Below are 115,343 nucleotides of genomic sequence, written 5' to 3' on the forward strand. Positions count from 1 at the left end.
CGGGCGGTGGCAGCTGCAGCGCGGTGGCGATATCGGCCAGCTGCGCCACCACGCGCCCGCCGACATCGCTGTCGCCGGCCCCCATGGCCTTGTTGCGCAGGAAGTCGCGCTTGATCTGTGCCCAGCGCTGCGCCTGCGTGTCATCCAGTACGCCGCGCAGTTCGGCCAGCTTCAACAGGTTCTCTTCGGCACCGGTAGTCAGCAGCTGCGCCTCGCCCAGGTAGTGGTCGGAGATCAACTGCTGCAGTTCGTCCTCGTTCATCACCGGGGAGATCTTCTCGGCCAGCTTGTTCATGTTGCGGTAGCTGCCTTGCAGGCGGAACGGCGGCTCGGTGCGGTAGCGGTCGTCCTGTGCGGCGCTGGCGATGTACTGCTGGTTGACCCGGTAGACCACGTCGCGCACACGCAGCATGCGCTGCAGGGTGGCGGTGATCTCGTTGATCTCCGCGCTGCTGTAGGCGTGGCTGAGGCCGTTGGTCGAGACCTCCTTGCCCATCGCGCGGTCGACCAGTACATACAGGTCGGCCATGTCGCGCGTGGCCAGCGGCGCCAGCACCGGATTGGAGGTCAGGCTGTTCTCGATGTAGCTGAGGGTGAAGGCGGCCTCCATGCCACCGAGCACGTCACCGAGGTTGTAGATGTCGGCACGGTTGGCCAGCATGTCCGGAATCTTGAACACCTCGCCGGACTCGGTGTACGGGTTGCCGGCCATCACCACGCAGAACTTCTTGCCGCGCATGTCGTAGGTGCGGGTGCAACCGCGCCACACGCCCTCGATACGGCGGGTGCCATCGCACAGCGAGATGAACTTCTGCAGGAACTCGGGATGGGTGTGCTGGATGTCGTCCACATACAGCATGGTGTTGTTGCCCATTTCCAGCGCCAGGTTGAGCTTCTCCAGCTCCTGCCGCGAGGTCGCGTCCGGTGCCTGGGCCGGGTCCAGCGAGCGCACCTCGTGGCCCAGCGCCGGGCCGTTGATCTTCATGAAGACCAGGCCCAAGCGGTGCGCCACGTATTCCATCAGCGTGGTCTTGCCATAGCCCGGGGGCGAAATCATCATCAGCAGGCCCATCAGGTCGCTGCGCTTGTTCTCGCCGACCGTGCCCATCTGCTTGGCCAGGTTGTCACCGATCACGCCCAGGTAGACATCGTTGATCAGCTTGTTGCGTACGAACGAGGACAGCGGCCGCGCCTTGAACTCGGAAAGCCGCAGGGTCTCGCGCTCGCGACCGATGATGCCCTGGCGCAGCGCCTGGTAGGCATGGAACGCTGGCACGAAATGACGCAGGTGCTGCTGCAGGCGCGCGAGGAAATCATCCAGCGATACCACCAGCGCGCCATTGCTGATGCGTGCGTGTTCACCCAGCAGGCCATTGACCTCCGCCTGCAGTGCGGCATCGCTGGCACGGGTGCGCAACTGGCGCTGCACCAGCAGCAACGCGACGGCTTCGTCGACATAGCCGGCATGCTGGGCATGCGCCGGCATCCGCGCCACTGCGCGCAGCCACTGCCCAGCCAATGACCAACGCGTAGCCAGTGGATCCTGGCCGCGCTGCAGGGCACGCTCGACCGCCTCACGCTGCCCCGCCTGTTCCAGCTGCTGGGCCAATGCCTCCAGCAGCGCCACCGCGTGGCGGCTGCTGCTGAACACCGGATCGCCCGCCGCCAGTTCTTCGCCCAGATAGGCGGCTGCAGCCTCCGCGGCATCGGCATCGAAGGGCAACGCGTGGGACTGCGCATACCCCAGCAGCGCCTCGGCCATTTCTGTGCGCAACGCCAGACGCCCTTCGTCGGACCCCAGCAGGCGTGCCAGCGCCTCGGCGCCCACCTGCCGCGCCGGCCATTGCGCCACCGCCTCGCGCCGCTGCTCGGCTGCCCAGAACAGCAACGCCAGCGCACGTATCCGTGGTGCATGGCGCAGGCTGCCAGCGGCCTGCTGCAAGGGCAGCAACGCACGCAGGATCAGCGCGGCATCATGGTCATGGATGCCACGCTCATAGCCTTCGCGATAGCGCGGCGCGGCGAACGCACGCACACGCTGATCCAGTGCTTCCGGGTTGGCGACGTCGTGCTGCAGCGCAGCCAGATCGAGGCCATCGCGCCCCTCCTGCGCGGCCAGCAGCAGGCTGCCGGCCAGATACTCGCCGCGATACAGCGTGGGCGATTCCGAGTCGAGGGTGACCGGCCAGAACGGCTTGAGTGCGTCCAGCTCCGGATCGTGCAGGGTCTCCAGGAAGTCGGTGCCGGTCAGATGGATGGCCAACGTATCGCCACGCGGCAACAGGGTCAGGTCCAGTGCCTGCGTATTGACGCTGAAGCGATGACGCGGGCCCAGCCGTACCACGTTGCCGCCGGCTTCGTACAGGTCACTGCGGTCGCGCAGCTGGCGCACCGCCTGGTCACGCACGCCCTTCAGCCGCGCCTCGATGTCGTCGGCCTTGACGTTGTCGTGCAGCGTACGCAGGCGCTCGGCCAGCTCACGCAGCTTGAGGATCAGCGGATCACCGGCAAAGAACGCGTTGAGCTCATCGGCGGTGGCGAAGCGCTCGGTGCGCCTGGCCAGGCCGTCGAGGATCCGATTGGCCGCATCCAGTACCGAACGCGCCTTGCGCTGGCGGTCATCCAGCAACGCCTGCTTGTGCGTTTCGAAGGCCTCGACCAGCTCTTCGCGCTTGCTCAGGATGTCGCCGAGGAACTGCTCGTGTTCGCCGAACTGGCTCTCCAGTTCCTCCAGCTGCACCAGCAGGCGCGACAACTGCTCGTCGGCACGTTCGGGGTCGGTGGCCAGCGCCAGCGCGCTGGTGATCGACTGCGAGAACAGCGCGAACTGGGCGGCGAACTGCGCCACGGCCTCGGCCGAACCGAGTGACCTGCGGCGCTGGTCAGCACGCGCGCGCGCCTGGTTGAGGCGACCGTACAGCACCGAGATCGACTCGACCACGCGGGTGCGGGCAGTGGCATCGTCCACCTTCAGGCCGGCCATCAGCTCGGACAGCATGTCCAGGTCGGACGCCATGCCACGCAGGCCTTCCAACTGCTCGTCCAGCTGGCGCGCCGTCTGTGCCTGCTGCGCGGCATCATCCAGCGCCTGCAGGCGCGTGGCCAGCGGCGCCAGCGCTTCCTCGCCGGCGAGGAAGTCTCCGGTGGCGGCGCCAACACGGTCCTGTGCCTCCACCAGTTCGACGGTCATCGCCTCGATGCGCGCGGTGTCGATGTAGCGCAGCTCGCGGAGGGTCAGCAGCCGCCCGCGCAATGCGGTGATCGCGTTGAGGGCCTCGACGAAGGCCTGCACCTCGCTCCAGTTCTGCGGTTGCAGCCGGCCCAGCAGCGCCTTGTGCGCGGCCTCGGCCTCCCCCATCGCCTGCGCCGATTGCTGACGGATCGACTGCACCTTCTCGTACTCGTCCAGCACTGATTCGCCGGTCGCGCTGATCTGCCGCAGCAGCGCCTCGGCGCCATCGCAGGCCGCGTCACCCAGCCAGTGGTGCGCATCGAACAGGCGCCGCGTATCGGCCACCAGGCGCTGGTAGCGCTGTACCGACACGTCCTGGCCATCGATCTCGCGCGCCAGGTTGAACAGGTTGGAAATGCCGCGCACCAGCTCGGCGTTGCCGATGCGGCCCATGAACGTGTTGCCGGGCGGCCGGTTGGCGGCGAACTCGTCACTGCTGAACGGCGTCTGCCAGACCTGCATCGGATGGATGCGGGTCGGTTCGCTGCCCTCGGCATGGAACAGCACCATGCGACCGTCCTGCATCAAGGCGTAGCCATGGCCGAACACCGGGTTCTGCAGCACGCGCTGGATGGTGTTGTAGACGAACAGCGCCGAGCGCCCGCCTTCGCGCTCGTAGAAGATGTACAGCACGTCCTCGCCGTTTGGCGAACGGATGCTGCGCTTGAACTGCATGCCGGCCATCGATGCATCAAACGCCTTGTGCTCGCCGCCCTGCAGGTAATAGCCACCCGGGAAGATCACGCCATGGTCTTCGGGCAGCTGCACGCAGGCCTGCACGATCGCATCATTGCGCACGATGCTGCCGGTCAGCGTGTTGTAGATCAGGCCGCGCCATTCGGTCTCGCGGTACGGCAGCACCTTCAGCAATACCAGCGAGCCGACCCGGGCGAACTCGAACTGGGCGTCGTCCAGCGACTGCGTGCTGTCCTCCACGGGTTCGCTGTAGATGCCCTGCCCGGTTTCGGTGTTGTTTTCGACCTTGATGGTGAGGTCGCCGCCGGTGGTCTCCACGAACAGGGTGTCGAGGATGTTCAGGTGCGAATGGCGGCCGTTGACCGCCAGGTCGCGGGTCGCCCGGGTCCATTCGAAGTCGAACGGCGGCGGCAGTGCGATATCGCGCTCACCGCGCGCATCCAGGTAGGTCAGCTCGCCGTCGCGCGACAGCGCCCAGCGGAACACGCGCACGTCGCTGCTGCGCTCGCCGATCTGGAACGAGGCCAGCAGCTTGTCGCCGACCACGATCAGCTGCAGCAGGCGCGCGTGCTTGTAGTAGGCATACAGCTCGTTGAAATCGTGCACGAAGCCGGGCTGGTCGAGGAAGCTGCCCTTCAGTTCCAGCGCCGCGACGTCGTAGCCGTCGCTGCCCTGCACCAGCCGGTACAGGCCGAACACATCCTCGATGCGGGTCTGGGTCTTCAACCCGATGAACACGTTGTAGCCGAACAGCAGGCGGTCCGGGCCCACCTGCACGATGTCACGGCCGACGCAGTTGTTGTCGCTGCGGATGCGGAAGCGCCCGACCACCTCCAGGCGGCTGTCGCCGAACTCGGCCAGGCGCTGGCGGTTGAGTGTTTCGGCCAGGCCCTGCAGGCGCTGGCCCTGCTCGGCCAGGCGGCGGCGCAGGACTTCGTAGGCGCCGCCCTGGGCGACAGCCTGGTCGACGGTGCTGCCGCCGGCCTCCGGCGCAGTGGATTCGGCGGACGGATGGGTTTCAGACATCAGCAGGTTTCCGGCTCACGGGCGGAAGGCCGCGGTTGCGGCCGGCGCGGGCGGGCGATGGCGGCGGCCATCGCCCGATGCATCAACGGGCGCTGTCGACCACGGTAGCCGACACGGTCGGTACCGCTTCGGCATCCTCGGCGATCTGGCGCGGCGCCGGTTCGGCCACGGCCACGCCCAGGTAGCGCTGCATCAGCTCCTGCACGATCGGGCTCTTGCCGGCGAAGCCTTCGATCGACTTGCCCAGCGACACCGCCTTGACCAGGTTCTCGAACATGCCGCCGTCGCCACCGACCAGGTCGATATCGGCGTTGCGCAGCGCGCTGGCGATGACATTGGCGTTCTCGCGCGAGACTTCCTTGCCGGCTTCGATCGAGGCCAGCGCCTGCTTCAGGCTGTTGTCCAGCATCATGCGGAACTCTTCATGGCCACGTGCCTGGTCACTCAGCGAGGCGATGGCTTCGAACTTGCGCACCAGGCCCTCGGCCTCGGCCAGCAGCTTCTTCTGCACCACGCCGGCTTCGGCATTGCCCAGCGACTCGGTGGCGGTGGCACGGGCCAGGCCCATCTTTTCCTCACCCTGCGCCTGCGCCTGCAGGGTCTCGGCCAGAACGCGGGCTTCGTTGCTGCCCTGCTTCAGGCTGGCTTCGGCCTTGGCTTCGATCACGCGGGCCTCGGCAATGCCGACCTTCTCGATGGCCAGCGCCGAAGCTTCACGCACCTGCGCTTCGGCCAGGCCCGGCGCTGCCTGTTCGGCACGCAGGGCATCGGCCAACAGGCGCTTGGCTTCGGCCTGCTTGCCGGCCGCTTCATGCTCGGCCTGGGCCAGCGTGGTCAGTTCCACCGCGCGATGCTTTGACGCGGTCTCGCGCGCCTGCGCTTCCTTGACTTCGCGCACCAGCGCTTCCTGCGCCTTGGCCTCGGCTTCCAGGATCAGCACCTGCTTCTGGCGGTCGGCCTCGGAGACTTCGCGCACTTCCTTGATGCGCTCCTCTTCCTGCGCCACGGTCTTGTCGATGGAGATGCGTTCACGGGTGATGTTGGCCACGTCCATCTTGCCCTGCTCGACCACCTTGTCACGCTCCACGCCCTGCAGCTGCACTTCACGATCGGTGGTGACCTGCTCCAGCAGGCGTGCGCGCTCCACGCGCTCGGCCTCGATGGCCACGGCACGCTGGCGGTTCTGCTCGGCTACTTCCACTTCGCGCAGGCGGTTCTGGTCCCGGATCTCGATCAGCTGCTGCGCTTCGATACGGGCGTTCTCGGACAACTGGCGCTGCTCCTCCTGCACCTTGGCGGTCTCGGCCTCCTCGCGTGCGCGGATGGTCTCGATCTCACGCTTCTGACGTGCTTCGGCTTCGGCCTGCTGGCGTTCCAGGGCCAGCAGCGCTTCGCGCGCTTCCACGTTCTTCTTGGTGATGGCGAGCTTCTCGTTCTGCTCCAGCTCGTTGGTCACCACGTTCTGCGCGGCGGTCAATTCGGTGATCTTGCGGATGCCCTGCGCGTCGAGAATGTTGAACTGGTCCAGCAGCGACTTCGGGGTCTGCTCCAGGTAGTCGATCGCCACGTCCTCAAGGACGTAGCCGTTCAGATCATTGCCGATCACCGCGATGATCTCGTCGCGGAACTCCTGGCGCTTCTCGAACAGTTCGGTGAAGTCGAACTTCTTGCCGACCGTCTTCAGCGCTTCGGAGAACTTGGCGTTGAACAGCTCGTCGACCGCATGCTTGTCCGATGCACGGTCGGCACCGATGGCCTTGGCCACGCGCAGCACGTCGGCCTGGGTCTCGTTGACCCGCAGGTAGAACGCCACGGCGATATCGGCACGCATGTTGTCGCGGCAGATCAGGCCTTCCTTGCCGCGGCGGTCGATCTGCAGCGTGATCAGGCTGATCCGCATCAGCTCGGCGCGGTACAGCACCGGGATGATCAGCGCACCGGTGAAGTGCACCTTGGGCGTGGAGCTCATGTCGTTGACGATCAGGGCCACGCCCTGGTCGACCTTGCGGTAGAAGGCCTTGAACAGGCCGGCCAGGCCCAGCAGTGCGACCAGCAGCACGGCTACGCCGATCAGGAAGGGGGCCATGGTTGCCAACGTCATCAGTGATTCTCCTTGTTGCCCGGAAGCAGGTTGTCCTGGAAGTCGAGGGCGACCGCGTCGGCGCGGACCACCCGGTAATGGTGTTGATCAGCCACGTGTTCGACCAGCACGATGCGCTCGCCACGCTGCAGTTCGATCTCGCTGCGCACCTGCAGCACCAGTCCGGCGCCGCCATCGTCGAAGGTGGCGTGACCGCTGCGGGCATCCACCTTCGGCGAGGCAACCACGCCGGTACGCCCCAGCAGCGAGGCCTGCGCCACCGGGCGCAGGCGCAGCAGGAACCTGCGGACGGGGCGCAGCAGCAGCGCGGTGAACGGAACCGCCGGCAACGGCGCCAGAAGGGCCACGACCGCACCGATCGCCCAGCGCAGCAGGTCCGGCAGCGGCAACAGCACGAACAGATGGACGAAATAGGTGACGATCCAGGCGAAGAAACCCAGCAGCGTCACCACAAGCATGAGGGGAACCCCACCCAGGCCCCAGCGCGCCAGCAGCGCGGACAGTCCCTGCAGATCATGTGGGTCGCCATGCAGCGCCCCATCGGCGCCGGCATCGCCAAACCCGTCGTCGACCAGGCCGAAGGCCGCCAGTGCCCAATACAGCACCGCCACCGCCAGCACGATGCTGTACGGCAGGGTCGGGAAACCGAACACGACGGTGAGGAACTCCTGCATCGCTTGCCTTCCTGGGCTGTGGGCGGCGGCCGCCCGTTCGGGGCGCGCCATGCACGTCCCGTCGATCCCCGCGCCGACCCTCATGGCAGGCGCGCTTGGGTCCATCCTATGTGAAGAATGCGTGCAGGCTCAAATCCAAGTCCAAATTACGGCAAATAGTGACGCCAATCACTCAAGAACCGTGCAATCGGCGCGGCGCACTTCCTCGACAAAAGTACGCATCCTGTAGCCGTCCTTGATGCCCGGCTCCAGTTCGATGCCGCTGGAGACATCCACGCCCCACGGCAGGGTGGCCAGCACGGCGTCGTAGACGTTTTCCGGATTCAGGCCACCGGCCAGCAGGAACGGCCGGTGCAGGCCGGTCGGAATGCGGCCCCAGTCGAAGGCCACGCCGGTACCGCCGCCGCCGCCCGGGGCATGGCTGTCGAACAGGAAACCGGCGGCGCTGGGATAGCGCAGCTGCAGGGTGCGGGCGTTGATCTCTTCACGCCCGCCCATCGCGATCGCCTTCAGGTAGGGCATGTTGAAGCTGCGGCAGAAGCCCTCGTCTTCCTCGCCGTGGAACTGCAGCAGGGTCGGCCGTACCGTGCGCAGCACCTCGCGCACCTCTTCCTTGCTGTTGTTGCGGAACAGCGCCACCACGTCGACCATGGGCGCGATCGCCTGGCGCATCGCGCGCGCTTCGGCCGGAGCGACCCGGCGGCTGCTTTCACGGGCAAAGATGAAACCCACCGCGTCCACGCCCAGCTCACCGGCCAGGCGGACGTCGCCGGCCCGGGTCATGCCACAGAACTTGATGCGTGTGCGGTAGTAGGAGCGGCTCATAGCGTGACCTCGGCGGGCAGGTGCCAGTTGTCGGGGTACAGGGGCCCAAGGAACACCAGGCCCTGCGGCGGTGCGGTGGGACCGGCTACGGTGCGATCGCGCCCGGCCAGCAGTTCGGCGATCCATTCCACCGGCTTCTCGCCACTGCCCACCAGGATCAGCGATCCGACGATATTGCGGACCATGTGATGAAGGAATGCATTGCCCTGCACGGCGACCTCGATCACCTCGCCTTGGCGGCTGACCTGCAGTGACTGCAGCTCACGCCGGGCGTGCAGCGCCTGGCACTGCACCGAACGGAACGCGCTGAAATCGTTCTCGCCGAGCAGGGCCTGGCCGGCGGCGTGCATCAGGGTCTCGTCCAGCGCGCGGCGCTCCCAGCTCAAGGTCTGCCGGTCCAGCGCGGGCCGCACTTCGCGGTTGAGCAGGCGGTAGCGGTAGCGGCGTGCGCGCGCGGAGAAACGCGCGTGGAAATCCTCGGCCACCGGCACGCACCAGCGCACTGCGATCGAGCGCGGCAGGCGGGTGGTAGTGCCCAGCATCCACGCGCGCGGATCGCGCGCCACGTCGGTATCGAAATGCACGACCTGGCACTGGCCGTGCACGCCGGCATCGGTGCGGCCGGCACAGACCACCTGCAGCGGCGAATCGGCCACCGACGACAGGGCCTGCTCAAGGCTGGCCTGCACGCTCGGGCCGCCCTCGCCGAGGTTCTGCCAGCCCCTGAAATCGCTGCCGTCGTACTCGACGCCAAGCGCGTAACGCATGTGCTACCTCAGATGTTGCGGGAGGGGCGGCGCTCAGGCCGGATCGCGTTCGGACCACACCGCCAGTTCGTTGCCACCGGGCTCGACGAACTGGAAACGGCTGCCACCGGGGAAGGAAAACACCGGCCGCACGATCTCACCGCCAGCGTCAAGCACCGCCGCTTCGATCGGTGCCAGCTGGTCAGCGTACAACACCAGCAGTGGCGCACCGGCATCGCTGGCACGCAGCGGCTGGCCGCGGAAGAAGCCGCCCTGCAGGCGGCCGTCGTCGAACGCGGTGTAGTCGCTGCCATAGTCTACGAACGACCAGCCGAACGCCTTCTCGAAGAAGGCGCGGCTGGCCGCAGGATCCGTGGAAGCGAATTCAACGTAGTCGATGCGGCGCTCGCGGCTCATGACGGGGTCCTTGTCGGCAGGGTCGATCACGGCAGGCGGGCCAGCAGTTCGCGGGCCTGGGCCTGGCAGTGCAGGTCGCCGCCCTCGGCCACTTCCTGCAGCAACGTACGCGCGGTCTGGGCATCGCCCAGGTCGAGGTAGGCGATGGCCAGCTCAAGGCGTTCCTGCCCGGCGCGCGGCGCCCAGCCGGCATCGCTGGCCGGCGCCGCAGTACCGTCTTCATGCGCCGCCGCGGCCTGCGCGTCATGCGGCGCTGCGCCTGAAGCCTCGCCGTCAGGGTGCTCGGCCGGCAGGTCGAACACGCCGCGGAACTGCGGCTGCTGTTCGGCGTGCAGCGCGTAGTCCGGCACTGCCACCTCGCCAGGGGCCGCCTGCGCGAGCGGCTCATCCTGCGCGGCAGCGGCCGGCGCGGAATCCTCCTGCGTGGCCACCGGCTCGTCCCAGCGCGGCAGGTCGGTCACTGCCTCGGGCAGCTCCTTCACTTCGTCATCGCGCAGCGTCTGCGCCTGCCAGTCAGCCTGGGCGGCGACGTCGGCGACCGGTTCGGCAGCCGCGTCATCCTGCCCCCCGGTTTCGCTCGCCCAAGCCGGCATCGCCGGCTCCTGGCGGCCTGCTTCGGGCACCACCGACGACCACGAGGACTGCTCGGCCAGCGTATCCAGCGCCGCGCCCGCCGGTACCGCAGCGGCCAGGCCGGCGGCATCGTCTTCGTCGCGCAGCGGCGGCAGCGGCGATGGCTTGCGACGACGCAGCAGCCAGGCTGCACCGGCCGCCAGCAGCAGCACCGGCAGCCCCAGCCAGTACCACGGCGTTGCCGCATCGCGGGTATCCGGTACCTGTGCCAGGCGCTGCTGCGCGGCGGCCAGGTCGTTGTCCTTCATCGCGATCAGCGACTGCTGCTGTTCCTTGAGTTTTTCCAGGTCGGCGACGCGCTGCTTCAGCTCTCCAATCTCGGCATCGCGGGTCGCGATGTCCTCGCGTGCCTGGCGCAGTTGTTCGTTGCCCAGCATGTCACCCTCGCTGCCGGCTCCAGTGCCGGTGGTTGTGCCCGCGCGCGCGGCGTCGGAAGCCAGCGCCGGGGCGATTTCAAGTCGTGCCCCATTGGCCGCGGCCGGGGAAGAAGCGTTCGTGGTTGCCGCCGCGGCCACCGGGGCGACGGTACCCGCCGGTTGCGGCACGGTGCGCGCCTGCCGCCACTGCGCTGCATGCTCGCGCACCAGCGCTGCGGCCTCGGCGGCATCGACCGCCGCCAGTGCATCGCTGCCGGGCATGCGCAGTACGGCGCCTTGCTTGAGCAGGTTGACGTTGCCGCGGATGAAGGCCTCCGGGTTGGCCCGCAGCAGGGCGATCATCGCGCGGTCGCGGCTGACCTGGTTGCCGCGGGCCACCGCGCTGGCGATCTGCGACAGGGTCTGCCCACGCTGGACGATGACGCTGCCATCGGCTGCCTGCGCGGCAGCGGGTGCATCCCCTGCACGCGGGCGAGCCGATGCAGGTGCCGGCGCTGCCGCAGTGGACGGCGCAGGTGCGCTTGCGCTCTCCGCAGCGGCCGGTGCCGGTGCAACGTCACGGACGATGGTGTTGGAGAGGGTACCGGCCGGCGCGACGATTTCCGGTTCGGCCACCGCCAGTGCGCTGGAGGGCGCATCGATCAGCGCCGAGTATTCGCGCACCAAGCGGCCCTGGCCCCAGTCGGCCTCGATCAGGAAGCTCAGCGACGGGGTTTCGACCGGTGTCTGCGAGGTCACCCGCACCACCGCCCTGCCCTGCGCATTGCGGGTCAGTTCGAACTGCAGCTCGCTGACAAGCCCGGCCGGCCGCTGCAGGCCAACGCGTTCGAAGGTGACCGCAGAGGCCAGCGCGACGCGCAGGTTCTCCAGTTCGGATGGATCGGCCGAGACTACCGGGATTTCGGCCAGCAGGGGCTGGCCCGGCTTGGACAGGACACGGATGTCACCCAAGCCCAGGGCAAGCGCCGAACTGCTGGCCAGGGCCAGCAGCGCGGTGGAAAGATAGAGGAGCGGGCGCTTTGCGCCCCTGGCCCGTTTATTCATGGCGACACTATAAAGCGTGCGGACCGGGGTCCGCACCCATGTAGAGCCGAGCCCATGCTCGGCTGCATGGCCTGAGCCGAGCGTGGGCTCGGCTCTACAGAAAAGGCCGGGCATTGCCCGGCCTCTCCATCAACGCTGTTCGGCGGCGACCAGCTCGGCCAGCTGCACGGCGTTCAGGGCAGCGCCCTTGCGCACGTTGTCCGACACGATCCACAGGTTCAGGCCACGCGGGTGCGACAGGTCCTCGCGGATACGGCCGACATACACCGCATCGGTCCCCGAAGCATGGGTAACCGGAGTCGGATAGCCACCGGCCTCGTGACGATCCACCACTTCGATGCCCGGCGACTGCTCCAGCAGCGCGCGCGCTTCAGCGACGGTGACCTTGTCGCGGGTCTCGATCGCCACCGACTCGGAGTGGCCGTAGAACACCGGCACGCGCACCGCGGTCGGGTTCACCAGGATGCTGTCGTCACCGAGGATCTTGCGGGTCTCCCAGATCAGCTTCATCTCTTCCTTGGTGAAGCCATTGTCCTGGAAGTCATCGATGTGCGGGATCAGGTTGAAGGCGATCTGCACCGGGAAGCGCTGCGGATCGATCTCCTGGAAGCTGAGCAGCTGGCCGGTCTGCTTGCCCAGTTCTTCCATCGCCGAGCGGCCACCGCCGGACACCGACTGGTAGGTGGACACATTGATGCGCTCGATACCGTACTTGCGGTGCAGCGGCGCCAGCGCCACCAGCATCTGCATGGTCGAGCAGTTCGGGTTGGCGATGATGCCGCGCGGACGGTTGGCGACCTGTTCCGGGTTGACCTCGGACACCACCAGCGGCACGTCATCGTCGTAACGGAAGGCCGAGGAGTTGTCGATCACCACCGCACCGGCGGCGGCGAACTTCGGTGCGTATTCCTTGGACACGCTGCCGCCAGCCGAGAACAGCGCGATCTCGACACCGGTCGGATCGAAGGTGGCCAGGTCCTGGACCTTGACCTTCTGGCCGTTGAATTCGATCTCGCCACCGGCCGAACGCTCGGAGGCGAGGACGCTCAGGGTGCCGACCGGGAAATCACGCTCGGCCAGGATCGACAACATGGTCTCGCCAACGGCGCCGGTGGCACCGACGACGGCGACGTGGAAACTGCGCTGTGCATTGCTCATGGGGAACTCTCACGAAAACGGGAATGGGGGAAAACACGCACGACAGCTGGGTTCGGGGAACCTCCTCAAGCGGGGCGCACGGAGGTTCCCTATCGTTTCCCGGTTTTTTTGCCCAGCATCACGCGCGCGGCCATCGCCGCGTCAGCGTTGATCGCGCTCGGCATGCGCGACGGGCCACCATCCAGGCCGAGCCCGGCAGCCAGATTATCCACGGCCAGCTGTACCATCGCCGTGCGCGTGCCCAGCGAGGCGCTGCCGATATGCGGCGTGAGCACCACGTTGCGCAGCGCCAGCAGCTCCGGGCGCACCTTCGGCTCGCCCTCGTACACATCCAGGCCGGCGGCCGCCAGGTGGCCGTTGGCCAGTGCGTCGGCCAGCGCCAGTTCGTCGACGATGCCGCCGCGGGCGATGTTCACCAGGGTTGCCGTCGGCTTCATCTTCGCCAGGGCAACCGCATCGATGATGTGATGCGAGGCCGGCGTGTAGGGCAGCACCGTTACCAGATGGTCGGACTGTGCCAGCAGTGTATCCAGGTCCACGTAGGTCGCGCGGAGCGACGCCTCGGTGTCGGCCGGCAACCGTGAACGGTTGTGGTACAGCACCTTCATGCCGAAACCGTGCGCGCCGCGGCGGGCGATGCCCTGGCCGATGCGGCCCATGCCAAGGATGCCCAGTGTGCTGCCATGGACATCCGCGCCCAGCATGGTCTGGAACGACCACTGCTGCCACTGCCCGTCACGCAGCCAGCGCTCGGACTCAGTGATCCGGCGCGCGGTTGCCATCAGCAGCGCGAAACCGAGATCGGCGGTGGTTTCGGTCAACACGTCCGGCGTGTTGCTGGCCAGGATGCCGGCGGCGCTGAGCGCGTCGACATCCAGGTTGTTGTAGCCGACGCCGACATTGGCGATCACCTGCAACTGCGTGGCATTGGCCACCTGGGCCGCACCGATGCGCTCGTTGAGGGTGATGATCGCGCCGTCGGCGCTGGCCAGCTGTGCAGCGATCTGGTCCGGCGACCAGGCGGTGACGGTGTCGGTGCTGCGCAGCTGCACGCGATCGCGCAGCGGCGCGATGGCCGCCTCGATCAGCGGCTGGCTCACCCACACGGTCGGCCGCGTGTCAGCCATCGATCTGCCCGGGAATGCGCGGGGTGATCGTGCCGACATCGCCGCACTGCGCGCGATGACGCAGCGCCTGATCCATCAGCACCAGCGCTACCATCGCTTCGGCGATGGGCGTGGCGCGGATGCCGACGCAGGGATCGTGGCGGCCGGTGGTGACCACCTCGACCACGTTGCCGTCCGTATCCAGCGACGGGCCCGGCAGGCGCAGGCTGGACGTCGGCTTCAGGGCGATCGACGCAACGACCGGCTGACCGGTGGAGATGCCACCGAGGATGCCGCCGGCATGGTTGCTGGCGAAGCCCTGCGGCGTCAGCAGGTCACGGTGTTCAGTGCCCTTCTGCGCGGCGCTGGCGAATCCGTCGCCGATCTCCACGCCCTTCACCGCATTGATGCTCATCAGCGCGGCGGCCAGTTCGCCATCAAGCTTGCCGTAGATCGGCTCGCCCCAGCCCGGCGGCACGTTGTCGGCGACCACGTCCACGCGCGCACCGACCGAGTCGCCAGACTTGCGCAGCGCATCCATGTACGCCTCCAGCTCGGGCACCTGTGCGGCGTGCGGCCAGAAGAACGGATTGTCTTCCACCGCCGACCAGTCGAAACCGGCCGGGGTGATGTCGCCCAGCTGCGACAGGTAGCCACGCACGGTCACGCCGAAACGCTCGGCCAGCCACTTCTTGGCGACCACGCCAGCGGCCACGCGCATGGTGGTCTCGCGTGCCGAGGAACGGCCACCGCCACGCGGATCGCGGATGCCGTACTTGTGCCAGTAACTGTAGTCGGCATGGCCCGGGCGGAACTGCTGGCCGATATTGGCGTAATCCTTGCTGCGCTGGTCGGTGTTACGGATCAGCAGCGCGATCGGGGTGCCGGTGGTCAGGCCCTCGTATACGCCGGACAGGATCTCGACCTCGTCGGCCTCGCGCCGCGCGGAAGTGTGCCGGCTCTTGCCGGTCGCACGGCGCTGCAGGTCGTGGGCGAATTCGGCCGCGTCCAGCGCCAGCCCCGGAGGGCAGCCATCGATCACGCAGCCGATGGCCGGCCCGTGCGACTCGCCGAACGTGGTGACGGTGAACAGCTTGCCGAACGAATTGGAGCTCACGGGCGCTGCGCCGCCAGTTCGGTGATGCGTGCGCTGTGGGCGATCAGCTCGCGGCATTCGACCGCAAAGATGCCCATCTGGCCAACCTTGAACTCGATCCAGGAAAAATCGACTTCCGGCAGCAGCTTGACCAGATGCTGTTCGGACTCACCCACTTCACAGATCAGCAGACCGTCTTCGCTCAGGTGCAGCGGGGCGTCGCGCAGGATCTTCAGCACCAGGTCCAGGCCATCGTCACCGGCACGCAGGCCCATTTCCGGCTCGTAGGAATATTCCTGCGGCAGGGCATCAGTCTCGTCGTTGGTGACGTACGGCGGGTTGGTGACGATCAGGTCGTAGTGGCGGCCGGTCAGACCATTGAACAGGTCCGACTTGATCAGGGTGACGTTGTGCGCCTGCAGGCGCTCCTTGTTCTCCTCGGCCAGCGACAGTGCGTCGTCACTCAGGTCGACGCCGTCCACTTCCCAGTTCGGGTAGTAGTGGCCCATGGCGATGGCGATGCAGCCCGAACCGGTGCAAAGATCCAGTGCACGGCTGACATCGCGGCCGGCCAGCCACGGTTCGAAACCACATTCGATCAGTTCGGCGATCGGCGAGCGCGGCACCAGCGCGCGCGCGTCACTCTTGAAGCTCAGGCCGGCGAACCAGGCCTCGCCGGTCAGGTAGGCAGCGGGGACGCGTTCGTCGATGCGGCGCTGGAACAGCTCCAGCACGCGCAGCTTTTCGGCCTGCAGCAGGCGTGCCTGGCCGTAGGCCGGGCCGAGGTCGTGCGGCAGGTGCAGGCTGTGCAGCACCAGTTGGGTGGCCTCGTCCAGCGCATTGTCGTAGCTGTGCCCGAAGGTCAGCCCGGCTTCGTTGAAACGGCTGGTGCCGTAGCGGATCAGATCGATGATCGTGTGGAGTTCGGCGGCCGTTTCAGCGGTCATGGCGGTACTGCGGGCAAATTGGCCCCCGATTATAGGGGCTGGCGCCCGCGGCAGCATCCGTTGCGACGGAAACGATCGGGCCGCAGCCGGTATGATGGAGCCCATTTCGCGCGGGAGCCCCCATGTTCAATCGCAATGCCGGCATCATCCTGCTGATCGCCCTGGCCGCGGGGCTCGGCCTGCTGGCCGCCCAGCAGGTGTTCGCGCCGAAGCCGCCTGCCAACGCCCCGGCCACCGAAGCGATCACCCTGTACCCGCAGCCGCGTGAACTGCCCGACTTCAACCTGGCCCAGTCCGACGGCACCCGCCTGATCCCGGGCGAACTGAAGGGCCACTGGACCCTGGTGTTCCTGGGCTTCACCTTCTGCCCGGACGTCTGCCCGACCACCCTGGCCGAGCTGGCCGGCGCGCAGAACCAGTGGGAGGCCCTGCCCGATGGCCTGCGCCCGCGCGTGCTGTTCATCTCGGTCGACCCGGACCGCGACAGCGCCACCCGCCTGGGCGAGTACGTGCACGGCTTCCACAAGGACACCCTGGCCGCCACCGCCGATATCCCCTCGCTGGAGCGCTTCGCCACCTCGCTGGGCTTCGTGTTCCAGAAAGTGCCGGGCAAGCATTTCGACGAGAACGCCGAGGATTACACCGTCGAGCATTCGGCCAGCCTGGCCGTGCTCGACCCGCAAGGCCGCCTTGCCGGCCTGGTGCGCCCCCCGTTCAATGCGCCGGCGATCGCCCGCGACCTGCACAAGCTGACCGAGAAAACCGCCCCATGAGCCTCACCACCGCCCTGACGTACGCCCTGCCCCATCGCCTGCTGTCCTCGATGGCACGCTCGCTGGCGTACTCGGACGATCCGCGCGTGTCGCGCTGGCTGATCGACACCGTCACCCGCAAGTTCAACGTCAACCTGGACGAAGCGGCCAACCCGGACCCGCGCAGCTATGCGACCTTCAACCAGTTCTTCACCCGCGCGCTGAAGCCGGGCGCGCGCGTGGCCGATGCCGATCCGCGCAGCCTGGTGATGCCGGCCGACGGCCGCATCAGCCAGCTGGGGAAGATCGAGGCCGGCCGCATCTTCCAGGCCAAGGGCCAGTCGTTCACCGCCGCCGAGCTGCTGGGCAGCGACGAGGACGCCAAGCCGTACAACGACGGTCTGTACGCCACCGTGTACCTGTCGCCGCGCGACTACCACCGCGTGCACATGCCGTGGACCGGCACCCTGCGTGAAACCGTGCACGTGCCGGGCCGCCTGTTCAGTGTCGGTCCTGCGGCCGTCAACGGCGTACCGCGCCTGTTCGCACGCAACGAGCGCCTGGTCTGCCACTTCGACACCAGCTTCGGCCCGATGGTCAGCGTGATGGTCGGCGCGCTGCTGGTGTCCGGCGTGGAAACCGTGTGGAGCGGCGAGGAGATCCCGGCCTACGGCGATCGCATCACCCGCAAGGACTACCGCGGCAAGGGCATCAAGCTGGAGCGTTTCGCCGAGATGGCACGCTTCAATTACGGCTCGACCGTGGTAGTGCTGCTGCCGCCGGGCGTGGCCGAATTCGCCCCGCAGCTGGGCGCCGAAAGCCCGGTGCAGCTGGGCCAGGCCCTGGCAAAGCTGCGCTGACCGTAGATCCACGCGACGCATGGATGGATTCAACGGGATGCCGGCCAGCGGCCGGCACTACCGGGTCTGTAGAGCCGAGCCCATGCTCGGCTGCCGGCATGAACAGCCGAGCATGGGCTCGGCTCTACAGTCAGAAGCGTATTACTGCAGGACCGGGGCCGGGCCGACGTCCATGCCGTCGTAGTCTTCCACGCCGTGCTCCGCCGCCAGCGCCGCGAATTCCTGGTTGCGGCGGTCCAGCGAGGCTTCGTCGTGGATTTCCACGCGCTCCACGTGCAGCACGTGGAACGGCGCGTCGCCCTCTTCCGGTTCCTGCTCGAAGAGTTCCACGAAGGTGTAGCCCTGTGCCTGCAGGTGCTGGGCCAGCGCCTGCAGCGGCTCGGCACTGGCGTGGACGAAGAAATACCCCCACAGCAACGGGCCGTTGATGTCCCAGTCGGTGTTCTCGCGGAGGTTGGCGAACAAGTTGCGGGTGGCTTCGAGGTCCATACAAATTCCAGTGGTCTTGGGAATTACTTGTCGCAGCCCTGCAGCTTCAGCGTCTGGCCCTGGCGCAGGCTGTAGGCCGGAGCCTTCAGGCCGTTGGCGCGGGCCAGGGTCGGCAGGTCGCACTGGAACTTGGCGGCGATGGCGCCCAGGGTCTCCCCCCGGCCCACCTTGTGGCTGCGCGCCGGCTTCGGCCGGGCGGCCGGCGCCGGGCGCGGTGCCGCCACTGCAGCCACCGGTGCGGTCGGCACGCTGGTGGATGCAGCCGCGTCGGCCACCGGCACCACGCCGCCCACCGCCACGCTAGCGGTATAGCTCGACGCGGCCGGGCGCTTGATCGCCGCGTTGAGATCAGCGGTGATCAGCGTGCGGGCGAGGTCGGCACGCGGACCACTGACACAATTTCGCTGATACAGGCCGGCGATGCGGGTGGTGGCGTTGATCAGCGTACCGGCCGGAATCCAGCCATCGGCCTCATAGCGCGGGTTGAGGTTGCGCAACGCACGCATGTAGCCATCGCGGGTACCGTGGCTGCCCAGGCAGATGGTCAATTCATAGATGGTGGTGGACTTGGCCAGCCGCAGCGTGGCCGGCTGCGCGCTGATCTTCGGGAACTCCACGCCGTACTGCTGCGGGTGCAGGAAGATCCAGGCCGCGGCGATCACCATCGGCACGTAGTCCTTGGTCTCGCCCGGGAACTGGTTGTAGACGCTGTCGGTCCAGAAGCTCTGCCCACCGCTCTGCTTGAACACGCGCGCAGCACGGCCTTCGCCACCGTTATAGGCGGCCACCGACATTTCCACGTTGTTGTTCAGTTCGCGCAGGCGCTCGTTGAGGTAGCTGGCGCTGGCCTCGGCGGCGCTGCGCGCGTCGAAGCGGGTATCGAAGCCGGTGCCGTCCGGGCCCAGGCCGAAACGGCGGCCAGTGGCTGGCATGAACTGCATCAGGCCGGCGGCGCCGGCGCGCGAGGAAGCATGCACACGGCCATTGGATTCCTTGGCCATGATCCCGAACAGCAGCGCCTCGGGCAGGCCGCGCTTTTCCCACTCCGGCCACATCACCGCGCGCAGGTTCTGGTAATTCTCGTAGCTGGTCAGCAGCGCCGGGCGCATGTCGGTCAGCCAGCGGCGGATGCCGGCCTGCACCGCCGGGTTGTACTCGACCATCGTGTCGAAGGCGTGCCGCTTGTCGTTCAGCAGCGCGGCAGCGCGCGCGGCCTCGGGCACGTCGGCGGTGAGCGGCCCGATGTGGTCCGGGTCGGCTTCCAGGCGGTCACCGCCCTCGTCGGCCACGTCATCGCTGGCGGCGGCATCGGCGTCGTGCTTGAGCAGCCGCTTGTAGCTGGCCAGCAGGGTCCCCATCTGGCAGCCCTTCTGCTTCACGCAGTCGTTGAGGACATCTTCCATGTCCTCCAGCGCGGCATCAGCCTCGTTGCTGCCCTTGGGATCGGCGTTGGCGACCAGCAGCAGGGCATCGCCGTAGCGCTTTTCGGCGGCGGTCATGCGCTGCTGCAGCGCATCCACCTTCACCTTGTCCCGGGCCGAAACCCGCTGTGCGTGGGCGTCGGGCGCCAGGGAAACCAGGCCGGCCAGGGCCAGCAGCGGCCAACCGCGGGAAATCAGGACAGGAACGGGCATTGATGGCACTGTGTGCAAAACAGGCAGGCAGAGTAGCGGCGCCGCCAAGGTCCGGGCAAGCCGACCTTCGGACCGTCACTGCCGGCGGTTAACATTGGGCTATTCATCACAAGGGCTGGACAATGGATCCGATTCTGCTCGGCAAAGGCATTACCGACGATATTGCCGTCACCCTGCTGCCGAAACTCGGCAACCGCCACGGTCTGGTGGCCGGCGCCACCGGTACCGGCAAGACCGTGACCCTGATGACCCTGGCCGAGGGCTTCTCGCGGCTGGGCGTGCCGGTGTTCCTGGCTGACGTGAAGGGCGATGTGTCCGGCCTGGCCGTGCCCGGCACCGGTGCCGAGAACCTGCTCAAGCGCGCGGCCGAGATCGGCGTGGCCGACCATGCGCCGGCCGCCAGCCCGACCATCTTCTGGGACCTGTACGGCAAGCTCGGCCACCCGGTACGCACCACCGTCAGTGAGATGGGCCCGACCCTGCTGTCGCGCATCCTCGAATTGAACGACACCCAGGCCGGGGTACTCGACATCGTATTCAAGCTGGCCGACGACCGCGGCCTGCTGCTGCTGGACATGGACGACCTGCGCGCCCTGCTCGGCCTGGTCGCCGAGGAGCGCAAGGACATCTCCACCGAGTATGGCCTGGTCAGCGCGCAGTCGATCGCCGCGATCCAGCGTTCGGTGCTGCGCCTGGCGCAGGACGGTGGCGAGAACTTCTTCGGCGAACCGGCGCTTGAACTGGCGGACATCATGCGGGTCAACCACGACGGCCGCGGCATGATCGGCATCCTCGCCGCCGACCAGCTGGTGCTCAAGCCCAAGCTCTATTCCACCTTCCTGCTGTGGCTGCTTTCGGAACTGTTCGAGCAGCTGCCGGAAGTGGGCGACCTGGACAAGCCGAAGCTGGTCTTCATCTTCGACGAGGCCCACCTGCTGTTCGATGATGCACCGCCGTCGCTGGTGCAGCGCATCGAGCAGGTGGTGCGCCTGATCCGTTCCAAGGGCGTGGGCGTTTACTTCTGCTCGCAGTTCCCCGACGACGTGCCGGGCAACATTCTCGGCCAGCTGGGCAATCGCGTTCAGCACGCGCTGCGCGCGTTCACCCCGCGCGACCAGAAGGCGGTGAAGACCGCCGCCGAGACGTTCGTGCCGAACCCCAAGCTGGACGTGGCCAAGGTATTGAGCCAGCTCGGCACCGGTGAGGCCCTGGTCTCCACGCTGCAGGACAAGGGCGTACCGATGCCGGTGCAGCAGACGATGATCGCGCCGCCGCGCTGCCGGATGGGACCGATCACCGAGGCCGAGCGCGCCCAGGTGCGTGCCGGCAGCCCGGTCGGCACCCGCTACGACACCGCGATCAACCGCGAATCGGCCGCCGAACTGCTGGCCCAGCGCGCGCAGAAGACGGTCGAGCAGGCGCAGGCTCCCGCCGCCCGCAGCCGCGAGCAGGACGAAGCGCAGGAAGGCGGTTTCGGCCAGGCGATCAAGGATGCGATCTTCGGCACCAAGCGCCGCCAGGGCATGATCGAGACCATGGCCAAGCAGACCACGCGTACCGTCGGCACCAAGCTGGGCAACCAGATCGTGCGCGGCATCCTCGGTGGCATCTTCGGCGGCAAGCGCTGACCTGCCACTACTGGGATCGGAGCCCTTTCCGCTGGAAAGGGCTCCGATCCCACTTCCCCATCGCTTCCCCTCGAAAAGAAGTCGTATTGCATGTCGCGTTGGCGTCCCCCCGCAGAAAAAAGCACGGCCCTGATCACCGCTTCCGGGCATGCGCGACTGAAGGCCGAACTGGATGAGCTATGGCGCGTGCGCCGTCCGGAGGTGGTGAAAGCACTCGCCGCCGCTGCCGCAGAAGGCGACCGTTCCGAGAACGCCGAGTACACCTACCGCAAGAAGCAACTGGGCGAGATCGACCGCCGCGTGCGCTACCTGACCAAGCGGCTGGAATCGCTGCGCGTGGTCGACACCACGCCGACCGACCCGTTGGCGGTGTTCTTCGGCGCATGGGTGGAACTGGAGAACGTGGACAGCGGCGACACCAGCCGCTACCGCATTGTCGGGCCGGATGAGACCGATGCGGGCCTGGGCTGGATCAGCATCGATTCCCCCCTGGCGCGTGCGCTGCTGAAAAAGCGGCTGGATGATGAGTTCTCGGTGGAGCTGCCTGGTGGGCAGTTCACCTTTGCGGTGATCGGGGTGGAGTACGAGCCTGTGTAGCGTCGAGCCATGCTCGACCTCGCCGCCGTTGTAGAGCCGAGCCCATGCTCGGCTGATGGGCAACGCAGCCGAGCATGGGCTCGGCTCTACAACGGTGGCGGGTACGTACGCCCTGCACGCAGCGGGCGGAAATAGTCGGCATTGCGATAGAAGGCGGAATCCTGGACGTCGTGCCAGCCTGGGATTCCAGCCAACGGCAGCGGACGCAGCTGCAGCGGATCGGTCACCGCCCTGCCCTCGGCAATGGCAGCGCTCACCACGTCGACACAGGCAGCATCGGCATCGCCCTGCACCACCACGCACTTGCCGACCAGCAATCGCCCCGGCAGCAGTGCCTGTTCCATCAGCGCATGCCCGAATACCACAGTGATGGCGATGTCACCGCTCTGCCAGTTCACCGGGTCAAACAACGCGGGCCAGTCGTGTGCATCCCAGGCAGCCAGCAGTGAGTCATCGCGCACACGCACGATCACGCCGGTTTCGTCGAACTGGGTCAAGGCGGCCTGCGCGCGGTTGCGCTGGCCGGGTGGCATCGCCTCGATATGCAGGCACTGCCGCACGTTGAGCGCTCGCTTCAGCTGCGGCTGTGAGGCCCACACCAGCGCATTGAACAGGTCGTGCCAGTTGCCGGCACGGGTGGCGATGCGTCCCTGCGCGATACGCTCCTCGTAATGCAAGCCATCGGCCAGCAGCGCGGCGTCCTGTTCAACCAGGCGCTTGCCAGGCACGGCCAGGCGTGCATCGAGCGCCGCGATGGACGGCCATGCGGTGCCGTCCAGCAGGTCACGGAAGTCCTGAAGCCCGGCAAACAGCGGGTGCTCGAACCGCCGTGCAGCTACCGCCGCACGTGGCGGCGGTACGAAGCGCCGTGAACCGCCGCCGTTGCCGGTGGCGGCCGTCGCTGCGATCACAGCACCTTGAGGTCGAACGCCGGACGGGGGGCGGCCGCCAGCGCGTCACCGTACAGGTCATGCTCGTCGCTCTCGGTGATCTCCACGTCGACGAATTCGCCCACGCGCAGCGGCACCTGGTCGGCATTCTGGATGTGCACCAGGCCGTCGATCTCCGGGGCATCGGCCTTGGAGCGGGCCACGGCGATGTCGCCTTCGATGGCGTCGACCAGGCACTGCTGCACGGTGCCGATCTTGGCTTCCAGGCGCGCGGCGGAAATCTGCGCCTGCTTCTCCATGAAACGGGCCAGGCGTTCCTGCTTCACCTCTTCCGGCACGGCGTCAGGCAGGTCGTTGGCGGTGGCACCCTCGACCGGCGAGTAAGCGAACGCACCGACGCGATCCAGCTGCGCTTCGTCAAGGAACGACAGCAGTTCCTCGAACTCGGCTTCGGTTTCGCCCGGGAAGCCGACGATGAAGGTCGAACGCACAGTGATGTCCGGCGCGATACGGCGCCAGTTCTGCACGCGCTCCAGGGTCTTCTCCACCGCGCCGGGGCGCTTCATCAGGCGCAGGATGCGCGGGCTGGCGTGCTGGAACGGGATATCCAGGTACGGCAGGATGCGGTTCTCGGCCATCAGCGGCACCACTTCGTCCACGTGCGGATACGGGTAGACGTAGTGCATGCGCACCCACGCATCCAGCTCCGACAGGCCTTCGCACAGCGCCTTCAAACGGGTCTGGTAGGCCTTGTCGCGCCACATCTTTTCTGCGTACTTCACGTCCACGCCGTAGGCCGAGGTGTCCTGCGAAACCACCAGCAGCTCGCGCACGCCGCCACGCACCAGGCGCTCGGCTTCACGCAGCACCTCGTCGACCGGGCGCGAAACCAGCTTGCCGCGCATCGACGGAATGATGCAGAAGCTGCATTTGTGGTTGCAGCCCTCGGAAATCTTCAGGTACGCGTAGTGCCGCGGGGTCAGCTTGATACCGTAGTCGGGCACCAGGTCCACGAACGGATCGTGCTTGGGCGGCAGTGCTTCATGCACCGCTTCCATCACGCTCTGGTAATCCTGCGGGCCGGACACCGCCAGCACGTTGGGGTACGCCTCGCGGATCTGCTCCGGGCGCTTGCCCAGGCAACCGGTGACGATCACCTTGCCGTTCTGGTTCATCGCCTCGCCGATCGCGTCCAGCGACTCGGTCACCGCAGAATCGATGAAGCCACAGGTGTTGACCACCACCACGTCGGCCGAATCGTAGGACGGGACGATGTCGTAGCCTTCCGAGCGGAGCTGGGTGAGGATGCGCTCGGAATCGACGAGGGCCTTCGGGCAGCCAAGGCTGACGAAGCCGACTTTGGGGTTCAGCTGGGACATGGAAATCGCGGGACTCTGGGGGCCTGGGCCCCTGCCGCCATGGCAGGGGTTCCTGGGGGCCGGGGCCTGAAAGGGCGCCAGTATACCGGGGTTGGCGGCCGCGCTCTGAATGCCCAGCCGACCGATCCGGCACAGCCACTGACGCCGCGCTAACCGGCGCAGCACCGACAATGCAGTTCTGTTTCCAGCAACGAGGAAGATGACGATGGCCGAGTGGATCACCCTGGATACGCATCACGGCCCGGTACGGGCCTGGCAGGCCCTGCCGGAAGGCACCGCGCGTGGCGGCCTGGTGGTGGTGCAGGAAATCTTCGGCGCCAATCCGCATATCCGCAGCGTGGCCGAGCGCTTCGCGGCGGAAGGCTATGCGGTGCTGGCGCCCTCGTTCTTCGACCTGCTCGATGGCCCCGACGCCGATCCGGACGCGCTGCCCTACGACGCCGACGGCGTGAAACAGGGCCTGGAACGGGTGGCAGCGCTGGGCATGGAGAAGGCACTGGAAGTGGTACGTGCGGCGGCCACCCGGCTGGCCCCTCACGGCAAGGTGGGCACCGTCGGCTACTGCTGGGGTGGCACGGTGGCGATGCTGTCCGCAGTGCGCCTGGGGCTGCCGTCGGTCAGCTACTACGGCGCCCGCAACGTCCAGTTCCTCGATGAGACACCCAAGGCACCGGTGATCTTCCACTTCGGCGCCCAGGACCGCAGCATCCCACCGGAAGCCGTGCAGGCCCACCGCGAGAAGCTGCCGCAGATGACCACCTACGTCTATCCGGCCGATCATGCCTTCAACCGGGAGGTCGGACATGCGTATGATCCAGACAGCGCCGCCTTGGCGCTGCAACGCACCCTGGACTTCTTCTCGGAGCATCTTGGATGAGCGAATTCGAACTCGATTCACGCCTGGCCGCCGATAGCGTGCTGGTGGCGGAAGGACCGTTGTCGCAAGTGCGGCTGATGAACGACGAACGATTCCCCTGGCTGGTGCTGGTACCGCGCCTGGCCGGGGTCACCGAGTGGATCGAGCTGGACGGCGAGCAGCAGGACAAGCTCCGCACCGAGCTCAACCGCGCCTGCAAGGCCCTGAAGGGCTCCGACGGGGTGGAAAAGATCAACATCGGGGCGCTGGGCAATATCGTGCGCCAGCTGCATTTCCATGTGATCGGCCGCCATGACGGTGATCCGGCCTGGCCGGGCCCGGTCTGGGGCAGCGGCCCGGCGCACCGCTACGAGCCGGCGGCGCTGGACCAGCATGTCGCCTACTGGAAGGAACGGCTAGGATATCCGGCCCTGTCCTGAGCCTTCGCCGACCCGATGCGATTCAACCTCGTTGCCGCCGTCCTGCTGATCCTGATCGGCCTGTTCATGCTCGCCAGCAATCTCGGCTGGACGCACCTGAACCTGTCCAAGCTGCTGCTGACCTGGTGGCCGGTGGCCCTGGTGGGTGTCGGCATCGCGATGCTGTTCGGTCGCGGCAAATAAGGAAGGCGGCGCATTGCGCCGCCTTCCTTCATGTGGAGCCGGGCCATGCTCGGCTGCCCTGCATTGAAGCCGAGCATGGCTCGGCTCTACAAATCGCCTGCAATCTTCAGGTCCGCGGCAGGGTCACGCCGGTCTGGCCCTGGTACTTGCCGCCACGGTCGCGGTACGACGTCTCGCAGATGTCGTCGGCGGCCGCCTGGAAGAACAGCATCTGCGCCACGCCTTCGTTGGCGTAGATGCGCGCCGGCAGCGGTGTGGTGTTGCTGAATTCCAGGGTGACGTGGCCTTCCCATTCCGGCTCCAGCGGCGTCACATTGACGATGATGCCGCAGCGCGCGTAGGTGCTCTTGCCCAGGCACACCACCAGGGTATCGCGCGGGATGCGGAAGTACTCCACGGTACGCGCCAGCGCGAAGCTGTTCGGCGGGATGATGCACTCATCGCCGACGATATCCACGAAGCTGCCCGGATCGAAATGCTTGGGATCGACGATCGTCGAGTTGATGTTGGTGAACACCTTGAATTCGCGCGAGCAGCGCACGTCATAGCCATAGCTGGACGTGCCGTAGCTGACGATGCGCTGGCCGTTGGCCTGCTTGACCTGCCCGGCCTCGAACGGCTCGATCATGCCGTGCTGCTCGGACATGCGGCGGATCCAACGGTCACTCTTGATGCTCATGCTTTGTCCTGGGGGTACGAGGGGGCGCGAGGATTCTAGCAGGGGGCCGGCCTGCGCCGGCGGCCCCTGCCCCGGCACTTACAGCAGCGAGGACAGGATCGGGATCGAGGCCCGCGGGCGCTTGCCGACTTCCTCGATCAGGCGCTGCGCGGCATGGCGATAGGCCTGGGCCGGTGCCGAATCCGGCTGGGCCACGGTGATCGGCGTGCCTGCATCGCCCTGCTCGCGGATGCCGATCTGCAGCGGCAGCGACCCCAGCAGCGGCACGCCGTACTGCGTGGCCATGCGCTCGCCGCCACCCTCGCCGAACAGGTGCTCGATGTGCCCGCAGCTGCTGCACGTGTGCACCGCCATGTTCTCGACGATGCCCAGCACCGGCACCTCGACCTTCTCGAACATCTTCAGCGCCTTCTTCGCATCCAGCGTGGCGATGTCCTGCGGCGTGGTGACGATCACCGCACCGGCCAGCGGAATCTTCTGGGTCAGGGTCAGCTGGATGTCACCCGTGCCCGGCGGCAGGTCGATCAGCAGGAAATCCAGGTCGTCCCACAGGGTATCGTTGAACAGCTGGGTCATCGCCGAGGTGGCCATCGGGCCGCGCCAGATCATCGGGGTGTCTTCTTCGATCAGGTAGCCGATCGACATGGTGTCCACGCCGAACGCACGCAGAGGCTCGATGCTCTTGTTGTCCGGGCTTTCCGGGCGGCCGGACAGCCCCAGCATGGCCGGCACGCTGGGGCCGTAGATGTCGGCGTCGAGCACGCCCACCCGCGCACCGAGCTGCTGCAGCGCCACGGCCAGGTTCACCGAGGTGGTGGACTTGCCGACGCCGCCCTTGCCCGAACCGACCGCGATGACATTGCGGATGCGGGCATGCGGCGTAAGTCCCTTCTGGACCTGGCTGGCATGGGGACGGCGGGGAGAACTGTTCACAACGAGCACCGGCGGAGTCAGGGGGATAACCCAGCATCATACAAGCTGGACGTAACCTGACTGAAATTCAGGATTGCGACGGATTCGTGCACAGATTGTTAAGTTCATGTTACGTTCGATCAGCACTGTTTTGAGCTGCGGAGCCCGCTGTTGCGGCCCGCGCGATGGCGCATGCGCAGTGCCGTTTTTGTTTTTTGCTCTCCATTGGAACTACATGAAACACGTCAGCAATACCGCACGTCGCAACACGCTCGCCGTCGCCCTGCTTTCCGCTCTGATGGCCGCCTCCCCGGCAATGGCCCAGGACAAGGCGACCAACCTGGACAAGATCACCGTCACCGGTTCGCTGATCCCGCAGACCCAGGTCGAAACCCAGACCCCGGTGATGTCCATCACCGCCGAAGACATCCAGACCCGCGGCTTCAGCAGTGTTGCTGAAGTGCTGCAGCAGTCATCGCTGACGACCGGCGGCCTGCAGGGCGGCCAGACCTCGGGTGCGTTCACCCAGGGCGCCGAAGCCGCCGGCATGTTCGGCCTGAATCCGGGCTACACCAAGTACCTGATCAACGGCCGCCCGATGCTCTCGTATCCGGCGCTGTACAACGGCAGCGAGTCGTTCAACAACATCAGCGGCATCCCGATCGACATCGTCGAGCGCATCGAAGTCCTGCCGGGCGGCCAGTCGTCGCTGTACGGCTCGGACGCGATCGCCGGCGTGGTCAACATCATCCTGAAGGAACGCATGGACGGCGGCACGATGTCGATCCGTGGCGGTACCTACACCGAAGGTGGTGGCGGCAACATCCGCTTCAGCGCCGCCAAGGGCTTCAACGCGTTCGACGACCGCTTCCACGCGCTGGTCAACGTGCAGATCGAGAACGGCAGCCCGATCTGGGGCTACCAGCGTGACATCACCAAGCAGAACAACCCGGTCGGTTACACCGCGCAGCTGCCGTCGAACGACTTTGCCGTCATCGGCAACGCCGACAACAAGCTGTACATGATGGACCCGACCCGCTGCGCCAACGTGGCAGGCCTGTACGACGGCACCACCACCGTCGGCAAGCGTGCATCGGGCGAATCGTGCGGCTCGGTGTACAGCGCCGGCTACAAGACCCTGAAGAACGGCAAGAACAGCGGCCAGTTCTACTCGTCGATGACCTTCGACGTGAACGACAACTTCCAGCTGTTCGCCGACGTGCTGTACAGCAAGGAAAAGACCGAGTTCACCTCCGGCTCCAGCGCCCTGTGGTGGGGCACCAAGTCGGTGATGGGCGGCTTCTACGACCAGGGCCTGGGCAAGGTCGTGAACCTGCAGCGCGCCTTCGCGCCGGAAGAAATCGGCCCGGGCCACTACAACAACATCCTGAACTCCGATGAGAGCCGTTCCTACCAGGTCACCCTGGGCGGCAAGGGCATGGTCGGCGACTGGGACTACAGCGCCAGCTTCACCCGCGGCGAATACCGTCTGGACCAGAACCGCTTCGCGCGCTGGAAGGACAAGATCGAAGGCTTCTTCGGCGACACCGTGCTGGGCCCGCGCCTGGGCACCACTGCTGATGGCTTCGGCATCTACAACCCGAACTACACCGCCTTCTACTCGCCGATCACCCCGGACCAGTTCGCCAGCTTCACCGGCTATGGCACCCACCGCAGCAAGACCTGGCAGAACCTGGGTCGCGTGCAGGTGACCAACGGTTCGCTGTTCTCCCTGCCGGGTGGCGACGCCGGCCTGGCCGTCGTGCTGGAAGGCGGCAGCGAGGGTTGGGATTACTCGCCCGACCAGGCCTTCGTCGATGGCAACGCGTGGGGCGCCAGCGCCGTGGCCGGTGCCGGCCACCGCAGCAACTACGCGGTGACCAGCGAACTGCGCATGCCGGTATTCGAGTCGCTGACCATCAGCGCCTCGGGCCGCTATGACGCCTTCAAGATCGCCGACAAGACCGTCGACAAGGCCACCTACAGCATCGGCCTGGAATACCGTCCGGTGGAAAGCCTGCTGCTGCGCGGCAAGTACGGCACCGCGTTCCGCGCGCCGACCCTGTCCGATGCCTTCCAGGGCATGAGCGGCTCGTTCGCCTCCGGCCAGAACGACTACTATCGCTGCAGCCAGATGGGTTACGCGCTGCGTGACGAAGCCTGCTCGTTCTACAAGACCACCTCGGTGTACAGCGAAAAGTCCGGCAACCCGGACCTGAAGCCGATCACCGCCGACGTGTGGAGCGCAGGCGTGGTGTGGGCCCCGGTGAGCAACTTCTCGCTGTCGGTCGACTACTACAACTGGAAGATCAAGAACGAGGTCAAGACCCTGAGCACCGACCAGCTGCTGCTGGCCGAGTACCAGTGCCGCAACGGCCTGCCGAACAACACCTCGGCCAGCTGCCAGAACGTGACCGACTGGGTGACCCGCGACGCCGGTGGCAACCTGACCCGCGTGTACACCCCGAAGCTCAACGTGGCCAGCCAGAACCTGGAAGCGGTGACCGTCGGTGCCAAGTACCAGCAGGACCTGGGCCGCTTCGGTTCGCTGATGTTCTCCGGCAACTACACCAACATGCTCAAGCGTGAAGTGGTGGCCCTGCCGGGTGCGCAGAAGCTGGACCTGCTGAGCGATCCGTACAACATGTGGTACTACGACAACTTCGCCAAGGTACGCGGCGACGTGTCGGTGGGCTGGGCCATCTCCAAGTTCACCACCACCGTGTACGCCAACTACGTCGGCAGCACCCCGAACTACCTGGCCTACACCGGCCGCAGCTACGACTACGTCCACTCCTCCGGCGCCAAGGCCGGCAAGTGGGGCTCGTACACCACGTACAACATGAGCCTGAACTACCAGGCACAGGACGATCTGACCCTGTCGCTGATGGTCAACAACGTGTTCAACAAGCTGCCGGAAGGCCAGCGCTACAACTACCCGGGCAACGAATCGACCCCGTTCAACGACGGCTTCTACAGCGTCTACGGCCGTCAGATCTCGGCCCAGGTCAAGTACGACTTCTGATCCCGTCGTATTCCGGACCGCGTGTCTGGACCAGGCCCCGCTTCGGCGGGGCCTTTTTTTTGCACCACTGCGCCCCGCCCCCTGTCCGGCCTGTAGCAGAAAGTGTGATCCACAACGCACAAACATCCGGGTTCCCGGCAGCGCTGATCCAAGGCAACGCATTGATCTACAAGGCATATCCGCCATGCCGACATACTCCCTTGCACGCCGCAAACTTTTGAAACATGCCAAAACAAGTCGCCTTATCCATTGATTCTGAAGCGTTTTTTCATCTCCCAACGGCACCTTGATGTGACAGCCCTGTGTTGGCAGCGTTAACGACGTGTTACGGTCGACCTGAATGGAGTCACACTGAACGAATTGTTAATGCGCAGGGAATGCGCCGCCAAGACATTGCTCACTACGGGGATCCACCATGTCTCGCCAACGTTCCACGCTCTCGCGCCACCCTCTGACCCTCGCCCTGCTCGGCACCCTCCTGGCCTCCGGCACCGCCCTGGCCCAGGACGGCAATGCGCCGACCCAGCTTGATCGTGTGACCGTCACCGGGTCGCTGATTCCGCAGACCGAGATCGAGAACCACACGCCCGTCCTGACCGTCACCGCCGAGGATATCCAGACCCGCGGTTTCACCAGCGTCGCCGATGTCCTGCAGCAGTCCTCGCTGTCCACGGGCGGCCTGCAGGGTGGCCAGACCTCCGCATCCTTCACCCAGGGCGCCGAAGCGGCGGGCATGTTCGGCCTCAGCCCGGGCTATACCAAGTACCTGATCAACGGCCGCCCGATGCTCTCGTATCCGGCGCTGTACAACGGCGGCGATACCTTCAACAACATCAGCGGCATCCCGATCGACATCGTCGAGCGCATCGAGATCCTGCCGGGTGGCCAGTCGTCGCTGTACGGCTCGGACGCGATCGCCGGCGTGGTCAACATCATCCTCAAGGAGCGCATGGATGGCGGCGTGCTCAATGTGCGCGGCGGTGCCTACAGCGAAGGAGGCGGCAACAGCTTCCGCTTCAGCGGCGCACGCGGTTTCAACTCCAAGGATGACCGCTTCCATGCACTGGTCAACGTGCAGTATGAGAAGACCAGCCCGATCTGGGGTTACCAGCGCGACCTGACCAAGGTCAACAACCCCGACGGTTACAGCCCGCAGTACGTCTCCAACGATTTCCTGGTGCTGCTGCCGGCCGCCAACAACCGCTACGCGATGATGGACCCGAACCGGTGCGCCAACGTGGCGGGCCAGTTCGACGGCACCACCGTGCTCGGTACCCGTCCGACCGGCCAGGCCTGCGGCTCTGTCTACGGCACCGGGTACAAGACCATCAAGAACGGCAAGGAAAGCGGGCAGATCTACAGCTCGGCCACCTTCGACGTGAATGACAATTTCCAGCTGTTCGGCGACGCGCTGTACAGCCTGGAGGAGGTCAAGTACGCCACCGGTTCCGGCTACACCTGGTGGGGCACCTCCTCGGGCTGGGGCCGCTTCTACGACCAGGCCAGCGGCCAGTACATGAACCTGCAGCGCGTGTTCGCGCCGGAGGACATCGGCGGCGGCGGTTACCGCGACATCATGAACACCGACCGCAACAAGGCCTACCAGGTCACCCTCGGCGGCCGCGGCACCGCAGGCAACTGGGACTACAGCCTCAGCTTCACCCGTGGCGAGTACAAGCTGACCGAGCGCAATTTCGTGCGCTGGAACGACCCGATCAACGACTACTTCGAGCAGCGTGTGCTGGGCCCGGTGCTGGGTACCACCAGCACCGGCTACAACATCTACAGCCCGAACTGGGAAGCGTTCTACGCACCGCTGCCCGCTGGTGACTTCCAGAGCTTCACCGGCTACAGCTACAGCGAAAGCCGCACCTGGCAGAACCTGGCCCGCGCCCAGGTCACCAATGGCTCGCTGTTCAAGCTGCCGGGTGGCGATGCTGGCTTCGCCGTGGTTCTGGAAGGCGGCAGTGAAGGCTGGGATTACACGCCCGACCCGGGCCTGATGGATGGCAGCGTGTGGGGGACCACCGCCGTATCCGGTGCCGGCCATCGCAGCAACTATGCGGTGACCACCGAACTGCGCATGCCGCTGCTGGAAACGCTGACCGTCACCGGCTCCGGCCGCTATGACGCCTTCAAGATCGGCAGCAACACCGTGGACAAGGCCACCTACAGCGTCGGCATCGAGTTCCGCCCGATCGAAAGCCTGTTGTTCCGCGGCAAGTACGGTACGGCGTTCCGCGCACCGACCCTGTCCGATGCCTTCCAGGGTCGCAGCGGTTACTACGCCAACGGTTCCACCGACTACTACCGCTGCGGCCAGCTGGGCTACGACCCGGCCAACACCACCGGCTGCCCGTACGACAGCGTCTCGGTGTTCGGCACCCGCTCGGGCAACCCCGACCTGGAGCCGATCACCGCTGACGTCTGGAATGCAGGCGTCGTGTGGGCACCGATCAACAACCTGTCGCTGTCGGTCGACTACTACAACTGGAAGATCAAGAACGAGGTCGATACGCTCAGCTCCGACCAGCTGCTGCTGGCCGAGTACTACTGCCGCAACGGCCAGTCCAACAACACCTCGGCCAGCTGCCAGAACGTCAATGACTGGATCACCCGTGATGCATCGGGCGTGCTCGACGAGATCTACACGCCGAAGATGAACGTCGCCCGCCAGAACCTGGAAGCACTGACCGCCAGCTTCAAGTACGTGCAGGACATCGGTCGCTTCGGTTCGCTGCAGTTCTCGGCCAACTACACCGACATGCTCAAGCGCAAGCTGCAGCCGCAGCCGGGTGACGAGTTCCTGGACCTGCTGCACGACCCGTATGCGATGTGGGTGTATGACTCGTACGCCAAGGTACGCGCGGACGGCTCGATCGGCTGGGCCAAGGACAACTGGACCACCACCCTGTATGCCAACTACATCGGCAAGACGCCGAACTACATGGCTTACGTGGGCAACGGCTATGACTACGTCCACAGCTCCGGCTACAAGGCAGGCAAGTGGGGTTCCTACACCACCTACAACCTGAGCGTGAACTACCGCGCGATGGAAAACCTGACCCTGTCGCTGATGGTCAACAACGTGTTCAACAAGATGCCGGACAATCAGCGCTACAGCTTCGCCGGCACCAGCGGCCAGCCGTACAACAACTACCTGTACAACGCCTACGGGCGCGCGATCTACGTGCAGGCCAAGTACGCGTTCGGCGTGAAGTAATCCCGCAACCGCAGTAACGGAAAAGCCCCGCCATGGCGGGGCTTTTTCGTGTCCGGCCTGAGCGGATGGAAGAACAGGCCCTGGTGGAACAGGGCCTGCCCATTCCCGGCCCCAGCGGAGCTGGCACTTGGGCTCATCGAACGCATCCACGCCCTCCACGAACGGCACAAGCACGTTTGCCGCCTGATCACAATTCTTCGGCATGTAGCCGTAGAAACCGAGTGCAACTTGGCCGAATCGGCCCATACCCCGGTTGTAGAAACCTATCGATCTCGGCCGACTGCTACAACTGCAAGATCGAGAACGGAGTTGATGCAGCCAGCATAGACCCGCTGCTGCTGGCCGAGTACTACTGCCGCAACGACTTGCCGAAGAGCTCCTCGGCCACCCATCAGGACGTGGCCGACTGGGTCGTACGCGATTCGGCCAGCAACCTGAGCTCGCTGTGCCCCCCCGAAGATGAGCCTGCCAGAACCTGCAGGCCCTTGCCGTCGGCTTCACGTACTTGCAAGACATCGGCCGCTTCGGTTCGCTGCAGTTCTCGGACAACTACACCAACATGCTGAAGCATGAAGTGCAGGTGCAGCCGGGCGAGGACTTCCAGGACCTGCTGGGCAACCCGACGTCGATTTGGAATTACGAAAGCTACGCAAAGGCACGTTCCGACACATCGACGACCTGGTCGCCAAGCGGGGGGATCGCCACGCTGCAGGCCAACTACGGCAGCTTCCTCCGCCCCTCTGATGAACACCGCTCCTGGACGGATGATGAAACGCCTATTTGCGCAAAGTGGCCCATCCCACCACGTTCAGCTTCGCGTCATCAAGTTGTGGCCGGCAGATCACAATTGATATTAAACGATTGTATTTGTTGCACTTTCAGCCAACTTCGAAGTGCACCCAGTACCATTTTGTGACATTTGTATGCATTTCTCGTTAAGGCCGTGTTAGGTTCCATGAACGACGCCCGTTATATGAACTTAGGTGTAACGAACGGACGGAACAGCACGCTTCAATTCATTAGGGGACCCATAACGATGACGTACAACCGCCCACCTGGCCGTCACCCGCTCAGCAGCGCCCTGCTCGTCGGTCTGCTCGCCGTGGCCGCAGCACCTGCCTTCGCGCAGGAAGCCTCCTCCAATCCGATCGACCTCGATCGCGTCAGTGTGACCGGCTCGCGCATTGCGCGTACGGGCTTTGTGACCCCCTCGCCGGTCACGGCCATCACCGCCGAGGAGATTCGTGCCACCGGTGCGAACAACATCGGCGATCTGATGACGCGCCTGCCAGCGCTGACACCGACCTACACGCTGGGCAACTCGACCCGCTTCATCGGCACCGCCGGCGTGGGTCTGATGGACCTGCGTGGCATGGGCACCTCGCGCACTCTGGTGCTGGTCAATGGCCGCCGCCACGTCGGCGCGACCTCGGGCTCCTCGGCCGTGGACGTCAACACCATCCCGGTGGAATGGATCGAGCGCGTGGAAGTGATCACCGGTGGTGCCTCGGCCGTGTACGGCGCCGACGCCGTGGCTGGCGTGGTCAACTTCATCATGAAGAAATCCTTCGACGGCGCCGAAGTGCGCGGTCAGACCGGCATGGCCAGCGAAGGCGGCTTCAACCGCTCCTTCATCAGCGCCTCGGCCGGCACCGACTTCGCTGGTGGCCGCGGCAACGCCGCCGTCGCCCTTGAGTACAGCAAGCAGGACCGCTTCGTCCGCACCGACCGCGCCATCGGCAACGAGTTCCTGGTGTCGGTGCGCAACCCGAACTACGACAGCAGCAAGCCGTCCAGCGAAAGCAACCCGGAAACCGTGCTGGCAGGCCCGGGCGGCAATCACTCGATCTCCTTCGGCGGTACCTTCAACATCGGCACCTTCAACCCGAACAATCCGGCTACCTGGGGCAACCGCTACCAGTTCAACCCGGATGGCACCTTCCGCAAGCAGCGCTACGACGGCACCGTGGTCAGCGCAACCAGTTGCGTGAACTGTGATTTCGCCGACCTGAACTCGGTTGCCGACCTGCAGCCGAAGTTCGACCGCAAGAGTATCAACACGGTCGTCAACTTCGACCTGACCGACAACCATCGCCTGTACTTCGAAGGCAAGTACACCGAAACCGAGTCGGACTTCCTGGCACAGCCGTCGTTCGACCAGACCTTGCGCATCCAGCGTGATAACGCTTACGTGTCGCCGCAATTGCGTGCACTGATGACCAGCGCCGGCCTGAGCCAGCTAACCCTGAGCCGCTTCAACGTCGACGCCGGCCAGCGTGGTGAGCACGTGGAGCGCAACACCCAGCGCTTTGTGCTGGGCATGGAAGGCAACCTGACCGAGAACTGGACCTACGACGTTTACGGCAACTGGGGCCAGAGCGAAGTCAAGCGCTGGAACCTCAACAACCGTATCAACGAGCGTTGGCAGGCTGGCCTGGATACCGTGGTCAACCCGGCCACTGGCCAGATCGTCTGCCGCACCACGCTGAACCCGAACGCGACCAACCCCAACAACGGCAACCGCGTGTACTCGCAGTTCGCCCGCGAAGGCTGCGTGCCGTTCTCGGTATTCGGCAACGGCGCGGTGACCCAAGCCGCACGTGACTGGATGAACGTCAATTCGTTCAACTACTCGCGCCTGCAGCAGTCGGTGTTCAGCGCGTCGCTGGCCAACGGCTCGCTCTTCAGCCTGCCGGCCGGTGATGTCGGCGTGGCCGGTGGTGTGGAATACCGCCGCGAAAAGAGCCGCGAGATCACCGATCCGCTGGCCGCGCAGGGCCTCACCTTCCTCAACGCCATTCCCAACCGCATGGGCAAGTACGACGTGCGCGAGGCCTTCGTTGAAACCACAGTGCCGCTACTGGCTGACATCCCGGGCATCTACAACCTGACCCTGGACGCCGCAGGCCGCTGGTCGGACTACAGCAGCATCGGCAAGACCACCACCTGGAAGGTGGGCCTGGACTGGACCATCATCCCGTCGCTGCGTGCCCGCGGCACCCTGTCGCAAGCGGTGCGCGCACCGAGCATCGGTGAGCTGTACAACCCGCAGAGCGAAAACTTCGCCACGGTCAACGACCCCTGCAACTACCTGGCCACCAACCCGAACCGCCCGAACACCGCGGCGGACCCGGCACTGCGCCAGGCCAACTGCTCGGCGCTGGGCGTGCCGGTCGGCTGGGTCGACACCTACACTGCCACCCGCCCGGGCGTCAGCGGCGGCAATCCGGACCTGAAGCCGGAACGCGCACGCAGCTTCACCTATGGCCTGGTCTGGCAGCCTGATTTCCTGCAGGGCTTCGGCATGTCCGTCGACTACTGGTGGATCAGTCTGAAGGACGCCATTGGTGCGGTGACCGCGCAGACCAATGCAACCCGTTGCGTGGATTCGCCGGGGGGGATCAACAACAGCTTCTGCGGCTTCATCGAACGCGCACCGGTGGGCGGCAAGACCGATGCTGGCGGCCGCACCTTCCCGGAATACTCGATCAGCCGCTGGGTTGCGCTGAACGAAAACCTCGCCCGCTCGCGTCGCGTCGGCGTCGATCTGGAAATGGACTACCGCTTCAAGCTGGCCGAGGGTGACACCGTCATCCGCCTGGTGGGCACCCGTCTGCTGCAGTCGCGCGAGTGGGCCTTCCAGGCCTTCCCGAACGAGTACGACGAGAACGTCACCTGGGTGACCGATCCGCGCTGGCGTGGCCAGTTGCAGACCAAGTACTCGCTGGGCCAGTGGCGCGCGTCGTGGGACATGACCTACGTCGGCCCGAACCTGCGTGTGCAGCCGAAGAGCTACCAGGCCAACCCGGGACAGACCAGCCCGATCCGCAACGGCTCGTACACGTACCACAACTTCCAGTTCGGCTACCGCTTCCCGGGTGACAAGATCGACGTCTACATGGGCATCGACAATGCCTTCGACAAGGATCCGCCGGTGAACTACTTCGGCTCTGACGTCGGTTCGGCGATGTACGACAACATCGGCCGTTACATGTACATGGGCGCCACCTACAAGTTCTGATCCATCCAGAACCGCAACACCCGACAGACCCGGCTTTTGCCGGGTCTGCCTTTTCCGGGCCCGGCAAAAGCCCTTGCGCCCGACCATGACCTTCGACACCCTTGCAGGTCTGGCCGGCGGCGTATCGTTCGGCCCACGGTCGCACCTGCGGCCACTCCCTGACTCACTCGGCCCGGAGGCCATTCAAGTGACCCGTACTCCCAAGATCGTGCTGCTGACCCTGGCCGTTTCGGCCGCGCTGGTCGGCTGCGGCAAGACTGAAACCCCGGCCAAGGACGCCGCCGCCTCCGCCCCGGCCACCGCCGAAGCCACCACCTATAAGCTGGACGAGAGCAAGCTGCCGGCCTACAACGCCTTCCAGCCGAGCGACCTGGACACCACCAAGGACGCCTGCACCGCCTTTGGCGACTACGTCAACAGCAAGTGGCTGGCCGCCAATGAAATCCCGGGCGACCGCACCAGCTGGGGCGCGTTCACCATCCTCGACGAGCGCTCGGTGGCCGTGCAGCACCAGCTGGCCGAACAGGTCGCGCAGGTCAAGAACCCGAACCACATCGAGAAGATCGTCGGCGACCTGTGGGCGACCGGCATGGACGAAGCGAAGATCAACGCGCAGGGCATCGAGCCGCTGAAGGCCGACCTGGCGGCGATCGACGGCCTGCAGGACAAGGCAGCGATCGCCAACTACCTGCGCACCAGCGCCGCCAAGGGTGACAACGTCCTGTTCGGCTTCGGTGCCGAAGCCGACTTCAAGAACTCGGCCATGAACATGGCCTACGCCAGCCAGGGCGGCCTGGGCCTGCCGGATACCACCTATTACACCGATGCCAAGAACGCCGACAAGCTGAAGGCCTACCAGGCGCACGTCGCCAAGGTGCTGGAGCTGTCCGGCGTCGCCGCGGCCGACGCGGCCAAGCAGGCCGAGGACGTGATCAAGTTCGAAACCCGCCTGGCCAAGGCTTCCAAGTCGCGCGTCGAGCTGTCGCGCAACGTCGAGCTGTACTACAACCCGGTCACCCTGGCCGACGCCGACAAGCTGACCCCGAACTTCAGCTGGACCGAGTTCTTCAAGTCGCAGGGCGTGGCCGCACCGGAGAAGTTCTCGCTGGCCATGCCGGCTTTCCATGAGGAAGTGAGCAAGGCGCTGGGCGATACCGACCCGTCGGTGTGGCGCGCCTACCTGCGCTTCCACACCGTGGACAGCGCCTCGCCGTACCTGGCTGACGCCTTCGTGCAGGAGAACTACGAGTTCTACGGCAAGACCCTCAACGGCCAGAAGGAACAGAAGCCGCGCTGGAAGCGCGTGCTGGGCACCATCGAGAATGATGCAGGTGAAGCCTTCGGCCAGCTGTACGTGAAGGTCGCCTTCTCGCCGGAAGCCAAGGCGAAGATGGAAGAACTGGTGAAGAACCTGGCCGCCGCGCTGAAGGACCGCATCCAGGGCCTGAGCTGGATGAGCGAGGAAACCAAGGCCAAGGCCATCGCCAAGTGGGAGACCTTCACCCCGAAGATCGGTTACCCGGACAAGTGGCGCGACTGGTCGGGCCTGCAGACCCAGCGCGACAGCTTCCTCGGCAACGTGCGCGCGGCCAACGAGTTCAACTACAAGTTCAACCTGTCCAAGATCGGCAAGCCGGTGGACAAGACCGAGTGGGGCATGACCCCGCAGACCGTCAACGCCTACTACAACCCGCTGCAGAACGAGATCGTGTTCCCGGCCGCCATCCTGCAGCCGCCGTTCTTCGATCCGAAGGCCGACGACGCGCTGAACTACGGCGGCATCGGTGCGGTGATCGGCCATGAAATGACCCACGGTTACGACGACCAGGGTGCACGCTTCGGGCCGACCGGCAACATGGAAGACTGGTGGACCCCGGCCGACAAGAAGAACTTCGAAGGCCTCACCGGCAAGCTGGTCAAGCAGTTCGACCAGTACAAGGTCGACGGCCAGGCGGTGAACGGCCACCTGACCCTGGGCGAGAACATCGCCGACCTGGGTGGCCTGGCCACCGCCTACGACGCGCTGCAGAAGGCCTCCGCCGGCAAGGAAGATGCGAAGGTCGATGGCTTCACCCGCGACCAGCGCTTCTTCTTCAACTGGGCCACCGTGTGGCGCACCAAGTACACCCCGGAAAACGCCAAGGTCCGCCTGGCCACCGATCCGCACGCCCCGGCGCAGTTCCGCGCCATGGGTGCGCCGTCGAACCTGCCGACCTTCGCCGCCGCGTTCCAGTGCAAGGCCGGTTCGCCGATGGCCCGCACCGGCGAGCAGCAGGTGGTGATCTGGTAAGCAACGGCTGACGTTGCGGCATACCTGCAAGGGCCCGGGAATTCCCGGGCCCTTGTTTTTCACAGCGCCCGTCATCCGCGCATGGCCCACGCCGTTGGTAGATGCCGACCTTGGTCGGCGCACGGCTCGGCGGAGCCACCGTGATGCGTGCATGCCGCGCCCATGCCCGGCTTGCTATAGTGCGCGCGCCCTCAATCCATCACGGATTCGTTCCACATGCCCAACTTCCGTCCGCTTGCCATCGCCCTGGGCATCAGCCTGGCGACTCTGCTCCCGACCCACGATGCGTTTGCCGCCGCCAAGAAGAAGGCCTCACGCGCCCCGGCCGTCAGCGCCCAGTGCAGCGACTTCTACGATGCCACCAATGCAGGCTGGCTGAAGGCCAACCCGGTGCCGCAGACCGGCGCCACGACCGCACTGGGCCAGCTGGTCGACCGCAGCCGCCAGCAGCAGCGCGACCTGCTCGACGCCGCGATGAAGTCGCCGCAGGGCAACGTGCAGAAGCTGCTGGGTGACTTCTGGGCCAGCGGCTTTGACGAAGCCGCCGTGGAAGCGGACGGTTCCAATCCAATCGCCCCGCTGCTGACCCGCATCAACGCCATCAAGAAGGCCAAGGATGTGCCGGCCTCGATCGCCGCGCTGCACCAGGTGGGCATCCCGGTCGCCTTCAACTTCGGCCCTGACGTCGACCTGAAGGCACTGGACCGCCACATCGGTTACTTCATGCAGGGCGGCATGGGCCTGCCGGATCCCGCGTTCTATACCCGCACCGACGCCGATACCGTGGCGCTGATGGGTCGCTACCGCAACTACGTCAAGCAGATCCTGGCGCTGACCGGCACCCCGGCGGCCAAGCTGGATGCCGAATCGCAGGCGGTGATCGCGCTGGAGACCGAGCTAGCGCGCAACGCGCAGTCGCTGGCCGGCATCAACAACCCGTTCAACAACTACGCGCCGATCTCCACCAAGGAGCTCAACAGCCGCTACCGCAACCTGCAGCTGGACGCGTTCCTGAAGGCACAGGGCGTGGATGACGATCTGGTCTCGCTGGCCGATCCGGGCCTGTTCAAGCAGCTCGACGGCATGGTCACCAAGCTCAAGCCGGACCAGTGGAAAGCCTACCTGCGCTGGCGCGTGGGCGATTCGATGGCGCCGTACCTGTCCAAGGCCTACCGCGACGCCGAGTTCGAATTCCGTGGCCGCGTGCTGCGCGGCGAAACCCTGCCACCGCAGCGCTGGGAAAGCGTGCTCGATGCGATCAACGTAGCCGCCGGCCCGATGGTGGGCCGCGAATATGCCGCGCGCTACCTGTCCGCCGAAGATCGTCGCCAGGCGGCGTGGATCGTCGACAAGCTGCGCGAAGTACAGATCGAAGCGGTCAAGAACAACAGCTGGATGAGCGCCGAAGCCAAGGCTGAAGCGCAAGCCAAGCTGGCTGCGCTGAAGATCGAGATCGGCACCCCGCTGCGCGACCTGGACTACAGCGTGCAGCCGATGGGGCGCGGCTCGTTTGGTGGCAACATGCTGATTGCTTCGACCTGGCGCCACCGCGAGGAAATGAAGCGCATCGGCAAGGGCAATGCCGACCGTCGCTGGGACGTGCTGCCGCAGCAGCCGTCGCTGGCCTACGACCTGGCGCAGAACCGCCTGATCGTCACCGCCGCGATCCTGCAGGGCCCGGTGTTCAACGCCAAGGCCGACACCGCCGACAAGTTCGGCAGCTTCGGGGGCCTGGTCGGCCATGAGCTGACCCGTGCGATCGATGCCAAGGGCGCGCTGGTCGATGCCAAGGGTGAGTTGCGCAGCTGGTGGACCCCGGCCGACAAGACCGCCTGGACCCTGCTCGGCAATCGCGTGGCCGCGCAGTACAGCGCCTACGACTTCCCGGGCGTGAAGGGTGCCAAGGTCAACGGCACGCTGACCCAGGAAGAGAACCTGGCCGACATCGCCGGCCTGGAACTGGCGTGGGCGGCGTATGCCGCGCAGGAGCCCAAGGCCAAGCAGGCACAGCAGCAGGGCTTCTTCCGCGCCTGGTCGTCGCTGTGGGCACAGCAGCTGTCGCCGAACGAGGCCGCGCGCCGCCTGACCGCCGACATCCGCGCACCGGGCCTGTGGCGCAGCAACGGCACGCTGGCGAACCTGCCGGCGTTCGGTGCCACCTTCAGCTGCAAGGCCGGGCAGCCGATGCAGCGCAGCGAAGCCGACCAGATCAAGGTATGGCGCTGAGCCGGCTGCCGCACCGGGAGTACAAAGGGCGCCTTCGGGCGCTCTTTTTTTGCGGGTGCAGCACGATCCCGGATTAACACCGGGCGTGCTATCGCTGCGCCTTCGTCCATCGTGGAGCCGGACATGGCACACAAGAACACGATCTGTATCTGGTACGACAACGGCGCGCTCGAGGCCGCCACCTTCTATGCCAACACCTTTCCCGACAGCGCGGTGAGCGCTGTCCACCACGCCCCGGGCGACTACCCGGACGGCAAGGAAGGCAACGTACTGACGGTCGAATTCACGGTCTGCGGCATCCCCTGCGTCGGCCTCAACGGCGGCACCGCGTTCAAGCACAGCGAAGCCTTCTCCTTCCAGATCCAGACCGAGGACCAGGCCGAGACTGACCGCTTGTGGGACGCCATCGTCAGCAACGGCGGACAGGAGAGCCAGTGCGGTTGGTGCAAGGACCGATGGGGCGTTTCCTGGCAGATCAGCCCACGCATGCTGATCGAAGCGGTGACCAGCCAGGACAAGGCACTGGCCAAGCGCGCCTTCAACGCGATGATGCCGATGAAGAAGATCGACATCGCCACCATCGAAGCGGCAATCAAAAAAGGGGACGGAGGGGATTAAGTCGTTATTCCCCATTGCCTGTGACCCCATGCGGATTGCGACTTAATCCCCTCCGTCCCCTTTTTCCGAGGTGCTGATGTCCTGGGATGCGATCATCATCGGTGGCGGCCACAACGGCCTGGTCTGCGCGGCCTATCTCGCACGTGCTGGCAAGAAGGTGCTGGTGCTGGAACGTCGTGGCGTTCTCGGCGGCGCGGCGGTCACCGAGGAATTCCACCCCGGGTTCCGCAACTCGGTGGCGTCCTACACGGTGTCGCTGCTGCAACCAAAGGTAATCGACGATCTGCAGCTGCATGCGCATGGGCTGCGCATCATCAATCGCCCGGCCAACAACTTCCTGCCATTGCCGGACGGCCGCTACCTGCTGTCCGCACCGGACCGCACCCAGGCCGAGGTCGCGAAGTTTTCCGAGCGGGATGCACAGCGGCTACCCGAATACGAAGCGCGCCTGGAGATCTTCGCCGACGTGCTGCGCGCCTGGGCCCTACGCGCGCCGCCGGACCTGGGTGCAGCAGGCGGTTGGCGTGCGCTGCCCGCCCTGTGGCAGATGGGCCGTCTCGGTCGTGAACTGGCCACGCTGGATGCCTCGCTGCGGCAGGAGCTGCTGGACCTTTTCACGCTGTCGGCGGCCGAGTACCTGGACCGCTGGTTCGAAAGCGAGCCGATCAAGGCGCTGTTCGGCTTCGATGGCATCGTCGGCAACTACGCAAGCCCCTATACACCGGGCAGTGCCTACGTACTGCTGCACCACGTGTTCGGCCAGTGCAATGGCATGAAAGGTGCGTGGGGCCATGCGATCGGTGGCATGGGCGCGATCAGCCAGGCCATCGCCACTGCCGCGCGGGAGGCCGGGGCTGAGCTGCGCGTGGATGCCGGTGTGCAACGCCTGCTGATCGAGCAGGGTCGTGTCGTGGGCGTGGCGCTGGCCAACGGCGAAATCCTGCGCGCACGCGCGATGATCGCCAACGTCAATCCAAAGCTGCTGTACGAGCAGATGCTGGCACCGGAGCAAGTACCGGACGCGACGCGCGAACGCATGGTGAACTGGCGCTGCGGTTCCGGCACGTTCCGGATGAATGTCGCGCTGTCGCAGCTGCCGGACTTCCGCGCTCTGCCCGGTCCCGGCGATCACCTCAGCGCCGGCATCATCATGGCCCCAAGCCTGGATTACATGGACCGTGCCTGGCTGGATGCGCGTCGCAATGGCTGGTCACGCGAACCAATCGTGGAAATGCTCATTCCCAGCACGCTGGACGATTCGCTGGCGCCGCCGGGGAAGCACGTCGCCAGCCTGTTCTGCCAGCACGTGGCGCCCGTGCTGCCCGGTGGGCGTCACTGGGATGATCATCGTGAAACGGTGGCCGATCTGATGATCGCCACCGTTGAACGGTATGCGCCGGGTTTCGCTGGCAGCGTACTGGGCCGCCAGGTGCTGTCACCGCTGGATCTGGAGCGCACCTTCGGCCTGATCGGCGGCGACATCTTCCACGGAGCGCTCAGTGCCAACCAGTTGTTCTCGGCACGGCCGATGGTTGGCCAGGCTGGCTATCGTGGTGCCCTGCCCGGCCTGTATCTGTGCGGGTCGGGAACACATCCCGGGGGCGGCGTGACCGGCGCGCCAGGTCACAATGCGGCGCAGGTGGTGTTGCAGGATCTGTGAGGGCGTGCCAACCAAGGTTGGCACCTGCAGCGTCAAATGATCCTTCGGATTATTTGACGCTGCGCAGATGGTTCGGGCGATTCGGCGGGCCGGGTGGGCGGCGCTTGTTGAACGGCGGCTGCCCGCGCCAGTAGCGGATCAGCAACCAGCCGAACAGCATGCCGCCGAGGTGCGCGAAGTGGGCCACGCCTGGCTGCAAGCCGGTCATGCCCAGCACCAGTTCGCCCACGCCAAACAGGATCACGAAGGTCCGCGCCTTCATCGGGATCGGCGGGAACAGCAGCATCACCCGCTGGTTCGGGAACAGCATGCCGTAAGCCAGCAGCAGGCCGAACACGCCGCCAGAGGCCCCCAGCACCGTGGCCGGGTTCTCCAGCAGCGTACCCACCAGCAGCTGGCAGACACCAGCACCGGCCACGCAGACCAGGTAATACAGCAGGAAGCGCTTTTCGCCCCAGGTCTGCTCCAGCGGCGCGCCGAACATGAAGACCGCCAGCATGTTGAAGAACAGATGCATGAAGCTGCCATGCAGGAAACCGTAAGTCAGCAGCTGCCAAGGCTGGAAGTTGCCACCCGGCGAGAATGCGTCGAAGCCCTGCTGCAGCGGTTGCAGCATGAACGGCTCGAAGGTCTGCATGCCGAGCAGGAACGGCTGCTGCAGCAGGAACAGGATCGCGTTGGCGATCAGCAGGGCCTTGGTGACGGTTGGCAGACGCGGGAACATGGGAGCACCGGCATGGAACGGCCTCCATCATAGCCGCAGCATCGTGTCTTGTTGGCGACCCGCGGGTCCGGCCTGTTCAGTCGCCAGCGATGCTCAGCGCGGACCCCAAACGGCAGCATCCAGCACAACCGCCGGATCGGTCGTGGGCATCCGCACCCGGCCGTTCTCAACCACCACGCCCTCGGCACGCAGCCGCTGCGACTGCTCGCGCCAGCCCGCCGACCCTTCTTCCATGGCGATGCGCCCATCCGAGCGCAGCACGCGGTGCCAGGGCAGGTCCGGGTCGTCGTTCTGGCCCAGGATGCGCGCGGTCAGGCGTGCACGCCCGGGCAGGCCCGCGCGCATCGCCACCTGGCCGTAGCCCATCACCTGCCCCGCCGGGATCGCGCGGATCACCGCCAGGATGCGCGCACGCGCCTGCTCCGGCGTCAGCGCCGCAGGCGGGTCACCAGCAGAACGCCGATCAGCACCAGCACGGTGCCGGCGATCTGCGCCGGCCCCATCGGTTCGTCGAGCAGCCATAGGCTCATCACGATGGTGGAAACAGGGCCCAGCATACCGACCTGTGCGGCCAGCGACGAACCCACGCGCTGCACCGCCAGCATGATCGCCAGCACCGGCAGCACCGTGCACACGGTGGCATTGACCATCGACAGCCACTGCACCGGCGCCGGTGCCTGCCACAACAACGGCAGCGGATGGGTCACCGCGAAATGCAGCAGCACCAGCACGCTGGCCACGCAGCTGGCGTAAGCGGTCAGCCGCACCGCGCCGATGCGCGCGACCACCTGCCCGCTGCCGAACAGGTACAGCGCATAGCTGAGCGCACTGCCCAGCACCAGCAGGCTGCCGACAATGATCTGCCCGCCCTCGCGCTGCAGGTCATGGCCGAACGCCAGCAGCACGCCCAGATAACTCAGCACCAGCGCGCCGATCTGCCACCGACCCGGCCGCTGGCGCGCCAGCAGCACGTTGATCAGCAGCACCAGGGTCGGGTTCAAGTACAGGATCAGCCGTTCCAGCGTCACGCTGATGTACTGCAGGCCCTGGAAGTCGAGCAGGCTGGACAGGTAATAGCCGGTGAAGCCCAGCCACAGCACGCGGGCACGGTCGGCCCAGGACAGCGGCGTGGCCCGGCGCGCGGCCCACAAGGCCATCAACGCGAACAAGGGCAGCGCCATCAGCATGCGCAGGGCGAGCAGCGTGGTGGCATCGACGCCGTGGCGCAGGCCGAGCTTGACGATGATGGCCTTGCCGGAAGCAGCAATGGCGCCGATCGCAGCCAAGCCGATACCCCCCAGCGCGATGCGGGGGGAAGCCGTAGCGATGCGGGAAGCGGGCGTGGACATCAGGACGACGGCGGGCCGCGCAGAGCGGCCCGGTAAGGCGTGGGGGCGCCCATTGTCGCACGGGCGCCCCCGGTGCCCTGTAGAGCCGAGCCTGCGCTCGGCTTCGCCAAGCCTGGGCGAAAAGCAGCCGAGCGTGGGCTCGGCTCTACAACTGCGGGCTCAGCGCATCAGCACCACTTCCTCGGCCGAGGTCGGGTGGATCGCCACGGTGTCGTCGAACTGGGCCTTGGTCGCGCCCATCTTCACCGCCACCGCGAAGCCCTGCAGGATCTCGTCGGCCGCTTCGCCCAGCAGGTGGATACCCACCACGCGCTCCTCCGGGCCCGCGCAGACCATCTTGAACAGGCTGCGCTGGGTGCCGTTGGCCAGCGCCTGCAGCATCGGGCGGAAACGGCTGTGGTAAACGCTCACCTGGTCAAAACGCGCGCGCGCTTCCTCTTCGCTCATGCCCACTGCACCCAGCGGCGGATGCGAGAACACCACGCTGGCCACGTTCTCGTAATCCATCTTCGATTGCGGACGTCCACCGAACAGCCGGTCCATCAGCCGCCGCGAAGCCGCCACCGCTACCGGGGTCAGGCCGACCTTGCCGGCGATGTCACCGACCGCGTGCACGCTCGGCACAGAGGTAGTCTGCCATTCGTCCACCTGCACCTGCTCGTGCTCGCCGATGCCGATGCCGAGCGCTTCCAGACCCAGATCACGGCTGTTGCCGCGGCGGCCGGTGGCAAAGAACACCGCATCGAACACGCTGTCGATCGGGCCGTCATGGCCGAACGCACGCACGCGCTCGCCATCGCGCTGCAGTTCGCGCAGGCGATAGTCGAAGTGGATCCGCACGCCCTGCTGCTTCAGGTTCTCGGCCAGCTGGTCGGTCAGCTCGTAGTCGAAGCGCTCCAGCAACCGCTTGCCCCGCACCAGCAGGCTCACCTTGCTGCCCAGTGCCTGCAGCAACCCGGCCAGTTCCACCGCGATGTAGCCGCCACCAATGATCGCCACCTCGGCCGGTGCCGCGCGCAGATCGAAGAAGTCATCGGAAACCAGGCCCAGTTCCGCGCCGGGAATATCCGGACGCAGCGGATGCGCGCCGGTGGCGATCAGGATGTGCTCGGCGCTGTAATGCACGCCGTCACTGCAGGCCACGGTATGCGCATCGAGCAGACGGCCGCGCGCAGGGATGCGCACCACGCCGGTTTCATCCAGGCGCTTGTGGTAGCTGGTGTGGATGTTGGTGATGTAGGCCTGGCGATGGATCACCAGCTCCTTCCACGACAGCGCCGGGCGTGCCTCGACATCGAAGCCCATCGCATTGGCCAGGCCGATGCGCTCGTGCAGATCGGCCGCCAGCCACATCGCCTTCTTCGGCACGCAGCCAACATTGACACAGGTACCGCCCAGTTCGCCCGGTTCCAGCATCGCCACGCGCTTGCCATGCTGCGCTGCACGGATGGCACCGGCCAGGCCGGCGGAACCGCCGCCAAGGACGATCAGGTCGTAATCATAAGGTGCAGTGCTCATCGGAATCGCTCGGGTCGGTAAGGGGCAGGATCGATCGCTGGCGTGCGGCCGCAGACGAGATCGGCGATCAGCTGGCCGGTGCCGGCGCTCATGCTGATGCCGAGCATGCCATGCCCCGCTGCAAGCCAGACGTGAGGATGCGCGGGCGCGCGGCCGATCAGCACAGCGCGCGCCCATCGCTCACCCCTGCTCCGTCCTGCGCCGCATCGGTGGCCACTGCCGATAGGTCATCGCACGCCATATCCACTCGATCGGGCCGAAGCGGAAATGGCGCAGCCACAGGTGCGAGAAGACCACCTGCGCGGCAAACAGCAGCAGCGCGAACAACAGCTGCACGCTGCGCGGCATCATCTCGAACCTGCCCAGGCCATAGTGGTAGAAGGTCCAGGTACACAGCAGCGACTGGCCAAGATAGTGGGTCAGCGCCATGCGTCCGACCGGTGCCAGCCAGGCCAACCGCGCACGCCAATGCACGATCCACGCGAGGTAACCCAGGCACATCGGCAGGCCACCGATCGTCACCAGCGCCATCGCCGCCGTCACCGGCAGGCCGTAGGCACCCGGCGCCAGGTAGGGCTTCCAGGCAACACCCAGCAGCGTGACCACAAGGCCCAGCGGCAGTGCCCCCCAACGCAGCACCGCGTACAGCCGCGGAAAGCGCTCCGGCGTCGCCAACGCGCCGCTGCCGGCGAACCAGCTGCCGATCAGGAACATGCCCAGCACTTCCGGGCCGGTGATCAGCAGCGCGCCCATCGAGGTGCCGAACTCGCTCAGGCGCTGCACAGTGGCCTGCGCCCAGCTGCCCTGCCCGTACACCTGCCGCTGCAGGTCGATGCTCTGCTGCGCCTCGGCAAGCATGCCCCGCACCTCTTCGACCGAAGCCATCGACACCATCGCGCCCACCAGCAGCATCAGCGCAACGCCGCCCAGATAGACGATCACGCCCATCCACGGCAGCCAGCTGCGCGGCGCCTCGCGGCAGGCCAGCAACGGCAACGAGACCAACGCGTACATCACCAGGATGTCGCCGGACCAGACCAGCAGCGCGTGGCACAGGCCGATCAGCAGCAAGCCAGCGCTGCGGCGCAGGTAGAACGGGGTGAAGTCGCGCCCGGCGGCCTCAGCGCGCTGCGCCATCACCGCGAAGCCGGCGCCGAACAGCAGCGAGAACAGGGTGAAGAACTTGCCCTGCACGAACACGTACACAAAGGCATCGGCCCAGTAGTCGATGCCCCGCCAATGCACGTCGATGCCGGTGAAGGCCAGGTCCAGCGGTCCGCTGAAGGCCTCGATGTTCATCAGCAGGATGCCCAGCAGCGCGGCACCGCGCAGCACGTCCAGCACGGCGATGCGTTCGCCGGAAGCGACAGGCTGCAGGGAAGGAGAAGCGGCGTTCACGGGACGTCCGTCAGGCAGGTCCGCCATTATGCCGCCGGCCCGTACGCCATGGATGGCCGCGCCGTGTTCCAGAAACGCAACGGCCCGCCGAAGCGGGCCGCTGCATCCATCACGATCGCGCTGCGATCAGTGCTGGTGACCGCCGTCGCCATGGACGTGGCCGTGGTCGATCTCTTCCTTGCCGGCTTCGCGCACGTCGACGATCTCGACGTCGAAGTGCAGGTCCTTGCCGGCCATCGGGTGGTTCAGGTCGACGTCGACGACGCTCATGCCGACCTTCTGCACGGTCACCGCACGCGGGCCGAAGTTGGTCTGCAGCACCACCTGCTGGCCCGGGGCCAGCTTGGCGTTGCCGAAGTGCTTCTTCGGCACGCGCTGGGACAGGCCTTCACGACGCTCGCCGTAGGCATCGGCCGCCTTGACGTCGACGTTGAAGGTCGCGCCGGCTTCCTTGTCCATCATGGCGTTTTCCAGGCCCGGGATGATGTTGCCGTGGCCGATCAGGATCGCCAGCGGCTCGCCGCGGTCCTTGGACGACTCGATCGGCTCCTGGCCGACTTCGGAAACGGTGTAGTGGAAGCGGACAACGCGGTCTTTTTCGATCTTCATGCGCAACTCTGTCTGGATCTGCCGGAGGCAGGCGGGTTGGGGCGGGTTGTCGCCCGGCGGGGACGCCGCCATCATGACGGCCAATCCAAGGTGGCGCATTATCCGGAGATCATGCACATCACGCCAGTTTCGTCCGGCCCGCGCCGGTTTCTCGCCCCGGCCCTGCTGCTGGCCCTGCCTGTGTTGATGACCGCCTGTGGCGGCGGCAAGGCCACCCGCCCGGCGCCGCCCCCGCCGACGGCGAACTGGCCGAAGACCGTTCCGGACAACCCCGAGGCCGCCAACTCGGTGCTGATGCGGGCCATCAGCCTGGTCGGCACGCCCTACCGCTATGGCGGCAACACCCCGGATTCGGGCTTCGACTGCAGCGGCCTGGTCGCCTATGTCTATCGCGAAATGCTGGACCTGCGGCTGCCGCGCACCTCGCGCGACCTGGCCGCGGTACAGGGCCCGAAGATCGATCCGCAGCGCCTGGCCACCGGCGATCTGGTGTTCTTTGGCAGCCGAGGCAGCGTCACCCATGTCGGCATCTATGTAGGTGAGGGGCGTTTCGTGCACGCGCCAAGTACCGGCGGGACGGTACGCCTCGACTCGCTCAGCGGCCCCTACTGGAAAGACCACTACACAGGGGCGAAACGCGTCCTTCGCTAAAATGAACAGGCGATATGTTCAAAACTGTGACGAAAATCACAGCTGCAATAACGTTTTACTAACGGAATTTTTAACTTATCGGCGCTTTTACAGGGCATGATGCCCCATCGTTTTTTTCCTGTGACCGACGCGTGACGACTGACGACCTGAAAAGCGAAGGCCAGACTTCCGTATCTTCACGCAGTGCCCGCCCGTTGTTGCTTGGCCTGGCACTGTGCCTGACCAGCCTTCCGGCCTGGTCGCAGACTGCTCCGAACCGTTCCGATGTGCCCCCGGCCCCGGTGGCCGAAAGCGTCGCCCGACCGGCCGCCAAGGCCGAGGCTGCCGCTCCGCAGCGCAGCCGCGTCGATGCCGCCGCCAGCGCCACGCTGGCCGCCCTGCTGCCGCACCTGGCCGCCAACGACACCATTCCGCTGATGGACCGCTCGGCCGTGGTGGCCGGCGACCTCAGCCGCCTGCTCGCAAACTACGACACCAGCAGCGCCGCCAATGGCAGCGTTGTCGGTACCGCCGCCGACAACGGCAAGGTGCAGTCGCTGCTGCGCCGCGCGATGACCCTGCTGGGCACCCCGTACCGTTGGGGTGGCAGCAACCCGGACAGCGGTTTCGACTGCAGCGGCCTGGTCGGTTATGTGTTCCGTTCGGCCCTGGGCATCGAGCTGCCGCGCGTCTCGCGCGAGATGGCCCACGATGACAACGCCGAACTGATCAACGACCGCACCGCGCTGGCTGCCGGTGACCTGGTGTTCTTCGGCCGCAAGGGCCGCGTCGACCACGTCGGCATCTACGTGGGCGACGGCCGCTTCCTGCACGCACCGAGTTCGGGCAAGGACGTGCGCGTGGACACCCTGCTCAGTGGCTACTGGGGCAACAAGTTCATGCAGGCCCGCCGGGTCGACCTCTGATCCGCTGGCGCTACGGCGCCGCCTGAAAGACAAAAAGCCGCTGCCCCGCAGCGGCTTTTTTGTTTGCGCCCCCGGTAGGTGCCGACCTTGGTCGGCATCGCGCCGCCTGCCCTGGTGGGTGCCGACCGTTGGTCGGCACTGCCTCCATCCACGCATGGCGTGGATCTACCAGGACCCGCCTTGGCCGCCACCGCGCCAACCAGCTCCCAAACAAAAGGCCCGCCGGGTCAGGGCGGGCCTTTTACATCTCCACGCAACCTCAGCCGCGTGGCGGAGTCGGGTCTGGATCGTCCACGCCCACATTGCTGGACGGATTGTCATACACCGCCTGGTCGAGCAGCCCGGTTTCCTTGGCCACGAGCACCGGCACCAACATCTGGCCGGTCACATTTGTCATCGTGCGCATCATGTCCAGGATGCGGTCGATGGCATACAGGTAACCGATGGTCTCCAGCGGCAGGTTCGCCGCGCTCAGCACCACCGTGGCCATGATCACCGCAGTACCCGGCACGCCGGCGGTGCCGAAGCTGCCCAGCACCGAGGCGATCAGCACCACCACGTACTGCTCCGGGGTCAGCGGCACGCCGCTGTACTGCGAAATGAACACCGCGCACAGCGCCGGATAGATCGCGCCGCAGCCGTCCATCTTGATGCTGGCGCCCAGCGGCACCGCGAACGAACCGTAGTCCTTGTTCACGCCCAGGTTGTGGGTGATCGAACGCAGCGCCACCGGCATCGCAGCGAAGCTGGACGAGCTGACGAACGCAACCTGCATGCCCGGTGCGGCGCCACGGAAGAACTTCAGCGGGTTCAGGCCGTGCGCCAGCAGCAGCGCGCTGTAGACCACCACGATGTGCAGCGCACAGGCCACGTACAACGCCAGCACGAAATGGCCCAGCGGCAGCAGCTTCTCGAACCCATAGCTGCCGACCAGGCCTGCGATCAGGCCGAAGGTGCCGATCGGGGTGACTTCCAGCACGAAGCGGGTCACCTGGATCATGATGTCGCTCATCTGGCCGACCAGCTTGCGCGCCTCGGTCACCTTCTCGCCCAGCTTGACGATGGCAAAGCCCACCAGGCCGGCGAAGAAGATCACCGGCAGGATCGAGCCGCGACCCGCGGCCAGCACGGTCTCACCGGCCGCGTTGACCTTGGTGCCGATGCCGGACAGCGCATAGAAGACGTTGGCAGGCACCACGTCCAGCAGCACCTGCACCACGCTGGGCACTTCGCGCGGCACGTAGTTGCTGGCCATGGACAACTGCAGGCCACCCGCGCCGGGCTGCAGCACCGTACCCACGGCCAGGCCGACACACACTGCCAGCGCGGCGGTGATCACGAACCACAGGAAGGTGCGCCCACTGAGCGCGGCCACGGACTTCTGCCCGTGCAGCGACGAGATCGCGTTGATGACCGCGAAGAACACCAGCGGCACGGCGATCATCTTGATCAGGGTGACGTACAGCTCACCGAGCGGGCCGAACCACGTTTCCGCGGCCGGGCCGAGCGCCCAGCCGGCCAGCGCGCCGAGCACGAAGCCACCGACCACGCGCTGCCAGAACGGAATCCGCAGCCAGGCAGAGACCAGCTTCATAGGCAATCCAGAGGGGAAGGAAGGGATGCTGGCACGATAGCCCAAGGCAGCCCGCAGAACGACCGCCCGGCCGGCAAATCAGTGTGTCATCGGCGTGCCTTGCTGGGGCGGGCATAATGAATGTCCCGTTACAGTTTGTGAGATCCCAGCGTCCATGCGTCGTTCCGTCTCCCTGTTGGCCGCCTGCGCCACCACCCTTCTGCTGGGCGCCTGCGCCAGCACTGCCCCCGCGTCCGCCCCGGCCGGCCTGAAGGTCGCCGTCGATCCCGTCGCCCATCCGACCGGCGAGACCCCGCAGTGGTGGTACCGCAGCGGTGCCGCCCAGGCTGCGGCCAATGGTGCGATGTCCGGCAAGGCGAAGAACGTCATCCTGTTCCTCGGTGACGGCATGAGCCTGACCACCGTGGCCGCCTCGCGCATCTACGAGGGCCAGCGCAAGGGCGGCTCCGGCGAGGAGAACCTGCTGTCCTGGGAACGCTTCCCGGCCACGGCGTTCAGCAAGACCTACAACACCGATTCGCAGACGCCTGATTCGGCCGGCACCATGACCGCCATCACCACCGGCGTGAAGACCCACATGGGCGCGATCGGCGTCAGTGCCGGAAGCCGCACCGACTGTGCCGACAGCCTGTCCAAGGGCCTGCTGACCTGGCTGCAGCTGGCCGACAGCGCCGGCCTCGCCACCGGCGTGGTCTCCACCGCTCGCCTGACCCATGCCACCCCCGCTGCCACCTACGCGCACTCGCCCGAGCGCAACTGGGAAAACGACACCGACCTGACTGAAGCAGCCAAGGCGGCCGGCTGCAAGGACATCGCCCAGCAGCTGCTGTCGACCTCGCGCTATGGGCGCGGCCCGCTTGTCGCCCTTGGTGGCGGCCGTGGTGAGTTCACCACCGTGGAAGAGCGCGACCCGGAATACGACGACAAGGTCGGCCAGCGCCTGGACGGCCGCAGCCTGGTCCAGGAATGGCAGCAGGCGCATCCGCAGGGTGCCTATGTCTGGAACAGCAAGCAGCTGGCCGCGGCCGCAAATGCGCCGGCCATCCTTGGCCTGTTCGAGCCGGACCACATGCGCTACGAGTACGAGCGCCCGCAGGATCCGGGCGGTGAGCCGAGCCTGGCCGAACTGACCGCAGCGGCGATCAAGAACCTTTCAAGGCACCCGGAAGGCTACGTACTGATGATCGAAGGCGCGCGCATCGACCACGCCAACCACAGCGGCAATGCCTACCGTGCACTGACCGAGACCGTGGCACTGTCCGATGCGGTGCGCGTGGCCAACGAGCTGACCTCGGCCGACGACACCCTGATCATCGTCACCGCCGACCACTCGCACACGCTGAACTTCGTCGGCTACCCGGCACGCGGCAACCCGATCCTGGGCAAGGTGAAGGACAAGGGCGGCGAAGACGGCGCCGGCAAGCTGGACTACGCCCTGGACGGCACCGGCCAGCCGTACACCACGCTGAGCTACGCCAACGGCCCAGGCCACACCGGCAGCAGCAACCAGCAGCCGGCCGGGCCGAAGCGTTACCCGCACAACCCGAGCAGCTTCGAACCGGCCAACGGTCGCCCGAACCTGCGCGAGATCGACACCGAGCATCCGGACTACATGCAGGAAGCGCTGGTGCCGATGAAGTCCGAATCGCATGGTGGTGAGGACGTCGGCATCTGGGCACGTGGCCCGGGCAGCAAGGCGATCCGCGGCACGCTGGAACAGAACGCGATCTACCACATGATCGTGCAGGCCACCCCGGCCCTGCGCGAGCGCCTGTGCCAGGCCGGCACCTGCGATGACAAGGGCGTGCCGGTGCAGTTGCCGGCACCGACGGCCTTCGAACGCAAGGCCGAGGCCAAGTGATCGCGCGGCGGGCCCGCCCTGCCCCTGCCAGCGGCCGCTTTGCGCGGTCGCTGGCAATGCTTGGCGTGCTGGTCAGTGCCAATGCACAGGCACAGGCACCGGCATGCAAGCTGCTGACCGACGAACACGGGTTGTGGCCGCTCCCCAACTGCGAGGTGGTCGATCACCGGCTGAAGATCAGCGCCGATACGCTGAAGGACCTGAACTACGACGACCACGGCCTGGCCGTGGTGTATGCCGACCAGGGCTTCCACTACGTCGACCGCGCGGGCCGCAGCCTGCCGGTGCTGACCTGGGACAACGGCCCGGAAACGCCGCAGGAAGGCCTGCTGCGCGGCCGCGTCGGCAGCCGCGTCGGCTACTTCGACCTGAAGTTCCGCCAGGTGGTGCCCGGCACCTTCGATTTCGCCTGGCCATTCCAGGATGGCGTGGCCGAGGTCTGCAACGGCTGCCGCCGCGGCACGCCGGATGCCGATGGCCACACGCCGATGGAAGGCGGAGAGCGGTTCCGCATCCACCGCTCGGGCCGCCGGGTGAAGTAGGTTTTTCTGCAGGGCTGCGCCCTGCACCTGCAGATGCAACGGCAACGGCCGGAGCAACAGCAACAGCGTGCATTCCGTGGGATGGCGGGGCACCGTGGGTGTGCGGGGACGGCGCAAGTACGTCCATGTAGCCTTGGTCGCCGCATCCATGCGGCTCACACCCCGCAAACCCACAGTGCCCCGCCTTCGACAGTTTTCCGGTGGCCAGTAGATCCACGCCACGCGTGGATGAAATCTGTCAGATATCGAAATAAATAGGGGTCAGATCCGTTTTCCGCAGGAAAACGGATCTGACCCCAAGAGCAATTCCGACAGTTCGCAGGAATCTGTCGAAGGCGGGGTGGGTCCGGTTGCGGGGGCGTGAGCCGCATGGATGCGGCGACCGAGCTTACATGGGTGAGGGCGCTTTGCTTGCGAAGCATTGCTTCGCAAGCGCCCGAACGCACAGCCGCCAGCGGCTGGGCCGGGCCCCGGAGGGGGACTTGCAGCGCCCCCCGCAACCGGGCCCACCCCGCCAATCCTCAGGAAACCAGCTTCGGCTGTTGCTTCGGCTCTTGCAGCGGCCGTGGCCTCTGCAGGTGCAGGGCGCAGCCCTGCCAAGTAAACCCCACCCTATACTTGCCGGCGTGACTGCCTTCCCTGCCCTCGTTCCGCTCGATGCGCCGCTGCTGGTGGGCTACAGCGGTGGTGTCGACTCGACCGTGCTGCTGCACTGGCTGTGGCGCTGCGCACAGGCCTCCGGCACGGCGCTGCGTGCGGTGCACGTGCACCATGGCCTACAGGCCGATGCGGACGGCTGGGTGCTGCATTGCCAGCAGCACTGCGCGGCACTGGGCATTGAACTGGCCGTGCATCGCGTGCAGATCGACAATCGCGCGGGCCTCGGCCTTGAAGGCGCGGCGCGGCAGGCGCGACGCGCCGCCTTCGCGGCCGAACTGCGCGACGGCGAAACGCTGGCACTGGCGCAGCACCAGGACGATCAGGCCGAGACCTTCCTGCTGCGTGCCCTGCGCGGTTCCGGTATTGACGGCCTGGCGGCGATGTCCGCACACAGCCGCATTGGCGGGCATCCGTTATGGCGCCCCCTGCTGCCGGCAACGCGCAACGCGCTGCTCGACTACGCGCGCCAGCACGCGCTGCGCTGGATCGAAGACCCCAGCAATGGCCACGACCACGCCGATCGCAACTTCCTGCGCCTGCAGGTGCTGCCGTTGCTGCGCCAGCGCTGGCCGCATGCGGCTGCGGCATTGGCGGGCAGCGCAATGCACTGCGGGCAGACCCGTGCTCTGCTGGACGAGGAAGACGCCGAGCTGATCGCCCACCTGGAAGTGGCACCACGCGTGCTTTCGCTGCAACTGCTGCGCCAGGTGTCACCGGGGCGTGCCGCGCGCGTGCTGCGCGCCTGGGTGATCGGCCACGGTGCCGCCCCACTGCCGGCCACGGTACTGCAGCAGGGTCTGCACGAACTGCTGCCGGCCGGCAACGATCGCCAGGCGCGGGTGCGCTGGCACGAGCATGCCATCCAGCAATGGCGCGATCACGCCTATCTGCTACCCGCGCAGCTGCCATCGCTGCCCTACGGATGGCAGGCCGAATGGGATGGGCGTGCCCCCCTGCCGCTGCCCGATGGTGGCCAACTGCGCCTGCAGGGCGCCGTGGCCTTCGAACGCCCGCTTCAGGTCCGTGCGCGCGTGGGCGGCGAGCGCATCGTGCTGCCCGGTCGCCCGCATTCGCATGCACTGAAGGACTGCCTGCAACGCGAGCACCTGGCCCCCTGGCGGCGCGCCCAGCTGCCGCTGATCTTCGATGGGCCACAGTTGCTCGCTGCCGGCGACGTGGTCATTGCGGCCCCTCTGCAAGCCTGGTTGCAGGCCCAGAATGCTCAGCTGCAGTGGCGTCCCGGCGGCTGGTGAATTGACCCCCGCGCGCAGCCCGTCCACACTTGCCGCATGGCCAAGAAGTCCCCCGAAAACGCCTCCCCGGTCGCCCAGTTCGAGCAGTCGCTCGAATCGCTGGAACAGCTGGTGGAGCAGATGGAAACCGGCGAGCTGAGCCTGGAAGCCTCGCTCAGTGCTTACGAACGCGGCGTCGGTCTGTACCGCCAGTGCCAACAGGCGCTGGAACAGGCCGAACTGCGCGTGCGCCTGCTCAGCGATCCGGCGCAGCCGGAAGCATCCGAGCCTTTCGATCCGCCCAGCCATGACGGCTGAGGTTCTGTTCGCGCGCTGGCGCGATCGTATCGAAAGCCAGCTCGACGCCGCCCTGCCCTCGCCCGCCGAAGCACCGCAGCGCCTGCACCAGGCCATGCGCTATTCGGTGCTGGGCGGTGGCAAACGCATGCGACCGCTGCTTGTGTACGCCAGTGGCCATCTGTTTGGCGCGCAGCCTGAACACCTTGACGCAGCGGCGATGGCCGTCGAGCTCATCCACGCCTATTCGCTGGTGCACGACGACCTGCCGGCGATGGACGATGACGCGCTGCGACGCGGCAAGCCGACCACCCACATCGCCTTCGACGAAGCCACCGCGATCCTGGCCGGTGACGCCCTGCAGACCCGCGCCTTCGGTCTGCTGGCCGATGCGCCGCTGCCGGCCACGCTGCGCGTGGCCTGCCTGCAGACCCTGGCCCACGCCTCCGGTGCCTCCGGCATGTGCGGCGGCCAGGCGCTGGACATCGATGCCACCGGCCAGCAGCAGACGCTGGCGGCGCTGACCCGCATGCATGCGCTGAAAACCGGCGCGCTGATCCGCGCAGCGGTGCGCATGGGGGCGCTGTGCGGCCAGGCCCACGAACCACAGCTGGCCCAGCTGGACGGCTTCGCCGACGCGCTCGGCCTGGCCTTCCAGGTCCGCGATGACATCCTCGATGTCGAAGCCAGTTCCGAACAGCTGGGCAAGACCGCCGGCAAGGACCAGGCGCAGGACAAGAGCACCTTCCCCGCGCTGCTCGGCATGGACGGTGCGAAGGCGCAGCTGCGCGAACTGGCCGCACGCATGCAGGCCACGCTGGCCGACTATGGCGAAGAAGCCGATGCGCTGCGCGCGCTGGCAACGCTGGCGGTGGAACGCGATCACTGATCGCTGGCGTGACGTTGGCGCCAAACAGGAACGCCCGGCAATGCCGGGCGTTCCTGTTTGCGCATGCAGACGGTATTACTTGACCAGGCGCAGCGCGAACGGGTAGCGGTAGGCTTCGCCGTTGTTGGCCTTCACAGCGGCGATGATGCAGAACACCAGGTTCAGGATGCCGACGATCGGCGCCAGGATGCCGCCGATGATCACGATGGTCAGCACGATGCAGATCAGCATCGCAATGGTGATGGTGATCTGGAAGTTCAGCGCTTCCTTGGCCTGGTCTGTCACGAAGGACTTGCTGGCGTCATCCTTGTTGATCAGCCAGATGATCAGCGGGCCGATGAACCAGGTGAAGATGCCCAGCAGGTGCGCGGCCAGCGCCATCGTGCGCTGGTCGGCCGGGGCATTGGTGGTTGCCGGCGGCGGCGGGACGTTATCGAATTCACTCACGACAAAACTCCTTTTCATTGGGTGGTCTTGACCCACCAGCACCAAGCTGGATGCGTCAGGCGGGCATAGCTTACGCCATCGATGCCATCAATCATTACCGGCAATGGTCATCCGCCCCAGCAGGATCGAGCCGGTCCGGATGTGCGAGCGCGGGTCGACGTCGCTGCCGACCGCCTCGATGCTGCTGAACATCTCGCGCAGGTTGCCGGCGATGGTGACGCCGTCCACCGGGTACTGGATCTCGCCATTCTCGACACGGAAGCCGCCGGCGCCGCGCGAATAGTCGCCGGTCACCCCGTTCACCCCCTGCCCCATCAGCTCGGTCACCAGCAGGCCGTCACCCATCTGCCGGGCGATCTCTTCGAGCGAGCCGGCATTGGCCGCCAGCTGCAGGTTGTGCACGCCGCCAGCATTGGCGGTGGTCTGCAGGCCCAGCTTGCGCGCCGAATAGCTGCCCAGCACATAGCGCTGCAGCACGCCGTCACGGACCAGCGCCGAAGCACGGGTGGCCACGCCGTCGCCGTCGAAGGCGGCCGAGCGCAGGCCGCGGCGCAGGTGCGGCAGTTCGTCGATCTGCATCCACTCCGGGAACAGGCGCTGGCCGACGCTGTCCAGCAGGAAACTGGCCTGGCGGTACAGCGCGCCGCCGGACACTGCCGACAGCAGGTGGCCGACCAGGCTGCGCGCCACTTCCGGGGCGAACAGCACCGGCATGCTGCCAGTGGCCAACGAACGCGGCTGCAGGCGGGCGACGGTGCGCTCGGCGGCGCGACGGCCGACCAGGCCCACGTCTTCCAGGTCCCCCTGCGCCAGCGCGCTGGTGTACCAGCCATCGCGCTGCATGCCGTCGCCCTGCCCGGCGATCAGCGCGCAACCGATCGAATGGTGGGTGCCGCGCTCACGGCCGAAGAAGCCGTGCGAATTGGCGTACACCGACAGGCTCTGCATGCTCGACACGGAAGCGCCATCGGAATTGCGGATCTGCGCATCGGCCTCGCGGCCAGCCGCCTCGCAGGCCAGGGCCAGGTCCACCGCCTCATCGGCCTGCAGCGCCCACGGGTGCCAGCCATCCAGGTCCGGGAAGTCGGTGGCCATCAGTGCGGCCTCGGCCAGGCCGGCGGCCGGGTCATCCTCGGTATGCCGTGCGATCGCGCAGGCCTGCTCGACCGTAGCGGCCAGGCTGGCCTCGTTCAGGTCGCCAGTGCTGGCACTGCCCTTGCGCTGCCCGAAATAGACGGTCACGGCGATGCCACGGTCACGGGTGGACTGCACGGTCTCGACCTCGCCGAGGCGGACATTGACCTCCAGGCCGCGGTCCTCGCTGCAGCTGACCTCGGCCTGGCTGGCGCCCAGCGCGCGGGCGCGGTCGAGCAGCTGCTGGGAGAGGTCGGCCAGCCGTTCCAGCCGGGCCAGGCTGTCGTCGCCGACGGCCACTTCAGGGGCGATCACGTTCAATGCTTTATCCTGTACGGGTTGGGCCCGGCATCACGCCGGGCGACTTTTTTTGAAATCAGGTAGGGACGATGCGCGGACGCGACGAAGAAACCGGTGAATTCCACGACAAGAGCCGCAGCCAGAACCGGCGCGATGCACTCGACGTGCTGGCCCTGGGTGAGAAGCTGGTGTCGCTGACCCCGGCCCAGCTGGCGCGCCTGCCGATTCCGGAAGACCTGCTGCCGCACATCGCCGAGTGCAAGCGCATCACCGCCCACATCGCCCACAAGCGCCAACTGGCGTTCCTGGCCAAGCACATGCGCCGCGAAGAAGAGGCCACGCTGGATGCGATCCGCGATGCGCTCGACGCCAACAGCGAAACCGGCCGCCGCGAAGTGGCGATGATGCACCGCGTGGAAGACTGGCGCGACCGCCTGCTGGCCGAGGGTGACAAGGCGCTGGCCGCTCTGCTCGATGACTATCCGCAGGCCGACCGCCAGCAGCTGCGCACGCTGGTACGCAACGCGCAGGCCGAGAAGGCCAGGAACAAGCCGCCGCGCGCTTACCGCGAGATCTTCCAGGTGCTGCGCGGCCTGATGCTGCCAGCCGCGCTGGGCCTGAAGGCCGGCGCCGAAGACGCCGACCACATCGGGACCGGCGAGGCTGACGAGGACTGAGTCCCCGTCGGCCCGGGCGGTTGCTGTGGCCATCGCCACGCTCAGGCCTGGGTACCGCCGACGGTAATGCCCTCGATCAACAGCGAGGGCTGGCCGACACCCACGGGCACACTCTGCCCGTCCTTGCCGCAGATGCCCACGCCCTCGTCCAGGGCCAGGTCATTGCCGACCATGCGCACCTTCTGCATGGTTTCCGGGCCGTTGCCGATCAGGGTCGCGCCCTTCACCGGCGTGGTGATGCGGCCGTCCTCGATCAGGTAGGCCTCGGTGGCCGAGAACACGTACTTGCCACTGGTGATGTCGACCTGGCCACCGCCGAAGTTGACCGCGTACAGGCCCTTCTTCACCGAACGGATCATCTCCTGCGGGTCGTGCTCGCCGGCGCGCATGTAGGTGTTGGTCATGCGCGGCATGGTCAGGTGCGCGAACGATTCACGGCGCCCGTTGCCGGTCGGCGCCATGCCCATCAGCCGCGCATTGAGACTGTCCTGCATGTAGCCGACCAGGATGCCGTCCTCGATCAGCGTGGTGCACTGGCTGGGGTGGCCTTCGTCGTCGATGTTCAACGAACCGCGGCGGCCGTCGAGGGTGCCGTCGTCGACGATGGTCACCCCCGGTGCCGCCACACGCTCGCCGATGCGGCCGGCGTAGACGCTGGTGCCCTTGCGGTTGAAGTCGCCTTCCAGGCCGTGGCCGACCGCTTCGTGCAGCAGCACGCCCGGCCAACCCGGGCCGAGCACCACCGGCATCATGCCGGCCGGCGCCGGCACCGCTTCCAGGTTCACCAGCGCCTGGCGCAGCGCTTCCTGGGCAAGGGCTTCGGGGCGGCCGCTGGCAAACAGGTCTTCGTAGCCATAACGGCCACCGCCACCGGCATAACCAGACTCGCGGCGGCCGTTGTGCTCGACGATCACCTGTACATTCAGGCGTACCAGCGGACGCACATCGGCCGCCAGCACACCGTCGCTGCGGGCGATCAGCACCGTATCGACGCCGCCGGACAGGCTCACCATCACCTGCTTCACGCGCGGGTCGGCGGCACGCAGGTAACCATCCAGGCGCTTGAGCACCTCGACCTTGGCTTCGTTGCCGATACCATCGATCGGGTCCAGCGCCGGGTACAGTGCGCGCGCATTGCCGCGCAGCAGCGATCGCCCGGACTGCGCACCGCCCTCACGCGAGATCGCGCGCGCCGACTGCGCCGCCGCCAGCAGCGCGTCGGCGTGGATGTCATCGGAGTACGCAAATCCGGTCTTCTCGCCGGAAATCGCACGTACACCCACGCCCTGCTCGATGGAATGGGCACCGTCCTTGACGATGCCGTCTTCCACGCTCCAGCTCTCGCGGCGGGCGTGCTGGAAATAAAGGTCGCCGAAGTCGACACCGGGGCCGAGCAACTGGCCGAAGGTGCGCTCCAGGCCAGCGGTATCCAGGCCGCCGGGGCGCAGCAGGCGGTCTTGGGCAAGCGTCAGGGCGATATCAGTCATGGTCTCGATCTGGGGGTGCGGGGGCGCTCAGGCAAGCCCCGTGAACAGGGAACCGCGCTCAGCGCGAGCGCGGCAGGTCGGTGACGGTCGGCGGAATGGCCGGTGCAGACGCCGGCACGGGCGGTGATGGGGTCTTGTCGCGGCTGCGCTCGATCACTTCCACCTTCGGTTCCTTCCATGGACCGGTCACCTTGTAGGTTCGGGCGCCAATCTCGCCCAGCGGCTTGGACAATACCGCATTGGTGGCCGCGCCCAGCGCGGCACCCACCGGGCCGCCGGCCACCGCACCGACCACGGTCAGCAGGTTGCCCGCGCGCGGGTTGACGTCGATGGTCTGGTCGAACCGCTGGTTGCGCAGGTCGGCCTGGCCACGGATGGTGATGTTGGCCGCCGGGCCTTCGATCAGCACCTTGTCGGTGCGCGCCATGCCCTGGCCGAACTGCATGCTGCCGTCGATCTGGTTGAACGCGAAGCCCTTGGAGAAGAAGTCGCGGAAGTCGAACATCAGGCGCCGCGGCAGCTGCGCGACGCTGAGCAGGCCCAGCACGCGGCCGGCGCCTGGCTCCAGCTCCAGCAGCTGGCCATTGCGCGCGTGCAGGTCGAGGCTGCCCTGCAGATTGCCCAGCTGGAAGTCCGACGGGCCTCCGCTCCACGAGGCCTGCAACTGCGCCTGGCCGGAACCGCCGCGCAACTGGCCGCCGTAGTCAAGATTCTGCATCAACCCACCCAGATCCTCACTGCGCACCTGTGCGGTCAACTCGGTTCGGGCACCGCCGGTCCGGCCCAGCCAGCGACCGCTGATGTCGATCTCCTGGTCCGGCGCACGGAAACGCAGCTCATCCACGTTCAGGCCGTTGGCCAGCGGCCGCGTGCGCAGCACCGCCTGGCCCAGCACCACCTTGCCGAACTTCAGGTCGGCAATGTCCAGCGCGAACGGCGGCAGCTTGGCCGGGTCCATGTCGTTGGCACCGGCCTGTACCCGCGCCGGTGCAACCGGCGCACCCGGTGCCGCCGGCAGTGACTGCCAGTGCACGCGGTCAAGCTGGCCACTGATCGTGCCGCCGTCCGCATTGGGGACGGTCAGGCGCCCGGCCAGCGACGGGCCGTCCAACCGCACATCCAGTGCCTGTGGACCCGGGTGCAGCTGCAGCCGGGTCTGCTCGAACACACCGCCGATCAGCTTCAACTGGCCGACCTGGACGTCCACCGCTCGCAGCGGCATCGCATCGTCGTCACCGCCGCCCCGCGCCAGGCCGATCCACTCCAGCGCATCCAGCGTCGCGCTGCGGCCATTGACCGTCAGCCCGCTCGGCGGCGGCTCACGATCAACATGATCACTGCCCAGCGTGACCTGCACGCCGGTCTGGTTGTTGTGGCTGCGTGCGGCCAGGGCCAGGCGCTGGCCGAAGGCCACATCGATGCGGCCGGCACCCATCGGCAACTGCGCGGCCACCGTGGTCGCCAGCGCTTCGGCGGCCGGCTTGTCCAGTGGTGCCGGCAGGTCCAGCCGCGTGCCGACCAGGTCCGAACTCAACCGCAGTTCACTCGGCGGCGCGGGCGCCCCCGGAGCCACCTTGGGCAGGTTGACCGCGATGGTCCACGCTGAAGTGCCGGTGATGTAGGGCTTGAGCCAGGTCATTTCCGGTGCGCGGTCAATCAGTACGCCCGCATCAAGATGCGCCGTCAGCTTCGATTCGAAGGCCCGCGTGCTGTCGTGCACGTAGCCACCGGCGCGCAGGCTCAGGCGGCCATCCTGGCCGAGGTGGCGCACCGCCAGTTCCTCGGCGCCGAAGCCGCCATTGCTGTAGCGCGCCTGCCCTCGCATGTTGTCGAAGGCCAGCTGGAAGCGCTTGTCGACCAGCTTCACGCCGGTCAGGTCGACCGTCCCCTGCAGATGACCACCGCCTTCATCGTGGTGCAGCGGCTGCAGCAGATCGAAAGTCACATGCGCCGGACCACTGGCGACCAGGTTGTCCAGGGTATCGCCATAGTCCTTGTGCAACGGGCTCTGGCGCAGCATCGCCAGCAGCTTGCCGGCCTCGCTCGGCGCGTCGGCGCGCACGTACAGCGGCTGATGGCCGAAGTCCGGAATGCCGGCTTCGAACTTCTGCACCGCCACGCCCGCCAGGTCGCCACGTCCACGCATCTCGAAGCCGGGGCCGATGAAGGCGATATCGGCATCGACCTGGCGCATCAGCGGCCAATCGTGCTGGAAGCGGATGTCGCCATTGCTGATGTGGCCGGTGGCCTCGAAGCGGCCATCGTTGTTGTCGAACGGCCAGTCGTCCAGGTCACCGGTGACCAGGCCGACACCGCCACGCACCTGGCCGCCGGCCAGCGCCATGTCCAGCCAGTCGGTGGCGCCCTTGCTCATCTTGGAATGGATCCAGAAGCGCTTGGCCGCCGTCATCGGCACGTCGTCCAGCTTGGCGGCCAGCTGCAGCCACGGCCGCGTGCCGTCGCCCTGGAACCAGACGCCGCCGCGCACGTCGGCCGCGTAGTCGGTGCCCTCCACGCGCATCGCCGGCGTTCCGATCCGCCAACCGCCGCCCTCGTCGCGCCACCCCACGATCTGTCCGGCCAGATGCAGGTCATGCCGCACGCCAAAGCCGGTCGGCCAATCGAACTGCAGCTGCCGTTGCGGCTGCAGCTGCAGGCTGAAGCCATCAGCATCGCCTTCGAAACGCCCCCCGAGGCCGCGCAGGCCCGGAGAATTGCCGACGCTGGCAAAGCCCAGCGACTGCAGTTCGCCCTGTGCCCGCAACGGGCCATCACGCTCGCCGGCCAACTGCAATCGGCGCACCTCCAGCTGCGGCCGGGACAGGAACAGCCAGCGCCGCAGTCCCGGTTCGAGGAGATTGCTCAGGGCCAGCCCTCGCAGCGCGGTGCCGGCCTGCACCGCACCGGCGTTCACCCGCAGCTGCTTGCCGATCTGCAGCTGCAGGCCATCGAGCTGCTGTTCGCCATCTTCGGTCTTCAGGCGCAGGCGCGGCACCTGCAACGCCCAGCCATCGGCCTGGCGCTGCCAGCGCAGGCGGGCCTGCAGCCGCTGCAGCTGCAGCTGTGGCGCTGCCACGCCGGGCATCGGTGCACCGTCGACGCGCACGTCCCGCAGGTCCGAATCGGTGGTCAGCGCGACCGGCGCGAAATCACGCAGGGTCAGCCACAGGTTCAGCTCGCCCTTGCCCTCGCGGAGGCGCACGCCGCCGGCCGCCAGCAAGGGCGACCAGGCATGGAAATCGACCGGGTCGGCGCCGAGCCAGGCCTGGCCGTTGCCGTGCGCACGGTCCACGTCCAGTACCGCGGTCAGCGGCAGCGCCTGCGCATCGGCCCAGGCGCGTACACCCACGCGCAGGCGATCACCATTGACCCGCATGCGCAGGTCGATGCGCGGAAGCGTGGTGTCGATGCCGATCCCCGGCGCGTGCACGCCCAGGCGGCCGCCGATCACCTGCAGCTCGCCGAGCCGGCGCAACGCATCCAGCGGATCCCCCCCGTTGTCGGATTGCGGCAACCCGCGCACCGACCAGCGTCCGTCTTCGCCCTGCTGCAGGTCCAGGGCCAGGCCACGCAGGCGCAATTCGGTCAGCGAGCGCCCGGGCAGCAGCCCGCTGTACATCGATACCAGCACCTCGGCCTCGCCGATCGCCAGGCCCTGCCCGGCACCGATGCGCAGGCCCTTCAGCTGCAGCAGCGGGCCACGACGGGTCCAGGTCGTCTGCAGTTGGTCAAAACGCACCGGCTGGCCAGCCCGCTCGCTCAGCCAGGCGGCGATCCTGTCGGGATGACGCTCGGCCAGCGGCAGCAGTTGGCTGAAGGTGCCCACCAGCAGTGCAAGCCCGACCAGGCCCACCGCACAGGCGGCAATGAAATGACGGCGGATCCTTCGCAGTCGCAGGCGCGGCGGCGCGCTCATCGGCCACCGCCGGCCTGCAGCCGGCGAGGATCAGAGCAGAACAACATCGAATTGCTCCTGCAGGTACTGCTCGTCCGCCTGGAAGCGGATGCTCTTGCCGAGAAATTCCTCCAGCTCAGCCACCGCCGAGGACTCCTCATCGGTGATGCGCGCGACCACCTTGGTCGACGCGATGACCAGCAGCCGCGCGGCATCGAACTGGCGCACGGCGCGGGTGATCTCGCGGAAGATCTCGTAGGTCACCGTCTCGGTGGTCTTGATGCTGCCGCGGCCACTGCACTGCGGGCAGGTTTCCGACAGCTGGCGCTCCAGGCTTTCGACCGTGCGCTTGCGGGTCATTTCCACCAGGCCCAGCGGCGAGAAGTCGTACACCGTGGTCTTGGCATGGTCGCGGGCCAGCGCCTTTTCCAGCGTGCGCAGCACCTGGCGGCGATGCTCTGCATCATCCATATCGATGAAGTCGATGATGATGATGCCGCCCAGGTTGCGCAGCCGCAGCTGACGCGCCACTGCCTGCGCCGCTTCCAGGTTGGTGCGGAACACCGTCTCTTCCAGGTTGCGCTGGCCGAGGAACGAACCGGTATTGACGTCAATGGTGGTCATCGCCTCGGTCTGGTCGATCACCAGGTAGCCACCGGATTTCAACGGCACCTGCTTGTCCAGTGCGCGGCCGATCTCGTCTTCCACGCCGAACATGTCGAAGATCGGGCGATCGCCGGAATACAGCTCCAGCTTTTCGGCCAGCACCGGCATGTACTTGGCGACGAAGGCCTGCAACTGGCCGAACGTCTCCTTCGAGTCCACCTTCACCTTGTCCACGTCCTTGCGGATCAGGTCGCGCACGGACCGCAGCGGCAGGCTCAGGTCTTCATAGATGATGCTGCACGACGGCGCCTCGCGGCCGCGGCGCTCGACCACGTTCCACACGCGCGACAGGTAGGCGATATCCTCGGCGATGGCCTCGGCCGGCTGCCCTTCGGCGTTGGTCCGCACGATGTAGCCGTAGCCACCGTGCTGCGCCGACAGTTCGGTCACCAGCGCCTTCAGGCGGGCGCGCTCGGTTTCGTCTTCGATGCGCGCCGACACGCCCACCACCTTGGACTGCGGCAGCAGCACCATGTAGCGCGAGGGAATGCTGATCTGCGTGGTCAGGCGCGCGCCCTTGGTGCCGATCGGGTCCTTCACCACCTGCACCACGATGTCCTGGCCGTCACGCAGCAGCTCGACGATCGGCAAGCTGGCCGGCGGTGGCAGGGTGGTGTTCTCGGTGTCGGCGCTGGCCACCGGCGCCGGCCGCACCACGTCATTGGCGTGCAGGAACGCCGCGCGCTCCAGGCCGACTTCGACGAAGGCGGCCTGCATGCCGGGCATGACCCGCTGCACCTTGCCCTTGTAGATGTTGCCGACCACGCCACGGCGCCAACCGCGCTCGATGTGAAGTTCCTGCAGCATGCCGTTTTCGATCACCGCGACACGGGTCTCGCGCGGGGTCACATTGACCAGGATTTCCTCAGACATCGGCAGCCTCCCTGGCGGCATCGGCAGTGGGGACCGGCACGCCACAGCGCGCCAGCAGACGATCGGTATGCAGCAGCGGCAGCCCCATCACGCCGGAGTAGCTGCCGGAAAGGTGTTCGATCCAGCGTTCGGCCCCACCCTGGATGGCGTAGGCGCCGGCCTTGTCCAGCGGCTCGCCGGTGGCGACATAGGCGGCGATGTCGGCGGCATCGATCGGGGCGAAGGTCACTTCGGAAATGACCAGCTCGCTGTCCAGGCCGCCCGCGCCGACCACCACCACGGCGGTCATCACCTGGTGGGTGCGCCCGGCCAGCCGCGCCAGCATCGCCCGCGCGTCAGCGGCATCGACCGGCTTGCCGAAGACCTCGCCGTCCAGGACCACCTCGGTATCCGAACCAAGCACCCGCGCCTGCGGGTCGTCGGCCAGCACCCGGGCCAGCCCGGCGCGCGCCTTGTCGGCGGCGACCCGGCATACATACTGTTCGGCGCTTTCAGTGGCCGCGCGCTGCTCGACGACCTCCAGGTCAAGGGCCTGGAAGGGGCGTCCGAGTCGGGCCAGCAACTGGTTGCGTCGGGGGGAGCGGGAAGCAAGATAGAGCATCGGCACAGCATAACCTGAGGCCGCCACCTGAATCGTCGGCAACCCGTTACGGAACGCGTACAACCCCGAACAGGCTCACAGCGCGTTCATCGCTACGACACCACCCTCACCGGCACAACAAGGAGATCCCATGCGCCTGACCGCCACCCCGCTGCTGCTTGCCCTGTCCCTCGCCCTTGGAACCTCGATGACTGCTCATGCCGCTCCGTCGTCGCCGTCGATCGCCGCCGCGGCCGAAGGCACCCTGCTGAACATCTCGGCCAACGCCGAGGCCACCCGCGTGCCGGACGTCGCCACCCTGTCGGCAGGTGTGGTCACCCAGGCTGCCGACGGCAACAGCGCGATGCGCCAGAACGCCCAGCAGATGGACAAGGTGCTGGCCGCGATCAAGGCCGCCGGCATCGCCGAGCGCGACGTGCAGACCAGCGGCGTCAGCCTCAACCCGCAGTACCGCTATGCCGACAATGAGGCACCGAAGATCACCGGCTACCAGGCCAGCAACACGGTCAGCCTGAAGGTCCGCGACATCGCCAAGCTCGGCAAGGTGCTCGACGCGCTGGCCGCGCAGGGGGCCAACCAGATCAACGGTCCGCAGTTTGAGATCGACCAGCCCGAACCGGTCTATGACGAAGCCCGCCTGGCCGCCCTGAAGAAGGCCCAGGCCCGCGCCCAGACCTATGCCAGATCGCTGGGCCTGCAGGTGCGCCGCATCGTCAGCATCTCTGAAAACAGCAACGGCGGTTTCCGCCCGATGCCGATGATGCGCACCATGGCCGCCGGTGCGGCGATGGACAAGGCTACCCCGGTCGCACCGGGTGAATCGACCGTCTCGGTCAACCTGGACGTGGTGTTCGAACTGGGCCGCTGATCGCGCCCGGCACGGCCGACACAGGCGGGTCCCGCAGGGGCCCGCCTTTTTCGTGTATTCCAGCGGCGTTGGCTGAAGGCCAGCCCAACGCGCATGCCCCTGCCTCTAGGCAGTGGCCGCCATGCCGCGCTACTGATGGACTGCCAGCCGCGTGCGGCAACCCCGCCACGGACCCTGGTGCGTTGAGGACTTCGTCACTGGCATGGAGGTGGATCATGGTTCGTACCTATCCCGTTGCATCCCCGCACTTCGACCCCGCCCGCGTAGCCGCCTGGAGTGCAGCGATCGCCCTGCACCTGCTGGCCTTCCTGTTGCTGCTCATCCCTGCGACCTACCAGGCCGTGCAGGCCCCGCGTGAAAAGAGTCCGGTCCGGCTGATCGAGAAGATTCCGCCACCGCCGGCGCCGCCGGTTCCGGTCCCGCCAAAAGAGATCGTCCAGGTGGTACCGAAGCCGCGGACGCAGCCGGTGGTACCGCCACTGCCCGCACCCACCGCGACCGTGGAAGAGACCCAGGGCATCGCATTGCCGGCCGCCGAACCGGCTCCGCCGCAATTGGCGCCCAGCATCGACACCTCCACCCCGCTGGCCGGCGCCCAGCTGCAGTACCGCAGCGCTCCGCCGCCGGCCTATCCGATCCAGTCCCTGCGCAACCACGAACAGGGCACGGTGCTGTTGCGGGTGGAAGTGGACACCCGTGGCCAGCCGGTCGCGGTCAGCGTCGACCGCAGCAGCGGTTCGCGCAACCTGGACCAGGCCGCCCGCCAGCAGGTGCTCAAGCACTGGCGCTTCGAGCCTGCCCAGCGTGACGGCGTGGCGGTCCCGGCCATCGGCATGGTGCCGGTGCAGTTCTCGCTGCCGGACTGAGCGTCCCACCGGCCCGGCCCCGCGCCGGGCCGGCCCCTGCCACTGCCCGGCAAATGCGGACATGCCCGAGCCAAGCGTTACTGATTAAGCAAAAATTCACGTCTTCGTCACCTGCTGGAAACCTAGATTGGCGCGTCCCGGTATCGATCCGGCGACAGCCCTCAACGCTACGGTTTTCCAGTTAGGAGAGAAGCTGTGAAACACCCGATCCAACGGCCCGCCAGCCGCCGCCGCACCACCCTGGCATCGTCCATCACCCATATCCTTGCTGGCAGCACCCTGCTGCTGGTCGGCGCCGTGGCTTCTTCCTCAGCCTTTGCACAGGAGCAGGCCACCAACCTCGACCGCATCACGGTCACCGGCTCCAACATCCCGCGCACCAACACCGAGACACCGTCGCCGGTGCAGGTGGTGACCCGCCAGGAAATCGACCGCACCGGCAAGACCACGGTCGCCGAGTACCTGCAGACCCTGACCGCCGACGGCGCAGGCTCCATTCCCAAGACCTTCGGCAACGGCTTCGCCGGTGGCGGCGCCGGCATCTCGCTGCGTGGCCTGGGCGCCGGCTCGACGCTGGTGCTGTTGAACGGCCGCCGCATGGCCACCTACGGCCTGGCCGATGACGGCCAGAAGGTCTTCACCGACCTCAGCACCATCCCGCTCGATGCCGTCGAGCGCGTGGAAGTGCTCAAGGACGGCGCCTCGGCGATCTATGGCTCCGACGCCATCGCCGGCGTCGTCAACATCATCCTGCGCAGCGACTTCCAAGGCGCCATCCTGCGCGGTTCCTACGGCATTTCCGGTGACGGCGATGGCGATGCGAAGAAGGCGACCCTTACTGCCGGCACCGGCGACCTGTCCAGCGATGGCTGGAATGCGTTCTTCAGCCTGGACGTCGGCAAGACCGACGCGATCAAGATCAGCGACCGCAAGAACCGCAAGTGGATCGGCACCGGCGATATCCGGCGCTGGGGTTACGACGCTGCAGACGCGCAGTTCCTGGGCGGTGCCTACCTGTCGGGCGGTACCGCCGGCGGCGTGGGTCCCAATGGCTCGGTGTTCGATGCCACCGGCCATCTGGTTGCCCTGCCGGGCTGCGCCGGGCTGACCACGATTCCCGGGCAGAGTGACGCGACCGCGCAGGCCCAGGGTTGCCTGTGGGATCCGGCGCAGCAGTACCGCGACCTGAGCCCGGAAGAGAAGTACGTGAACGTGTTCGGCCGCGCCAGCTTCGCGTTTGGTGAAGGCGGCGAGGTCTATACCGAGATCGGTTACTCGAAGAAGGAAACGATCTTCAGCAATACGCCATCCGGCGTATCCGGCGGCTGGGGCTACCCTGGCGGCCCGGTCAACGCCAACAGCGGTGCCGGTGCGACCCAGCTGTATGCAGGTCATCCGGACAACCCGCTGCCCACCGCGGCCCGCCTGCGTTACAGCGCGTGGGACGTGGGCCCGCGCGTGACCGACAATACCAATGAGTTCAACCGCTTCCTGGTGGGTGTCAAGGGCAACTGGGGCGACTGGAGCTACGACACCGCCTACCTGCATTCCGGCACCGACCTGGTCAACAAGCGCACGGGTTTCCTGCGTTATGACGCAGTACGCTGCGTGCTGGGCAATCCGGCCTGCCCCTATGGCACCTGGCGCATCGGCGACAATGCCTCGCAGACGCCGCAGTCGGTCTACGATGCCATCAGCCCGACCATCAGCGCGCGTGCCAAGTCGAGCCTGGACATGTTCGACTTCACCATCTCGCGCAGCCTGATGGATCTCAAGGGCGGTCCGCTGGGCCTGGCCTTCGGTACGGAGTGGCGCAAGACGAGCAACAGCCTGACGCCGCAGACCTTCACCGATATCGGCCAGATCATCGGCCTGGGCTACTCGGCCTACGACGGCACGCAGAATGTGTATGCCGGCTACGCCGAACTGTCCGCACCGGTGCTGGAGCAGTTGGAACTGAGCGCTGCGGTCCGCTACGACAAGTACGAAAGCGGCGAAGGCAAGGCCACGCCGAAGCTGGGCGTGAAGTGGACCCCGGCCGACTGGATCGCCCTGCGCGCCAGCTACGCCGAAGGTTTCCGTGCGCCGAACCCGGCCGAGAACGGTGACGGTGGCCTGGCCGCCTTCTCCAACGCCCGCGATCCGGTGCGTTGCGCCATCGACCCGGCCAACGAATGCACCGCGCGCTCGGTGGCGATCATCACGCGGCCGAACAAGGACCTGAAGCCGGAAGAGTCCAAGAGCTACTCGGTGGGCATCGTTCTGCAGCCAACCTCGACCACCTCGCTGACTGTCGATGCGTGGGAAATCAAGCGCACCAACGAAATCGCGCAGGGCAGCACAGCCGACGCCATCGCCGCGGGCAACGTTCTCCGCGATGCCAACAACATTGGCGGAGTCGCCAACAGCGGCACCATCCTGGCCGTCAATACCGCCTACGTGAATGCCAACTCCTCGCGCGTCCGCGGTATCGACACCGACATCCGCCAGACCTTCGACATCGGCCCGGGCCAGCTGGAAATGGACCTGCAGTGGAGCCACGTGCTCAAGTTCGAGCGCACCGAGGGTGATACCACCGTCGACTATGTGGGTACCCACGGCAACTGCGACGTGACCAACTGCATCGGCACGCCGAAGGACCGCATCAACTTCGGCACCACCTGGAAGCAGGGCCCGTGGAGCATCAGCGGCGTGGCCAACTACATCAGCAAGCTGGAGAACAAGGACCGCCGCGGCGGTGACTACCTGGCCTTCTATGAAGACGGCGAGCCGGTAGAGAAGATCTCCTCGTTCACCACCTTCGATCTGTCCGGCCGCTGGAACATCACCGAAGCCTTCGAGCTGAACGCTTCGGTGCAGAACGTGTTCGACCGCATCGCGCCGCTCGACCCGAGCACTTACGGTGCAGTCAATTACAACCCGCTGCACTTCAGTGGTGCGATTGGCCGCTACTTCACTGTCGGCGCCAAGTACACGTTCAAATAATCCCGCTGCTGTGTTTGCTTCGAAGGCCCGGGCTGTTGCCCGGGCCTTCGTCGTTTCCTGGCTGTTCGTTGTCCATGCCGGCTCCCGCACACCCGGCCTTGCAGCCATGTTCACGAGTACATGGCTAGGGTGTGCTCGCGGCATCCGGGCCGCAGGGGATCTCAATGGCCACGACATCGCAACGCCTCGGCCTGCCGGCGTTGACTGCACTGGTAGTCGGCTCGATGGTCGGCGCCGGTATCTTTTCGCTGCCGCAGAACGTCGCGCGCAGTGCCGGTCCGGCCGCCGCGATGATCGGCTGGGCCGTCAGTGGCGCCGGCATGCTGATGCTGGCCTTCGTGTTCCAGGCCCTGGCCAACCGCCGTCCGGACCTGGACACCGGCATCTACGCATATGCACGCGAAGGCTTCGGCAACTACATCGGCTTCTCCGCGGCGTGGGGCTACTGGGTCGCTTCGGTACTGGGCAATGCCAGCTTCTTCGTGCTGATCTTCAGCGGCCTGGGCCATTTCATGCCGGTGTTCGGCGAAGGCAACACGCCAGCCGCCGTGGCCGCTTCGTCCGTACTGTTGTGGACCGTCCACCTGCTGGTGCTGCGCGGCCTGCGCACCGCCGCCATCGTCAACGGTCTGGTGACGGTGGCCAAGCTGCTGCCCATCGCACTGTTCCTGGTGCTGGCCGCCGGCGCGTTCCGCATGGAGGTGTTCCGCGCCGACTTCTTCGGCACACCTGCGCTTGGCGACCTCGGCCAGCAACTGCGCGGCATGATGCTGGTCACCGTGTGGGTGTTCATCGGCATCGAAGGCGCCAGCATCTATTCGCGGCGTGCCGCGCGCCGTGCTGACGTCGGCCGTGCCACGGTGATCGGTTTCCTGGGGGTCTGGCTGCTGCTGGTCCTGGTCAGCCTGCTGTCGATGGGCGTGCTGTCGCAGGCCGAACTGGCCGGGCTGCCCAACCCGTCGATGGCCTATGTGCTGCGCGCCATCGTCGGCGAATGGGGCGCGACGGTGATCATCGCCGGTTCGATCATTTCGGTGCTGGGCGCGTTGCTGGCCTGGGTGCTGCTGTGTGCCGAAGTGCTGTATGCCGCCGCTGGCGACGGCACAATGCCCGCCTTCCTGGGACGCGAGAATGCGCGTGGCGTGCCGGCCAATGCATTGTGGTTGAGCAACGGGCTGATCCAGCTGTTCCTGCTGCTGGTGCTGTTCAATGCGGGCAGCTACACCGGCCTGGTGCTGCTGGCCGCATCAATGAGCCTGGTGCCCTACTTCCTGTCCACCGCGTTCGGCGTGCAACTGGCCTGGCGCGGGCAGTCCTACGCGGGTGAGCCACGCGTGCGCTGGCGCGATTTCGTGGTTGCGCTGCTGGCCAGCGCCTACGCGCTGTGGCTGGTGTATGCCGGTGGCCTGAACAACCTGCTGCTGTCGGTGCTGCTGTACGTGCCCGGCGTTGTACTGTTTGCGCAGACCCGGCGCCAGCGCGGCGAGCCGGTTTTCACGCGCTGGGAGTGGACGCTGTTCGGCGCGATCCTGGCAGTAGCGATCGCCACGCTGGTAGCGTTCTGGAAGGGCCGGATCACGCTGTAGCGCCGAGCGCGTGCCCGGCTTGGAGGATGCAGCCGAGCAATGGGCTCGCCGCCACAACACGGCAAAAAAAAACCTGCATCTCGCGATGCAGGTTTTGCAAGGTGGCGCCCGAAGTTGGACTCGAACCAACGACCCCCTGATTAACAGTCAAGTGCTCTAACCGTCTGAGCTATTCGGGCAGACGACTAGTATAACCACTCTTCACGCGCGATGGTAGGGGTGATTGGCAATCATTGCGGCAGCCCGATACAGCTGCTCGGCCACCACCAGACGCACCAGCATGTGCGGCAACGTCAGCGGTCCGATCGACCACTTTTCGTCGGCCAGCGCGGAGACCTCTGGCGAATGCCCTTCCGGGCCACCGATCAGGAAGGCGAGGTCCCGGCCCTGCCCGCGCCAATGCTCCAGGCGCTGCGCCAGCTGCTCGGAACTCAACTGCCGCCCCGGCACGTCCAGTGCCACCACGTAAGCGTTCTTCGGCAGCGCGGCGATGACCCGCTTGCCTTCATCCTCGGCGGCACGGCGCGGATCGCGCCCCTTGCCGCGCAGGCCGGGTTCGATTTCCACCAGCTCGAACGGCAGCCAATGCGACAGCCGCTTCTGGTATTCGGCGAACCCCTGCGCGACCCAGCTGGGCGCGCGTTCACCGGTGGCGATCAGGCGGGCTTTCATCAACGGTCCTCCAAAACGTCGACGGCGCCATCGGCGCCGTCGAAGGGATGCGTCAACGTGCGGCTCAGGCCACTTCGTCGTCGCTGGACGGCGGCTGGTCGCCGACGGTCCACAGGCGCTCGAGCGCGTAGAACTCACGCACGCGCGGCAGCATCACGTGGACGATCACGTCGCCCAGATCGACCAGCACCCACTCCGCTTCGCGCTCGCCTTCAACACCCAGCGGCATCACGTCGATGTTCTTGGCGAAGCGCACGACTTCATCGGCAATCGACTTGACGTGGCGGGTCGAAGTGCCCGAAACGACGATCATGTAGTCGGCAACGCTGGACCGGCCGCGCACGTCGATCTCGACCAGGTCCTTGGCCTTCAGGTCTTCGGTGGCTTGGCGGACGCTGGCCAGCAGTTCCGGCACGGACGGCGGCGGGCTGGGCAGATCGACCTTGATGGTCTGGGGCTGGGTCTGGTTGCTCAAAATGGATCGACTCGATAAACGTGGGGCGATTATACGGGGATGGCGCGGCCGCGCCATTCACGCCGTGCCCGGGCGGTACAGCCCGTGTGCAGAGACATAGTCGGCTACGGCCGGTGGCAGCAGTGCGCGCCAGGGACCGCCAGCGGCAATCTGCGAGCGCACGGCGCTGGCCGATTCCTCGCGCAGTGGGTGGTGCAGGCGCAGGATGCGCCCGGCCGGGCTGGCGAACAGGGCCTGCTCATTGTCGGCCCAGCGCCCTTGCAGGGCGCGCCCCAGCTCGCCATCGATCGACGCCTGCAACGGACTGCCCGGTCGTTCGGCCACCACGAAGTGGGCCAGATCGAACAGGGCCTCCCATTCGTGCCAGCCGGACAGCCCCAGCAGGCTGTCGGCGCCCACCAGCCAAGCCAGCGGCCGGCTCGGGCCCAGCTCGCCACGCAGCTCGCGCAGGGTGTCGACGGTGTACGACGGGCGACCGGGGCAGCGGGTGGCACGATCCAGTTCGCGACGGTCCAGCAGCAGCCCCGGCTCGTCGCCGATGGCCAGCGACAACATCGTGCAGCGCTGCTCAGCGGTGGCACCGGGCACCGCGCGGTGCGGCGGATCGGCGGCCGGCAGCATGCGCACGGCGACCTGCAGTTCATCACGGGCCGCACGCGCGATCGCCAGGTGCCCGAGGTGCACTGGATCGAAGGTGCCCCCGTAGTAGATCCGCAGGCTCATCACTCAGGCCCGCGCCAGCAGGCGCACGGCACGCGGTTCGGCCACGGCCACCAGCAGGCGTTCCAGCGCCAGCCAGGCGTCGCCGTCAGCGCGCCCCTTGGCAATCCGGTCGACCAGCCCCGCCTCGGCCACGAAGCGCTCCCAGCGCTTGCCTTCCGGGTGCCGCTGCAGCGCGCGCTTGTAAGGCGCCTGCCGCGATTCCCAGATGCCACGCGATTTCATTTCAGCGGCCAGGTTGCCACCACGCGCCTGCACGCGGGCCAGGCCTGCGCCCGCCAGCAGTTCGCGGATCACGATCGGCATCAATGCGGCCACCGCCTCCCCTTCACCGCGCAGGCCGGCCAGCATGCGCAGCACCGCCGGCGGCTGGCCGGAGAACGTCGCCTCCACCAAGCGGAACACGTCGTAGCGGGCAGCGTCAGCCACCAGCGACTCCATCCGTTCCACATCCAACGGCTGGCCGTCGGCCAACAGCGCCAGCTTGTCGATTTCCTGGGCGGCGGCCAGCAGGTTGCCCTCCACCCGCTCGGCCAGGCGCTGCACGGCGGCCGGGTCGGCACGCAGGCCCTTGCCGCGCAGGCGGCGCTCGATCCAGTCCGGCAGTTCGTGCGGCTTGATCGCCCAGGCCACCGACAGCACGCCGATGCGGCTGACCGCCTCGGCCCACTTGCCCTGGTGGGCCTTGCTCCATTCATTGGCGGTGATCATCAACACCACGTCCGGCGCCGGGTTGGCGCAGAACTGGCTGATCACCTCGGCGCCCTCCTTGCCCGGCTTGCCGCTGGGCAGGCGCACCTCGACCAGGCGGCGGGCGCTGAACAGGCTGGGCGCATTGAAACTGGCGTCAAGCTGGTTCCAGTCGAAATCACGCCCGTCGGCGTCGAACACTTCGCGTTCGCCGATGCCCGAGGCGCGCGCACGCGCGCGGATGGCATCTGCGGCCTCCAGCACGCGCAGTGTTTCCGGGCCTGCGATCAGGTATACCGGCGCCAACGCGGTGTCAGCGCCCTGGCTGGCCAGCTGCTCCGGACGCAGTTCCATCGTCGCTGCCGCTCAGTGCTTGACGGCGGCGGCCGGCTCTGCCGGCACCGCGCCCTCGATCGGCTTGGCCTTCGGCGCGGACAGGCTGCCCCCCTTCTCGATCTCGGCGCGGACCACGCTGTCGATACGGCGGATGATCGAGGCAGACATTTCCCGGCGCAGCTCCGTGGCCAGGATTTCGCGTTCGGTGGTGGTGCCGGTGGCGTCGGTCGGCGGCGACACGTAGTCGCGCGACAGCTCGATCACCTGCTGCGGCACCAGTTCGCTGCCATCCTCGCGGCGGAAGATGAAGATCACCGCATAGCGCAGGCTGTACTCCTGCGCACGACCCTGCGAGTCGATGGCGATCGGGAGGTCACCCCAGCGCTCGGACAACACCTGCAGCTGGGTACTGGGTTCCTTGCTGTCCTCATCGGCCAGCCTGGCACCGGAGGCCAGCAGGCTGCGATTGAGCAGCTTGACCAGTTCACTGTACGGGGCGGTGGAGACCACCTTCACCGGGGCGGTGTCGGTCGGCAGCATCAGCTTGTTGCGCAGATGGAAGCCGCAGCCGGCGAGGCCGAGGACAAGAACGAGGGCAAGCAGGATTCGGGTCATGGAGACAGTCTGGCGGAGCCGGGCGATCACGGCAACACACAGCGTGCCCGAAGCCGCGTGAATGCAGGGCCATCAAGCACCCGGCCCTGCTTCTGGAAAGGCACCGGCCACCGCGCGGGTGGCCGGTGCGAGGTACATCAGGCGGCGACGATGTTCACGATCTTGCCCGGGACGATGATGATCTTGCGCACCGTCAGGCCTTCCATGAACCTGGCCGCGTTGGGCTCGGCCAGCGCCAGCGCCTCGACCTGCTCGCGCGCGGCATCGGCCGCCACCTCGATGGTGCCACGCAGCTTGCCGTTGACCTGCACCGCCAGGGTCAGCGCATCGCGTACCAGCGCACTGCTGTCGGCCTGCGGGAACGGCTGGTCTTCCAGCAGCGTCTCGCCATGGCCCAGCACCTGCCAGAGGGCGTGGCTGGCATGCGGCGTGATCGGGTTCAGCAGCAGCACGACGGCCTGCAGCGCTTCCTGGCGCACCGCGCGGCCCTGCTCGCTGTCGTCCTCGAACCTGGCCAGCGCGTTCATCAGCTCCATCACCGCTGCGATGGCGGTATTGAAGCTGTGGCGGCGGCCGTAGTCGTCACCGACCTTGCCGATGGTTTCATGGGTCTTGCGGCGCAGCGCCTTCTGGTTGGCATCCAGTGCTGCAACGTCCAGCGCCGGGGCGGCACCGTCGGCAGCATGCTTCTGCACCTGGGCCCACAGGCGGCGCAGGAAGCGCGCCATGCCGTCCACGCCGGCCTCGTTCCACTCCAGCGACTGCTCCGGCGGCGCGGCGAACATCGAGAACAGGCGCACGGTGTCGGCGCCGTACTTGCCGACCATCGCCTGCGGGTCCACGCCGTTGTTCTTCGACTTGGACATCTTCTCGGTGCCACCGACCACCACCGGCTGGCCGTCGGCGATCAGGGTGGCGCCGGTGATGCGGCCGCGCTCGTCACGCTGCACTTCCACATCGGCCGGGTTGATCCAGTCCTTCGAACCGTCCGGATTCGGGCGGTAGTAGGTCTCGGCGATCACCATGCCCTGGCACAGCAGGTTGCGCGCCGGTTCGTTGCTGTCCACCATCCGCGCGTCGCGCAGCAGCTTGTGGTAGAAGCGGAAATACATCAGGTGCAGGATCGCGTGCTCGATGCCACCGATGTACTGATCGACCGGCAGCCAGTAGTTGCCGCGCTTGTCGACGGCGTCACGGGCACCCGGCGAGGTGTAGCGGGCGTAGTACCAGCTCGACTCCATGAAGGTGTCGAAGGTGTCGGTCTCGCGCTCGGCGGCGCCACCGCATTCCGGGCAGGTGGTCTTGCGCCATTCCGGGTCGGTCTTGATCGGCGAACCGGTCCCGGAGAACGCCACGTCCTCCGGCAGTACCACCGGCAGCTGCTCCTCCGGCACCGGCACCGCACCGCACTTGGCGCAGTAGATCACCGGAATCGGGCAGCCCCAGTAGCGCTGGCGGCTCACGCCCCAGTCGCGCAGGCGGTAGTTGACGCGGCGCTGGCCCTGGGCCTTGCGCTCGAAACGTTCGGCCAGCGCTTCGAACGCGCCCTGGAAGTCCAAGCCGTCGAATTCGGCCGAGTTGACCAGTTCGAAGGCACGGCTCTTGTCGCTGTACCAGTCCTGCCAGCGGCTGCCGTCCCAGGTGCGCTCTTCCTCAGTGCGCGGATCCTTCAGCGCGATGACCTGCTTGATCGGCAGCCCGTACTTGTTGGCCACTTCATTGTCGCGCTGGTCATGGCCCGGCACCGCCATCACCGCGCCGGTGCCGTAGCCCATCAGCACGAAGTTGGCGACCCACACCGGCACCGGCTCGCCGGTGACAGGATGCAGCGCGCGCAGGCCGGTATCCATGCCGCGCTTTTCCTGGGTTTCCAGTTCAGCCTCGGATACTCCGCCCTGCTTCAGGTCGGCCAGCATCGCGGCCAGTTCCGGGTTGTTCTTTGCTGCGTGCAGCGCCAGCGGGTGTTCGGCGGCGATCGACACGAAGGTCACGCCCATCACCGTGTCCGGGCGGGTGGTGAACACGCGCAGCGGATCCAGCACGCCACCATCGACGTCGCGCACGTCGAACTGGATTTCCAGGCCCTCCGAGCGGCCGATCCAGTTGCGTTGCATGGTCTTGACTGATTCCGGCCAGCCGTCCAGCTCGTCCAGGCCATCCAGCAGTTCCTGGGCGTAGTCGGTGATGCGCAGGAACCACTGCGGGATCTCACGCTTCTCCACCAGGGCCCCCGAGCGCCAGCCGCGGCCGTCGATGACCTGCTCGTTGGCCAGCACGGTCTGGTCGACCGGGTCCCAGTTCACCACCGCGTTGCGGCGATAGGCCAGGCCCTTGCGCATCAGGCGGGTGAACATGCGCTGCTCGTGGACGTAATAGTCCGGACGGCAGGTGGCGAACTCGCGCGACCAGTCGATGGCATAGCCCAGCGATTTCAGCTGGCTGCGCATGTGGTCAATGTTCTTGTAGGTCCACGCCGCCGGCGCGGTCTTGTTCTTGATCGCGGCGTTTTCCGCCGGCAGGCCGAACGCGTCCCAGCCCATCGGCTGCAGCACGTTGTGGCCAGTCATGCGCTTGTAGCGGCTGATCACGTCGCCAATCGTGTAATTGCGCACGTGGCCCATGTGCAGCGCACCGGACGGGTACGGAAGCATCGACAGGCAGTAGTACTTCGGCTTGTCCGAGGTCTCGTCGACCTCGAAGGCACGGGTGGCGTCCCAGTACTGCTGGGCGGCGGATTCAACCTGCTGCGGGTCGTAGGCGTTGGTTTCAGCGCTGGTCATGGAACACGCGGATGCGGCGGCAAAGCGGTACAGCGTACCGCAGTGCGGCAAACGTCTCCAATCCTGCCTGCTGGGGGTGGGCGCCGCGATGCCCCGGGAGCCGTCTCAGCGTTGGCGCGACAGCGGCAGTGCGGTGGCCAGCCAGGCCACCCAGCAGGCAAACGCCAGCCGTTGTGCCAGCGGCGCCGGCAGGACGCCCTGCAGGGCAAACGCGGCCACCGCAGCCAGCACGCCGCAGCCCAGGGCCAAGGTGCCCAGGGGGCGGCCATGCGCCTGACGCAGCTGTGTCGTGCCCAGCAACAGGGTCCCGGCGACGAAGCCCAGCACCCAGATCATCCAGGCACTGGCATGCAGCTGGCTGGCCGGCCCATGCAGATCGTCCACGTCCAGCGGCAGCAAGCCCATCGCGGCAAAGCCCAGGCCAGCCAGCAGCAGCATCTGGCTGCCGACCCTCGGTGCCCAGCCGGCAGTGGCGGGCAGGCTGCGGCGCAGGCGCTCAGCCACCACCGCGGCGAGCACGCCGGGCAGCACGAAGCCAAGCAGATTGAAGGCCAGCGCATGCGGTACACCCCGCGCACCCAGCAGCGCCACCGGGTGGCGGGCCTGTGCATAACCCTCCAGGCCGGCACCGAAGCCAGACACAGCCAGGACGAACACGACTGCAGCAAGCAGTCCCAACCAACGATCAAGCCGGACCATGGACATTGCGCGCAGTCACCCGGAAAAGAATGGATCAGCCCATTGTCGCGGCAGCGACGCGAGGCGCCAAGCACGGCACATTTCAGATCAATTCGATATCCGCGTGTTTCTCCCACAGCGATGCTCGCGGCGTGGCAGTTCCGCCATGCAGGGAGTTCCCCATGATCCAACGCATCCTCGCCGCCGCACTCAGCCTGGGCCTGGCCACCGCCGCCCAGGCTGCCGAGTTCAGCTGCTACGCCAAGATCGGCCCGCCCAGTGCCGCCCAGAACAGCGGCACCCTGATGGGCGGTGTCAGCGCTGCCAGCCTGCAGGCAGCCGAGGCCGAGTACTACCGGCGCACCTCGACCACCAAGCCGGTCAGCGCTGGCAGGTGGGTGATCCACGAGCTGTACTGCGTACCGCGCGCATAAGTCGGGCATGGCGGGCCTGCGGGCCCGCCAACAGCAACTCGAGGGCGTACTCCGTGATGGCAGGGTTGAGACGGACATCGATCGTCACCATAGAATCGGTCTCCAGATGCCAAGCGATGCTTTCCCCATGACCGAGACGACCTACGTATTCGACGCCACCACTGCGACCTTCGAGGCCGAAGTCCTGCAGAAGTCGCTGCAGACGCCGGTGCTGGTCGACTTCTGGGCCACCTGGTGCGGGCCGTGCAAGACCCTCGGCCCGATGCTGGAAAAGCTGGCTGCCGAGTACAACGGTGCGTTCGAGCTGGCCAAGGTCGATGTCGACAAGGAACAGCAGATCGCTGCGGCCTTCCAGATCCGCTCGGTGCCCACCGTGTTCCTGGTCAAGGGCGGCCAGCTGGTGGACGGCTTCCCGGGCGCCATTCCGGAAGGCCAGCTGCGTGAGTTCCTGGCCCAGCACGGCATCGTACCGGTCGATGTGGGCGATGCTGTCCCCGAAGATGACGCCCCGCTGGATCCGCAGGCGCAGGTCGATGTGCTGCGTGCGCAGATCGCCGCCGAGCCGGACAAGGATGAACTGAAGCTCGACCTGGCCCTGGCCCTGCTGCAGATCGGTGGCGTGGACGAGGCAGGCACCCTGATCGACGGCTTGCCCGCCAATCTGGCCACCGACGACCGCGCCGTGCGTGCCCGCGCCCGCCTGGCCTTCGCCGCCGCGCTGAAGGATGCCCCGGCCGCCGAGGCGCTGGAGGCGCGCATCGCCGCTGACGGCAAGGACCTCAAGGCCCGCCACCTGCGCGGCGTGCAACTGCTGCTCGGCGGTCATGACGAGGCCGCGCTGGCCCAGTTCCTGGAAATGCTGCGGATCGACCGCGGATTCGAGGAAGGCCTGCCGCGCAAGGCGCTGATCGACGCCTTCAATGTGATCTCCGACGAGGACCTGGTCGGCCAGTACCGCCGCAGGATGGCGTCGCTGCTGTTCTGAACGGGAACCCGCTCCGTTCAGAATCCCTGCACTGAACGCGGGCAATAATGCCCGCGCTGGTGGCCACGCGGTCGCCACGATCCGTTCGGGGGGATGAGGTCGGGGCCATGGGGTCTTGCAGCTGCACCCCCGCATTGCCGGGATTGCAAACTGTGACCGTCGTCCGCTCTCTGTCGTTCGCCATGCATTTAACGGGCGCTCTGCTCTGCGCCCTCTTCCTGATGCCCGCCATTGCCGGCGCCCAGGACTGGAACTACCGGGTCCGGCCCGGCGATACCCTGTGGGACCTGGGCGGGCTCTACCTGAAGCCCACGGTACGCTGGCAGCAGCTGCAGCAGCACAACCGCATCGACAACCCCTACCAGTTGCCGCCGGGCCAGCTGCTGCGCTTCCCGATCAGCTGGCTGCGCACCGAACCGGCGCCGGCCCGGGTGCTGTCCGTGCGTGGCAAGGTCGCGCTGGCAGGCGCCGATGGCACGGCGACCCGCGCGCTCCAGGCCGGCGAACAGCTGCATATCGGTGACACCGTGGAGACCGAAGGCGATTCCAGCATCACCCTGGAATTCGCCGATGCCTCGCGCCTGCAGCTGCGCGAGTACTCGCGCCTGCGCCTGGACCAGCTGAGCCGTTACGGCCACACCGGCATGGTCGACACCCGACTGCGCCTGCAGCAGGGGCGAGCCAGCAACCGGGTGACGCCGGCGCGCGGTCCCGCCTCGCGTTACATCATCGATGCGCCCACCGCGACCAGCAGCGTGCGCGGCACGGTGTTCCGGGTCAGCGCCGGGGATAACGGGCACGTCGGTGCCACCGAGGTCCTGCAGGGCAAGGTGCAGGTCGGCAACTCCCATGGCCAGCGCCTGGTCCGGCCGGGCCAGGCGACCCGCAGCAGCAGTGCCGATGCGGCGCCCGCTGCGGTCTCCGCACTGCTGCCGGCGCCGGCGCTGCGCAATGACGCGCTGCGCCTGGCGCCGCTGCCGACCGTGCTTGCCTGGGAACCGGTCAATGGCGCCGATCATTACCGGGTGGAAGTGGTGCAGGCGGCAACGCCGGAGATCCTGCTGTTCGCCGCCACCACCGCCGACACCCGGCTGGCGATCGGCGATCTGCCGCCTGGCCAACTGCGCATCCTGTTGCGCGCGGTCGACGCCCAGGGGGTCGAAGGCCTGGATGCCAGCGCCGATTTCGAACTCGGTGACCAGCCACCGCCGCCGCTGACCGTATCGCCGCTGCATGGGCAGACGATCAACAGCGACCGCCCGCGTTTCCGCTGGAGCCAGGCCCCCGGTGCGCGCAGCAGCGTCCTGCAGATCGCCACCGAACCCAGCTTCCTGCAGCCCCTGCAGGAGCAGGCCACCCATGCGACCGACCTGCGCCTGGCGCAACCGCTGCCGCCCGGCCAGTACTACTGGCGCGTGGCCTCGCGCGATGGCGAAGGCCGACAGGGCCGCTATGGCCAGGCGTTGCCGCTGCAGCTGAGCAATGAACCGGTGGACCCGGCCCTGCATCCACCCGAGGCCGCACACGGCGAGCTGACGCTGCGCTGGCAGGCCGGCAGCGAGGGCCAGCGCTACCGGGTGCAGGTGGATCGCCACGGCGACTTCAAGGCACCGCTGGTCGACGAAACCGTGGACCAGCCGCAGGTGAGCTTCAAGCGCCCGTGGAGCGGCACCCTGCATGTACGCGTGCAGTACATCGACGATGACGGCCACGCCAGCGCGTTCTCGCCTGCCCAGCAGGTCCCGCTGCCGTGCCGCCTGTGCTACGGCGCGGGTGGCGGTGCCCTGCTGCTCTGGTTGTTGTTGTGAGGCGCTCGCCGCTGCCATGGTCGAAGCGGATCCTGCTGGCCCTGCTGGCCGGCGTGCTGACCATCGTGGCCAGCCAGGGACAGTGGCTGTGGCGGCAGGACGAGGCGGCCTATGACGCGTTGGTCGGCAACTGGGATTACCGCCCCGATCCCAGCGTGCTGATCGTCGCCATCGACGAAGGCAGCCTGCAGCGCATCGGCCAGTGGCCCTGGCCCCGCTCGGTGCATGCACGCCTGCTTGACCGCCTGACCGATGCCGGCGCCGAACGCGTCGCGCTGGACCTGATGCTGTCCGAACCGGATCGCCGTGACAGCCGACAGGATGATCAACTGGCGGCCGCCATCCGACGCAACGGCCGGGTGGTGCTGCCGGTGCTGGCCGCACCGGCGGCCGGCGACCGCATGGCCGAGGAAATGCTGCCGATCCCACAGATCGCTGCCAGTGCCGCCGCCATCGGCCACACCGATGTTGAAGTGGATGGCGACGGCGTCGCCCGTGGCGTCTATCTGCACGCAGGTATCGGCCAGCCGCACTGGCCGGCACTGGGCCTGGCACTGGCCGACCTGCCTGCCGGTGCCGTACGCGGCCTGCCCGATCCCGACCCGGAACTGGGCTCGCCCTATCAATGGCGTCGCGACGATTACGTTCGCGTGCGCTACGCCGGCCCCCCCGAGCGGCTGCCGCAGGTGTCCTATGCGGACGTTCTCGATGGCCACGTGGACATGGCGATGCTGCATGGCCGCCGCATCGTAGTTGGCATGACGGCCAGCGGCATCGCGCCCCGCCTGCTGACCCCGACCACCCGCGAGTTCTGGATGAGCGGCAGCGAGTACCAGGCCAACATCACCTCGATGCTGCTGCAGCACAGGCAGATCGATGTTCTACCGCATGCCTGGCAGCACGCCATCAGCGGTGTGCTGGTGGCGCTGTGCGTGATCCTGCTCGGCCTGCGCCTGCCCTGGCTGGTCGCGCTGTGTTCGTTGCCGATGCCTGCCCTGCTGAGCTGGCTGCTGCTGCGCACGAGTGACCTGTGGTGGGCGCCGGCCAGCGCGATGCTGGGCGTGACGCTGGCACTGCTGGTCTGGGCGGTGTGGCGGATCTCGGCCTGGCACCGCCAGGCCAACCGCGACGCCCTTACCGGCCTGGGCAACCGCCTCCGCTTCGAGCAGTCGCTGCAGCAGGAATGCGATGCAGCGCGGCGCAGCGGCAAGCCATTGAGCCTGGCGTTGATCGACGTCGACCACTTCAAGCGCCATAACGATCGCCACGGGCACCAGGTCGGCGACCGCGTGCTGCGTGATGTCGCCCGCCTGATCGGCGCCCATGCGCGCCGCCCGCGCGACATGGCGGCACGCTACGGTGGCGACGAATTCGCGCTGGTGCTGCCGGATACACCGGCCGAGGGCGCACGCCAGGTGATTGAGGACCTGATTGCCTGCGTGCGCGCATTGCCGGCGCCGGGCGATGGCAGCGACGATACCGTCACGCTCACCATCGGCGTATTCACCCGCGTGCCCGACGGCGAACTGCAGCCCCACCATTTCGTGGAAGGCGCCGACACCGCCCTTTATCAGGCCAAGGCCAACGGCCGCGACGGGTACATGATCGACGGCCCATGAGGCAGGACATGCACGCCGCCGTGGAACACACGCCCGGGGTGCAACATACGCATGCGAATGGTTAGACTGGGCGCCTCGCCTCGCGCCCCCGGACCCGCATGAACGCCCGCCTGTTCCGCTTCGGCATCAACCTGTGGCCGCCGTTCCTGTTCACCGGCATCCATGTCACCCGCATCACGCCCGATTACCGGCAGATCGACGTCGAGCTGCGGCTGCGGCCGTGGAACCGCAACTACGTCGGCACGCATTTCGGCGGCAGCCTGTTCGCGATGACCGACCCGTTCTGGATGCTGGGCCTGCTGCACATCCTCGGCCGTGACTACTACGTGTGGGACCGGGCCGGTGCGATCGATTTCCTCAAGCCTGGCCGGGGCACGGTGGGCACCTCGTTCCGCATCGACGATGCGCTGCTGGCCGAACTGCGTGCCGAAGCAGCGGGCGGCGAGAAGGTGCTGCGCTGGTTCAGCAACGACGTCGTCGACGAAAGCGGCGAGGTGGTCGCCCAGGTGCGCAAGCAGGTCTATCTGCGGTTGAAGCCACACGCGCGCTGATCCGGCGCGGGCGCTGTCCTCTGCTGCCCTGCCAGGGAGGCTCCGATGCGCCCGTATGCGCGTGTGCACCTGCGGTGCGACGCGGAGCGAAGGCGGCCGCGAGGATGACGAGGACAGCGCGCACTGGCCGCCGCTGCTCAGTCGCGCGCGGCGGCGGCCGGGGCGTCCCCCGCCACCATCGGTACCGACAACCATGGGCTCTCGTCGGTGCTGCGCGGCGCTGAGCGCCGCGCTACCTGCAGGCGGCGGCCATCGGCCGACAACTGCGTTGCCCGCACCTGCGAGCGGAACTGGGCAGGCAAGCGCTTCAGCGCATCCACAGGGTCCTCGGCCTGCTGTCGCAGCCAGCGTTGCGCACCGATCAGCCGCACCATCGCGGCAGCATCCTGGGGCCGTGACGAATAGGCCGGATAGGCCGGGCCCGCGATATCGGCCAGCACGCACCCCATGACGTTCGACAGGCAGCCGAAGTCATGCTGCGGCGGTGCCGGCACCGGCAGCGGGCGATCCGCCTCCAGCGCGGTCATCGCCGCCGCGCCACAGGCCCAGCCCAGGTTGCCCGCCACACGCGCCAGGGTGCTGCGGCGATCGAGGACCAGCACACCACCGAACTCCTGCGCCGAGGTTTCGATCGCAGCCCTGCTCATCGCATACTCGCCCTGCATCGCACGGCACAGGCTCTGTTCGGCGGCCCGCATCGGCTTCATCGCCTGCTCGCATTCCGCTGGCAGCGGCTGGTCGGCCGGCAGTTCGACCAGCATGTCGGCCAGCAGCTGGGCATTGGCCTGCACCAGGCTGGCACCGATGATGCTCTCCACCAGATAGCTGCCGCCCGTCACCAGCCGGCGGCCCAGCTGAAGCCCGCGGCAACTGCCACGCAGCGCACCGTCGATATCACCCTGCACATAGGCCAGCGCGCGTGCGCTGGTGGCATCGATCACCAAACCATAGGTCGGCATCGGCACCAGGATGCCTTCCCCTTTGGGCCGGAACGGCGACACGAAGTGATCCGCATCGGCCAGCTGGTCCAGGCGCGCATGCAGCTGCTGGTGGCCAGCGTGGGCATCGACGAAGCGCTGCGGGTCCGCGCGCACCTGGGCGAGGCAGTCACTGGCGGTCGGTCCGCAGCTGGCCGAAGGCCGTGATTGCAGCTCGACGTGGTCCTCTGCCAGCTGCGGACGGGCGCCGCCCTTGCCGCGCGGATCCGCCTCCCAGCGCTGTACGTCCCGGGCCAGCGCCTGATCGCGCTGGCCCGGGTCGAGATCGTCGAACGCGAGTGTCCACAGCAGCGCAAAGCCGTTGCGGCCATCAGCGGGCAGGCGGGCCTGCAACCGCTGCTGGGCCTGCAGCCGTGATTCCGGCACCGGCCACATGCGCGAGGCACACCACACCACGATGGCCAGCACCAGCAGTCCTGCCAGGGCCCAGCCCAGTCCGCGCAGAATCTTCAACACAGCTTCCCTTCCATGCATCGCTGCCGCAGTCGATCCCCCAGCGTAATCGACCGGCTGTGGCCGCTACAATGCGCGGATGTCGCTCGAAGCCCCCGCCCTGGTCCCCCGCCCCTCCCTGCAGCGCCTGTTCCTGACCGGCCTGCTGACCCTGCTGCCGATCTGGCTGACCTGGGTCGTGGTCAAGTTCGTGTTCGTGCTGCTGTCGGGCATTTCCAGCCCATTGGTGGTGCCGCTTTCCGAGCAGATCGCGACAAGCTTCCCGCATTACCTCGGCTGGGTCCGTGCCGAGTGGATCCAGAACACCATCGCCCTGATGGCCACCCTGCTGGTGATCCTGGCGGTGGGCGTGGCCAGCCGCCGCGTGCTCGGCCAGCGCCTGCTGCGCTGGGTCGGCGCGGTGATCAAGCGCATTCCGCTGGCCAGCATCATCTACGACAGCGCCAAGAAGCTGCTGGACATGCTGCAGACCGAGCCGGGCAGCACCCAGCGCGTGGTGCTGATCGATTTCCCGCACCGCGACATGAAGTCGGTCGGGCTGGTCACCCGCGTGATCAAGGAACACGGCACCGACCGTGAACTGGCCGCGGTGTACGTGCCAACCACGCCGAACCCGACCTCGGGTTACCTGGAGATCGTGCCGGTGGAGCTGCTGACCCCGACCGACTGGACCGTCGACCAGGCCATGAGCTTCATCATTTCCGGCGGTGCCGTCGCACCGTCCAGCGTTCCGTTCACGCGCGCAGGCGAACGCAGCGAATGACCACCGTGGCGCCGATCGAGCGCCCTCTGCAGGACCGCGCGGTCCTGCTGTTCATCGTGCTGGCCGCGTTCTTCTGCGGCAACGCCGTGCTGGCCGAACTGATCGGGGTGAAGATCTTCGCGCTGGAAGACACCCTCGGCATCGATCCGCTGAACTGGAACCTGTTTGGCCAGACCGGTTCGCTCAGCTTCACCGCCGGTACCCTGCTGTGGCCGGTGGTGTTCATCATGACCGACACGATCAACGAGTTTTTCGGCAAGCGCGGCGTGCGCTTCATCTCGTGGTTGGCCGTGGTGCTGATCGCCTATGGCTTCCTGTTCGCCTTCGCAGCGATCTCGCTGGCGCCGGCCAGCTGGTGGGTCACCTCGATGGACGGCCACGGCGTGCCGGACTACCAGGCGGCATTCGCAGCGGTGTTCGGCCAGGGCATGTGGACCATCGCCGGTTCGCTGGTGGCCTTCCTGCTCGGCCAGCTGATCGACGTGGCCGTGTTCCACCGCATCCGCCAGGCCACCGGCGAGCGCCACGTGTGGCTGCGTGCGACCGGATCCACCGCGATCTCCCAGGTGGTGGACAGCTTCGTAGTGATCTGGATCGCCTTCGTGCTCGGCCCGCAGCACTGGCCGACCTCACTGTTCCTGGCCGTCAGCAGCGTCAACTACATCTACAAGATGGGCTTTGCGGTTGCCTTGATTCCACTGCTGTACCTGATGCGGCGTGCGATCACCCGCTACCTGGGCGCAGACAGGGCCGCCGCGCTGCGCGCCGCGGCCGCGGCTGACTGAAGCCCCAGCGACGGCAAGCTGACTGCCGCCTTCACGCTGGCCGTACGCGGCCGGATCGTGCAAGCTCCACGGTCTGTGTTCCACGGAAGCTCCTGATGCCGCATCGCACCCGCGCCCTGGCCGCCGCCATTGCCGCGTTGTTCCTGTTCAGTGCCGTACCGTCGGCCGAAGCAGCGAAGAAAAAGGCCAGCCGCCCTGCCGCCGCGCAGACCCGCCAGGCTGCCAAGCCCAAGGCCAGGCCCGCCCGCGCCACCGCGCCGGCGCGTGGCAGCTCGGCGCGCCGCGCCGCGCCGCGCCCGGTCGCCCCGGCCCGGGCCGTACCCAAGCAGGTGCAGCTGGAGCGCCTGTACGACGAGTACTGGGATGCCTCGATGCGGTTGAACCCGCTGCAGGCCACCTTCCAGGGCGAGGCCCGCTACAACGACCAGCTGCCCAACATCCTGTCCGCCGCCTGGCGCCAGCAGTCGCACGACTTCACCACGCAATGGCTGGGCAAGGTCGAGAAGCTCGGCAGTGACGGCCTGCAGGGCCAGGACCTGCTCAGCTACGAGATCTTCGTGCGCGACGCGCGCGCATCACTGGCCGCCGAGCGCTACCCGAGCTGGATGATGCCGATCAGCCAGTACTACAACATCGGCAGCATCATGGCGATCCTCGGTTCCGGTGCGGGCGCGCAGCCATTCAACACCGTGCAGGACTACGACACCTGGTCGCGCCGTTCGCTGGGCATTCCCGAGCTGTTCGACCAGGCCATCGACAACATGCGCCAGGGCATGAAGGCCGGCGTGGTGCAACCACGCGACCTGATGGAAAAAGTGCTGCCGCAGCTGGATGCGGTGATCAAGCCGACCGCCGAGGAGAGCATTTTCTGGTCGCCGATCCGCACCATGCCGAACACCATCCCGGCTGAAGACAAGGCGCGCATCAGCGCCGAATACAAGCGCATGATCGAGCTGCGCATCATGCCGGCCTACCGCGCCCTGCGCGGCTTCATCGCCACCGAATACCTGCCGGCCACACGCACCAGCAGCGGCCTGGGCGCATTGCCCGATGGCCAGGCCTGGTACGCCAACCTGATCGTGCAGACCACCGCCAGCGACCAGACCGCCGCACAACTGCATGCGCTGGGCGAACAGCGCGTGCAGGAACTGCAGGCGCAGATCGCCACGGTGATGAAGGATGCCAAGCTGCGCGGCTCTCCCACCAAGCTGCTGCGCAGCATGCGCAACGACCGCCAGTTCCAGTACGGCGACGCCAACGCGCTGATCAACCGCTACCGCCAGGTGCAGCAGCAGGTCAGCGCACGCCTGCCGCAGGTGCTGGATACCTTGCCGCAGGCACCGCTGGAAGTCCGTGCGGTGGAACCGGAACGTGCACTGACCGCCGCCGCTGCCGCCTATCAGCCGTCGGCGGCCGGTCAACCGGGCGTGCTGTACATCAACACCCGCGACCTGCCCAGCCGCAAGCGCTGGAACGTGCCGGTGCAGTACCTGCATGAAGCGATCCCGGGCCACCACGTGCAGCTGGGCCTGCAGCAGGAGCTGGCCAAGCTGCCGCGCTTCCGCCGCCTCGGTGGCGATCTCGCCTTTGTCGAAGGCTGGGGCCTGTACGCCGAAACGCTGGGCGAGGACCTGGGCATCTACACCGATCCCTACGACCGCATCGGCTACCTGTACTCGCGCCTGCTGCGCGCCGCCCGCGTGGTGGCCGACACCGGCGTCAATGCACAGGGCTGGAGCAAGCAGCAGGCTGTCACCTACCTGCAGAAGACCGTGGACATGAGCAGCGACGACGCCAGTGCCGAAGTCGAGCGGATCATGGCCCAGCCCGGCCAGGCGCTGTCGAACGTCGCCGGCCTGACCACCATCGTTGCCCTGCGCGACAAGGCCAAGGCACGCCAGGGCGCCGCCTTCGACCTGCGCCGCTTCCACGCCGAACTGCTGAAGGACGGCTCGATGCCGCTGGACGTGCTTGACCGCAAGATGGAACGCTGGATGGTTCAGCCGGCCAACACTACGCCCACGCCTTCACCTTGACCCCTCCGGAGCCACCATGCGCCCTGCCGTCGCCCTGTTCGCCGTCGTGCTGGGCCTGCTGCCCTCAACGGGTATCGCCGCACCGGTGCTGACGCCACCGGATGCGGGCATCGACGGGCTGATGCAGGCCTACGACGGCCAGGCACCCGGTGCTGCAGTCCTGGTGCTGCACGACGGGCACGCGGTGTTCCGCCGCGGCTACGGCCTGGCGGTGGTGGAGGACGGCACCGCGGTCACCCCGGCCAGCAACTTCCGGCTGGCCTCGGTCAGCAAGCAGTTCACCGCTGCGGCGGTGCTGCTGCTGGTGGAGGATGGCCGGCTTGGGCTGGATCAACCCGCCCGGCAGTGGCTGCCCGAACTGCCACCAGCTGCCGCGGCCATCACGATCCGCCAGCTGCTCTCGCACACCGGCGGCCTGCTCGACTACGAAGACCTGATGGATCCGGCTGATACTCGGCAGGTGCATGACGCCGACGTGCTGGCCCTGTTGTCGCACGAGGACCGCCTGAATTTCGCACCCGGCACGCAGTACCGCTACAGCAACAGCGGCTATGCACTGCTGGCACTGATCGTCGGCCGCGCATCCGGCCAGGATTTCGCAGCCTTCCTGCAGCAGCGCCTCTTCCGTCCACTGGGCATGGTCCACACCGTGGCCCATCAGGACGGCATCGATACCATCGCCGCACGCGCCTATGGCTACAGCTGGATCGATGGCCGCTGGCAGCGCACCGACCAGAGCGCCACCAGTGCCGTGCTCGGCGATGGCGGGATCTACTCTTCGCTGGACGATCTCGCCCGCTGGGATGCGGCGATGTACGACGACCGCCTGCTGTCGAAGGCCTCGCGCCGCGCGATGTTCAGCCCGGCCACATCGACATCCGAACCGGATGTGCCGCACTACGGCTTCGGCTGGCGCCTGAACGGCCGGGTGCAATGGCACAGTGGCGAAAGCATCGGCTTCCGCAATGTGATCGTGCGACACCCGGAAAAGCACCTGACCGTGATCGTGCTGACCAACCGCAACGCCCCCGAACCCTATCCGCTGGCACTGAAGATCGCCCAGCGCTGGCTGGACACCCTGCAATGAACACTGGTTCCGACGCCCTGCTGGGCATCCACCACGCGGCACTGATCTGCAGCGATTATGCGTGTTCAAAAGACTTCTACGTCCGCATCCTCGGCCTGCGCGTGCTGGCCGAGAACCACCGCGCTGCGCGCGATTCCTGGAAACTGGACCTGGCCCTGCCCGACGGCGGACAGCTGGAACTGTTCTCGTTCCCCTCGCCACCGCCCCGCCCCAGCCGCCCGGAGGCCCAGGGCCTGCGCCACCTCGCGTTCCGGGTGGCCACGCTGGAGCCGTTCATCGAACGCCTGGCCAGCCACGGCGTGGACTGCGAACCGATCCGCGTGGACGAATATACCGGCCGCCGCTTCACCTTCTTCGCTGACCCTGACGGCCTGCCGCTGGAGCTGTACGAAGTCGGTTGAGGCCCATTGCCGCCACCGGACGCCTCATCCACGCATGGCGTGGATCTACCGTGTCGACCAAGGTCGACACCTACCAACAGCACACGGAACCTGTCGAAGGCGGGGCGGGTCCGTTTGCGGGGGCGTGAGCCGCATGGGCCCGAGGCATGCCTCGGGCGGGTTGGGCAGGACGCCCAACCCCGATCTTGCCGCGTGCGCAGGATTGCGCACACGAGCAAGCGGCGACCGAGCTTACATGGGTGAGGGCGCTTTGCTTGCGAAGCACTGCTTCGCAAGCGCCCGAACGCACAGCCGCCAGCGGCTGGGCCGGGCCCCGGAGGGGGACTTGCAGCGCCCCCCGCAAACGGACCCGCCCCGCCATCCCACGGAATCCCGCCGTTGCTGTTGCCGTTGCCTCTGCGGGTGCAGGGCGCAACCCTGCAACGCCCCCCTTCCCCATACTCCGCCGAATGGGTATACAGTCGACCCATGCCGGCACCGTGCCGGAATGAACCCTGGGAGGGGACCATGCGCAAGACCTTCAAGACCCTGCTGCTGGCATTGCCGCTGTGCTTGGCCGCACTTTCGGCGCAGGCCGCCGACGGCGCCGCCGGCCGCTGGAAGACCATCGACGACAAGACCGGGAAGGTGAAGTCGATCGTCGAGATCACCCAGGCCCCCAACGGCACGCTGACCGGCAAGGTGGTCGACATCCTGCACTCGGACAAGGGCCCGAACCCGGTCTGTGACGGCTGTGAAGGCGCCAACAGGAACAAGCCGGTGAAGGGCATGACCATCCTCTGGAACCTGAAGGCCGACGGCGCCAACAAGTGGTCCGGCGGCACCATCCTCGACCCGGCCAACGGCAAGACCTACAAGTCGAAGATGGAACTGCAGCCCGGCGGCACCCGGCTGGACGTGTCCGGCTGCATCGCCTTCATCTGCCGTGCGCAGACCTGGCAGCGCGAATAAGCGCTCCGCACCTGATTCAACCCCGTGACCCGGCCCCGGCCGGGTCACGTCGTTGCGGGCATGCGATACTCTGCGGTTCCCCTCGGCTTCACCCCGCGACCATGACCCGTACCGCGCTCGTCACCACCGCCCTGCCCTACGCCAACGGCCCGCTGCACCTGGGCCATCTGGTCGGCTACATCCAGGCTGACATCTGGGTACGTGCGCGGCGAATGAGCGGCGGCAGGACCTGGTTCGTCTGCGCCGATGACACCCACGGCACGCCGATCATGCTGGCCGCGGAAAAGGCCGGGGTCACCCCGGAAACCTTCATCGCCAACATCCAGGCCAGCCACGAACGTGACTTCGCCGCCTTCGGCGTGGCCTTCGACCACTACGACTCGACCAATTCGGCGGCCAACAAGGCGTTGACCGAGCAGTTCTACCTGAAGCTGGAAGCGGCCGGCCACATCAGCCGCCGTTCGGTCGCGCAGTTCTACGACCCGGCCAAGGGCATGTTCCTGCCCGACCGCTACGTCAAGGGCATCTGCCCGAACTGTGGCAGTGCCGACCAGTACGGCGACAACTGCGAAGTCTGCGGCGCGACCTATGCACCGACCGACCTGAAGGAGCCGCGTTCGGTCATCTCCGGCGCCACGCCGGAAATGCGCGATTCGGAGCACTTCTTCTTCGAGGTGGGCCACTTCGATGCGTTCCTGCGCGAGTGGCTGGCCGGCGATGTCGCCCTGCCGGGCGTGAAGGCCAAGCTGGGCGAGTGGCTCAATGCCGAAGGCGGCCTGCGCGCGTGGGACATCTCGCGCGATGCGCCGTACTTCGGTTTCCAGATTCCCGGCCAGCCGGGCAAGTACTTCTATGTCTGGCTGGACGCGCCGATCGGCTACCTGTCCAGCTTCCAGACCCTGTGCGGCAGGAACGGTGAGGACTTCGAAGCGCACCTGCGTGCCGGCACCGCCACCGAACTGCACCACTTCATCGGCAAGGACATCGTCAACTTCCACGGGCTGTTCTGGCCGGCGGTGCTGCACGGAACCGGCCACCGCGCGCCGACCCGCCTGCACGTCAACGGCTACCTGACCGTGGACGGCGCCAAGATGAGCAAGTCTCGCGGCACTTTCGTGATGGCCCGTACCTTCCTCGATGCCGGCCTGGAGCCGGAAGCGCTGCGCTACTACTACGCCGCCAAGTCCGGCGGTGGCGTCGACGATCTCGACCTGAACCTGGGTGACTTCATCGCCCGCGTCAACGCCGACCTGGTCGGCAAGTTCGTCAACCTGGCCAGCCGCTGCGCCGGCTTCATCAGCAAGCGCTTCAACGGCCAGCTGGCCGCGCAGCTCCCCGATGCGGCGCAGTACCAGCGCTTCGTCGATGGCCTGGCGCCGATCCGTGAAGCCTACGAGCGCAACGACCCGGCCGCGGCGATCCGCCTGACCATGACCCTGGCCGACGAAGCCAACCGCTACATCGACGACGTCAAGCCGTGGGTCATCGCCAAGCAGGAAGGCGCCGATGCGCAGCTGCAGGCCGTGTGCAGCCAGGGCCTGAACCTGTTCCGCGTGCTGGTCACCGCCCTGAAGCCGGTGCTGCCGGCCACCGCCGCGCAGGCCGAGGCCTTCCTCGCCGCGCCGGTGAATGACTGGACCGAGCTGGCGCAACCGCTGCTGGGACACCGCATCACCGAGTACACCCCGCTGTTCACCCGTATTGACCCGAAGAAGATTGACGCCATGATCGACGCCTCCAAGGACACCCTGCAGCCGGCGGCTGCCGCTGCCCCCGCCGCCAAGCCGGCCGCCCCGGCTCCGGCCCCGGCCAAGGATGAAGCAAAGAGCGCCGACGCCCCGGCCTACATCGGCATCGACGATTTCGCCAAGCTCGACCTGCGCATCGGCAAGGTGCTGGTCTGCGAGTTCGTGGAAGGTTCGGACAAGCTGCTGCGCTTCGAACTGGACGCCGGCGAGCTGGGCAAGCGCCAGATCTTCTCCGGCATCCGTGGCAGCTACGGCGAACCGGAGAAGCTGGTCGGCCGCAGCGTGGTGTTCATCGCCAACCTGGCCCCGCGCAAGATGCGCTTCGGCCTGAGCGAAGGCATGATCCTGTCGGCCGGCTTCGACGGTGGCGCACTGGCGCTGCTGGACGCCGACAGCGGCGCGCAGCCGGGCATGCCGGTCCGCTGATGCCAGCGGGCGTGGTTACGGCCACGCCCGCCGGCAGCTCCGGCCCCGGGAGGCAACGCGATGGGAAGCAACGCAATGGAACTGGCGCTGTTCGACTTCGACCACACCGTGACCACCTGCGATACCTATAGCCGCTTCCTGCGCCGCGTGGCCACCGCCGAACAGCTGGCACAGGCATGGTGGAAAGTCGGGCCGTGGCTGGCCGCGTACAGGCTGAAGCTGATCTCGGCCGAACGCATCCGTGCACGCGTCACCCGCCTGACCTTCAGTGACCGCCACAGCGATGACATCGCCACGCTGGCCGCAGGCTTCTCGCGCGAGTTCCTGCCCGACGTAGTGCGCCCGGAAATGCTGGAGCAGATTCGCTGGCACAAGGAACAGCGGCACACCGTCGTGATCGTGTCCGGCTCGCTGGACCTGTACCTGCGGCCGTGGTGCGATCAGCTGGGCCTGCAGCTGATCTGCAACCGGCTGGAAAGCCAGGACGGCCGCCTGACCGGCCGTTACGCCGGTGGCGACTGCGGTCCGCGCAAGGCCGAGCACATCCGCCGCCAGTTCGATCTGTCGCGCTACGTGCGCATCCATGCCTACGGTGACAGTTCCGAAGACAAGCCGATGCTGGCGCTGGCCCACGAGCGCTGGTTCCGCGGCAAGCCCCTGAAATAACCCAACGCGCAGCCTTCGCCACGCATGAGCCTGATCCCGCCCCTGACCGAACGCCTCGACCGCCTGCTGCCGCAGACCCAATGCGGGCAATGCGGCTATGACGGCTGCCGCCCGTACGCGCAGGCAATGGCACGTGGCGAGGCGGGTGTGGACCGCTGCCCGCCGGGTGGCGACGCCGGTGCACGGGCGTTGGCGCAGGTGCTGGGTGTACCGGCGATTCCGTTCGATCGTTCGCGCGGCGAGCACAAGGCGGCCCAGGTCGCGTTGATCGTCGAAGCCGACTGCATCGGCTGCACCAAGTGCATCCAGGCCTGCCCGGTGGACGCCATCGTCGGCGGCGCCAAGTACATGCACACGGTCATTGCCGACCTGTGCACCGGCTGCGAGCTGTGCATCCCGCCGTGCCCGGTGGACTGCATCGAGCTGCTGCCGCTGTAACAGGGGTCAGATGCCTTTCCGCAGGAAAGGGACCTGACCCCATCCCGCAGTTACGGCACCGCTGCCGTCACCACGATCTCGACCTTCCACTCGGCGTGGGCGAGCTTGGCTTCGAAGGTTGCGCGGGCCGGGGTCGCGCCCTCGACCACCCACTCGTCCCACGCCTTGTTCATGCCGTCGAAGTCGGCGATGTCGGCCAGGAACACTTCCGCACGCAGCACGTGCTGGCGATCGCTGGCGACCAGCGCCAGCAGCTTGTCGATCTCCGCCAGCACCTGCCGGGTCTGGCCGGTGATGTCCTGGCTGGTGTCTTCCGGAATCTGGCCGGAGAGGTAGGCGACCTTGTTGTACACGGTCATTTCGGACATGCGCGGTCCGACGTCGTAACGCTCCATCATGGGCGTGGCTCCTGCGGGTGATCAGGCCCGCATTGTCCTCCAATCCGGTCAACGGTGGGTGCACGGGTCCCCGCGCGACACGTCACTACCGGGCTCCGACACATCCGCTGGTCAAATGGCGGCGACAGGCGCACGATGCGCCACGCCCCGCGTTGACACCGCACTCGCCCCTCCTGACGCACCCTTGCGCCGATGACCGCAGCCACCAACCCCGCCGCCGCTTCCTCCACCCCGGCATGGAAGCGGGTCCTCACCATTGTCGTTCCCCTGCTGATCCTGTCGCTGGCCCTGCATGGCCTGGCCAATGAATTCGATGAGCACGGCTACCGCGCCATCCGCCAGGCATTCCGCCAGCTCAGTGGCCTGCAGATCACGCTCACCGTGATGCTCGGCCTGGCCAGCTACGCCTGCCTGATCGGCTTCGATGCCATCGGCCTGCGCCGCAGCGGCATCCGCGTGCATCCGGCACGCATCGGCATCACCGCCTTCCTTGCGCATACGCTGGGCCAGACGGTGGGCTTTGCCGCGCTGACCGGCGGCGCAGTGCGCCTGCGCGGCTACCGCAGCGCCGGCCTGGACCTGGCGCAGATCGGCCAGGTGGTGCTGATGAGCACGCTCGGTTTCGTGTTCGGTGCGTGGCTGTTGATCAGCGTGGCACTCTGCATGGAACCGGCGGCAGCGGCGTTGGCATTGCCACTGAATCCCGATGCCGTGCGCATCGTCGGCATCGTCGCCCTGCTCGCCTATCTGGGTACCGTGCTGCTGGTCGGTCGCGATGGACGGCAGTTCAGCGTGTTCGGCCATGCGTTGTGGCTACCCGACCGCCGCACCATGCTCGGCGTCACCGTGCTCAGCGTGATCGAGCTGGTGCTGGCCAGCGCCGCGTTCTATGTGCTGCTGCCGGACTCGACGCCCACCGGCCTGCCCGGCTTCGTCGGCCTGTACCTCGTCGCGGTACTGGCCGGCCTGGTCTCGACCGTGCCGGCCGGCCTGGGCGTGTTCGAATGGAGCCTGTTGAAGCTGTTGCCCCAGGTGGCACCGGCGGCGGTGCTGGCGGCCGCGTTGATCTACCGCGTGACCTATTACGTACTACCGCTGGTGCTGGCCACGTTGCTCGCCCTTGCGCCCGCGCTGCGCCAGCCGCTGCAGGCCAGTGCCGGGGCAACCCGCGCCGGCTGGAACGCACTGCGCCCATGGTTGCCGCAGATCATCGCGCTGGCGGTGTTCAGCATCGGCGCCGCGCTGGTCATCGATGGCACCCTGCCCACGCCACGCCGGCACCTGGTGAATGCCTCGCTGCCGATCCTGGAAACCTCGCACCTGATCGGCAGCCTCAGCGGTGTTGCGCTGCTGCTGATCGGGCAGGGCCTGGCCCGGCGCAGCCACGCGGCGTGGATGCTGGCGATGGCGGTGTGCGTGGTCACCCCGCTGCCGCTGTGGCTGCGCGGTGGCCAACCGTTGATCGCCGTCTCGGCGGTGCTGGTGGCGATGGCGCTGTGGGCCGCGCGCCGCGAGTTCTACCGCCAGGGTGCGCTGCTGGATGAAGCCTGGTCCTGGCCGTGGCTGCGCAACCTGGGCCTGGTGCTGGTGGCAGTGACCTGGCTGCTGTTCTTCACCTACAGCCATGTCGAATACCAGAACGAGCTGTGGTGGCAGTTCGCGGTCTCCGGCAACGCACCGCGCGCGTTGCGTGCGTTGCTGGTGGTGGCCATCGCGCTGGTGATGTTTGGCCTGGCGCGGCTGCTGCACAGCACACGCAGCCCGCTGCCCGCCGCCGATGAAGCGACGCTGCAATCGCTGGCGCCGGTCCTGGCCGGTGCCACCGACACCCAGGCCTGCCTGGTGCTGACTGCTGACAAGGCAGTGCTGCGCGATGAAGCGAAACTGGGCTTCGTGATGATGCAGCGCTATGGGGGTTCGCTGATCGCGATGGGCGACCCGGTCGGCCCGCCGGACGTCGCCCGCGCATTGATCTGGCGCTTCCGCGAGGAAGCCGACCGCCTTGGCCTGCGCCCTGTCTTCTACCAGGTCGGCGAGTCCTACTGGCAGACCTATCTTGACCTCGGCCTGGGGCTGGTCAAGCTGGGCGAAGAAGCGATGGTGCCGCTGCATGATTTCGGCCTGGAAGGGCGCGAGCGCGCCGACCTGCGCCAGGCCTGGAACCGGGGCAAGCGGGGTGGCCTGTCCTTCCGCGTGGCGCCCGTGGAGGAAATTCCCAGCCTGCTGCCGCGCCTGCACGCGATCTCCAACGCATGGCTGGAAGACAAGGCCGGCGACGAAAAGGGCTTCTCGCTCGGCAGCTACGACCCGGATTACCTGGTGCGCTTCCCGGTGGCGCTGGTCGAGGCCGAAGGCCAGATCGTGGCCTTCGCCAACCTGTGGCAGGCACCGGCCGGCGCCGAGCTGTCGGTGGACCTGATGCGCCACGTCAGCGAAGCACCGAAGGGCACGATGGACTTCCTCTTCATCGAGCTGTTCCTGTGGGGCCGCGCACAGGGCTATGCACGTTTCTCGCTGGGCATGGCGCCGCTTTCCGGGCTGGCACAGCATCGTCTGGCTGGTCGCTGGAACCGCCTGGCCGGCCTGCTGGCGCGGCATGGCGAACGTTTCTACGGGTTCAGTGGCCTACGCCGCTTCAAGTCGAAGTTCGATCCGCAGTGGCGGCCGCGCTATCTCGCCGCGCCTGGCGGCATGCACCTGCCGGCGGCGCTGCTGGACGCCACGCGCCTGATCTCTCTGGACCCGCGGCGCAACTGACGACCCGCACCACCCGGCAGGTGTCGACCTTGGTCGACACGCCAGCGCCAACACGCTGACGGGCGTGGCCCGGCGTTACCGCGGCTCGTTCTGGTGGGTGCGAACCGTTGGTTCGCACGCTCTCCGCTTCACGCCCCGCCCTTGAGGATCACTTCGGCCAAGCGATCGTAGTCCCCCCCGAAATGGTGATCGCCCGGCAGCTTCACCTTCCTCACGCCGTCATTGTCCGGCAGGTCCGGGCACAGTGCGTCCTCGTCCTTGTCGCCGTACACGCACAACGTTTTTTCCGCCGGCAGCCTGGCCACTTCCGGCGCGATCGGCAGGCCGTCGCCGCCACCGCCCAGCCAGTTGCTGACATGGAATTCGAAGTCGGCCTTCCTGCCCACCGACAGCAGCACGATGCGCTCCAGCGCCTCGCGGGTACCGGCGTCGAGCTGGTTGATCGTGGCCGGCAGCACGTCGGCGCCCTGCGAGAAGCCGATCAGCATTACCTTGTCGCGGTGCCACTGCTGACGGTAGTGGTCGATGATCTTCTGCAGGTCAGCGGCGAAGCCCTTCGGCGTGCGCTCACTCCAGAAGTAGCGCAGCGAGTCGATGCCGACCACGGCCACGCCGTGCTCGTTGAGCGACGATGCCACGTCCTTGTCCAGGCCGGCCCAGCCACCATCGCCGGAAACGAATACCGCCAGCGTATCGCCGCTACCGGTCGCCGGTACTTCCACCACCGGCAGGCCTTTCAGCGCGGCCGGCGGCGGTGCCAGACTGACCCCGGCCTGCGCGCCGATCACCCGCGCCGCGGCGACCAGGCCCGGCGACGCATCACCGCGCGCGGTGCGCTTGAATTCGCGCGCCATCGCCACCTGCTGCACGAACTGGCTGGCCTCGCCCACCTTGCAGCCGTGATCGCCAGCAGCACTCAACCACGGGAAATTCAGTTCGGCGGGCTGCAGTTTGTTGTGCTTCACACCATCGCCGCAGACCATGCGCTGGTGGTTGTGGTCCGGGCAGAAGCCGGTGGTGAGCAGGCCGGCAAACACCTGGGTGTCAGCCTGCGCCGCAAGCGAATAGGCCATCTCGGCACCCTCGCCGTCACCGCCGACCAGCGGCAGGTGGTAGCCGGGCAGATGCAGGGACGCCTGCAGCCAGCGCGAGAAGTTCTCAACGTCACCGGCGCCGAACGAACAGGTCGGATCACCCTCGCGCTTGAGCACGCCGCGCAGGTGCGCGATGTCCACAGCGGCAACCATGGCGCCGTCGGCACGCAGGGCTTCGATCGGCAGGCGGCTGGTGTCACCACCCGGGGTGGGCTCGTGGAACCAGATCACCACCCGCTGCGGCGTGCCGGCCGGCATGTGCACCGGAATCTGCTCGAACCGCCCATGGCTGAACTGCTGCGGGGTCCCCGCCGCCGTCGCCGGCAGCGCGGCCAGCGCCAGTACCACACCCATTGCCCTGCCCAGCCCTGCACGCTTCATATCGCATCCCCGATGGAATGCGCACACGATACGCCGCCACCGCGTGCACGGCACGTACCGGTGCAGGCCGTTGGCGATTCAGTCGGCCGTGGTACGCCGACTGCGCCGGTACAGTGCCAACGCCAGGTACAGCAGCCAGCCTACGATCACCACGATCAGGACCTTCTGGCCCAGCCCGCGCGGCGGACCGGCGCGCCACAACACATGCAGCCACAACAGTACGAACGCCAGCCAGGCCCAGCCCCAGAGCAGGCCCGCGGCGGACTGCCAACCCGGTTCGCGGCGCAGGTACCAGGCCTGCAGCAGCATGCCGACGCTGGCACACAGGAACGCGGTGTTGGCCGCCAGCCCATGGATGAACGGTGCCAGCAGCGGCGTCGCTTCCGGCAGCCAGCTGTCACCGATGGCGACCGTGGCCAGGCCCAGTGCCGAGACAGTGAACAGCAGCGGCGCCGCCGCGCTGCGCCGCGGGCCGATGCTGCCCCGGTAGAGGCTGATGCCGAGCAGGGCGATCGCCAATGCCAGCAGGCAGTAGGCCGCGCGCAATGCCAGCCCCCACGGCCCGTGCAGATAGAGGCTGAGCGTGGCCCGCACCCAGTCCAGATCGGTGCGTGCGAACTGGGTCCACAGCGCGGTGGCCACGAACAGCAGCAGCGCCGCCAACGCCAGCAGTGCCGCTGGGCGCGCGCGGCTCATGCGGACGCCTCCGGGTGCCGCGCCAGCCATTCGGCCAACGCCTTGCGATAGCGCTGCAGCTCGTCGGCATACAGGTCCAGCACGCACAGCGGGCAACCGCTGCCGCAGCATTCGTTCGGACCGGGCTCTTCCGGCGGCAACGGGCGGGGATCGGGATCAGGGACAGACACGGTTGGAAGCGGCAATCGGTGGAAACAGGCCCCAGTGTACCGGGCTGGTTCAGTGGCCCAGCTGCCGGCGCAGGTTGTCGCGCGCGGCCGCATCGAGTCGCTGGTGGAAGAATTCGCTGAGGAAGATGCGCGGTGCACGCAGCAGGCCCTGCAGGAAACGGCGGCGGCCGGCGCGATACAGGAAGCCCGGCACCACGCCCTTGTACTCTTCGGCCACGCCGCGGTCATAGGCGCTGAACACCGGTTCCGGCGCGGCCAGGATCGCCATGTCGCAGTCCAGGAACAACGCGGCCTCGGCATCGACATCGTCCGGGCCGAGCTCGCCATGGCGGGCAGTCAGCAGGATCAGCTGCTCTACCCGGGCCGCGTCGACCGTGGCAAGTTCCGGCGCCTGCGCGATCACTTGCAGGGCCAGCTGCGCCGAACGCGCCTCGTTGTCCTTTCGCCCCGCCACATAGATCGCATCGTGATAGAGCGCGGCCAGGTAGACCTCGGCCGGCTGCTGCCAGCCTGGACCGTCGGCAACCTCCTGGCAGTGCTGCAGCACCGCACGCACGTGGCCGAAGTGATGGTAGGCACGTGGTGGCGTCGCATAGCTGTCCTGCAGCGCCTGCCACTGCGCCGGAGCGAGCGTCAGCGGGGAGAAGTCCATGACCGGATCATCCCGCCTGCGCCGGCAGCGGGCAAGCTGGCCATTTTTTCACCACACCCTCACAACGCCCTTCGCACGGGGCCCCAACGCGGTTGTCCACAGCTTTGTCGAGCGCTGGTCCACACCGGCTGTGGATGAACGCGCGGACCGACCAGCGGTCACTGCAGGGGGGCGCGCACAGGTCTACACTCGCCTCAGGCGGGAGCGCCCGCCGCTGCCGGGAGCCGTCATGTACTGTCCTGCCGCCCGATCCGTTCTGCTCGCACTGGCCGCATTGGCGGCACCCTCCGCGATCGCCCTGAACCCTGGCGCGAACGAAGTCCCTGCGCTCACTGCCAGCACCGCCGCGCCGACGATTCCGACGCCGCAGCAGGTGTTCGCGATTCCACCGGCCATGCTCGATATGCTGCACACCCAGGTGACCCGTCGCAGCTATTCGCGCGAGCAGCGCCTGCAGGCGCTGGTGGAGATGATCTTCGACCGCCATGGCATGGACCTGCAGTACGACGCCGACGCGACCCTTACCGTCAGCGAGATCTGGCAGCAGCGACGCGCCAACTGCCTGGCCTTTACCCTGATGTTCGTCGCGCTGGCACGCGAAGCCGGCATCCAGGCGCGCGTGCAGGAGGTCGGCCAGGTGGTGTCGTGGTACCAGGACCAGGCCCAGGGCCTGGTCTACAGCGTAGGCCACGTCAATGCCGGGGTCGCCTTCTCCGGCCGCTTCGCCACCGTCGATCTGGATCGCAATGTGCTGTACGACCGCCGCGGGCCGCTGCCGATCAGCCAGGCGCGGGCGTTGGCGCACTTCTACAACAATCGCGGTGCCGAACGCATGGCCAGCGGCGACCTGGCGGGCGCACGTACCTTCTTCGATACCGCGCTGGCGCAGGACGGCAGCTTCGCTGCCACCTGGAACAACCTGGGTGTGCTGGAAAACCGCACGGGCGATACCGCCGCCGCGCGGCGGGCACTGGAAAGGGCGCTGCGACTGGACGGCCGCCAGGATGCTGCACTGACCAACGCCAGCGCCCTCTACCGCAAGCTCGGCATGATTGCGCAGGCCCAGGCACTGGAGCAGCGGTTGCAAACGGTGCAGCGCGAAGACCCGTTCGCGCAGTACCTGCTCGGAGCCGAGGCCGAACGCGCCGGGCAACTGCAGCAGGCGATCCGCTATTACCGGAAGGCCGTGCGCCTGTACGACACCGCGCACCAGTTCCACTTCGGGCTGGCGCGGGTCTATTTTCTGGCGGGCCAGCTCAAGCACGCCGATCGTGAGCTGCTGCGTGCACAGGAACTGGGCGGGGCGCCGCAGCAGGCGCGCTACCAGGCCAAGCTGGACAGCCTGGCCCGCTGGCGCGCACGGCAGCAGGCAAGGCGCTGAAGGCCGGTCAGGCCTTCTTGAGGAAGCGGGTTTTCAGGACCAGGCCCTTGATCTTGTCCGAATTGCCTTCGATGTGCTCGGCATCGTCCTCGACCAGGCGGATGTTGCGGATCACGGTGCCCTGCTTTAGCGGGATCGAGGAGCCCTTGACCTTCAGGTCCTTGATCACGGTGACGGTGTCACCGGCCTGCAGGGTATTGCCGTTGCTGTCACGCACGACCAGGGTCGAACCGGCACTTTCCTCGGCGGTCCATTCGAAGCCGCAGTCGGCGCAGATCAACAGCGCGCCATCGGCGTAGGTGTTTTCCAGGGTGCACTGCGGGCAGGCAGGGGCAGAAGACATCAGCAAGTACCTCAAAGTGAATCAACAGCCGCCATTGTAACCGCCCGGCTCCCCTGGCCTTTTCCGGGCAGTACGCCGCGACCTCCTTGACCCGGCCCGGAACAGGAAACTGCGGGACCTTGCAGTCGGCGGCGAACTGCAGCAGAGTGCGCGGCCCCTGATCGCCCCCGGAACTCCCCATGCGCCTCGGCATCGACTTCGGTACCAGCAACTCCGCCGCCGCCATCGTGCATGAAGGGAAGCTGCTGCCGATCCGCTTCGGCGACGCCGAGCAGTTCCGGACCAGCGTGTACTTCCCCGGCGTGGTGCCCGACCCGGATGACTTCCAGCTCGATGACGGCCAGGAGCACCAGCTGCAGCAGATGATCGACAGCGCTGCGCGTGCGGCGCGCGCCGCCGGCCAGGAACGCACACCGCAGGCGCTGCGCCGCGAAGCCCTGCGCGCGCTGCGCCGGGAATGGATGGAGGCCCGTGCCGGCAAGGAACGCAGTGCCAGCGACCTGCTGCAGAATGCGGTCTACGGTGACGAAGCGCTGGAAGCCTATTTCGAGGAACACGAAGGCAACTTGGTGCAGAGCCCGAAATCGATGCTCGGCTACAACCTGCACCCGCGCGCCAAGCAGACCATCACCGGCATCGCCGCGCACATCCTCGAACACATCCGCCTGACCGCCAGCGCCCAGCTTGGCCAGCCGCTGCGAGCGGCCCTGCTCGGGCGTCCGGTGCAGTTCCGAAGCTCGATCGGTGCGGCCGGCAATGACCAGGCGCTGGACATCCTGCGCGAAGCCGCCCGCCAGGCCGGTTTCGACCAGATCGATTTCCTCGAGGAACCGGCTGCGGCGGCCATGTACTATCACGCCGAAAGCCGCGAACGGCACCAGGCCGTGATCGTCGACATCGGTGGCGGTACCACCGATATCGCCCACGCCGAAGTCGGCGGCGACGACGCCCCGCGCATCCACCGCGCCTGGGGCATCGCCCGCGGCGGTACCGACATCGACCTGGCGCTGAGCCTGTCCAGCTACATGCCGCTGTTCGGGCGCGGCATCACCCGCGTGCCCGCCCACCACTACGTGGAAGCGGCCACCGTGCAGGACATGACCCGCCAGCGCGACTTCCGCCAGCACAAGTATGACCATGTCGACAATCCGTGGGGCGCGCGCCTGCAGGCCCTGCAGGACACCGGCAATACCGCCCGCCTGTACCGCGACGTCGAGCGCGCCAAGATCGCCCTCAGCGCCGCCAGCGAACATCGCAGCACGCTGGACTACATCGCCCGCGACCTGCATGCCGACAGCAGCGCCGACGGCCTGGCCGCAGCCGCCCATGGTTATCTGGAGCAGCTGCGGGAGCTACTGGCCCAGGTCCGCAGCGACATCGGCGGCGACCCGGACGCGGTGTTCCTGACCGGCGGCATGTCCCGCGCCGGGTATCTGCGCCAGGCCGTTGCGGAGGCCTTCCCGGGCGCCCGCATGGTCCACGGCGAGCCCTCGCTGGGCGTGGTCCAGGGCCTTGCGCTGGCGGCAGCCAGCCAGGATTAACAAAACGTTACGCGATCCAAGTTACTCTTGGTCGGCTAGAACCCTGCTGCACCTTCCACCGGCCACGCCGGTGTGTGTCCACGGTGCAGCCTGGCCCGCCCTGCGGGCCTAGCGGCCATGCCTTCCTGGCTCGTTCATGGTCCGCGTACCACCGGAGCCGCCATCGAGACCCGCTTTGGGCACCCGCCAGGCCCCTGAGGCCTTACAACCTGACGCAGCACATGCACCCATCGACTGCCGCCGTTGTGACGCGGTCTGTTGCCGGCTGCCCGTGTTGCTGCAGCCTGGCGACCACGTGCCCGGCCAGTTCCTGTCACGCGACACCCACGGCCGTGCCGTGATGGCGCGCAACGAGGAAGGCTGGTGTGCGGCGATCGATCCCTATCACCTGCGCTGCACGATCTATTCGCAGCGCCCGGCGATCTGCCGCCAGTTCTCGATGGGCGGCAGTGACTGCCGCCGCGAGCGGCAGGACTACCTGCGCCAGGCTGATGCCTGGGCGCTTTCCTCCCCTTCCACCTGACAGGAGCAACCATGCCCCGCAAGGCAAAGACCCCCGCGAAGGCCAGCAACAGCATCCGCAGCGAACGCAAGGGCGCGGCCGCCAGCACCGTGGTCAGCAGCGATTCGATCGCTTCGGACCTGGCAGCGTTCCGCAAGGCCGGTGGCAAGATCGAAGTCCTCGGCACCACCTGGGCGCTGAAGAAAGCCAGCTGACCCAGTAGCGACCGCGGCGGCGCTGCCGCCGCGGCCTGCCGGATCGCGCTCAGCGATCCAGGCTTACCCGAACACTGCCCGAATGCGACTGGATGCGGATATCACCGTCGCCGCTGCCCAGCCGCGTGTCAAGATGGCTGCCGGGGCCGTAGCGCGGCCGCTCCACCTGGCCAGCATCGCTGTTGATCGACCCGCTGAAGCTGTTCACCGACAGCTGCGCCGAGACGGCGCGCGGCAGGCGCAGGTTGACCGACGCACTCACCGATTCGACATTGATACGGCCTCCCGGCGCCAGCCCGGCCGCCGACAGGTCAATACTGCCCGATACGGTTTCCACCGCCAGCCGCTGCACCCGCCCGGCATCGACCTCGACCCGGCCGGATACCGTCTGTGCACCGATGTCGCCGGACACGCCGCTCCCGGCCACGATCCGGCCACTGACCGTATTTACGTCCAGCTTCGGCGTCTGCAGGCGCGCGCTGACACCGCCACTGACCGTATTGAGCTTGCTGTCACCGCTGCGACCGGAGGCGCTGAGGCTGCCGCTGACGGTGTCGGCCTGCAGGCGGCGCACGTCGATGCCACTGATGTCCTGGCTGGCACTGACCGTGCTCAGCAGCAGCTCCACCGAGCGCGGCACGTTCAGCACCAGCGTTGCGCCGCCGTTGTTGCTGCGACGCGGATACTCGATCTCCCAGCGGACGCGGTTGGCACTCTTTTCCTGGCGCAGCTGCAGGCCATCACTGAGCGTACCGGTGAGCTGGACGTCGTTGCGGTCCCAGCCACGCACGGTCACCTTGCCGGCCACGTTGCTCAGTTCGATGCGGCCGCCGGCGGCTAGATTGTGGCGTTCGTCGATCCGGGTGTCAGCCAAGGCCACCGCGGGCAGCAGCAACAGCGCGGCGCAGCAGGTCATCAGGGTTCGTGTCATCGGGGGTCTCCTCAGGTCGTCAGGCCGGACTCGGCGGCATAGGCCGCCTGCCGGGTCAGTTCCAGCCGCAGCGCATAGGTGCGCTTGAGCTGGCCAAGCAGGTGAGGCGCACGTGGGTCCTGCGCCAGCGCGGCCTGGATCTGTGCCGCGCTTTCATCCAGTTCGTGCAGCGCCGGCTGCCATTCCGGTGCCCGGCCTGCGGGCAGCGCGGCCACCGCCTGCCGGTACTGCTCGGTCATCGCCGCAGCCTGCAACTGCAGCGTGGACGGCACCGGTATATCCGGCTGCGCATGCCGCCAAGGGGCCACGGCGTAGATCGCCAGGCTGGCAGCCAGGACAGCGCCGGCCGGCAACCACCAGCGGCGCCGCGAACGCGTTGCCAGGGCCACCACCTTGCCGGTTGGCGCAGGTGCTGCCTCTGGTTCACGCGGCGGCAGCCGGGCAGACAGGCGTGCCCAGCCATCGGCCGGTACATCGCGCTCGTTCGGCAGCGCGCGCAGCCGGGCCAGCAGATCGTGATCGGAATCGTGTTCGTGTGTACTCATGTCATGTCTCCCAGCCGTGCGCGCAGCAGGCCGCGCGCACGATGCAGCTGTGCCTTTGAACTGCCGACGGCCATCTGCAGCTGCTCGGCGATTTCCTGGTGTTTCCAGCCTTCGATGTCGTGCAGTACCAGTACCGCACGCGCCCTCGGAGGCAGCGTCGCGAGTGCGCGCTCCAGGTCGCGCTCGGTACCGGCACAACGGTCGTGCACCGCCAGCTCCTGCAGGCCGCCGTCGACCTCCTCCAGACTGTCGTGGTCCTGCCCGGCGGCGCGCCCGCGCAGTTCCATCAGTGCGGCGTTGACGCCCAGCCGGTGCAACCAGGTCGACAGGCTGCTTTCGAACCGGAACCTCGGCAGCGCCTTCCATGCCTGCAGGAACGCTTCCTGCAGGGCATCCTCGGCACGCGCCTGCTGGCCCCCGCACAGGCGCCACAGTACGGCGAACACGCGCGGCGCATGCCGCCGGTACAGCAGTTCGTAGGCCGCAGTGTCACCGGCGGCGGCCGCCCGCACCAGGGCGGGTTCGTCGACAGGGGCGTGGGCGGCAGGCGGCGCTGGCATGGTGGTGTCGAGCATATCGCTTGGATGCGGCGACCCGGAAAAAGGTTTAGAGCCGATCGCCGATCAAGGCCATGCAACCTTTTCGACGATAGCTGCATCCATGCAAGGTCATTCGAGAAAACACCTCCAGGGAGTTCCGCCATGTCCAGCCCATCCTGCGCCGCCCTGCTGGTAATCGTCGCTTGCGTCGTGCTGCAGGCATCGGGCCTGTCCTTGCGGTTGTGCCCCGACAACGGCCGCGCCTGCCTGCAGCAGGATCGCCAGGAGCTGGTCTGCCTGGCGTGGTCACCGATGGTCGAAACCCCGGCACGCGCCGGGTAACATCGAGGCCGTTCCCGCCACCTGTTTTCGCCCCCATGATGTTGTCGCTGAAGGATCACCTGCCGGCCTGGAGCCACCCATGGCTGAACTACGCGGGCGTGGCCCTGCAGATCGTGCTGGTGCTGCTGGTCGCCTGGCTGCTGCGGGTACTCGCCCGTCGCCTGATCCGGCGCTTTGCCGAGCACTACACGCTGCCACCTGAAATGGTGATGGGCGCGCGCCGGATCACCAGTTTCGTGGTCTATTTCAGCGCCCTGCTGTATATCCTCAGCCTGCTCGGCGCGAAGCCTTCAGTGCTGTGGACCGCGTTCACCGGCTTCGCGGCCGTGGGCGCAGTGGCCTTCTTCGCGGCCTGGAGCGTGCTCTCCAACATCTTCTGCACGTTGCTGATCTTCACCACTCGCCCGTTCCGCCTGCATGACTACATCGAAGTGCTGGAGAACGGCGAGAAGCCGGGCCTGAAGGGCCGGGTGATCGACGTGAACCTGATCTACACCACACTGCAGGAAACCGGCGACGGCCACGAAGGCACGGTGCTGCAGCTGCCGAACAACCTGTTCTTCCAGCGCACGGTGCGCCGCTGGCGTGACCCGGCGCAGGCACCCGGCGGCATCCAGGGCGACGGCTGAGGGTGGGGTTTTCGGCAGGGCTGCGCCCTGCATGCGCCGAAGCCTTCAAGCCAAGGCAACAGCAACAGCAAAAGCTGGCATTCCGTGGGGTGGCGGGGCGGTGTCGGAGTGCGGGGACGCCGCAAGTACGTCCTTGCAGGCTTGGCAGCCGCTTGCTCGTGTGCGCTTTCCTGCGCACACGGCAAGACCGGGGTTGGGCGTCCTGCCCAACCCGCCCGAGGCATGCCTCGGGCCCATGCGGCTGACACCCCGCACTCCGACACCGCCCCACCTCCGACAGATTTCCGCGATCGGGTAGATCCCGCCGGGCGTGGATAAATTTCCATCGAAATCGAAAATTTCGATATCGGAATGATTTGAGCCGAGCATGGCTCGGCTCTACAGAAGAACGGACAGATCGCGGAAATCTGTCGAAGGCGGGGTAGGTCCGGTTGAGGGGGCGTGAGCCGCATGGATGCGGCGACCGAGCTTACATGGACGTACTTGCAGCGTCCCCCTCAATCGGACCCACCCCGCCATCCCACGGATCGCACGCTTTTGCCGTTGCCGTTGCCGTTGCTCCAAGCAGGTGCAGGGCGCAGCCCTGCCGAACAACCTTTACCTCAACTGGCTGTCCTTGCTGCCACGCCGGTTGTAGCCGGCATGCGCCTGTTCTTCGTCGTCATGCGCCTGCTGGCACGCCACGCACAGCCGGACACCTGGCACGGCCTGGCGCCGCGCCAACGGGATCGGCGCGTCGCATTCCTCACAGTGCTCCAGACCCGGGCCCTCGCGCAGCTGGCGCCGCGCGCGGGCGATCGCATCGTCGACGGTGGCGTCGATCTGGTCCTGGACCGCGCCGTCTCCCGCCCAACCGGTAGCCATGGCCATCCTCCGCAGGTGTGTCGCCTGATATGGAGACAATACACCCCGGCAAAAAGGCACGCCTTAATGTAGAGCCGAGCCACGCTCGGCTGCTCTTCAGGAAGACGAACAGAGCGCGGATGGGTACGATCAAGCCGATTGCGACTTAATCCCCTCCGTCCCCTTTTTGCTTACCAGATCAGGTCGTCCGGCACCTGGAACTGGGCGTAGTAGGCGTCGTCCTCGGCATTGCCGGTGGAGATCTCGGCGGTCGAGCCCGGCTGGCCGTGGTCGACGATGATCGCCTCCGGGGTCCGCTCGCGTACCTTCTCGGCGGCGGCGCGCGGCAGCAGGGCGTAACCCTCGCCATTGGCGACGATGACCAGCACGCCCACCGACAGCGCCTTGCGCAGCTTGGGGTCGATCAGCAGGGTGCGGATCGCCGCGCCATCGCTGAAGCGATACTCGTCATCGCCCTTGTGGGGCACGGCATGGGCCGCGATGATCTGCTTCGCCTGCGCCTTCTGTTCCGCCTGCCTGGCCTGGGCATTGCGCTCGGCGGCCAGCGCACGGTCGCGCTCGACCTTCTCGGCACGGGCACGTTCAGCCTCACGCTGGACCTCGGCCGAGGCCGATTCGGCCTTGCCCTGGCGGGCCTTGGCCTGCTCCCGCGCGGCGGCGCTGGCCTGCGACTTCTTGGCCAGACCGGCCTTGAGCAATTGTTCCTGCAGCGCGTTGGGCTTTGCCATGGTCGGTACGTACCGCGTGTAATCTTGGATGCTTCCATTCTACCGACGCCCCGCCGCCCCTGCATGGCAGTCCTGAAGTACCTCACCGGCTACCCCGAACCCCTGGTCGCCCAGGTCAGCGAACTGCTGGCGCAGGGCAAGCTCGGCCCCTGGCTGCAGCAGCGCTATCCCGACCCGCACGAGGTGCGCAGCGACCGCCAGCTGTACGACTACACCCAGGCGCTGAAGGACCGCTACCTGCGCAAGTCGGTGCCACTCAACAAGGTCTGCTACGACAACACCCTGGAAGTGATCAAGCACGCGCTGGGTACGCATACCGCCATTTCCCGCGTGCACGGCAGCCGCCTCAAGGCCAGCCGCGAGATCCGCATCGCTACGGTATTCCGCCAGGCGCCAGCGGCGTTCCTGCGCATGATCGTGGTGCATGAGCTGGCCCACCTGAAGGAAGCCGACCACAACAAGGCCTTCTACCAGTTGTGCCAACACATGGAACCGGATTACCTGCAGCTGGAGTTCGATACCCGTCTGTACCTGACCGAGCTGGCCAACCGCAGCCAGCGCTGACCGGCCGCAGCAGCTACACTGCGCGCCCCCTGCCCGACCTGCCCGCCATGGAACCGATCCGTCTCGACAAACGCCTGTCCGCCCTGCTCGGCATCCCCCGCGGCGAAGCGCGGCGCTATATCGAAGGCGGCTGGGTAACGGTCGACGGCGAAGTGGTGGAACAACCACAGCGCCCGGTTGATGACAGCGTGGTGATCGTCGTGGCCGAGCAGGCCAGCGATGAAAAGGCCGAGCGGGTCAGCATGCTGCTGCACAAGCCGGCCGGCGTTGCTGCTGAGGCCCTGTGTGCGCTGGTCAGCAGTGACAGCCGCAGCGAACTTGATGCCAGCGACATCCGTCCGTTGCAGCGCCATTTCCACGGCCTGCAACTGGCCGCTGCCCTTCCGGCCAGCGACAGCGGCCTGGTGGTGGTCAGCCAGGACCCGGCCACGCTGGCCCATCTGCAGCGCAATCTGGGCCGCACCGAACAGGAATACCTGATCGAAGTGGCCGAAGGCGGCCCCGAGCGAGGACCGTGGCTGCTGGCGCGGCTGCAGCAGGAATCCGGCGGCGCCAAGGTCAGCTGGCAAAGCGAGCAGCGCCTGCGCTTTGCCGGCAAGGGGCTGACCGCCAAGGGGCTGCGCGTGGCGGTGACCGCCGCCGGGCTGCAGGTGCTGGCCGTGCGCCGACTGCGCATCGGCCGCGTGGCATTGGGGCCGCTGCCGCCGGCGCAGTGGCGTTACCTGGGCAGCGACGAGCGGTTCTGAGGCCTGCGGGTCAGGGCCCTTTCCTGCGGAAACGGGTCCGCCCCCATTGTGACGCCCCCGGGGTCGGATCCGTTGCCGAAGGCAAGCGCGCTGATGCCCTATCGATCCTGCAGGCATTCCTTCACGCAGGGCGTGGATCTACCATCGAGGCATGAGCCTGCCCATGCCCCTGTGGCGACGCCTGTTGCGCGTCGCTGCAATCATCCTCGCCGCGCTGTTGCTGCTGGTCCTGTCCGGGCTGCTGCTGGCCGACCATCTCACGCCACAGGCACAGGGCGCGCCCTCGCATGTACTGCCACTGCAGCCGGCGCAGACCCGCATCGACCAGCAGATCGTGCCGCTGCAGGACGCGCATCCCGGGCAATCAGGCGTAGCGTTCCTCAGTGATGGCATGGATGCCTTCGCCGCGCGCGCGATGATCACCGCGCACGCTGGCCGCAGCCTGGACCTGCAGTACTACATCTGGCACGACGACCTGATCGGCCACCTGATGGCCAAGGCGCTGCATGACGCCGCCGAGCGCGGTGTGCGCGTGCGCATCCTGCTCGATGACATGAATGCCAAGGACAAGGACGCGCTGATGATGGCGCTGGACCGGCACCCCAACATTGAAATCCGCCTCTACAACCCGTTCCGCAACCGGACCGGCATCCTGCGCATGGTGGAGATGGTGCAACGCTTCTTCAGCGTGAACCACCGCATGCACAACAAGAGCTGGATCGCCGATGGCCGCGTCGCGATCGTCGGTGGCCGCAACATCGGCGAGGAGTACTTCAGCGCGCGCACCGATGTGAACTTCCAGGATCTGGACCTGCTGGTCGCCGGCCCTGCCGTGGAGCAGGCCAACCGGATCTTCGACGACTACTGGAACAGCGAGGCCGCCATTCCGGTATCCGCGCTTGCCTTCCATACCGATGCGCAGCTGCGCCTGCTGGTGCGCGAATCGGATCATGAGGCGCAGCGGGACGTGGCCCAGCCCTACCTTGCGCGCGTGGCCGAATCACGCCAGCGGCAGCGCCCGAGTCCCGAGCCATTGCACTGGAGCAGTGCAGTGCGCATCGTCTCGGACCCGCCGATGAAGCATCGCAGGGATGATCGCGCTGCCTGGCTGGTGTCGACCCTGATCAGCGAGCTGCAGGCCGCCCGGCACAAAACG

100 protein-coding genes, 1 tRNA gene and 1 pseudogene (2 of these 102 running past the window's edge) are annotated in these 115,343 nt (G+C 67.1%); 51 read left to right on the forward strand and 51 right to left on the reverse strand.

Going from position 1 to position 115,343, the window contains the following annotated elements; translation table 11 throughout:
• The 11 genes from AC2A1N_RS06025 to prmB form a co-directional block, all read right to left on the reverse strand.
• Positions 1-4,954, reverse strand: the 5' portion of a protein-coding gene (locus AC2A1N_RS06025; RefSeq protein WP_242892458.1) for a DNA repair ATPase. Its footprint begins 434 nt before the window's first position; 4,954 of the gene's 5,388 nt are visible here — the first part of the coding sequence; its start codon is at positions 4,952-4,954; its stop codon lies beyond the left edge, outside the window.
• A gap of 82 nt (positions 4,955-5,036) precedes the next feature.
• Entirely contained in the window at positions 5,037-7,055 is a 2,019-nt protein-coding gene (locus tag AC2A1N_RS06030; protein ID WP_061480022.1) for a flotillin family protein, read from the reverse strand.
• Positions 7,055-7,729, reverse strand: a complete 675-nt coding sequence (locus AC2A1N_RS06035; protein WP_053500243.1) for an OB-fold-containig protein — start codon at positions 7,727-7,729, stop codon at positions 7,055-7,057. The genes AC2A1N_RS06030 and AC2A1N_RS06035 overlap by 1 nt, the downstream gene beginning before the upstream one ends.
• Before the next feature lie 168 nt (positions 7,730-7,897).
• Positions 7,898-8,554 carry a phosphoribosylanthranilate isomerase gene (locus AC2A1N_RS06040; RefSeq protein WP_053500245.1) on the reverse strand — a complete coding sequence of 219 codons (657 nt, stop codon included), beginning with the start codon at positions 8,552-8,554 and terminating at the stop codon, positions 7,898-7,900.
• Complete coding sequence (gene truA, locus AC2A1N_RS06045; RefSeq protein ID WP_061480023.1) at positions 8,551-9,321, reverse strand: tRNA pseudouridine(38-40) synthase TruA; 771 nt, start codon at positions 9,319-9,321, stop codon at positions 8,551-8,553. The genes AC2A1N_RS06040 and truA overlap by 4 nt, the downstream gene beginning before the upstream one ends.
• Before the next feature lie 33 nt (positions 9,322-9,354).
• Positions 9,355-9,717: a VOC family protein gene (locus AC2A1N_RS06050; RefSeq protein ID WP_049414720.1), complete on the reverse strand. Its 363-nt coding sequence runs from the start codon at positions 9,715-9,717 to the stop codon at positions 9,355-9,357.
• 26 nt (positions 9,718-9,743) lie between these two features.
• Positions 9,744-11,771 carry a type IV pilus assembly protein FimV gene (locus AC2A1N_RS06055; RefSeq protein WP_484371761.1) on the reverse strand — a complete coding sequence of 676 codons (2,028 nt, stop codon included), beginning with the start codon at positions 11,769-11,771 and terminating at the stop codon, positions 9,744-9,746.
• 129 nt (positions 11,772-11,900) lie between these two features.
• Positions 11,901-12,929 (reverse strand): aspartate-semialdehyde dehydrogenase, encoded by a 1,029-nt coding sequence (locus AC2A1N_RS06060; protein ID WP_019660602.1) that lies wholly within the window; start codon positions 12,927-12,929, stop codon positions 11,901-11,903.
• Between the two features lie 89 nt (positions 12,930-13,018).
• Positions 13,019-14,056 carry a 2-hydroxyacid dehydrogenase gene (locus tag AC2A1N_RS06065; protein ID WP_061480025.1) on the reverse strand — a complete coding sequence of 346 codons (1,038 nt, stop codon included), beginning with the start codon at positions 14,054-14,056 and terminating at the stop codon, positions 13,019-13,021.
• Complete coding sequence (gene aroC / locus AC2A1N_RS06070; RefSeq protein ID WP_061480026.1) at positions 14,049-15,152, reverse strand: chorismate synthase; 1,104 nt, start codon at positions 15,150-15,152, stop codon at positions 14,049-14,051. Before aroC ends, AC2A1N_RS06065 begins: the two co-directional genes overlap by 8 nt.
• On the reverse strand, positions 15,149-16,078 hold the full coding sequence (prmB, locus tag AC2A1N_RS06075) for a 50S ribosomal protein L3 N(5)-glutamine methyltransferase (protein WP_484371764.1): 930 nt from the start codon (positions 16,076-16,078) through the stop codon (positions 15,149-15,151). The genes aroC and prmB overlap by 4 nt, the downstream gene beginning before the upstream one ends.
• A 122-nt stretch (positions 16,079-16,200) precedes the next feature.
• Between prmB and AC2A1N_RS06080 the strand changes: the two genes are divergently transcribed.
• Positions 16,201-16,851 carry an SCO family protein gene (locus tag AC2A1N_RS06080; protein WP_484371766.1) on the forward strand — a complete coding sequence of 217 codons (651 nt, stop codon included), beginning with the start codon at positions 16,201-16,203 and terminating at the stop codon, positions 16,849-16,851.
• Positions 16,848-17,690, forward strand: a complete 843-nt coding sequence (gene asd, locus AC2A1N_RS06085) for an archaetidylserine decarboxylase (protein ID WP_061480028.1) — start codon at positions 16,848-16,850, stop codon at positions 17,688-17,690. The genes AC2A1N_RS06080 and asd overlap by 4 nt, the downstream gene beginning before the upstream one ends.
• Before the next feature lie 141 nt (positions 17,691-17,831).
• Here asd and AC2A1N_RS06090 read toward each other — a convergent pair whose 3' ends face one another.
• Entirely contained in the window at positions 17,832-18,179 is a 348-nt protein-coding gene (locus tag AC2A1N_RS06090) for a ribonuclease E inhibitor RraB (protein ID WP_049414732.1), read from the reverse strand.
• A 23-nt stretch (positions 18,180-18,202) separates the two neighbouring features.
• A complete protein-coding gene (locus AC2A1N_RS06095; protein WP_180868184.1) occupies positions 18,203-19,813 on the reverse strand; it encodes a transglycosylase SLT domain-containing protein in 1,611 nt (536 codons plus the stop codon).
• A gap of 122 nt (positions 19,814-19,935) precedes the next feature.
• Between AC2A1N_RS06095 and AC2A1N_RS06100 the strand changes: the two genes are divergently transcribed.
• Complete coding sequence (locus tag AC2A1N_RS06100; RefSeq protein WP_484371769.1) at positions 19,936-21,441, forward strand: helicase HerA-like domain-containing protein; 1,506 nt, start codon at positions 19,936-19,938, stop codon at positions 21,439-21,441.
• Positions 21,442-21,531: 90 nt separating this feature from the next.
• On the forward strand, positions 21,532-22,038 hold the full coding sequence (gene greB / locus AC2A1N_RS06105; protein ID WP_005418006.1) for a transcription elongation factor GreB: 507 nt from the start codon (positions 21,532-21,534) through the stop codon (positions 22,036-22,038).
• Positions 22,039-22,124: 86 nt separating this feature from the next.
• Here greB and AC2A1N_RS06110 read toward each other — a convergent pair whose 3' ends face one another.
• Positions 22,125-22,949, reverse strand: a complete 825-nt coding sequence (locus AC2A1N_RS06110) for a DUF3025 domain-containing protein (RefSeq protein ID WP_134968069.1) — start codon at positions 22,947-22,949, stop codon at positions 22,125-22,127.
• Entirely contained in the window at positions 22,946-24,307 is a 1,362-nt protein-coding gene (gene rimO / locus AC2A1N_RS06115) for a 30S ribosomal protein S12 methylthiotransferase RimO (RefSeq protein WP_134968068.1), read from the reverse strand. Before rimO ends, AC2A1N_RS06110 begins: the two co-directional genes overlap by 4 nt.
• A 205-nt stretch (positions 24,308-24,512) precedes the next feature.
• On the opposite strand from rimO, the gene AC2A1N_RS06120 reads away from it, so the two are divergent.
• Genes AC2A1N_RS06120 through AC2A1N_RS06130 form a run of 3 tightly spaced genes read left to right on the forward strand, consistent with a single transcriptional unit; the run spans position 24,513 to position 25,786 of the window.
• Positions 24,513-25,184, forward strand: coding sequence for a dienelactone hydrolase family protein (locus AC2A1N_RS06120; RefSeq protein ID WP_484371772.1), 672 nt, complete (start codon positions 24,513-24,515; stop codon positions 25,182-25,184).
• On the forward strand, positions 25,181-25,603 hold the full coding sequence (locus AC2A1N_RS06125) for an HIT domain-containing protein (RefSeq protein WP_005418010.1): 423 nt from the start codon (positions 25,181-25,183) through the stop codon (positions 25,601-25,603). The genes AC2A1N_RS06120 and AC2A1N_RS06125 overlap by 4 nt, the downstream gene beginning before the upstream one ends.
• Positions 25,604-25,618: 15 nt before the next feature.
• Positions 25,619-25,786 (forward strand): LiaI-LiaF-like domain-containing protein, encoded by a 168-nt coding sequence (locus AC2A1N_RS06130; RefSeq protein WP_005418011.1) that lies wholly within the window; start codon positions 25,619-25,621, stop codon positions 25,784-25,786.
• Between the two features lie 106 nt (positions 25,787-25,892).
• On the opposite strand, the gene dcd is transcribed toward AC2A1N_RS06130, so the two are convergent.
• Together dcd and apbC are read right to left on the reverse strand one after the other, a co-directional pair.
• Positions 25,893-26,465, reverse strand: a complete 573-nt coding sequence (gene dcd / locus AC2A1N_RS06135) for a dCTP deaminase (protein WP_005418012.1) — start codon at positions 26,463-26,465, stop codon at positions 25,893-25,895.
• 78 nt (positions 26,466-26,543) lie between these two features.
• The gene (gene apbC, locus AC2A1N_RS06140) at positions 26,544-27,398 is read right to left on the reverse strand and encodes an iron-sulfur cluster carrier protein ApbC (protein ID WP_484371774.1); all 855 of its coding nucleotides are present in this window, start codon (positions 27,396-27,398) and stop codon (positions 26,544-26,546) included.
• Between the two features lie 214 nt (positions 27,399-27,612).
• Between apbC and AC2A1N_RS06145 the strand changes: the two genes are divergently transcribed.
• From AC2A1N_RS06145 to AC2A1N_RS06180, 8 genes are all read left to right on the forward strand, one after another.
• Complete coding sequence (locus AC2A1N_RS06145; protein ID WP_484371776.1) at positions 27,613-30,402, forward strand: TonB-dependent receptor plug domain-containing protein; 2,790 nt, start codon at positions 27,613-27,615, stop codon at positions 30,400-30,402.
• Positions 30,403-30,817: 415 nt separating this feature from the next.
• Positions 30,818-33,625 (forward strand): TonB-dependent receptor domain-containing protein, encoded by a 2,808-nt coding sequence (locus tag AC2A1N_RS06150; RefSeq protein WP_069139596.1) that lies wholly within the window; start codon positions 30,818-30,820, stop codon positions 33,623-33,625.
• 505 nt (positions 33,626-34,130) lie between these two features.
• Entirely contained in the window at positions 34,131-34,541 is a 411-nt protein-coding gene (locus AC2A1N_RS06155) for a hypothetical protein (protein ID WP_229298473.1), read from the forward strand.
• Positions 34,542-34,661: 120 nt separating this feature from the next.
• The gene (locus AC2A1N_RS06160; RefSeq protein ID WP_134968066.1) at positions 34,662-37,646 is read left to right on the forward strand and encodes a TonB-dependent receptor domain-containing protein; all 2,985 of its coding nucleotides are present in this window, start codon (positions 34,662-34,664) and stop codon (positions 37,644-37,646) included.
• A 187-nt stretch (positions 37,647-37,833) separates the two neighbouring features.
• Positions 37,834-39,936 carry a M13 family metallopeptidase gene (locus AC2A1N_RS06165; protein ID WP_484371779.1) on the forward strand — a complete coding sequence of 701 codons (2,103 nt, stop codon included), beginning with the start codon at positions 37,834-37,836 and terminating at the stop codon, positions 39,934-39,936.
• A 216-nt stretch (positions 39,937-40,152) separates the two neighbouring features.
• Complete coding sequence (locus AC2A1N_RS06170; protein ID WP_484371780.1) at positions 40,153-42,162, forward strand: M13 family metallopeptidase; 2,010 nt, start codon at positions 40,153-40,155, stop codon at positions 42,160-42,162.
• A gap of 123 nt (positions 42,163-42,285) precedes the next feature.
• Entirely contained in the window at positions 42,286-42,780 is a 495-nt protein-coding gene (locus AC2A1N_RS06175) for a VOC family protein (protein WP_061479636.1), read from the forward strand.
• Positions 42,781-42,856: 76 nt separating this feature from the next.
• Positions 42,857-44,440: a phytoene desaturase family protein gene (locus tag AC2A1N_RS06180; RefSeq protein ID WP_242893873.1), complete on the forward strand. Its 1,584-nt coding sequence runs from the start codon at positions 42,857-42,859 to the stop codon at positions 44,438-44,440.
• A gap of 49 nt (positions 44,441-44,489) precedes the next feature.
• Here the strand turns inward: AC2A1N_RS06180 and AC2A1N_RS06185 are convergent, their stop codons facing one another.
• The 7 genes and pseudogenes from AC2A1N_RS06185 to AC2A1N_RS06215 form a co-directional block, all read right to left on the reverse strand.
• Positions 44,490-45,164, reverse strand: coding sequence for a rhomboid family intramembrane serine protease (locus AC2A1N_RS06185; protein WP_061479637.1), 675 nt, complete (start codon positions 45,162-45,164; stop codon positions 44,490-44,492).
• 93 nt (positions 45,165-45,257) lie between these two features.
• Positions 45,258-45,686 carry an MGMT family protein gene (locus AC2A1N_RS06190; protein ID WP_429001063.1) on the reverse strand — a complete coding sequence of 143 codons (429 nt, stop codon included), beginning with the start codon at positions 45,684-45,686 and terminating at the stop codon, positions 45,258-45,260.
• Positions 45,593-46,513 (reverse strand): DMT family transporter, encoded by a 921-nt coding sequence (locus AC2A1N_RS06195; protein WP_134968064.1) that lies wholly within the window; start codon positions 46,511-46,513, stop codon positions 45,593-45,595. Before AC2A1N_RS06195 ends, AC2A1N_RS06190 begins: the two co-directional genes overlap by 94 nt.
• Before the next feature lie 159 nt (positions 46,514-46,672).
• Entirely contained in the window at positions 46,673-48,031 is a 1,359-nt protein-coding gene (gene gorA, locus AC2A1N_RS06200; RefSeq protein ID WP_061479640.1) for a glutathione-disulfide reductase, read from the reverse strand.
• Positions 48,028-48,180: pseudogene (locus tag AC2A1N_RS06205) on the reverse strand (amino acid dehydrogenase); the annotation flags it as partial. The pseudogene AC2A1N_RS06205 and the gene gorA, both read right to left, overlap by 4 nt.
• A gap of 31 nt (positions 48,181-48,211) precedes the next feature.
• Complete coding sequence (locus tag AC2A1N_RS06210; RefSeq protein ID WP_242893876.1) at positions 48,212-49,456, reverse strand: DUF418 domain-containing protein; 1,245 nt, start codon at positions 49,454-49,456, stop codon at positions 48,212-48,214.
• Positions 49,457-49,555: 99 nt separating this feature from the next.
• Complete coding sequence (locus AC2A1N_RS06215; protein ID WP_061479642.1) at positions 49,556-50,038, reverse strand: FKBP-type peptidyl-prolyl cis-trans isomerase; 483 nt, start codon at positions 50,036-50,038, stop codon at positions 49,556-49,558.
• A 111-nt stretch (positions 50,039-50,149) separates the two neighbouring features.
• Here AC2A1N_RS06215 and AC2A1N_RS06220 point away from each other — a divergent pair, with 111 nt between their 5' ends.
• Together AC2A1N_RS06220 and AC2A1N_RS06225 are read left to right on the forward strand one after the other, a co-directional pair.
• A complete protein-coding gene (locus AC2A1N_RS06220; RefSeq protein WP_005418044.1) occupies positions 50,150-50,689 on the forward strand; it encodes a C40 family peptidase in 540 nt (179 codons plus the stop codon).
• Positions 50,690-50,820: 131 nt separating this feature from the next.
• The gene (locus AC2A1N_RS06225; protein WP_061479643.1) at positions 50,821-51,594 is read left to right on the forward strand and encodes a C40 family peptidase; all 774 of its coding nucleotides are present in this window, start codon (positions 50,821-50,823) and stop codon (positions 51,592-51,594) included.
• Positions 51,595-51,853: 259 nt separating this feature from the next.
• On the opposite strand, the gene AC2A1N_RS06230 is transcribed toward AC2A1N_RS06225, so the two are convergent.
• Entirely contained in the window at positions 51,854-53,188 is a 1,335-nt protein-coding gene (locus AC2A1N_RS06230; protein WP_061479644.1) for a dicarboxylate/amino acid:cation symporter, read from the reverse strand.
• Between the two features lie 154 nt (positions 53,189-53,342).
• On the opposite strand from AC2A1N_RS06230, the gene AC2A1N_RS06235 reads away from it, so the two are divergent.
• From AC2A1N_RS06235 to AC2A1N_RS06255, 5 genes are all read left to right on the forward strand, one after another.
• On the forward strand, positions 53,343-55,049 hold the full coding sequence (locus AC2A1N_RS06235; protein WP_242893878.1) for an alkaline phosphatase: 1,707 nt from the start codon (positions 53,343-53,345) through the stop codon (positions 55,047-55,049).
• The gene (locus AC2A1N_RS06240) at positions 55,046-55,591 is read left to right on the forward strand and encodes a WG repeat-containing protein (RefSeq protein ID WP_242893881.1); all 546 of its coding nucleotides are present in this window, start codon (positions 55,046-55,048) and stop codon (positions 55,589-55,591) included. The genes AC2A1N_RS06235 and AC2A1N_RS06240 overlap by 4 nt, the downstream gene beginning before the upstream one ends.
• 626 nt (positions 55,592-56,217) lie before the next feature.
• Positions 56,218-57,504, forward strand: a complete 1,287-nt coding sequence (gene tilS / locus AC2A1N_RS06245; RefSeq protein WP_242893860.1) for a tRNA lysidine(34) synthetase TilS — start codon at positions 56,218-56,220, stop codon at positions 57,502-57,504.
• A 36-nt stretch (positions 57,505-57,540) separates the two neighbouring features.
• Positions 57,541-57,801 (forward strand): exodeoxyribonuclease VII small subunit, encoded by a 261-nt coding sequence (locus AC2A1N_RS06250; protein WP_005410522.1) that lies wholly within the window; start codon positions 57,541-57,543, stop codon positions 57,799-57,801.
• Positions 57,791-58,669: a polyprenyl synthetase family protein gene (locus AC2A1N_RS06255; protein WP_061479647.1), complete on the forward strand. Its 879-nt coding sequence runs from the start codon at positions 57,791-57,793 to the stop codon at positions 58,667-58,669. The genes AC2A1N_RS06250 and AC2A1N_RS06255 overlap by 11 nt, the downstream gene beginning before the upstream one ends.
• A gap of 75 nt (positions 58,670-58,744) precedes the next feature.
• On the opposite strand, the gene AC2A1N_RS06260 is transcribed toward AC2A1N_RS06255, so the two are convergent.
• A complete protein-coding gene (locus tag AC2A1N_RS06260; protein ID WP_005418071.1) occupies positions 58,745-59,116 on the reverse strand; it encodes a DUF4870 domain-containing protein in 372 nt (123 codons plus the stop codon).
• An 87-nt stretch (positions 59,117-59,203) separates the two neighbouring features.
• Positions 59,204-60,571: a metalloprotease PmbA gene (pmbA, locus tag AC2A1N_RS06265; RefSeq protein ID WP_171957219.1), complete on the reverse strand. Its 1,368-nt coding sequence runs from the start codon at positions 60,569-60,571 to the stop codon at positions 59,204-59,206.
• A 68-nt stretch (positions 60,572-60,639) separates the two neighbouring features.
• On the opposite strand from pmbA, the gene yjgA reads away from it, so the two are divergent.
• Entirely contained in the window at positions 60,640-61,227 is a 588-nt protein-coding gene (gene yjgA, locus AC2A1N_RS06270; protein WP_088496583.1) for a ribosome biogenesis factor YjgA, read from the forward strand.
• Between the two features lie 41 nt (positions 61,228-61,268).
• Here the strand turns inward: yjgA and tldD are convergent, their stop codons facing one another.
• The 4 genes from tldD to AC2A1N_RS06290 are packed head-to-tail and all read right to left on the reverse strand — an operon-like array spanning position 61,269 to position 68,749.
• Positions 61,269-62,714, reverse strand: coding sequence for a metalloprotease TldD (tldD, locus tag AC2A1N_RS06275; protein WP_134968918.1), 1,446 nt, complete (start codon positions 62,712-62,714; stop codon positions 61,269-61,271).
• Positions 62,715-62,772: 58 nt separating this feature from the next.
• Complete coding sequence (locus AC2A1N_RS06280; protein ID WP_484371788.1) at positions 62,773-66,630, reverse strand: YhdP family protein; 3,858 nt, start codon at positions 66,628-66,630, stop codon at positions 62,773-62,775.
• A 30-nt stretch (positions 66,631-66,660) separates the two neighbouring features.
• Positions 66,661-68,148: a ribonuclease G gene (rng, locus tag AC2A1N_RS06285; protein ID WP_484371790.1), complete on the reverse strand. Its 1,488-nt coding sequence runs from the start codon at positions 68,146-68,148 to the stop codon at positions 66,661-66,663.
• Positions 68,141-68,749 carry a Maf family nucleotide pyrophosphatase gene (locus AC2A1N_RS06290; protein ID WP_065179231.1) on the reverse strand — a complete coding sequence of 203 codons (609 nt, stop codon included), beginning with the start codon at positions 68,747-68,749 and terminating at the stop codon, positions 68,141-68,143. Before AC2A1N_RS06290 ends, rng begins: the two co-directional genes overlap by 8 nt.
• 130 nt (positions 68,750-68,879) lie before the next feature.
• On the opposite strand from AC2A1N_RS06290, the gene AC2A1N_RS06295 reads away from it, so the two are divergent.
• From AC2A1N_RS06295 to arcD, 4 genes are all read left to right on the forward strand, one after another.
• Positions 68,880-69,617, forward strand: coding sequence for an SIMPL domain-containing protein (locus AC2A1N_RS06295; protein WP_005418081.1), 738 nt, complete (start codon positions 68,880-68,882; stop codon positions 69,615-69,617).
• A 215-nt stretch (positions 69,618-69,832) separates the two neighbouring features.
• The gene (locus AC2A1N_RS06300) at positions 69,833-70,483 is read left to right on the forward strand and encodes an energy transducer TonB (RefSeq protein ID WP_242893854.1); all 651 of its coding nucleotides are present in this window, start codon (positions 69,833-69,835) and stop codon (positions 70,481-70,483) included.
• A 195-nt stretch (positions 70,484-70,678) separates the two neighbouring features.
• On the forward strand, positions 70,679-73,468 hold the full coding sequence (locus AC2A1N_RS06305) for a TonB-dependent receptor (protein WP_061479655.1): 2,790 nt from the start codon (positions 70,679-70,681) through the stop codon (positions 73,466-73,468).
• Positions 73,469-73,632: 164 nt separating this feature from the next.
• The gene (gene arcD, locus AC2A1N_RS06310) at positions 73,633-75,054 is read left to right on the forward strand and encodes an arginine-ornithine antiporter (protein ID WP_242893852.1); all 1,422 of its coding nucleotides are present in this window, start codon (positions 73,633-73,635) and stop codon (positions 75,052-75,054) included.
• A gap of 102 nt (positions 75,055-75,156) precedes the next feature.
• On the opposite strand, the gene AC2A1N_RS06315 is transcribed toward arcD, so the two are convergent.
• The 8 genes from AC2A1N_RS06315 to AC2A1N_RS06350 form a co-directional block, all read right to left on the reverse strand.
• Positions 75,157-75,233 (reverse strand) — tRNA-Asn (locus tag AC2A1N_RS06315).
• Between the two features lie 22 nt (positions 75,234-75,255).
• Positions 75,256-75,726, reverse strand: coding sequence for a 23S rRNA (pseudouridine(1915)-N(3))-methyltransferase RlmH (gene rlmH / locus AC2A1N_RS06320; protein ID WP_242893850.1), 471 nt, complete (start codon positions 75,724-75,726; stop codon positions 75,256-75,258).
• A gap of 64 nt (positions 75,727-75,790) precedes the next feature.
• Positions 75,791-76,201 carry a ribosome silencing factor gene (gene rsfS / locus AC2A1N_RS06325; protein WP_005418109.1) on the reverse strand — a complete coding sequence of 137 codons (411 nt, stop codon included), beginning with the start codon at positions 76,199-76,201 and terminating at the stop codon, positions 75,791-75,793.
• A gap of 57 nt (positions 76,202-76,258) precedes the next feature.
• On the reverse strand, positions 76,259-76,927 hold the full coding sequence (gene nadD, locus AC2A1N_RS06330; protein ID WP_185807464.1) for a nicotinate-nucleotide adenylyltransferase: 669 nt from the start codon (positions 76,925-76,927) through the stop codon (positions 76,259-76,261).
• On the reverse strand, positions 76,928-77,965 hold the full coding sequence (holA, locus tag AC2A1N_RS06335; protein ID WP_049414424.1) for a DNA polymerase III subunit delta: 1,038 nt from the start codon (positions 77,963-77,965) through the stop codon (positions 76,928-76,930). It lies immediately after the preceding gene.
• Between the two features lie 12 nt (positions 77,966-77,977).
• A complete protein-coding gene (locus AC2A1N_RS06340; RefSeq protein ID WP_005418114.1) occupies positions 77,978-78,562 on the reverse strand; it encodes an LPS-assembly lipoprotein LptE in 585 nt (194 codons plus the stop codon).
• A 137-nt stretch (positions 78,563-78,699) separates the two neighbouring features.
• Complete coding sequence (gene leuS, locus AC2A1N_RS06345; RefSeq protein WP_154351194.1) at positions 78,700-81,342, reverse strand: leucine--tRNA ligase; 2,643 nt, start codon at positions 81,340-81,342, stop codon at positions 78,700-78,702.
• Between the two features lie 105 nt (positions 81,343-81,447).
• Positions 81,448-82,047, reverse strand: a complete 600-nt coding sequence (locus tag AC2A1N_RS06350; protein ID WP_242893847.1) for a DUF998 domain-containing protein — start codon at positions 82,045-82,047, stop codon at positions 81,448-81,450.
• 155 nt (positions 82,048-82,202) lie between these two features.
• Between AC2A1N_RS06350 and AC2A1N_RS06355 the strand changes: the two genes are divergently transcribed.
• From AC2A1N_RS06355 to AC2A1N_RS06375, 5 genes are all read left to right on the forward strand, one after another.
• Positions 82,203-82,454, forward strand: a complete 252-nt coding sequence (locus AC2A1N_RS06355; RefSeq protein WP_061479660.1) for a hypothetical protein — start codon at positions 82,203-82,205, stop codon at positions 82,452-82,454.
• A 127-nt stretch (positions 82,455-82,581) separates the two neighbouring features.
• Entirely contained in the window at positions 82,582-83,439 is an 858-nt protein-coding gene (gene trxA, locus AC2A1N_RS06360) for a thioredoxin (protein ID WP_242893844.1), read from the forward strand.
• A 107-nt stretch (positions 83,440-83,546) separates the two neighbouring features.
• Positions 83,547-85,247, forward strand: coding sequence for a FecR family protein (locus AC2A1N_RS06365; protein ID WP_343235622.1), 1,701 nt, complete (start codon positions 83,547-83,549; stop codon positions 85,245-85,247).
• Entirely contained in the window at positions 85,244-86,866 is a 1,623-nt protein-coding gene (locus AC2A1N_RS06370; RefSeq protein ID WP_061479663.1) for a CHASE2 domain-containing protein, read from the forward strand. Before AC2A1N_RS06365 ends, AC2A1N_RS06370 begins: the two co-directional genes overlap by 4 nt.
• A 98-nt stretch (positions 86,867-86,964) precedes the next feature.
• Entirely contained in the window at positions 86,965-87,417 is a 453-nt protein-coding gene (locus tag AC2A1N_RS06375) for a DUF4442 domain-containing protein (RefSeq protein WP_242893838.1), read from the forward strand.
• A 137-nt stretch (positions 87,418-87,554) separates the two neighbouring features.
• Here AC2A1N_RS06375 and AC2A1N_RS06380 read toward each other — a convergent pair whose 3' ends face one another.
• Positions 87,555-88,871 carry a hypothetical protein gene (locus AC2A1N_RS06380; protein ID WP_484371796.1) on the reverse strand — a complete coding sequence of 439 codons (1,317 nt, stop codon included), beginning with the start codon at positions 88,869-88,871 and terminating at the stop codon, positions 87,555-87,557.
• Between the two features lie 76 nt (positions 88,872-88,947).
• On the opposite strand from AC2A1N_RS06380, the gene AC2A1N_RS06385 reads away from it, so the two are divergent.
• From AC2A1N_RS06385 to rnfB, 9 genes are all read left to right on the forward strand, one after another.
• Positions 88,948-89,631: a DUF502 domain-containing protein gene (locus tag AC2A1N_RS06385; protein ID WP_134969309.1), complete on the forward strand. Its 684-nt coding sequence runs from the start codon at positions 88,948-88,950 to the stop codon at positions 89,629-89,631.
• Complete coding sequence (locus AC2A1N_RS06390) at positions 89,628-90,416, forward strand: queuosine precursor transporter (RefSeq protein WP_134969308.1); 789 nt, start codon at positions 89,628-89,630, stop codon at positions 90,414-90,416. Before AC2A1N_RS06385 ends, AC2A1N_RS06390 begins: the two co-directional genes overlap by 4 nt.
• A 95-nt stretch (positions 90,417-90,511) precedes the next feature.
• Complete coding sequence (locus AC2A1N_RS06395; RefSeq protein ID WP_061479668.1) at positions 90,512-92,452, forward strand: DUF885 domain-containing protein; 1,941 nt, start codon at positions 90,512-90,514, stop codon at positions 92,450-92,452.
• A gap of 16 nt (positions 92,453-92,468) precedes the next feature.
• Positions 92,469-93,539 carry a serine hydrolase domain-containing protein gene (locus tag AC2A1N_RS06400; RefSeq protein ID WP_242893831.1) on the forward strand — a complete coding sequence of 357 codons (1,071 nt, stop codon included), beginning with the start codon at positions 92,469-92,471 and terminating at the stop codon, positions 93,537-93,539.
• Positions 93,536-93,940: an SMU1112c/YaeR family gloxylase I-like metalloprotein gene (gene gloA2, locus AC2A1N_RS06405; RefSeq protein WP_061479670.1), complete on the forward strand. Its 405-nt coding sequence runs from the start codon at positions 93,536-93,538 to the stop codon at positions 93,938-93,940. Before AC2A1N_RS06400 ends, gloA2 begins: the two co-directional genes overlap by 4 nt.
• A 507-nt stretch (positions 93,941-94,447) precedes the next feature.
• On the forward strand, positions 94,448-94,891 hold the full coding sequence (locus AC2A1N_RS06410) for a DUF2147 domain-containing protein (RefSeq protein WP_049415741.1): 444 nt from the start codon (positions 94,448-94,450) through the stop codon (positions 94,889-94,891).
• 101 nt (positions 94,892-94,992) lie between these two features.
• Positions 94,993-97,065, forward strand: coding sequence for a methionine--tRNA ligase (gene metG, locus AC2A1N_RS06415; RefSeq protein ID WP_154351205.1), 2,073 nt, complete (start codon positions 94,993-94,995; stop codon positions 97,063-97,065).
• A 75-nt stretch (positions 97,066-97,140) separates the two neighbouring features.
• Complete coding sequence (locus tag AC2A1N_RS06420) at positions 97,141-97,731, forward strand: HAD family hydrolase (RefSeq protein ID WP_242894279.1); 591 nt, start codon at positions 97,141-97,143, stop codon at positions 97,729-97,731.
• Positions 97,732-97,755: 24 nt separating this feature from the next.
• Positions 97,756-98,169 (forward strand): Rnf electron transport complex subunit RnfB, encoded by a 414-nt coding sequence (gene rnfB, locus AC2A1N_RS06425; RefSeq protein WP_061480619.1) that lies wholly within the window; start codon positions 97,756-97,758, stop codon positions 98,167-98,169.
• Between the two features lie 50 nt (positions 98,170-98,219).
• Here rnfB and AC2A1N_RS06430 read toward each other — a convergent pair whose 3' ends face one another.
• Entirely contained in the window at positions 98,220-98,567 is a 348-nt protein-coding gene (locus AC2A1N_RS06430) for a RidA family protein (RefSeq protein ID WP_005418155.1), read from the reverse strand.
• A gap of 192 nt (positions 98,568-98,759) precedes the next feature.
• Here AC2A1N_RS06430 and mprF point away from each other — a divergent pair, with 192 nt between their 5' ends.
• Entirely contained in the window at positions 98,760-101,324 is a 2,565-nt protein-coding gene (gene mprF, locus AC2A1N_RS06435) for a bifunctional lysylphosphatidylglycerol flippase/synthetase MprF (RefSeq protein ID WP_242894273.1), read from the forward strand.
• 128 nt (positions 101,325-101,452) lie between these two features.
• Here mprF and AC2A1N_RS06440 read toward each other — a convergent pair whose 3' ends face one another.
• The 4 genes from AC2A1N_RS06440 to AC2A1N_RS06455 form a co-directional block, all read right to left on the reverse strand.
• Positions 101,453-102,799 (reverse strand): virulence factor family protein, encoded by a 1,347-nt coding sequence (locus AC2A1N_RS06440; protein ID WP_242894270.1) that lies wholly within the window; start codon positions 102,797-102,799, stop codon positions 101,453-101,455.
• 78 nt (positions 102,800-102,877) lie between these two features.
• On the reverse strand, positions 102,878-103,495 hold the full coding sequence (locus AC2A1N_RS06445) for a DUF998 domain-containing protein (RefSeq protein WP_061480622.1): 618 nt from the start codon (positions 103,493-103,495) through the stop codon (positions 102,878-102,880).
• Positions 103,492-103,665 carry an oxidoreductase-like domain-containing protein gene (locus AC2A1N_RS06450; protein ID WP_061480629.1) on the reverse strand — a complete coding sequence of 58 codons (174 nt, stop codon included), beginning with the start codon at positions 103,663-103,665 and terminating at the stop codon, positions 103,492-103,494. The genes AC2A1N_RS06445 and AC2A1N_RS06450 overlap by 4 nt, the downstream gene beginning before the upstream one ends.
• Positions 103,666-103,714: 49 nt before the next feature.
• A complete protein-coding gene (locus AC2A1N_RS06455; protein WP_235647939.1) occupies positions 103,715-104,317 on the reverse strand; it encodes an HD domain-containing protein in 603 nt (200 codons plus the stop codon).
• Positions 104,318-104,546: 229 nt separating this feature from the next.
• On the opposite strand from AC2A1N_RS06455, the gene AC2A1N_RS06460 reads away from it, so the two are divergent.
• A complete protein-coding gene (locus AC2A1N_RS06460) occupies positions 104,547-105,698 on the forward strand; it encodes a transglutaminase-like domain-containing protein (protein WP_242894267.1) in 1,152 nt (383 codons plus the stop codon).
• Positions 105,699-105,705: 7 nt separating this feature from the next.
• Here the strand turns inward: AC2A1N_RS06460 and AC2A1N_RS06465 are convergent, their stop codons facing one another.
• Positions 105,706-106,041: a zinc ribbon domain-containing protein YjdM gene (locus tag AC2A1N_RS06465; protein WP_242894264.1), complete on the reverse strand. Its 336-nt coding sequence runs from the start codon at positions 106,039-106,041 to the stop codon at positions 105,706-105,708.
• 179 nt (positions 106,042-106,220) lie between these two features.
• On the opposite strand from AC2A1N_RS06465, the gene AC2A1N_RS06470 reads away from it, so the two are divergent.
• The 3 genes from AC2A1N_RS06470 to AC2A1N_RS06480 all read left to right on the forward strand — a co-directional run bounded on the left by AC2A1N_RS06470 (position 106,221) and on the right by AC2A1N_RS06480 (position 108,299).
• Entirely contained in the window at positions 106,221-107,582 is a 1,362-nt protein-coding gene (locus AC2A1N_RS06470; protein ID WP_242894262.1) for an Hsp70 family protein, read from the forward strand.
• 229 nt (positions 107,583-107,811) lie between these two features.
• Entirely contained in the window at positions 107,812-108,105 is a 294-nt protein-coding gene (locus AC2A1N_RS06475) for a YkgJ family cysteine cluster protein (RefSeq protein ID WP_080104338.1), read from the forward strand.
• Between the two features lie 11 nt (positions 108,106-108,116).
• Complete coding sequence (locus AC2A1N_RS06480; RefSeq protein WP_005410566.1) at positions 108,117-108,299, forward strand: hypothetical protein; 183 nt, start codon at positions 108,117-108,119, stop codon at positions 108,297-108,299.
• A gap of 49 nt (positions 108,300-108,348) precedes the next feature.
• On the opposite strand, the gene AC2A1N_RS06485 is transcribed toward AC2A1N_RS06480, so the two are convergent.
• The 3 genes from AC2A1N_RS06485 to AC2A1N_RS06495 are packed head-to-tail and all read right to left on the reverse strand — an operon-like array spanning position 108,349 to position 110,350.
• Complete coding sequence (locus tag AC2A1N_RS06485) at positions 108,349-109,230, reverse strand: DUF4097 family beta strand repeat-containing protein (RefSeq protein WP_061480626.1); 882 nt, start codon at positions 109,228-109,230, stop codon at positions 108,349-108,351.
• Between the two features lie 11 nt (positions 109,231-109,241).
• A complete protein-coding gene (locus AC2A1N_RS06490; protein WP_154351208.1) occupies positions 109,242-109,775 on the reverse strand; it encodes a hypothetical protein in 534 nt (177 codons plus the stop codon).
• Positions 109,772-110,350, reverse strand: coding sequence for an RNA polymerase sigma factor (locus AC2A1N_RS06495; protein ID WP_242894258.1), 579 nt, complete (start codon positions 110,348-110,350; stop codon positions 109,772-109,774). Before AC2A1N_RS06495 ends, AC2A1N_RS06490 begins: the two co-directional genes overlap by 4 nt.
• 126 nt (positions 110,351-110,476) lie before the next feature.
• Between AC2A1N_RS06495 and AC2A1N_RS06500 the strand changes: the two genes are divergently transcribed.
• Complete coding sequence (locus AC2A1N_RS06500) at positions 110,477-110,656, forward strand: hypothetical protein (protein WP_061480628.1); 180 nt, start codon at positions 110,477-110,479, stop codon at positions 110,654-110,656.
• A gap of 35 nt (positions 110,657-110,691) precedes the next feature.
• Positions 110,692-111,285 (forward strand): mechanosensitive ion channel family protein, encoded by a 594-nt coding sequence (locus AC2A1N_RS06505; protein ID WP_005418176.1) that lies wholly within the window; start codon positions 110,692-110,694, stop codon positions 111,283-111,285.
• 597 nt (positions 111,286-111,882) lie between these two features.
• On the opposite strand, the gene AC2A1N_RS06510 is transcribed toward AC2A1N_RS06505, so the two are convergent.
• Positions 111,883-112,149 (reverse strand): DksA/TraR family C4-type zinc finger protein, encoded by a 267-nt coding sequence (locus AC2A1N_RS06510; protein ID WP_010482865.1) that lies wholly within the window; start codon positions 112,147-112,149, stop codon positions 111,883-111,885.
• 170 nt (positions 112,150-112,319) lie between these two features.
• Positions 112,320-112,877 carry a DUF2058 domain-containing protein gene (locus AC2A1N_RS06515; protein ID WP_069139975.1) on the reverse strand — a complete coding sequence of 186 codons (558 nt, stop codon included), beginning with the start codon at positions 112,875-112,877 and terminating at the stop codon, positions 112,320-112,322.
• 63 nt (positions 112,878-112,940) lie between these two features.
• On the opposite strand from AC2A1N_RS06515, the gene AC2A1N_RS06520 reads away from it, so the two are divergent.
• The 3 genes from AC2A1N_RS06520 to AC2A1N_RS06530 form a co-directional block, all read left to right on the forward strand.
• Entirely contained in the window at positions 112,941-113,441 is a 501-nt protein-coding gene (locus AC2A1N_RS06520; RefSeq protein WP_053499398.1) for a M48 metallopeptidase family protein, read from the forward strand.
• A 47-nt stretch (positions 113,442-113,488) separates the two neighbouring features.
• The gene (locus AC2A1N_RS06525) at positions 113,489-114,187 is read left to right on the forward strand and encodes an RNA pseudouridine synthase (protein WP_242893996.1); all 699 of its coding nucleotides are present in this window, start codon (positions 113,489-113,491) and stop codon (positions 114,185-114,187) included.
• Between the two features lie 163 nt (positions 114,188-114,350).
• Positions 114,351-115,343, forward strand: partial view of a phospholipase D family protein gene (locus AC2A1N_RS06530; protein ID WP_242893998.1) — the 5' portion only. It continues 564 nt past the right edge of the window; the window shows 993 of its 1,557 coding nt (coding positions 1-993); its start codon is at positions 114,351-114,353; its stop codon lies off the right edge, out of view.

The organism is Stenotrophomonas maltophilia group sp. SKK55 (assembly GCF_057179845.1).

Excerpts from the sequence above, each read along its gene's own strand:
- AC2A1N_RS06030 (WP_061480022.1), bottom strand. The coding sequence starts at position 7,055 with ATGACGTTGGCAACCATGGCCCCCTTCCTGATCGGCGTAGCCGTGCTG.
- AC2A1N_RS06035 (WP_053500243.1), bottom strand. The coding sequence starts at position 7,729 with ATGCAGGAGTTCCTCACCGTCGTGTTCGGTTTCCCGACCCTGCCGTAC.
- AC2A1N_RS06040 (WP_053500245.1), bottom strand. The coding sequence starts at position 8,554 with ATGAGCCGCTCCTACTACCGCACACGCATCAAGTTCTGTGGCATGACC.
- truA (WP_061480023.1), bottom strand. The coding sequence starts at position 9,321 with ATGCGTTACGCGCTTGGCGTCGAGTACGACGGCAGCGATTTCAGGGGC.
- AC2A1N_RS06050 (WP_049414720.1), bottom strand. The coding sequence starts at position 9,717 with ATGAGCCGCGAGCGCCGCATCGACTACGTTGAATTCGCTTCCACGGAT.
- AC2A1N_RS06055 (WP_484371761.1), bottom strand. The coding sequence starts at position 11,771 with ATGAATAAACGGGCCAGGGGCGCAAAGCGCCCGCTCCTCTATCTTTCC.
- AC2A1N_RS06060 (WP_019660602.1), bottom strand. The coding sequence starts at position 12,929 with ATGAGCAATGCACAGCGCAGTTTCCACGTCGCCGTCGTCGGTGCCACC.
- AC2A1N_RS06065 (WP_061480025.1), bottom strand. The coding sequence starts at position 14,056 with ATGGCTGACACGCGGCCGACCGTGTGGGTGAGCCAGCCGCTGATCGAG.
- prmB (WP_484371764.1), bottom strand. The coding sequence starts at position 16,078 with ATGACCGCTGAAACGGCCGCCGAACTCCACACGATCATCGATCTGATC.
- AC2A1N_RS06080 (WP_484371766.1), top strand. The coding sequence starts at position 16,201 with ATGTTCAATCGCAATGCCGGCATCATCCTGCTGATCGCCCTGGCCGCG.
- asd (WP_061480028.1), top strand. The coding sequence starts at position 16,848 with ATGAGCCTCACCACCGCCCTGACGTACGCCCTGCCCCATCGCCTGCTG.
- AC2A1N_RS06090 (WP_049414732.1), bottom strand. The coding sequence starts at position 18,179 with ATGGACCTCGAAGCCACCCGCAACTTGTTCGCCAACCTCCGCGAGAAC.
- AC2A1N_RS06095 (WP_180868184.1), bottom strand. The coding sequence starts at position 19,813 with ATGCCCGTTCCTGTCCTGATTTCCCGCGGTTGGCCGCTGCTGGCCCTG.
- AC2A1N_RS06100 (WP_484371769.1), top strand. The coding sequence starts at position 19,936 with ATGGATCCGATTCTGCTCGGCAAAGGCATTACCGACGATATTGCCGTC.
- greB (WP_005418006.1), top strand. The coding sequence starts at position 21,532 with ATGTCGCGTTGGCGTCCCCCCGCAGAAAAAAGCACGGCCCTGATCACC.
- rimO (WP_134968068.1), bottom strand. The coding sequence starts at position 24,307 with ATGTCCCAGCTGAACCCCAAAGTCGGCTTCGTCAGCCTTGGCTGCCCG.
- AC2A1N_RS06120 (WP_484371772.1), top strand. The coding sequence starts at position 24,513 with ATGGCCGAGTGGATCACCCTGGATACGCATCACGGCCCGGTACGGGCC.
- AC2A1N_RS06125 (WP_005418010.1), top strand. The coding sequence starts at position 25,181 with ATGAGCGAATTCGAACTCGATTCACGCCTGGCCGCCGATAGCGTGCTG.
- AC2A1N_RS06130 (WP_005418011.1), top strand. The coding sequence starts at position 25,619 with ATGCGATTCAACCTCGTTGCCGCCGTCCTGCTGATCCTGATCGGCCTG.
- dcd (WP_005418012.1), bottom strand. The coding sequence starts at position 26,465 with ATGAGCATCAAGAGTGACCGTTGGATCCGCCGCATGTCCGAGCAGCAC.
- AC2A1N_RS06145 (WP_484371776.1), top strand. The coding sequence starts at position 27,613 with ATGAAACACGTCAGCAATACCGCACGTCGCAACACGCTCGCCGTCGCC.
- AC2A1N_RS06150 (WP_069139596.1), top strand. The coding sequence starts at position 30,818 with ATGTCTCGCCAACGTTCCACGCTCTCGCGCCACCCTCTGACCCTCGCC.
- AC2A1N_RS06160 (WP_134968066.1), top strand. The coding sequence starts at position 34,662 with ATGACGTACAACCGCCCACCTGGCCGTCACCCGCTCAGCAGCGCCCTG.
- AC2A1N_RS06170 (WP_484371780.1), top strand. The coding sequence starts at position 40,153 with ATGCCCAACTTCCGTCCGCTTGCCATCGCCCTGGGCATCAGCCTGGCG.
- AC2A1N_RS06175 (WP_061479636.1), top strand. The coding sequence starts at position 42,286 with ATGGCACACAAGAACACGATCTGTATCTGGTACGACAACGGCGCGCTC.
- AC2A1N_RS06180 (WP_242893873.1), top strand. The coding sequence starts at position 42,857 with ATGTCCTGGGATGCGATCATCATCGGTGGCGGCCACAACGGCCTGGTC.
- AC2A1N_RS06185 (WP_061479637.1), bottom strand. The coding sequence starts at position 45,164 with ATGTTCCCGCGTCTGCCAACCGTCACCAAGGCCCTGCTGATCGCCAAC.
- AC2A1N_RS06190 (WP_429001063.1), bottom strand. The coding sequence starts at position 45,686 with ATGGCTGCTCGACGAACCGATGGGGCCGGCGCAGATCGCCGGCACCGT.
- AC2A1N_RS06195 (WP_134968064.1), bottom strand. The coding sequence starts at position 46,513 with ATGTCCACGCCCGCTTCCCGCATCGCTACGGCTTCCCCCCGCATCGCG.
- gorA (WP_061479640.1), bottom strand. The coding sequence starts at position 48,031 with ATGAGCACTGCACCTTATGATTACGACCTGATCGTCCTTGGCGGCGGT.
- AC2A1N_RS06210 (WP_242893876.1), bottom strand. The coding sequence starts at position 49,456 with ATGGCGGACCTGCCTGACGGACGTCCCGTGAACGCCGCTTCTCCTTCC.
- AC2A1N_RS06215 (WP_061479642.1), bottom strand. The coding sequence starts at position 50,038 with ATGAAGATCGAAAAAGACCGCGTTGTCCGCTTCCACTACACCGTTTCC.
- AC2A1N_RS06220 (WP_005418044.1), top strand. The coding sequence starts at position 50,150 with ATGCACATCACGCCAGTTTCGTCCGGCCCGCGCCGGTTTCTCGCCCCG.
- AC2A1N_RS06230 (WP_061479644.1), bottom strand. The coding sequence starts at position 53,188 with ATGAAGCTGGTCTCTGCCTGGCTGCGGATTCCGTTCTGGCAGCGCGTG.
- AC2A1N_RS06235 (WP_242893878.1), top strand. The coding sequence starts at position 53,343 with ATGCGTCGTTCCGTCTCCCTGTTGGCCGCCTGCGCCACCACCCTTCTG.
- AC2A1N_RS06250 (WP_005410522.1), top strand. The coding sequence starts at position 57,541 with ATGGCCAAGAAGTCCCCCGAAAACGCCTCCCCGGTCGCCCAGTTCGAG.
- AC2A1N_RS06255 (WP_061479647.1), top strand. The coding sequence starts at position 57,791 with ATGACGGCTGAGGTTCTGTTCGCGCGCTGGCGCGATCGTATCGAAAGC.
- yjgA (WP_088496583.1), top strand. The coding sequence starts at position 60,640 with ATGCGCGGACGCGACGAAGAAACCGGTGAATTCCACGACAAGAGCCGC.
- tldD (WP_134968918.1), bottom strand. The coding sequence starts at position 62,714 with ATGACTGATATCGCCCTGACGCTTGCCCAAGACCGCCTGCTGCGCCCC.
- AC2A1N_RS06280 (WP_484371788.1), bottom strand. The coding sequence starts at position 66,630 with ATGAGCGCGCCGCCGCGCCTGCGACTGCGAAGGATCCGCCGTCATTTC.
- rng (WP_484371790.1), bottom strand. The coding sequence starts at position 68,148 with ATGTCTGAGGAAATCCTGGTCAATGTGACCCCGCGCGAGACCCGTGTC.
- AC2A1N_RS06290 (WP_065179231.1), bottom strand. The coding sequence starts at position 68,749 with ATGCTCTATCTTGCTTCCCGCTCCCCCCGACGCAACCAGTTGCTGGCC.
- AC2A1N_RS06295 (WP_005418081.1), top strand. The coding sequence starts at position 68,880 with ATGCGCCTGACCGCCACCCCGCTGCTGCTTGCCCTGTCCCTCGCCCTT.
- AC2A1N_RS06300 (WP_242893854.1), top strand. The coding sequence starts at position 69,833 with ATGGTTCGTACCTATCCCGTTGCATCCCCGCACTTCGACCCCGCCCGC.
- arcD (WP_242893852.1), top strand. The coding sequence starts at position 73,633 with ATGGCCACGACATCGCAACGCCTCGGCCTGCCGGCGTTGACTGCACTG.
- rlmH (WP_242893850.1), bottom strand. The coding sequence starts at position 75,726 with ATGAAAGCCCGCCTGATCGCCACCGGTGAACGCGCGCCCAGCTGGGTC.
- holA (WP_049414424.1), bottom strand. The coding sequence starts at position 77,965 with ATGGAACTGCGTCCGGAGCAGCTGGCCAGCCAGGGCGCTGACACCGCG.
- AC2A1N_RS06340 (WP_005418114.1), bottom strand. The coding sequence starts at position 78,562 with ATGACCCGAATCCTGCTTGCCCTCGTTCTTGTCCTCGGCCTCGCCGGC.
- leuS (WP_154351194.1), bottom strand. The coding sequence starts at position 81,342 with ATGACCAGCGCTGAAACCAACGCCTACGACCCGCAGCAGGTTGAATCC.
- AC2A1N_RS06350 (WP_242893847.1), bottom strand. The coding sequence starts at position 82,047 with ATGTCCATGGTCCGGCTTGATCGTTGGTTGGGACTGCTTGCTGCAGTC.
- AC2A1N_RS06355 (WP_061479660.1), top strand. The coding sequence starts at position 82,203 with ATGATCCAACGCATCCTCGCCGCCGCACTCAGCCTGGGCCTGGCCACC.
- trxA (WP_242893844.1), top strand. The coding sequence starts at position 82,582 with ATGACCGAGACGACCTACGTATTCGACGCCACCACTGCGACCTTCGAG.
- AC2A1N_RS06365 (WP_343235622.1), top strand. The coding sequence starts at position 83,547 with ATGGGGTCTTGCAGCTGCACCCCCGCATTGCCGGGATTGCAAACTGTG.
- AC2A1N_RS06375 (WP_242893838.1), top strand. The coding sequence starts at position 86,965 with ATGAACGCCCGCCTGTTCCGCTTCGGCATCAACCTGTGGCCGCCGTTC.
- AC2A1N_RS06385 (WP_134969309.1), top strand. The coding sequence starts at position 88,948 with ATGTCGCTCGAAGCCCCCGCCCTGGTCCCCCGCCCCTCCCTGCAGCGC.
- AC2A1N_RS06390 (WP_134969308.1), top strand. The coding sequence starts at position 89,628 with ATGACCACCGTGGCGCCGATCGAGCGCCCTCTGCAGGACCGCGCGGTC.
- AC2A1N_RS06395 (WP_061479668.1), top strand. The coding sequence starts at position 90,512 with ATGCCGCATCGCACCCGCGCCCTGGCCGCCGCCATTGCCGCGTTGTTC.
- AC2A1N_RS06400 (WP_242893831.1), top strand. The coding sequence starts at position 92,469 with ATGCGCCCTGCCGTCGCCCTGTTCGCCGTCGTGCTGGGCCTGCTGCCC.
- gloA2 (WP_061479670.1), top strand. The coding sequence starts at position 93,536 with ATGAACACTGGTTCCGACGCCCTGCTGGGCATCCACCACGCGGCACTG.
- AC2A1N_RS06410 (WP_049415741.1), top strand. The coding sequence starts at position 94,448 with ATGCGCAAGACCTTCAAGACCCTGCTGCTGGCATTGCCGCTGTGCTTG.
- metG (WP_154351205.1), top strand. The coding sequence starts at position 94,993 with ATGACCCGTACCGCGCTCGTCACCACCGCCCTGCCCTACGCCAACGGC.
- AC2A1N_RS06420 (WP_242894279.1), top strand. The coding sequence starts at position 97,141 with ATGGAACTGGCGCTGTTCGACTTCGACCACACCGTGACCACCTGCGAT.
- rnfB (WP_061480619.1), top strand. The coding sequence starts at position 97,756 with ATGAGCCTGATCCCGCCCCTGACCGAACGCCTCGACCGCCTGCTGCCG.
- AC2A1N_RS06430 (WP_005418155.1), bottom strand. The coding sequence starts at position 98,567 with ATGATGGAGCGTTACGACGTCGGACCGCGCATGTCCGAAATGACCGTG.
- mprF (WP_242894273.1), top strand. The coding sequence starts at position 98,760 with ATGACCGCAGCCACCAACCCCGCCGCCGCTTCCTCCACCCCGGCATGG.
- AC2A1N_RS06440 (WP_242894270.1), bottom strand. The coding sequence starts at position 102,799 with ATGAAGCGTGCAGGGCTGGGCAGGGCAATGGGTGTGGTACTGGCGCTG.
- AC2A1N_RS06445 (WP_061480622.1), bottom strand. The coding sequence starts at position 103,495 with ATGAGCCGCGCGCGCCCAGCGGCACTGCTGGCGTTGGCGGCGCTGCTG.
- AC2A1N_RS06455 (WP_235647939.1), bottom strand. The coding sequence starts at position 104,317 with ATGGACTTCTCCCCGCTGACGCTCGCTCCGGCGCAGTGGCAGGCGCTG.
- AC2A1N_RS06460 (WP_242894267.1), top strand. The coding sequence starts at position 104,547 with ATGTACTGTCCTGCCGCCCGATCCGTTCTGCTCGCACTGGCCGCATTG.
- AC2A1N_RS06465 (WP_242894264.1), bottom strand. The coding sequence starts at position 106,041 with ATGTCTTCTGCCCCTGCCTGCCCGCAGTGCACCCTGGAAAACACCTAC.
- AC2A1N_RS06470 (WP_242894262.1), top strand. The coding sequence starts at position 106,221 with ATGCGCCTCGGCATCGACTTCGGTACCAGCAACTCCGCCGCCGCCATC.
- AC2A1N_RS06480 (WP_005410566.1), top strand. The coding sequence starts at position 108,117 with ATGCCCCGCAAGGCAAAGACCCCCGCGAAGGCCAGCAACAGCATCCGC.
- AC2A1N_RS06485 (WP_061480626.1), bottom strand. The coding sequence starts at position 109,230 with ATGACACGAACCCTGATGACCTGCTGCGCCGCGCTGTTGCTGCTGCCC.
- AC2A1N_RS06490 (WP_154351208.1), bottom strand. The coding sequence starts at position 109,775 with ATGAGTACACACGAACACGATTCCGATCACGATCTGCTGGCCCGGCTG.
- AC2A1N_RS06495 (WP_242894258.1), bottom strand. The coding sequence starts at position 110,350 with ATGCTCGACACCACCATGCCAGCGCCGCCTGCCGCCCACGCCCCTGTC.
- AC2A1N_RS06500 (WP_061480628.1), top strand. The coding sequence starts at position 110,477 with ATGTCCAGCCCATCCTGCGCCGCCCTGCTGGTAATCGTCGCTTGCGTC.
- AC2A1N_RS06505 (WP_005418176.1), top strand. The coding sequence starts at position 110,692 with ATGATGTTGTCGCTGAAGGATCACCTGCCGGCCTGGAGCCACCCATGG.
- AC2A1N_RS06510 (WP_010482865.1), bottom strand. The coding sequence starts at position 112,149 with ATGGCTACCGGTTGGGCGGGAGACGGCGCGGTCCAGGACCAGATCGAC.
- AC2A1N_RS06515 (WP_069139975.1), bottom strand. The coding sequence starts at position 112,877 with ATGGCAAAGCCCAACGCGCTGCAGGAACAATTGCTCAAGGCCGGTCTG.
- AC2A1N_RS06520 (WP_053499398.1), top strand. The coding sequence starts at position 112,941 with ATGGCAGTCCTGAAGTACCTCACCGGCTACCCCGAACCCCTGGTCGCC.
- AC2A1N_RS06525 (WP_242893996.1), top strand. The coding sequence starts at position 113,489 with ATGGAACCGATCCGTCTCGACAAACGCCTGTCCGCCCTGCTCGGCATC.